Source organism: Mycobacteroides abscessus ATCC 19977 (assembly GCF_000069185.1).
Lineage (GTDB): Bacteria > Actinomycetota > Actinomycetes > Mycobacteriales > Mycobacteriaceae > Mycobacterium > Mycobacterium abscessus.
Window position 1 is genome coordinate 847,930 of record NC_010397.1, and the last position, 115,343, is coordinate 963,272.

The following is a 115,343-nucleotide window of genomic DNA, read 5'->3' on the forward strand; positions in this document are numbered from 1 at the left end:
AACGCTGCGTTACCCACAGTTCATTAGCTATTTCTTTGACGTAACGTACCTTTGCGCGATATTTATTCGCTACGCTGCCCGCGATGGGTAATCTCTTTGCCACCTGCAATGTGGCGGGTAAATCGAGCTTAATTCGGCTTATTTTCAAGATCGCTGTACAGGGATAGGGACGATGGTTGCACTTGGAACGATCCACGACTGGCGCCCGACGCCCGGGACCGTCATCTCCTGGAGCGCTTCACCACGCGCCCGTGAGGTTGCCGCGCAGGCGCCCGCCAGCACGATTCCCCCCAGCTATCAGCAAGCCCAGCATCTGCGCTCCTATCGAGATCTCGCCCGTCAAGACCGCGAGATGGCTCGACTCGGGATCGGATCGTGGGACGTACCCGGCGTCTGCGATATCGACGCCATGACCGCGGCCATCAATGCTCATCTGCGCCGGCACGACACCTATCACTCATGGTTCGAGTTCGACCCGGTGGACAAGATCGTGCGGCACGTGATCGACGATCCGGCGAGCATCGACTTCGTGCCCCAGGATCACGGGTTGCAAGGGCCCGACGAGATTCGTGCTCACCTGCTCCGTACCTCGGGCACTCCGCTGTCGTGGGATTGCTTCACCTTTGGTGTCATCCAGCGCGCAGACCATTTCACCGTCTACATCAGCGTCGACCACCTACACACCGACGGCATGTCGACCGGCATTCTGTACATCGAGATCCAGTTGATGTATGCCAGCCTGGTGCACGGTTCGGCGCTGCAGCTGCCGCCGCCGGCCGGATATCTCGACTTCTCGGCGCGCGAACTCGCGCACAACCAGGCGATGACCCTCGACTCTTTCGAGGTGCAGACCTGGCTCCGGTACGCGCGGGACAACGGTGGCACCTTGCCGGACTTCGCCCTGCCTCTCGGCGACCGCACGGCACCGAACGTCGGCGCCATGGTGGCCATTCCGCTGTTGGACGCCCACGGCACCGTGGCATTCGAAAAGGCTTGTGAACAAGCCGGCGTGCGATTCAGCGGCGGAGTGTTCGCGTGCACGGCGTTGATCGATCGCGAGCTCACCGGTGCCGGCACCTTCTACGGCATCACCCCGTACGACACCCGCGGCACCGCCGAGGAGCAAATGTCCGTCGGGTGGTACGCGAGCTTCATCCCCTTTATCGTTGACATGTCGGACGACTCCTTCGCGACCGTCGCGCGGTCCGCGCAGAAGTCGTTCGACGAATGCCAGCCCCTGGCCAAGGTGCCGTTCGAGCGGGCGCTGGAACTCGCGGGTCCGGATTCGGGGCTGACTGCTCCCGAGTACGTGGTCCCGATGGTGTCCTTCCTGGACGCGCGCAAGATCCCGGTCAGCGCTGAATGGGATCGCATCAATGGTGGAATCTACGGGGACAGCCGTTCTTCCGACCAGGTCTGTATGTGGGTCAACAGGTTTGAGAACGAAACAAACCTGACGATCTCGTTCCCCGACAATGCCGTCGCCCGTGAATCTGTGTCGCGCTATTTCGAAGTAGCACGCGTGGTTTACCAGCGTGTCGCGCAGTCACAGTTCGTTTCCTGAATCCGCGGCACAGGCGCCGCATTGAGCAGCATTGGAAGGTTGGCATTGCCATGAGCACAAGCCTTGATGTCGCGGTGAACGGCACCAACTCACCGGATTTCGATAACGTCCGGCGCGCATTCGCGCTGAACTTCCTGGAGAACGACGAATTGGGTGCGGCCGTAGCGATCTGGGTTGACGGGGAACTCGTCGTCAACCTGTGGGCCGGCTGGGCCGACGAGGCGCGCACCCGCCCGTGGACGGAAGACACCTTGGCGCCGGTGTATTCGGGAACCAAGGGCCTGATGAGCACCTGCGTTCACATGCTCGTCGAGCGCGGTGTGCTCGATCTGTATGCTCCCGTCGCGCGCTACTGGCCTGAATTCGGCCAGGGCGGTAAGGAATCCATCACGCTGGCGATGGTGCTCGGGCACCGCTCGGGTGTGATCGGCCCGCGTACCCGGTTGACTCCGGAGCAGGCGGCCAACTGGGACGAGGTGTGCGAGCACATCGCGCGGGCGACTCCGTGGTGGGAGCCCGGAACCGCCCAGGGTTACCACATGGCCACGTTCGGATTCATTCTCGGCGAGGTCGTTCGCCGCACCACGGGTAAGACGCTCGGGCAGTTCCTGCGTACCGAGATCGCCGAGCCCTATGGGCTGGATGTGCACGTGGGACTGCCGCACAGCGAGCATCACCGGTGCGCAGAACTGATCAACAAGCCGTACCTGCGCGATGTGTTTCGCGGTGCGCCCGGCGAATTCGACTGCATGAGTGATCACCCGCTGGCAGGTCCGCTCATCTCGGGCGACTTCATCCCCGACGACGAGATCGCCCGCAAGGACATCGCGCTGTGGCGCGCGTTGGAGTTCCCCGGCACCAACGCGCACGTTTCCGCGCTGGGCATGGCCACCTTCTACAACGCCATGGCCCTCGGCAAGCTGCTCAGTCACGAGCACATGGATGTGGTGCGGGTGTCCCAAGGTGGATTCGATCCTGATGTGGTGCTGGGTCCCCGGGTGGCGAACCACGGATGGGGTCTGGGCTACATGCTCAACCAGCGCTGCTACGCAGGGCCCAACCAGAAGACGTTCGGGCATGGCGGGTCCGGTGGGTCCTATGCCTTCGTCGATCTGGAGCACCGCATCGGCTACTCGTATGTGATGAACCAATTCGACGTGACCAAGGCGGATGCTGATCCCCGGAGTGTGCGGCTGATCAACGAGCTCTACACCACATTGGGGGTGTCACCGGCGGGAGAATCGCTGTGACGGCAACGATTCAGGAGACCAAGGCGCACGCGGTCGCGACATCCGGCTCGATCGCTCATCTGGACTTCGTCGATCAGGCATCTTTCCTCGGTTTGCGTGCCACGGAAATGGCCACGCTGAGCCAGATGGTGTGGATATATGAGCGCGATATCGACACCGACCGGTTGCGCAGGTTCCACGCCAATCTTGGCCGGGGGTTGTTCGGCCGGCGAATCCAGCGTTCCCGCTTGCCGTTCGGCAGGCACCGATGGGTGCTCGATCCGGCGTGCCACCCGATCGACGTGGAGCTGGCGCCGCTGCCACGCGCCGAACTGCAGGACTGGGTACACCGTCATGCACAGCTGCCGATCGACCCTGAGCATGGCCCCTCCTGGCGACTGGGTGTCACCCGGTTCACCGATGGTGCCGCTGCGGTCAGCCTGGTGGTTTCGCACAGCATCGCCGACGGGGTAGGGCTGTGCCGCGGTATCGCCGACGCCGTCAATGATGCCGAATTACCGCTGGGCTATGCCGAACCGCAGGCGCGCAAGCGTTTTCGGAGCATGAGGGAAGACTTGCGGCGCGCCAGACGCGACCTGCCGGATACCGCGCGGGCCTTTCGCAAGGCCACCAAGCTGTTGACTGCGCGGCGCCAGGACATCAAACACGCCGGGTTGCCCACGATTGCCGCACATGTGGACCGGGTCGCGGCGGCCACCGTGTATCTGGATGAAAACCATTGGGATACACATGCGCATGGCCGTGGTGGCACCAGCAATTCATTGGTGGGCGCCTTCGCGGCCCAGTTGGCCGCCAAGGCGGGGCGGCTGGGACGGGACGGTCGGGTCACCCTTTCCATGCCGGTCAACGAGCGCACCGAGGGTGATCATCGTGCCAACGCGATGACCTCTGTGATGTTCGCGATCGACCCGGTGCGGCTGACCACCGATCTCAGTGGCATCAGGAGCGCCACCAAGAAGGTGCTTTCCGGATTGCGCGACGCACCCGACGAGAAGTGGGCACTGCTGCCGTTGACGCCCTTCATTCCGAAGGCGGCCGCGCGCCGACTCGCCGACGTCGCGTTGGAGTACAACGACTATCCCGTCGGATGTTCGAATGTCGGAGCGCTACCTGCCGAGGTGAATCGTCCCGATGGTACGGAAGCCGACTACATCTTCTGCAAATTGGCCGAGCAAAGGGTGCGGCCCGACAAGGTACTGAGCACCTACGGACAATTGTTCCTGGCATCCGGGCGCGCCAACCGCAAGGTGTTCTTGGCTGTCGTCGCATACCAGCCCGGTGTGATCGAATCACGCGCCGACCTGACCACCCTGCTGGCCGAGACGCTCGACGACTTCGGCCTGCACGCCGTGATCGAGTAGTCGTGGCGGAGAACACAGGTGGCATTTACGGACTGATCGCGCAGATCGTCCGGCGGGCCCCTGTCATCGTGATCGGGCTGTGGATCGGACTGGCCGCGGTGTTGGCCCTGACCGCGCCCTCGTTGCAGAAGGCCATCGAGGACCACCCCGTCGACCTGCTGCCCAAGGACGCTCCCGTAATGGAGACCACCCGGCAGATGGTGGAGTCATTCCAGGAATCGGGTGCGCAGAACATCTTGTTGATCGTGCTCACGAACGAGAACGGGCTGACTCCCGCCGATGAGCAGACCTATCGCATTCTTGCCGCGCGGATGCGCGAGGACACCCGCGATGTGAGCATGGTGCAGGACTTCATCACCAAACCGCCTCTGCGCGAGATGATGTCGAGTACCGACGGCAAGGCGTGGTACCTGCCGGTGGGCCTGCAGGGTGAACTGGCCACCCCCGAATCGGGCAAGGCCTACGTGGGGGCCCTGAAGATCATCAAGGACGCCACCCAGGGGACCAGCCTGAAGGCCTTCACGACGGGGCCGACCGCCACTGTCGGGGACTTGACGGTGGTGGGTGAGCGCGACCTGCACAAGGTCGAAATCACGACGGCTGCTTTGGTTCTGCTCATCTTGTTGATCGTCTACCGCAATCCGGTGACGATGATGCTGCCGCTCATCGTGGTGGGGGTCTCGCTGGGTATCGCTCAGGCCGCCGTCGGCGGATTGGCGCAGATGGGCCTGAGTATCTCGAATCAGACCCTGACGTTCATGACCGCGATGATGATGGGCGCGGGCGTCGACTATGCGGTCTTCCTCATCAGCCGATATCACGAATACATCAAGCAGGGCCTGGCTTCGGACGATGCCGTCGCCGCGGCGCTGGAGTCCATCGGCAAGGTGGTTGCCGCCTCGGCTGCGACGGTCGCAGTGACCTTCCTAGGCATGGGATTCACCAAGTTGGGCATCCTGTCCACCGTGGGTCCGGCACTGAGTGTGTCGATCCTGATCGCTTTCGTGGCATCGGTGACCTTCCTTCCCGCGGTGCTGGTCCTGGTGGGGCGCCGCGGTTGGATCACGCCGCGAAAGGCCTACGCCAACAAGATCTGGCACCGCTCAGGCATCAACATCGTCAAGCGGCCCGGTGCGCACCTGGCGGTCAGTCTGGTCGTTCTGGTCATCCTGGCCACCTGCGGAGCGATGGTGAAATTCGGATACGACGACCGTAAGAACCTGCCGCCCTGGGCCGACAGCAACCAGGGATACGCGGCAATCGAGAAGCACTTCCCGGTCAACTCGACGCTGCCGCAGTACCTCTACATCAAATCGCCTCATGATCTGCGTACCCCGCGGGGGCTGGCCGACCTTGAGCAGATGGCGGCCCGGGTGAGCCAGGTGCCCGGCGTGGACAAGGTGCGCGGTATCACGCGCCCCACGGGTGAACCACTCGAGGAAGCCAAGCTGTCGTATCAGGCCGGTGAGGTCGGCGGGAAGCTGGGCGATGCCTCCAACCTGATCGATGCCCGGACCAGGGACTTGGACAAGCTGGCGGCGGGCGGACACACCTTGGCGGACAAGCTCGGTCAGGTCCGCGACTCGGTGAAGAACTCGTTGGGCACCGCGCGCGCACTGGTTGAGGTGCTTGCCCAGCTGCGGGGCAGTGGTAGGACGGGCACCCTGGCCGACCTGGATTCCGTGGACAAGCTGGTCACCAGCATGCATTCCCTGGGCGATGCCATCGAGGCCAATGCCCAGGGCGCCAGCGAGGTATACGGCTGGATCGAACCCGTCGCGCGCGTGTTGGTGGGCAACCCGGCCTGCGATATGGATCCGGGATGCCGGTCTTCGCGAGACGAGATGAACAAGTTCCTGGAGACCAAACAAGATGGCACCCGGGACAAGATCGTCGAGCTCGGCCGCGAACTGAAGTCGGTGGACAACGACAAGCAGATCAGCTCGACCATCGCCCGGCTACGTACCGCGTTGAATTCGATCGACACCAATCTGCGCCGTTTGGGACTGTCCGATTCCTATGGCATTCAAAAGAGGTTCACCGAGGTTCTGACCGGGGTCAATTCACTGGCCGACGGCAGCGCCCAGCTTGCCGAGGGCGTGCAGATGTTGGTGGATCAGACCAAGCAGATGGGTGGGCAGCTGGGCGATGCCTCGACGCTGTTGGTGGCGGCCAAGCGTGATGCCGCACCCGGGTCGATGTCGGGCTTTTACATCCCGCAGCAGGTGCTGACTCAGGATTCCTTCAAAACAGCTGCTGCCGCGTTTGTTTCAGCGGACGGACATGCGGTGCGCTACCTGGTACAGAGCAACCTGAATCCCTTCAGCCCCGAGGCGATGGATCAGGTCCGCGCTATCCAAGAGGCGGCCCGCAGCGCGCAACCCAACACAACACTCTCGGATGCGTCCATCTCGATGGCCGGACTGTCGGCGATGTACAACGACATCCGCAACTACTACAACCACGATCTGCGATTCATCATCGTGCTCACCGTGATCGTGGTGCTGCTCATTCTGGTCGCGCTGCTGCGCGCGATCGTGGCGCCGCTGTATCTCATTGGTTCAGTGATCATTTCGTATGCGTCGGCGGTAGGTATCGGCGTGATCGCCTTCCAATTCATCGGCGGCCAGCCGTTGAGCTGGAGTGTGCCCGGAATGGCCTTCATCGTGCTGGTGGCGGTGGGTGCCGACTACAACCTGCTGTTCATATCACGCATTCGCGATGAGTCGCCGGACGGTATTCGCTCGGGCGTCATCAAGACGGTCAAGTCCACCGGTGGCGTGATCACCTCTGCGGGAGTCATTTTCGCCGCGTCCATGTTCGGCCTGCTGATCGGCAATCTGCAGTCGATGGTGGAGGCTGGTTTCATCATCGGCATGGGCCTGCTGCTGGATACCTTCCTGGTGCGCACCATTACCATTCCTGCCCTGGTGGTGCTGTGCGGGCAGGCCAACTGGTGGCCCTCGGCGAGCGTGGAATCATGGTTCCGCCAGCGCTTCTCGCGTTCGAAGCCGGACGCGCAGGAAGGGGATTGCGCCGTCTCGGACGATCCCGAGGCTGCTAGCGGCGAGTCGTCACCCGAGGAGCCGCTGATTTCCGCTTCGCGTGAAGTCGAGCTCGCAGGCCGTCGATGATGATCGTCAGCCCATCTTCGAAATCGGCATCGAAGTCGGGGTCGTAGATCTCCGAGAAGGCCTCCGCGACCGCGGGATACTTGTGCAGGTCGAGCTTGGCCAGCAGATTCTCTTCGGTGTACGGGTTGGGCCCCGGGTACTCGGAGCCGTCCCGGGACTGCTGCTCAATCGTGAAACCGATTGTGTAGTGGTAGATAGCGGGTGATAATCGAGCGGCTTCGCGAACGGTGAAGCCCGCCGACGTCATGGCGTCCAGCAGCGGCTCCACCATGTCGGCGGCATTGGTCGCAAAGGTGCCGGCGAGTATCCGGGCGCCCTGGTGGTACCGCAGCATTGCCTGCCGAAATGCGCGAGCTCCGTTGGCCAGGAAAACATCCCAGGGTGCGGTCGAGAGATCGAAGGATTCGTAGGCCTCTTGAACGATCACCTCGCCCATGAGGTCGATGAGTTCTCGGCGGTTCTTCACATGCCAGTAGAGGGCTGGCGCCTGGACGCCGAGTGAGGCGGCGAGTGCGCGCATGGTCAGTCCGTCGCTGCCCTTCTCGTCCAGCAGGGCCAGTCCGGCGCGTGCGATCGTCTCTCGATTCAAAATCACGTTGACACTTTAACATCGTTAAAGACATTATGGTGTTAATGCCGATAACGATGTTAAGGAGTGTTATGGCTGAGCATGCGGTTGTTGTCGCGGGCGCAGGCCCGACCGGATTGATGTTGGCCGGTGAGCTGGCCCTTGCGGGCATCGATGTCGCTCTCCTGGAGCGCCGCGGCAGTCATGAGGAAGTGGGATCTCGTGCGGCGGGCCTGCATTCGCGCACCATCGAAGTCTTCGATCAGCGGGGGATCGCAGAGCGATTCCTCGCCCAGGGACGTACCGGTCAGGTCACCCACTTTTCGGGCATTTTCATGAGCATCGAGGACTTTCCGACCCGTCACCCCTACGCGCTGGGCCTACTGCAGCACTACACCGAGAAGACGCTGGCGGCCTGGATCGACGAGCTCGGGGTACCGATCTATTACAACGCCGAGGCTGTTGGCCTCGGTCAGGACGACGTCGGCGTGGACGTGGCACTTGCCGACGGAAGCACCCTGCGGGGGCAGTACCTCGTCGGGTGTGACGGCGGGCGCAGCACCATCCGCAAGGCGGCCGGGATCGGCTTTCCGGGACATGACCCGTCCTGCTCGGCGATGCTGGTCGATGCCGAAATCACCGAACAACCGCTGGAGTTCGGCTTGCTGCGCAAGCCCGGGCAGGCGTTCCTCGGCATCCTGCCGTTCGAAGAAGGCTGGTGCCGGCTCGCCTTCAGTACCGGCCTGGACCGGCTCGGCGTCGAACCGACGCTGGAAGAGGCCAAAGAAGCGCTGATCGCCATCGCGGGAACAGATTTCGGAATACACAATCCGCGGTGGATATCCCGCTTCTCCGATATGACACGTCAGGCCGACAGGTATCGAGACGGGCGGGTGTTCTTGGCCGGTGATTCCGCGCATATTCATTTCCCATTCGGCGGCCAGGGGCTGAACACCGGCATCCAGGACGCGGTCAACCTGGGCTGGAAGCTTGCCGCGGTCATCAAGGGGCATGCCCCGGACGCGCTGCTGGACACCTATCACCTGGAGCGCCACCCTGTCGCCGAACGGGTGCTGCACAACACCATGGCGCAAACGCCGTTGTCCGAAGCCGGTCCGCGGATCGACGCGTTGCGTGACATCGTGGCGGACCTGCTGGCCATGGACGAACCGCGCAAGCGCATCGCCGGAATGATGAGCGGGCTGGACATCCACTACATGTTGGGCGACGGACATCAACTGTTGGGCCGCCGGATGCCCGACCTCGACGTGGTGACGGCGGACGGGGCGGTGCGGGTTTACGAACATCTGCACACCGCGCGCCCCGTGTTGTTCAACTTCGGGGCTCGGCAGATCCTGAATGTCGAGGGATGGGAAGATCGAGTACACGTGGTCGACGCCAAATATTCAGGAATATGGGAACTTCCGGTGTTGGGTGAGGTGTCGGCGCCGGATGCGGTGCTCGTGCGGCCCGACGGGTATGTGGCGTGGGTGGGCGAGGGCAGTGCGGATGGACTTCGCGGCGCGCTGACCCGATGGGTGGGATCACCTTCTCGGGCGTAGTGTGGCCCAGGTGGCCGAGACACTGGAGTTCGGAGTCTTCATCCCGCAAGGCTGGCGTCTGGATTTGGTAGGCATCGCCCCGGAGCGTCATTGGGACGTGATGCGCGATCTCGTGCACTACGCGGAGGGCGGTCCCTGGGACTCGGTGTGGGTCTACGACCACTTTCACACCGTGCCGGTGCCCACCGACGAGGCGACCCATGAGGCGTGGACGTTGATGTCGGCCTTCGCCGCCGTGACCTCACGAATCAAACTGGGGCAGATGTGTACGGCGATGGGATACCGAAATCCGGTGTACCTGGCCAAGATTGCGGCCACCGTGGACATCATCTCGGGCGGGCGTGCCCAGATGGGCATCGGCGGCGGTTGGTACGAGCACGAGTGGCGCGCGTACGGCTATGGCTTTCCCGGTGCCGCCGAACGTCTGGGCAGACTGCGCGAAGGGGTGCGCATCATGCGCGATGCCTGGCGTGACGGCCGGGTGAGCCTGGACGGTACTTATTACCAGGTGGACGACGCCATTGTGGCGCCTACGCCCTTGCAGTCGAACGGGATTCCGCTATGGATCGCCGGCGGTGGCGAGAAGGTGACATTGCGTATCGCGGCACGCTATGCGCAGTACACCAACTTTGGTCAGACGGCCGAAGAATTCGGACACAAGTCGAGAGTGCTTGCCGCCCACTGCAAGGACATCGGCACGGATTTTGATGCGATTGTCCGAAGCGCCAACATGAACATCGTGATCGGGTCCGACGCCGGCGAGGTGGCCGATCGACTGGCGGCCATCAAGGCGCGGCTGGTACCCATCATCGGCGAGGACGTCGCCGAGGGCACGGTGGCGAACCTGGCGACGACCGCGGGAACCCCGGAGCAGATCGCTGAGCGGTTGGCCGAGTACCGCGGGCTGGGCCTGGGCTACGCGATATGCAACTTTCCGGAGGCGGCCTACGACCGTTCCGGTATCGACTTGTTCGTGCGGGAGGTCATTGGGGTCTAGCCCCATTGTTTACGGCCTAACCGATACCGTAAGTTACGGGAATGCCTTCGCTTGACGCAGTCGATGAAGCCTTCCTGTCCAGCGCTCCGGTGCGAGCGAGCCACACCATTTCCGTGCCGGTTTCCGCCGACACGGTGTGGCGCGAGCTGACCAACGACACCACACTGCGCTGGCTGGCGCCCGGCATCCGGGTCGTGTGGGGCTCCCCCCGCGCCGGAGTGGGGGCGGTGCGCAAGATCGGGCCGGTGGTGGGCCCGAAGGTCAACGAGCACTACTTCCTCTGGGAGGAGGGCAGGCGCAAGGCGTTCTACGTGACCAGCCTGCCGGTCCCGATACCGGGCATACGGGCCTTCGCCGAGGACTACGTGGTGACGCCGACCGAACACGGGGCCGACTTCACCTGGGCATGGGCGATCGACGGCACCGGCCCCATTCGCAACGCCACCCCGGCGGTGGATGCCATCGTCGGTTTCTCGATGAAGCGCACCAAGGCGTACTTCGACAAGATCGCCGCGTCGGGCGGGTAACCCGCAGCGAGCGGCTAACCGATGGTGGGGCCCAGCAGGTCATCCGCATCGGTGATGCGGTACCCGTAGCCCTGCTCGGCCAGGAAGCGCTGCCGGTGTGCGGCGTACTCGGCGTCGAGGGTGTCGCGCGAGACCACCGAATAGAAGTAGGCCTGCCCACCGTCGGCCTTGGGGCGCAGCAGCCGCCCGAGGCGCTGCGCTTCTTCCTGCCGCGAGCCGAAGGTTCCCGAAACCTGCACGGCAACAGACGCCTCCGGAAGATCGATGGAGAAGTTGGCGACCTTGGACACCACCAGGGTGCCGATCTCGCCACGCCGGAACGCGTCGAAGAGCGCCTCGCGTTCGGCGTTTTTGGTGGAGCCCTGGATCACGGGGGCATCCAGTTCGGTGCCCAGTTCGTCCAGCTGATCCAGGTATGCGCCGATCACCAGTGTCGGCGCGCCGGGGTGGCGGGCCAAGATCGACTTCACCACGTTGATCTTGGTGTGGGCCGTGGAACAGAGCTTGTAGCGCTCGTCGGCCTCGGCGGTCGCGTAGATCATCCGCTCGTTGTCGGTGAGCGTGACGCGCACCTCGATGCATTCAGCGGGGGCGATCCAGCCTTGTGCCTCAATGTCTTTCCATGGCGCGTCATAGCGCTTGGGGCCAATGAGGCTGAACACGTCGCCCTCGCGGCCGTCCTCCCGGATGAGTGTGGCGGTGAGGCCGAGGCGGCGCCGTGACTGCAGGTCTGCGGTCATCCGGAACACCGGGGCGGGCAGCAGGTGCACCTCGTCGTACACGATCAGGCCCCAGTCGCGGCTGTCGAACAGTTCCAGGTGGCGGTACTCGCCCTTGGTGCGGCGGGTAATCACCTGATAGGTGGCGATGGTGACCGGCCGAATCTCCTTGCGCTCGCCCGAGTATTCGCCGATCTCGTCCTCCGTCAACGAGGTGCGCGCGAGGAGCTCGCGTTTCCACTGCCGCCCGGCAACGGTATTGGTGACCAGAATGAGCGTGGTGGCCTGCGCCTTGGCCATCGCGGCGGCGCCCACCAGCGTCTTGCCCGCGCCGCAGGGCAGCACCACCACGCCGGAGCCACCCGCCCAGAAGGAGTCGGCAGCCATCTGCTGATAGTCCCGCAGCTCCCAGCCATCCTGCGCCAGGGTGATCGGGTGGGCCTCGCCGTCCACATAGCCCGCGAGATCCTCTGCGGGCCAGCCAATTTTGAGCAGCATCTGCTTGATGCGGCCACGCTCACTGGGGTGCACCTGGATGGTGTCGTCGTCGATGCGGGCACCGAACATGGGGGCGATCTTCTTGTGCCGCAGCACCTCTTCGAGCACGGCGCGGTCCAGGCTCACCAGGGTGAGGCCGTGCGCCGGATGCTTGACCAGTTGTAGGCGCCCGTAGCGCGCCATGGTGTCGACGATGTCGACCAGCAGTGGCTGCGGCACCGCGTAGCGGGAGAAGGTGACGAGGGCGTCGACCACCTGTTCGGCATCATGTCCCGCGGCGCGGGCGTTCCACAGTGCGAGCGGGGTGATGCGGTAGGTGTGTACGTGTTCGGGGGCGCGTTCGAGCTCGGCGAACGGGGCGATAGCCTGGCGCGCCGCGTCTGCCTGGTCGTGGTCGACCTCCAGCAGCACGGTCTTATCGGACTGGACGATCAGCGGTCCATCGGTCATTCGATCCAGGATAGTGACCCGCGGCGACATTGGAGGATGTCGTCTGTCATTGCTAGATTGCTGCGGTGACGATACCTCAAGACCGCAGCGCTCTGGCGGAGATTTGGCAGCGACGGTTCGCGTTCTATGATCACTACGCTGCGGCTCCGACGAAAGAAGAGGCGAACGCCATCTTTCGCGCGGGCCCGTTTTGGACGCGCATCCGGTTGACCAGTAATTTCCTGGCCTTTTTCTTTGGTCCGATCTACTTCTTCGTTAAGGGTATGTGGCGCAAGGGCTTGGTGCTGTTGGGAATCAGTCTGGGGATCGGTGTGGTGCTCGGGGTTGTAGGAGCTTCCGACAGTGTGACGCGCGCAGTCTCCATAGGCTTTGCTGCGATGTTCATGGGTATCGCCAACCAGGCCTACTACTTGCACTGGGTTCGCAAGAGCGAGTCATGGAATCCCTTCGAAGGTGTCCGCTGACGCACTAGGTGGATTCGTCGAACCGGCTCAGCCCGGCGGCGAGACCGCGGTGATGCGATGAATCGCGAAGTCACGGATGCGCCCGGCAGCGGTGTCGAAGGCCGACAACTGCCCACCGCGCACACTGATCGGGTTGACCACGCGCGACGAGGCCACCCCGGCCGGGTCCACGTACCCGATCAACACACTGGTCTGGGCCTTGGCGGACTGCTGTAGCAGCGCCACCGCATGCGACGGCTCGATGCGTACCCCGTCGTGGTCGCCCGCCGCGCGCAATGCCTTCACGACGGCCGCGGCGGCGGGCTCACTGAGCACCGGCGGCGTCCACCCCATCCGGTGCGGTTGTGGGGTCACCCGCGCGCGGTGCGCGCGTAGCTCCACGATCGTCCCGGTCGCGTCCTCCGCGGCGGGGGCGAAACCGGCCGAGCGCAGCCCGGTCACCAGCTCGGCCAGCGGGGCCAGCGACACCGCGACAGTGGGCGCCAGCAGCCGCAGCCCCAAGTCCTCCGCCAGTACCGAGGCCATCACCTGTGCCAGCAGGGCGACGTCATCGCAGCGCAGGAACGACGTCGCCACCCCGGCCCGCAGCTGACCGTGTCGCCGGGCCACATCGTCGATCAGATACGTCAGCGACTGCGGGACAGGGGTTTTCGAGTGCGATCCGAAGAAACTGTGCAGCGAGGTGGCGGTCTTCCCCGAATCCAGCGCGCGCCGGATGGTGGCCTCGCTGACCCTAAAGACGCTGGCAGCCCCCGCCGATTCCAGATCTGCCACGGCCGCCAGATCCAGCTCGACCTCGCGCGTGAGCGGTCCGGGTGCGACGACGGTCAGGTCGGCCTGTACCAGGAAGTGGTCGATGGGGGCGGGGAGCGCCTTTTCCATCGCGGCCAGGGTCGTCGTTTCGTCGCCGCTGCTGTCCAGGAACGTGCGCACATGCGTCGTGAGCGCGCCGCGGCCGATCACGCCCAGGGTCGTCGCCTCGAACAGCAGCGCCGTCACGGGTTCGACGCCCAGCCGGGCGCCCCAGCGCGGGCGGCGCCACCGCATCACCCGGGACAGCTCTTCGGCCCGCAGTCCATGCCCGGGGTCCAGCTCGCCCAGAATCTCCAGGAGCAGCTTGCGGTCATGCGGCGCCGCCGTGGACCGCAGTGAATCTGAAAGGGCCGCAATCGGTTTGTCATCGCTGGTGCGCTTGCCGATCAGGTCGGGGCGCGCCGCGAGCATCAACCACGCCGACATCAAGCGGAACCAGCGGGTCGCGGTCGGAAGCTCGGCGAATCGGTCGGCCTGCGTGGTCGGCGCCCAGTGCCAGCCGTCGGCATCGGTGTCGACATCGGGGTCGCCGACGGCGATCAGCTCCGCTGCGGCCAGTACCTCCAGCAATAGACCCATGCGGTTGTCCTCGAGGCCGGTCGCCTTTGCCAGCCGCTTGACCTCACGCACGCCCAGCCCACCGCTGCGCAGCTGGGGCGCGGGGTTGACCCCGAGTTCGTCGAGCAGCAGGCCCACCTCGCGCAGCAAGTCAAGGGCCGCTCCGGCGGCGGCCGCGTCGGCCTCGGACTGGGTAGCCGTTGTCGTCTCGACGGCCGGTGGCTGCAGGCGGTCGGGCTCCTCGCCGCGAAGCAGCTGCGCCACGAACCGGGGCAGCAACACGGTCTCGTCGTCGATGCGCTGCAGCAGGCCGGCCGCCAGCAGTCGCTGCACCGGACGGTCCGGTGGGGCGCCGGGAGCGGCGTCGCGGGTGCGGCCGATGGGAGATCCGGCGATGAGGGCCCGCAGCAGTTCCATGCCGCGCTCGTCGGCACCCTCCAATGCCGTGCGCGCTTCGTCGTAGGAATCGGGGGTGTGCTCGCTGATCACTTGCCCGACCACCCAGGGGAGGCCGAACCGGGTCTCACCCGCCAGATACAGCAGCTCGCCCTCTTCCCACACCAGCGCCAGCTCGCGCAGCCGATCCAGTGTGGCGCGTACCTGCAGCTCCGTGGCCCGCCCGTCGACCTGAGCGAGTACATTCGCGATCGGGATGCCCGCGACATCGGCACGCGCCACCAGCAGCGCATCCAGCACCGCCAGCGTCAAAAAGTCCAGGTTGTCGGTGGCCGCGCGCACCGACTGGCGTGACAGCGCACGCCCCGCCAGCGCCGCCAGCGAACCCGGCGGCGGCGAGGCCAAATCGGGCCGCAGCCGCACTAGTCGTACCAACTGTTCATCTGGCAAGCGGCGTAACCACGCCGACAAACCAGCCAACGCCGCATCGTCACTCATCGATCACCAGCGTAGAGGCGGGTTGGGTTCGCCGTCGGCCTCTCGGCCTGCCACAATGGCTGCGTGGCTGACAAAGAGCAATATGTCGACAACGGCTGGCCCGCGCACGTGGACGGCGAGCACGCCGTCTCCGAGCTGGCGGCCGACCGCACCGGAGCGCTCTCACCGTTCGGTGACCTTGAGTTCCCGGTGGAGTCCGTGCCCTACGTGCACCCCGTCACCGTCATCAACAAGTAGAGCGGTGCCTGAGGGTCTTCGCGCAAGCGGCTCATCCGGGCCCGAGGGGCTCTCCCATATCGATGAGCACGGGTCCGCGCACATGGTCGACGTGTCGGCCAAGCAGGCCACCGCACGCGAGGCCGTCGCGGCGGGGCGCTTTGTCACTACTCCCGAGGTTCTGAAGCTTCTCTCAGACGGCACGTTGCCCAAGGGCGACGCCATCGCCACTGCCCGTCTGGCCGCCATCATGGCCGCCAAACGCACCAGCGAACTCATCCCGCTGTGTCATCAGATACCGCTGACCGGTATCGAGGTGGATTTCGCGATCGATGCCACCGCGGGATCCATTCAGATCACGGCTGTCGCCCGCACCAAGGACCGCACCGGGGTCGAGATGGAGGCGCTGACCGCGGTGACGGTTGCCGGCCTGACCTTGCACGACATGGTCAAGGCCGTCGATCCCGCCTCACGTATCGACGACGTCAGGGTGCTACGCAAAGAGGGCGGTAAGACCGGAACATGGACCCGACCCTGAGATCGGCGCGGGTGATCGTGGCCTCCACTCGGGCGGCAACCGGTCAGTACACCGATAGGACAGGCCCCATCATCGTCGAATGGCTTGGTGCACAAGGATTCCGTGTAGACGAGCCGGTTGTGGTGCCCGACGGTGAGGCGGTGGGAGACGCGATACGTTCCGCGCTCGGCGCCTCACTCGTCATCACCACCGGAGGCACCGGGCTTTCGCCCACCGATTCCACTCCCGAACAGACCGCCGCGTTGCTGGACTATCAGGTCCCAGGCCTGGCCGATGCGATCCGGCGCTCCGGGCTGCCCGCGGTCCCCACCAGCATCCTGTCCCGCGGCGTCTGCGGGGTCGCCGGGCGCACCCTGGTGGTCAACCTGCCCGGCTCCGCCGGCGGCGTCCGCGACGGGCTCGCGGTGCTCGGCGGCGTGCTCGGCCACGCCTTGGACCAGCTAGCCGGGGGTGATCACGTATGAGCACCGCCGTCACTCGTGCCCTGTTGACCGCGGAGTCCATCTCGCTGATCGAACACGAGAGGCTGGTCGATCATGAATCGGCCGGCGCCACTGTTGGATTCGTCGGCAATGTGCGCGACCACGACGGCGGCAAGACGGTGCTGCGGCTGGAGTATTCGGCGCATCCGTCGGCGCAGCAGGTGCTCACCGATGTGGTGCGGCGCATCGCCGAGGAAGCAGACGGCGTACGGGCCGTCGCGGTGAGCCATCGCATCGGTGCGCTGATGGTGGGGGAAGCAGCCTTCGTGGTGGCCGTGAGCGCAGACCACCGCCGTCAGGCCTTCGCCACCTGTCAGCGCCTCGTCGACGACGTGAAGGCCGCGCTGCCGGTGTGGAAACACCAGTTCTTCGCCAACGGCACCGACGAGTGGGTGGGCTCGGCCTGAAAACTCCGGTCGCCCAACATGGCCCGGCTACATCCGTTCGGCGATCACCGTGTACACCGGCACGTGCAGCAGCGGATCGGTGACATCCTGGTCCAGCCGGTCCAGTACGGCGGGGTCTCCACGGTAGGAGCCGCGAATCGCGTTGAGAAATTCGGCTTTTGGCGCACTCATGGTCGTCGGGTTTATTTGCAGGACCGACCACCCGCTGGTGGTCAGCACCTGCTCGATTTCCTCGGCTCGCTGCCCATTCTGGAATGGTGTGGGCACGCCGTGCACCGCGCCTTGTGCGAAACACCAGATGTACCAACGCGCTCCGGGGCGAGTGGCGCGGTGCAGCGCGCTCGCGTACTCGGTGTGGCCCTCGGCGTCGAAGCAGTGGTAGACGCCGCTGTCGATCACGGTATCGAACCGCGCGTCCCAGCCGTCGAGTGTGGTCGCGTCGGCCACCTGGAAGTCGACGGCTACGCCCGCGGCGGCCGCCCGGCCCTTTGCCTGTTCTATCGCCGAGGGCGCAAAATCCAAGCCGGTGACATTAAAGCCTTGCTGAGCGAGGTAAATGGCATTGTCGCCGAGGCCACAGCCGATGTCCAGGACGTCGCCGCGGATCGCGCCCAGTAGGGCCAGCTCCTTGATACGGGGTTTGGCATCCTTGGAATCCCACGGCACGATGGGGCCGCCCTCATGGAGGCTGTCGCGATAGAGGTCCTCGAAGATGTTCTGGGTCGGTGCACCCATGGCGTTCAGCCTCTTTCCGCGACGATGTTGAAGAAGGGCATGTGGATCATGTCGTCGTCGAGCTGCTGAAGGCGCTCGAAGGTCTGCTGTGCTTGTTCTGCCACGCCCGGTCGCTGATAGCGTTCGCGCATATCGGCGGGCATCTGTTCGGGGTCGATACCGGCCAGCGCCGCACCGACGAATGCCGCCCGCGAACCGAGATATGTTGTCCTGCCAAAATATTGGATATTCCAGCGGGCTTCCGAGAGCACGCTTTTGATCTCGTCCGGATCCTGGACGCCAAAAGGCATCGTAATGCCGTTGACGGAGCCGTCGCCGAAGCAGGCAATGAACCAGCGCGCTCCGGGCCGGGTGGCGCGGTGCAGGGCGCTCGCATACTGACGATGGCCCTCGTGATCGAAACAGTGATACACCGCGCTGTCGATCACAGTGTCGAACTGTGCGTCCCAGCCGTCGAGCTTGGTGGCATCGGCAACGTGTAGGTCGACGGTTACCCCCGCGGCCGCTGCGCGCTGTTTCGCCTGTTCGATGGCGGACGGCGAGAAATCGAGCCCGGTGACCGACAGGCCCTGCTGTGTGAGGTAGATGGAGTTCTCGCCGAGGCCGCAGCCGATGTCCAAGATCGCACCGCGTAGGGCGCCGTACGCCGCGAGCTCTTTGATGCGGGGTTGTGCGTCCCTGATATCCCATGGGACGCCGGCGGCGGGTGCGCCCTCGAACATGGGCTTGCCGTTGTAGACCGCTTCGAAAGTTTCTTGGCTCGGTACGTCTGGAGGCTGGGTCGATGCCGTCATGGTCACCAAGGTACGCTTCGAAGCTGGCGCGTCAACCCCCTTGACAAGGGGCCTAGGCTAACCGTCGAAAGGTTTACCCCACAACGACAATCGCCCCGGCCGAGACGGCCGGGGCGATCGACGAGATGGCTGTGTCAGCGCTGTGCCAGGGCGAGGATTGCGTCGCTGGCCTTGACGTCCTGCGTCTGCATCGCGAACACGATGTCCTTGAGGTAGGAGACCCCGCGGCTGTCGCCGGGCGCCACGTCGGTGGTGCCGGGAGGCAGGTTGTTCGGGTCGGGCAGGTGGCGGACCACACCGGCGACCGCCTCGGGACTGGTCGGGATGCCGTTGGATGCCACCGGGCCGGCGTCGAACGCGGCCTTGCCGGCGGCGAATCCGATGTCCGCGGCATCCGGGACACCCGCGGGCAGCGGGATCTCGGGAGCCGCAGCGGGTGCCGGGGCGGGCTCGGGTGCCGGGGCGGGCTCGGCGGGGGCCGGTCCGGACTGGAGCTCGTACGGCAGCACCTGGTCGTCGGCGGCAGGAGCCTCGGGAGCCGGAGCCTCTTCGGGCGCGGGGGCCTCGTCGACGACGGGTGCCTCGGGCGCGGGCGCGGCGATCAGCTCGGGCGCGGGAGCCTGCGCCTCGTCGACCGGAGCGGGTTCGGGGGCCGGGGCCGGCTCCTCGGGAGCGGGGCCGGACTGGAAGTCAACGTCCTGGGCCTCGGGAGCGGGGGCTTCTTCAGGGGCCGGAGCTTCGTCGATGGCCGGAGCCTCGGGAGCCTCGGCCACGAACTGCTCGTCGCCCTCGGCGGGGGGCTCGGGGGCCGGAGCGGGCTCGGCAGCCGCCTGCTCCTCGTGGTGTGCGGCCGGGGTGATGTTGGCCGCCGGAGCGGTACGGGGAGTGGAACCGGACAGGCCGCGTCCGCAGACCGGCCAGGCACCGCGGCCCTGCCCCGCGAGCACCTTCTCGGCGACCGCGATCTGCTGTTCCTTGGTGGCCAGGTGGGCGGACGGGGCGTACTGACCGCCACCGCTATTGATCCAGGTGCTGGGCGAGAACTGCAGTCCGCCCTGGTACCCGTTGCCGGTGTTGATGGCCCAGTTGCCGCCCGACTCACAGCGTGCGACCTGATCCCATTCGCCGTCGGTGGCTGCGTTGGCCGTCGCGGCCATCATCAAACCGCCACCGACAAGGCCCGCGCCCGCTACCGCGACCTTGGCCGCCTTGGCGCTCGCCTTGCTGGGCTTACTGTGCCGTCCACTCATATATCCGTCGTGTTCCTCTCTGTGACGCACCTGCGAGGTCAGCTGTCGGGTTCGAGCAAGAGGTCGCTCGGCCCGGTTGCCCGGGCTTCACCCCAAGAACCATCAAGGTTCGTGCTGGAGATCGGGTGGATCTCCGGCGGATGGGTCCCCCGTCTCCGTCCCTTGGTCTTCCGACGCGGTCCACACCCGAGGGACGGAGCTCGGTGCGCGGGTATGGACTTCGGATGACGGTACGTGCCGATGCGCGTCTCGTCATGTTGGACATTTCTCGGTGTTTCGTCCATGACGGGGTGCGTTTATTCCCGAGAGGGGCGGGGTCTGCGCAGGTTATTGGGCAGCTCCACTGCCCCGTGTCCGTGTCGTGACCCTACTGTGACCTTCAGATGTGTGTCGTAGATCACGAAATTGCCGGGCCATCTCTGTACACAGCTCTCAGAGATGCCTTAGAGCTTCCTTAGGAAATGGATGCGCCAGCGGACTTCTATCCGCCAGCGAACGGCGGGAGAACATCCACGACAGCGCCGGATTTGGGCCGTTGGGAGCGGTCTCGGACGGCCACGCCGTCATGGAGAAAGGAACAACGCGCCAATACGCGTTCGAGTTCCGGCCCCCTGGAGGCCAACAGACGGGTCAGATCGTCGAATGACGCCCCGGCGGGCAGATCGACGGTTTCTTCCTGAAGCCCGGCAGCCGCCGCGGCGGCCGCGAAATACCTGACCGTGATGCTCGCAAGCATGCAGATCTAACCGCCGATCGCGCTCATCGGGCGGTCCGGCTGCAGGAAGGACGGGTCGTTGATGCCGTGCCCCGGCTTCTTGCCCCACATGGCGGCCTGCCAGGCCGATGCCACCTCGGCGTCGGACGCGCCCGAGCGGAGCAGGCCGCGCAGATCCGTCTCGGTGGTGGCGAACAGGCAATTGCGCACCTGCCCGTCCGCGGTCAACCGGGTGCGGTCGCAGTCGCCACAGAACGGCCGGGACACCGACGCGATGATTCCGACCGTCGCCGGGCCCCCGTTCACCAGCCAGCGTTGCGCTGGGGCGCTGCCGCGGGGCGCGGGATCCTCGCTCAGGGAGAACTCCCGGCTGAGTGCGGCATGGATCTCGTCTGCCGTCACCATGCGGGCCCGGCTCCAGCTGTGTCCGGCGTCCAGGGGCATCTGCTCGATGATCCGCAGTTCGTACCCGTGCTCCAGGCTGAAATGCAGCAGGGCGACGGCATCCTCTTTGTACTGCTCGGGTGTCAGCACCGCGTTGATCTTTATCGGCGACAGCCCGGCAGATCCTGCCGCCTTCAGGCCCAGCAGCACGTCGGACAGCCGATCCCGCCGGGTGATCGCGGCAAAACGATGGGCGTCCAAGGTATCCAGCGAGACGTTGATGCGGTCCAATCCGGCCTCTCGCAGCGCAACCGCCTTACGGTCGAGTCCGACGCCGTTGGTGGTGACGGCAATGTCCGGGCGCGGCGACATGCCGGCGACGGCGGCAACGAGCTTCTCCAGGTCCTTGAATATCAGCGGCTCACCACCGGTGAATCGAACGCTGTCAATCCCGAGGCGTGTCACGGCGATCCCGATGAGTCTGATGTATTCATCGGTGGTGAGCAGTGTCTCGCTGCGCAGCCAGTCCAGTCCTTCGGCGGGCATACAGTAGGTGCAGCGCAGATTGCACCGGTCGGTCAACGACACCCGTAAGTCGGTCGCGATGCGGCCGAACGAATCAATTAACGGGGTCATAAGTCCAGCGTAGCGACCACTTGCGCGAGCCGAGTAGGATGACCAGTCACCGCGTCCTGATTGGGGCGCGTTAATCATGTGAGGTGAGTGCAGTGCCAACCGGCAAGGTCAAGTGGTACGACGCCGAGAAGGGCTTCGGCTTCCTGTCGCAAGAGGACGGCGAGGACGTGTACGTCCGGTCCTCGGCGCTGCCTGCTGGCGTTGAGGGACTCAAGGCCGGACAAAAGGTCGAGTTCGGCATGGCCGCCGGCCGTCGTGGGCCGCAGGCATTGAGCCTCAAGCTCATCGACGCGCCACCGTCGGTGCAGAAGACGCGCCGCGAGAGCAGCGGGCCGGTCAACCACAAGCACACCACCGACGAACTGCACGGAATGATCGAAGACATGATCACGCTGCTGGAGGGCACGGTGCAGACCGAGCTGCGTAAGGGGCGTTACCCGGACCGCAAGATCGCCCGCAAGGTGTCCGAGGTTGTCCGCGCTGTCGCCAGCGAGTTGGACGCCTGATCTGACACCCGTCCGCGCCGAGGATGTGATGGCGGCGCTCGACGCCGCCGGCGATTCTGATCGTGCCGCTAAGTCGGCGCGGTTCTTCAAGACCGGGCCCGGTGAGTACGGCGAGGGAGACGTGTTCCTCGGTGTGTCCGTACCCGAGCAGCGCAAGCTCGTACGGCGATTCCGGGGGATCACTCGTGGCGAGGTGGTGCGGTTACTCGCCAGCGACGTGCATGAGCACCGGCTGACGGGGCTCATCCTGGCGGTCTGGGAGTTCACACACGCCGAAATGGCCGAGCGTGAAGCCTGGGTGGGTATGTATCTGGCGCAGGTGCTCGCCGGCCGGGTGAACAACTGGGATCTGGTTGATTCCTCTGCCGAGCAGATCTTGGGTGAATGGCTTGTCGGCCAGGATTATTCACTGCTGCTGGAGTTGGCCGCCGACGAAGAGCTCTGGCGGCGCCGCGTCGGGATCATCGGTACGTTCGCGTTCATCAGACGCGGAGACGCCGTGCCCTTGCTGTCCATGGCGCCATTGCTGATCGACGACCGTCGTGATCTCGTCCAGAAGGCCTTCGGCTGGATGCTCCGCGAGTCCGGAAAGCGTTGTGGCACAGAGGTGCTGCTCGGCTATCTGGATGAGCATGCCGCCGCCATGGGCCGCACGGCGCTCAGTTATGCCACCGAGCATCTGGACGCCGGGGTGCGCGCGAGGTATCGCGCTGCGCGCTAGTCCTTCCAGACCGTCGCGACCGACCACACGGCATGGGTCACTTCCAGCAGGTCGCCGGTCTCGGTCTGAACCACCGTGGGCAGCTTGATTTCCAGCCCCAGCAGCCGACGGCCCTCACCGTCGATCGTGGGTATCGTCACGGCGGTCCGGTGGTCGCGGTACACACTGGATTCCGCCCGCTTGTGGTCGACGTCGCCTGTCGGCGCGTAGATCCGGGACAGCATCCATGGCGCCCTGGCGATCCGCCCGTCAACCGAAAGCTGTACGGGATCATGGGCATTGACAGCCAATTGAACGGTGTGTCCCAGCGGGTCGCACTGGTCCAGCTTGTTTTTGTCGCAGTACTGGTAGGGCGCGGCATGGATCACGGTGCCATGGGTGAACGCGCTGATCTCCGGTCGCTCCTCCTGGTGCCCGCGTACCCGCCAGGTGATAAACCCGACCATGGCGGCAGCGGTGAGCACCAGGACGACGGCCAGCGCCGTCAGTTTCGCTTTCACGCGTGTACCTTGCCACCTTCTTGTTCGGCCATCACCGGGCGGTTGCCGCCCAGACCCGGAATCAGGGAGACGCCGCGGAAGCTGGCCAGCGTCTGGGCCAGGCCGAGGATGAGCACGGCCGAGATCACCGTGAATCCCACCCATAGGTCGGTGTAGATCATCACGCCGATCGCGCCACCGAGCACCCAGGACAGCTGCAGCAGTGCCTCGGACCGCCCGAACGCGGACGCGCGGGATTCTTCCGGCAGATCATCCTGCAACGAGGCGTCCAGCGAGGCCTTCGCGATGGCGCTGACCGCCGATGTCACCAGCGTCGCGACCACCACCACCGCCAGGACTCCGGTCACGGCGGCGGCCAGCGCCACCACCGTCACCGCGCTGGCGCAGCGCACCACGAGCAGGGCGGGGCGGCCGAGCTTGAGTCGGGCACTGGTGGCGTTGCCCGCGAAGTTGCCGATACCGGCGGCCGCACCGACCATGCCCAGCATGGCGAGCTGCTGGAAGCCGTGGGCATCGTGAGATTTGGCGACGAATGCCGGGTACAGGGTGAGGAATCCGACCATCACCTTGATGGTGCTGTTGCCCCAGAGCGAGGTGATGATGTTGCGGCCCAGCGGCTGCCGGACCTTCTCCGGCTGCTTATGGGAGCGCCGTAGCAGAATCGTCGGGTGCTCGCCGTCGTCGCCGTGATAGCCGAAGGTGGTGGGCACCTCACCGGCGGTTACCTCCACCCACTTGGGGATGCGCATCGAGGCCCAGGCACCCACCGCGGTGACCGCGATGACCACGAAAAGCGCACCGGGCAGGTGCAATAACCGGGTGAACGCGAGCTCGCAACCGGCCGCGATGGCTCCACCGACAATGGTTCCGCCGACCAGGCCAAAGGTGGTGAGCCGCGAGTTGACACGCACCAGGTCGATGGTCGGGGGCAGTACACGTGGCGTCACCGCACCGCGCAGCACGCCAAAGGACTTGGACAGCACCAGCATTGACAACGCACAGGGATACAGCACCCAGGGCGGGAAGCTGCCGCTGGCGCCGTCGTAGTTGGCGATCATGATCACGGCCAACAAGGTGCGCAATCCAAATGAAGCGGCCAGTGCGGCCCGGCGTCCATGTTGCAGGCGGTCCAGCGCGGGGCCGATCAGCGGGGCGATGACGGCGAACGGTGCGATGGTGATCAGCAGATACAGCGCCACCTTGCTCTTGGACTCGGCGGTGGCGGCGGCGAAGAAGAGTGTGTTGGCAAGGGCTACCGCCATCGCGGCGTCCACCGCGAAGTTGGCCATCACCGGATACGTGAGGGCGGTGAGGCCCGACTTATCGGCGCCGTCCGCGGTGGCGGCCTTCTGGAACAGCCCGTACATCCGGGAGCCCATCTCGCGGCTGCGCATCGCGGCAACCCGGGTGACCGTCAGTTTCTGCGGGTGGTCCTGCTCGGGCGGGGGCCGGCGGCGCACCCGCTCACGGCGCTCCTCGCCGAGCGGGGGGAGATAGCGATTCGATGAGCTGCTTGCGCGCAGGCGTTCCCGCGGGGCGCTGCCCGTCGGGTAGTTGGCCATACCCGGGTGGGAGTTGGCATCGCGCGGATCCTGGTTGCGGCGGCGAGACGGGGAGTCGCTACTGCCGTGGCGGTTCCCGAACCGCGCGTAGTCGTCCCGCACGCATCGATTGTCCCTCACGGTGAGAAGATGGTCAGCGATGGACATCACTATCTCCGGCCGCGACGCCCTGTACACGTGTATTGAGCAGGCACGTACGGCCATTGTCGAGTTCAGCGGGGAGACCGTGGGCAAGTACCTCGGTGCCTCCTCCGAGTACAGCGATCTACATGCGTTGACCCACCGTTTCGAAGCCGAGCTGCCCGGGTACCGCGGGTGGCATTGGGAAGTGGTGATGGCCGCGGCGCCGGGTGCCACCGTCGCGACCGTCAGCGAAGTCGTGCTTGTTCCGGGTGCCGAGGCGCTGCGCCCGCCGAACTGGATTCCGTGGGAGGAACGGATCCGTCCGGGCGATTTGGGCCCCGGCGATCTGCTCGCCCCGCCGCCCAACGACCCTCGACTGGTGCCCGGATATACCGACAGCGGAGATCCGCAGGTCACCGAGACCGCCGGCGAGATCGGCCTGGGCCGCAAGCAGGTGCTGAGTCTGGCCGGGCGTATCGACGCCGCACAGCGATGGTTTGACGGCGAGTGGGGTCCCGATGCGGAGATGGCGCGTGCTACCCGCCGCGTCTGCCGGTCCTGCGGCTTCTACCTGCCGCTGGCTGGCTCGCTGGGTGTCGCGTTCGGAGTGTGCGCCAATTCGATGTCCGCCGACGGGCGGGTGGTGCACATCGAGTACGGCTGCGGCGCTCATTCCGATACACCGCAGCCGGTCAACTCCGCGATGCCGTTGTATGAGCCCTTCGACGACGGCGTTCTCGATCTAGCCGATTGAGCCCTCAACGAGTGCGCGCCTCACGCGGAAAATCGGAGGGAAATCCGCGTGAGGCTCGCGCTCGGCGCCAGGCCTAGACGCCCTCGGCGGCGGCCTTGATCTTTGACAGCGACGTCCGCATGCCCTCGAGCAGTACCTGGTCGAACACCTCGGTGCCGCCGAACATCAGGTTCTGCAGGTTGGTGGAGACGGCCGACCGCTTATCGCCCAGCACGCGGCGCTCGGTAACCCGGGTGCCACCGGCCGCGGTGGGCTCGAGGTCATAGCTCCACTCGCTCAGGTTGTCCTTGACGTGCCAGGCCAGGCGCTTGTTGGGCTCGACGGCGGTCAGCACGGCGCGGGTCGGCCACACCTTCCAACCCTTGCGGTTGTAGTTGATGACGTTGGTGCCTGCCTGCACCGGGCCGCGTACGAACATCTTGCGGGTCTGGGGGCTCCACCGCGGCATGTTGTCCAGGTCGGAGATGAGCCCCCACACCTTTTCCACGGGCGCGTCGATCTCGACGGCGGCTTCCAGCAGTGATGCGTTGGGCATGAGCTAGCTCCTCTTTTCCGGGGTTGTTGCGGGATTGGTTCGGCTACAGGCCGGTTTGCGCGCCGCGAGAACCGCGCCGCGCGGCCCGCACCTGTAACAGCACGATGGTGGTGCCCAGGGCGCCGGTTCCGAGCCCGGCAACGGTGATGGGACGCCAGCTCTCGAACGCGGGCACGGTGAAGGCGAGCACGTTAGCTATCAGCCACAGCACGGTACCTGCGACGACGACCGGCCACGGGTTGAGCAGTGCGGCCGGGAGAGGGGGCGGTTGGGGCGCGGGGGTGTCCACTAGATGCGCAGCATACGCGGGCGACGACACCGGCCGGGGGCTTAGTCGGCTCAGTCCCTGTGAAAGCCCTGGACGTGCCGTAAGGTTTGGGCCGTGAGCGACCCAGATGCCCGGTTGGCCAGCGATCTATCGCTTGTTGTGATCCGCCTGGCCCGGCATCTGCGGTTCCGGCGTGCCGATTCCCCCGTCTCGTTGACGCAGCTGTCGGCACTGGCGACATTGCTGAACGAGGGCGCCATGACCCCGGGCGCGTTGGCCGCCCGCGAGCGCGTACAGCCGCCGTCGATGACCCGGGTGATTGCCTCGCTGGCCGAGCTTGGGCTGGTGGAGCGGTCGGCGCATCCGACCGACGGACGCCAAGTGGTTGTCTCACTGTCCGAGGCCGGGGCCGATATCGTGCAGGCCGACCGCAGTGCGCGCGAGGAATGGCTGCGCGAACACCTGGCGGATTTCACCCCGGACCAACGCGCGGTGTTGCGGCAGGCAACCGACCTGTTGTCGGCGCTGGTCAACGAAAACGGTTAGCTGACAATCTCCTTACTCTCTAAAATGACCTTCCGTGGCTGACCGCGGCGGGATATTCGTATCGCTGCGTACCCGTAACTACCGGCTGTGGATCAGCGGCCAGATGGTGTCGCTTATCGGCACCTGGATGCAGCGAGTGGCCCAGGACTGGCTGGTGCTGGATCTCTCGCACGGCAACGCCTTCCTGCTCGGGGTGGTGATGGCCCTGCAATTCGGGCCGACGCTGCTGCTGTCGGTGTGGGGCGGGATGCTGGCCGATCGCTACGACAAGCGACGGATGCTCATGCTGACCCAGGCGCTGATGGCCCTGTTCGCGTTGACCGTGGGCCTGCTTCAGGTGACCGGACTGGTCCGGATCTGGCATGTGATGGCGGTGGCCTTTGCGATGGGATGTGCCGCGGCGATCGAGGCGCCCACGCGCCAGTCGTTCACCATCGAGATGGTGGGGCCGGAGCACCTGCCCAACGCCGTCGGACTCAATTCGATGGTATTCAACCTCGCCGGCATCATCGGGCCGGCGACCTCGGGTGTGCTGATCGGGCTGATCGGCACGGGTTGGGTGTTCCTGCTGAACTTCGTCAGCTTCATCGCGGTAGGCATCGCGCTGTGGCGGATGCGCCCCGGCGAGCTGCATTCGAGCGAGCCCATCCCTGCGGCTAAGGGGCAGCTGCGCCAGGGGTTCTCATATGTATGGCGCCGCCGCGATCTGTTCATGATCATGCTGACGGTTTTTCTGGTCTCGACGTTCGGGCTGAATTTCTCGCTGACGCTCGCGGTGTTGGCCCGAGAGACCTTCGGCCGCGGCGCGGAGTCCTACGGGCTGCTCTCCACGGCGCTGGCCATCGGCACGCTGCTTGGCGCCACTTTCGCGGCCCGTCGCACCAAGAAGGTGCGCATGACGTTGTTCTACGGCGCGGCAATGGCTTTCGGGCTATCGGAAGTCGTAGTCAGCGTGATGCCCACCTACCTCTCGGTGGCCCTGGCCCTTGTCCCGGCAGGTCTGCTGGCGCTGACATTCACCACGTCGGCGATGAATATCATTCAGCTGTCCGTGGATTCGCAGCTGCGGGGAAGGGTGATGGGCATTTACATGGTGGCGTTCCTGGGAGGCACTCCGTTGGGCAGTCCGCTGGTGGGTTGGCTGGCCGACCTGCACGGGGGCCGGATGCCGCTGTTGGTCGGCGGGCTGGTCTCGGCGGCGGCGGGGCTGGTATGTGCGACGTATCTGCACAGGCATCCGTGTCCTGTTGTCGCAGGCGAAGTTCCGGAGGCCGACGATATGGTGCCGCCTGCCCCGGCTGCCACCCCGGTATGCGAGCCGACGCCCTTGGCGAGGCGGTCGTAGATGTTGGTTATCGATGTCCACGACCCCGCCGATTCGAGGCTCGACAGCTTCCGCGATCTCAATAGCGTCGACCGTAGGCCCGACCTGCCTAGCGGTAAGGGCCTGGTGATCGCCGAAGGCGTATTGGTTGTGCAGCGCATGCTGGCCTCGCGCTTCAGGCCGCTCGCGCTGTTGGGTACCGACCGTCGATTGAGCGAACTGGCAGCTGATCTGGAACCGGTCGACGTGCCGTACTACCGGGCCAGCGCCGAGGTGATGGCGGAAGTCGTTGGCTTTCATCTCAATCGCGGAGTGCTCGCGGCATCCCGTCGCCCCGAGGAACTCCCGGCGGCCGACTTGCTGCAGACGGCACGCACGGTGGCCGTGCTCGAGGGTGTGAACGACCACGAGAATCTGGGCTCGATCTTCCGTAACGCCGCCGGAATGGGAGTGGACGCCGTGCTTTTCGGCAGCGGCTGCGCCGATCCGCTCTATCGCAGGGCCGTCCGGGTGTCGATGGGCCATGCGCTGCTGGTGCCGTTCGCGCGTCTTCCGGAATGGCCAAAGTCTTTGTACAGGCTGCGAGACAGTGGCTTCCGGCTGTTGGCCATGACTCCGGCGGGTGACTCGAAGGCGCTGGCTGATGCGATCCCGCCGTTGCGGGCCGAGAAGGTGGCGTTGATGGTCGGTGCCGAGGGGCCTGGATTGACCGACGTGGCCCTGCGTGCCAGCGATCTGCGCGTACGTATCCCGATGGCCAATGGCACCGATTCGTTGAATGTCGCTACCGCCGCGGCGCTGGCGTTCTACGAGCGCGCTAGGCTCGCGCCATGACCGACTCCGATACCCCGTGGGTGGAGGGCATCGTCTCGGCGATGTGTGTGGCCGTGGTGGTCGCGGTCGCGGTGGTGGTGCTGAGCCTGGGGCTGATCCATGTGCATCCCCTGTGGGCGATCCTGCTGAACATCGTTGCAGTGGGCGGTCTTTCGCCAACGCTCTGGAGCTGGCGGGACCGTCCGGTGTTGCGCTGGTTTGTGTTGGGTATCGCGATCGGCGTGGCCGGTGGATGGCTGGCTACGGTGGTGACCGCCCTGATTACCTGAGGCGCCCTTAGTTCTGACCGCTGGAGCGAACACCCAGCAGCACGTCTTCCCAGGTGGGTACGGCGGGCTTGCTGCGCCGAGAGCGGCGCGGTGCGGGAGCCTGCGTGGTCTCGGTCTCCGTGTGCTCTTCGGCTACTGCGGGCTCCGGTTCGGGCAGCGGCGCGGGAGACTCGGTGAACAACTCGGGCTCGGGCTCGGGGAGCAGCGGGGACACCGCCGCGACGGGCCGCAGGCTGCGGGTGAATGTCGGGTCGATCAGCTCCCGGGCGGAATCATCGAGCGCGGTAACCGTGCCGCCGTGCGCCCCGGGCGTGTAGCGGAAATGCGCCTTGTTGTCGGACCGCCCGGTACGCCACTGCAGTTGGACCGTCCAGCGGCCGTCCTCGACCTTCCACGCGTCCCACTCGATGGCATCGGGATCGCCGCCGCGCGCGAACATTGCACCGGCGACGGTGTCGGCGAGCGTGCTGACGGCCGGTCCGTCGTTGCGGACCGGGTGCGCCGCCGAGGCCATCTCGGCCGCACGCTGCCGCTCCAGCAACACCGGATGGGCGAACCGTTCGATCCGCGAGACGTCGACTCCGGCGGCGGTGGCGACTTGCTGAACGGTGGCACCGGCGCGGATGCGGGCCTGAATTTCCCGGGGTCGCAACGAACTCTCCATTTCGATCTGGATCTGCCCCAGACGGGACAGATCGCCCCGGGCAGCTGCACGGAGTCTGTCGTCGGCGTCGATCGCGAACTTGTCGGTGCCGTTGGCGTCCTGGCAGATCACTCGCTTGCCGTCGGCTGATAAGCCGATGACTTTCAGTTCGCGCATGTTGACCTCCTCGCCTGGACTGGATAACCCAGTTCCTCGGGACCTTAGTGCAGGTAGATGGCAGTTCCTTGCTGACACGCGGAGGGGCGGGCTACTTGCGTTCAAGGCCAGTTCGCGCTATGTGACACGTGTGGCAGGTGTTGTTTGCCGTCAGGGGCATGTGACGTCGACCCGGAACGGTTTGATCATGCCGTCCGCCCCCTGGCTATCGCTTCCCCGCACGGTGCCCTTGACGGTGTAGTGCTTGCCGTCTTTGGTGAGGGTGGCGCTCTCGCCGTCTTTCTTGAGCAGTTCGTAGTACATGAACTTGAGGCCGTTGACCTCGCCCAGGTTGACGGTCTCGATTGCGGGTGGTTCTCCCGTGAGGGTCAGCCCGCGAGCATCGGGGTCTTTCGCGACGCTGATGAACGTCCGTTGTTCATACGCGTCGCATCTGACGGGGGCCCCGGCTACCACGGCCAGAGCGCCGACCGTCATCGTCGCGGTGCCGCCCTCCGGCGTACTGGACTGCTCGGGCTTGGCAGGGCTGGTGGCGGAATCGGTGATCTTCGTGATCTGCGTGCTGGCGGCGCAGCTGGACTGGGTGGCCGCCAACATGGCTCCGCCGACGACGGCGGCCCACACTCGTTTCATAGTGTCCCCCCTTGTTCTCCCGAGACAGACTAGCCGGGCAACACGACGGTGCTGCCCGGCTAGATCGCGATTTCTTACCGCTATGGGCAGGTGACTTCGATTTCGAATGGCTTATTGGAAGGCTGCGTCGGGTTGGCCATGTCCACGGCGATGGCGGTGCCTTCGATGTGGTACTTTTTGCCGTCCTTGGTGGCCTTCGCGCTGGCACCGGGGGTGCCTTCGGAGAACGCCAGCGACTGTCCGTTGAGGCTGCCGAGCCCCGCCGACTTCACGGTCGGAGAATCGCCTTCTGTCACCACGGCGCCGAACCCTTGGGCTCCGCTGCCGATGACGATGTTGACATTGCCGTTCGAGGACTGGCAGACGACCGCGCCTTCGATCTTCTGTTCCTTGCCGTCGATGGTGACCTTGGCGCTGCTGTTGGTCGCTACCGCGCCGGCGCTGTTGCTCACGGTGGTGCCCTTGGTCTCGGACTTGTCCTTATCGCCCGAACAGCCGACCAGACCTGCGGCGACAATCGCCGCGCCGCCAATGGCGACCACAAGCCCACGCTTCATAGCGTTCTCCTTATATGTGATGGGGTGGAGCCGAACAGGACAAAGTATGGGGCGGTAACGGGCCGCGGTCCGCAGAACGCGGGTATACCTACGTACCCAGATTTGACAGGTAGATACCCGCCGACAGCAGAATCACCGCGACCATCGTCGCGGTCGTCAGCGCGATGACCTTGCCGTCCTGCGCCCAATGTCCACGGGCCAGCGAGCGGTGCCGTGCCGAGCTGATCGCCACGAGTCCGAGCACCACCGCGGCGGCGATCAATGCCGCTCCGGCAGTGTGTTTGTGGATGAGTGCGTGGGTCATCAGCACCGCTGCGGTTCCGGCGGCGGTCAATCCGGTGCGGCGCCAGGCCAGAGCCGTGCGTTCCACCGCGTAGGTGTCGTGCGGTCTCATCGGTAGAAGACCGCGACGGAGGCCAGAATCGCCACCAGCCCGATGCTGATCGCGAGCAGGGGAACCAGCATGGTGCCTTTCAGTGGCTGCGCGCGGTCCATCCGGTTCTTGACGTCGCGCCAATGCACGTACGCGCCAATCGATACGACCACGGCGAGCGCTAGGCATGACGCCGCGAGCGCGTGCCGGACACCCGCATGGTGAAACGGCTGTACCAGGGTCTGGACGGCGACACCGCCGGCAAGCAGTCCCAGCGCGGTGCGGATCCATGACAGGAAGGTGCGCTCATTGGCCAGTGTGAATCGGTAGTCGATCTCCCGTGCCTCGGGCGGCGTTTCCGTCACGCCGCCGAACTTACCGCGCGCTCGGTGGGACGCCTCGCCAGCGGGTGTGTGCGTGGGTAAACGCGGCGGGTTCGGAATATCGCAATCGGTCGGAGACCTCCTTGACCGAGAGCCCATTTCGCAGGAGTTCTTGGCGAATGTTTCGCGCACCTCATCCAAGAGCGCGCGATAGGACGTGCCCTCCCGTGCCAGCCGGCAGTGCAAGGTGCGTTGGCCGATAAGCATGCGGCCCGCGGCCTGGGCCATGGTGGGCACGTGGCCAGGGAGCCGCAGCAACTGGCTGCGCACCTCGCCGGCGACTCCGCTCCCGCGAGCGGCGCAGCTCCATCAGCTTCTCGCACTGGCGTACGAACGGGGATGCCGTGTGTGGATCGGCAGCCGCCAACGGTTCGGTGAGCAGATGGTGGGGAGCTACTCAAGCGCAACCTGTCGCTGTCGGCTGAGCTATGGCGGGCACGACAATGGTGACGTGGCGTGAGTGGTGAATCGTGACGGCCGAGTGCTCAGCGGTGTCCGATGATGCGTCCTGCTACTTCGCCGAATCCGATGTGGGTTCCCTGGGGGCCGGGCGCCACCGCGGTGATCACCACGTCATCGCCGTCTTCTAGGAAGATGCGCCTGTGCTCGCCAATGCTGATGGGTTCGTTTCCACCCCAGGACAATTCGATGAACGATCCGCGTTGGTGTTTCTGAGGACCGGACACGGTGCCGGATGCGAATAGGTCGCCGGTTCGTGCAGCGGCACCGTTGACGGTGGTGTGGGCCAGCATCTGCGCGGGCGACCAGTACATCTCTGCATACGGTGGCCGTGCTACCGCGCAGCCGTTCCAGGAAACCGAGATGTCGATGTCGAGAAACCACGATTCGCGCTCGCGGAGGTAGGCGAGTGGCTGGGGCTGCTGTGGTGGGCGATGAATGCGTGCCGATTCCAGCGCCGCAAGGGGCACCACCCAGGCCGAAATGGTTGTCGCGAAGCTTTTTCCGAGGAAGGGGCCCAGCGGGACGTACTCCCATGCCTGCAAGTCTCGCGCCGACCAGTCGTTGACCAGGACCGCGCCGAAGACGTGTGTGGCGAAGTCGTCGACCGATATCGGTTGTCCCAGAGGTGATCCGGTACCGACGACGAAACCTACTTCGGCTTCGATATCCAGGCGGGTGCTGGGCCCGAACTCGGGCTGTGCTTGGTCGGCGGCGCGGCGTTGGCCGCTGGGCCGCACGATGGGTGTTCCGGATACCACGACCGTCCCAGCGCGGCCATGGTAGCCGACCGGCAGGTGTTTCCAGTTCGGCAACAGCGGTTCGGAGTCGGGTCGAAATAGGCGGCCGAGGTTGGAGGCGTGATGCTCAGATGCATAGAAGTCGACATAGTCGGCCACTGCAAAGGGAAGGTGAAGCGTGACTCCGCTCAGCCGGTGGATCGCCGGCGGGGGGACAGTGCCTTCTCGAATGAGCTCGGTGATTGCGCGCCGGACCGCTGCCCAGCGTGTAGCACCTTCAGCCATAAAGGGATTCAGGGTGGCATTGTCGAAGACGGGATCGTAGAGCGCAGCGGCCAGGTCGATGACATGGTCGCCGATCCGCACTCCGACTCGGGGAGTGCCATCAGGGGGTGAGAACACTCCGTAGGGCAGATTGGTGATGCCGAACAACGGATGGTCGATGGAGTCGCGCAGATTCACAGGTTTATCCCTTGCGATGGTGACAGCACGTCGGCGGTGATCAGCCCGAGTCCGAGGAGGTCCTCGAGTGGTTCGATGATGCTGCAGGTTCCGAAGGACAGGAATGTGTGTCGGACCAGCGCCACGTCCTTCGGGGTCAGCGCCGAGATCGTGTCGGCCAGTCCGTACGCGTCGCGCGAGGCCAGGATTGCGGCGAGATCGGCCGCGCTAGCGCCGTGGTGGGCGCCGTGCACGGCGGCGATGATGTTGAGGAAGCCGTGTTGCTCGAAACCTGTTGTCGGGTTGGTGTTGCGGGTGGCGTGATGGAGCCCGGCAGTCGCCTTGAAGGCGATGCCGGCACGCACGCAGTGGTGTATCGCCGCGGCGAGTTCGTGCTCGTCGGGGTACGCGGCTTTCGTGAGTCCGCCCGTGCGGAATTTTGCGTGAATGCGGCGGCCTGCCAGCGCCGATAACGCATCGGCGCGGCGTGCATCGCGGGGGACTTCGAGGAAGACCGAGATGTTGTCGGGAATCGCCGAATCCAGCAGTGTGGTTGCGACCGCGGCACTATCCGATTCGGCCATGGCTACCTCGACACTGACGATGTTCAGATCTCGGTAATCCATGGCACTGCAGATGGTTTCGCCGAGTTGTTGGAGATGACCCGTCGAGGTGAGACTCACCGGCATCGGCGTTTCGGGTGCAGCCGCGCGGGTGAGGGCGGCGATGGTGCGGACAGCACCTACCGGAGCGATGAACGGCCCGACGTAGTCGGCGTAGGTGGCATCGAGATGGGCGCGATGGGCTGGGACCGCACTGTCGGTTGGGGCGTTTCCTGGGGGAAACAGCGCGGCGTCGTCGAACAATCGGCTAAAGATCATGTGCGCGACAGCCGCCTTCCCGCCCAACTCCACGCATAGGTGGAATCGTCGCAGGCTAGGGCCGCCTCACCGAGTTCCAGTGGCCGGAACGTGTCCACCATGACGGCGAGTTCATCGAAGAATTCCATCCCGATACTTGCTTCGTAGGCTCCGCGCTGCGGGCCGTGGGCGTGGCCGCCCGGATGAACCGAGACCGATCCCTGCGCGATTCCCGACCCCTTGCGGGCTTCATAGTCTCCGCCGACGTAGAACATCACCTCGTCGGAGTCGACGTTGGAGTGGTAGTACGGAACTGGCACCGACAACGGGTGGTAGTCGACCTTGCGCGGTACGAAATTGCAAATGACGAAGTTGTTTGCTTCGAAGACTTGGTGGGCGGGCGGCGGTTGGTGGACTCGCCCGGTTATCGGCTCGAAGTCGGAGATGTTGAAGCGGTAGGGGTAGAGGCAGCCGTCCCAACCGACGACGTCGAAGGGGTGTTCGGCGTAGACGTAGCGTGTCCCGGTGATCCCTTGGGAGCCGCGGTGTTTCACGAATACGTCGACGTCGGTCGCGTCATGGGAAATCAAATCGGTCGGGCCGTGCAGATCGCGCTCACAGTACGGCGCATGTTCGAGCAGCTGGCCGAACCGGGACAGATATCGTTTCGGCGGGGCGACGTGGCTGTTGGCCTCAATGATGTAGGCGCGCAGCGGCTGACCGGGCTCGGGTACCCAGCGGTGTGTGGTTGCGCGGGGGATCACCACGTAGTCACCCTGGCGTACCCGCAGCCAACCGAACACGGTCTCGACCAGTCCGCCCCCAGACTCCACGTAGACGACCTCGTCGCCAATCGCATTTCGATACAGCGGGGATTCGGCACCTGCCGCGACGTAATAGATACGTACGTCGGCATTGGCGAGTAGGAGCCGCCGCCCGGTGACGACGTCGGTGTGGGCGAGTGCGTCGCGGGGAAACAAGGAGTGGAGGCGAAGGTGCCGCGGTATTAGCGGCCGGTTCGCACACGTCGAATGATCGAGAAGCTCCCACGGAGTCGCGTCCACGATCGCCGCGGGAATGTGTCGGTGATACAGCAGTGCTGAGTCGGATGAGAATCCGTCCTCACCGACGAGTTCCTCGTAGTAGAGGTTGCCCGCGGCATTGCGGTGTTGGGTGTGCCGTTTGGGCGGAATTGATCCGACCTGCATGTAGTGGGCCACCGGTCCTCCTGCGTCGAGTCAGTACTGGATCAATATAGTACATACATTAACTATTGACGATGGGGGTGGACGCCTCAGTTGGTGGCGGGCCGTTACGAGCGTGTGCGCATGTCAAAGTCGCTGCGGCCGGCGATGAGCTTGTTCAGCAGCAGGATGAGCATCTGTTGCTCAGCCGGAGCGAGCGTGGCGACCCACATCCGCTCCCTCGCGTTTTGGTCGGCGAACAGCGCCGTCATCTCGCGGCGACCACGGTCGGTCAGTGCCAGCAGCACGGAACGCCCGTCGTGGTGGGCCGGGGTCCTCTGCAGCATCTCGTCCGCAATCAATGGTTTAACCAGGTTCGACACTGCCGCCTTGGTGAATCCCGCAAGTTCGGCCGCTTTCTTGGGCTCCAGTGGCCCCGCGAGCCATGTGACGAACAGCAACCGGAATGCCGCCCACGACAACCCGCGGGCGCGGTGTACGGCCGATTCCAGGTCGTAGGTCACGGCCAACGAGGCTCGGTTCAGGGTCAGCAGGACCTCGGTCGCCAGCCGTCCTTCCGGCCCGCACTCATGTGCGAGCTCAGCCTTTGCTAGCTCGATGAACGACCAGAAATCGAGGTCGTCTGTTCTGTTGTCGGTCACCTACCCACCTTCTACGGAGCGGACTCTGATTGCTGCCAATTTAGTTTAGTCATGTACCAAATTTCCGGTGTCTATTGCTGAGTTTTTCGGTAGGCAGGCGCTCTGGTCGCGGGTCGGTCGACCTCGCGGCTTTGCAACAACGGAAGCACTCGTGGCGGCACGACGACCGACAGGGCGATGACGCTGGTCGATCGCTGGACAACCCCGGATTGGTTCAGTTCGAGCAATGTCTGCTGCAGCCGGTCATGGGACTCTGCGGCCACTCGGCACAGCACGTCTCCATCGCCCGTGGTCGCGTAGGCCTCAAGCACTCCGGGGATGGCCGCGAGCTCGTCGGACACTCGGCTCAGCGCTCCCTGCGCGATTTCGAGCGTGACGAACGCTTGCACTCCAAATCCCGCCGCCGCCAGATTGATTCGCGGCTCGTAGCCCTCGATTACCCCGGAGTCTTCGAGTTTCTCCAGCCGCGCCTGGACCGTCGCCCGGGCGACGTGCAGGTTCCGTGACAACTCCAGCGCACCGGCCCGGGGATGTGCGTACATCGCGGTAATCAGCGCTTGATCGAGGTTGTCGAATTCACCGGAACCGGCCATGCATCACTCTCCAGCAATCTCTTCGGTGTTCGACTGTTGATGTACAACTTGCATAGTTAAATAGGAAATATCTAGACATTCTATAGCCAGATTGTAGAGCTCGGTATACCTAGGTTGCGCCGCCAACGTGCGCGTCCACTAATGAGCAGCACGCCGTTTTTCACGGCGTCGCCCACATCCCACCGCTTTGGAGAGGCCGCTATATGACCATCGAGCACACATTGACCAACGAAGAGCTGCTGGCCGGGCTCGACGGTGAACAGCTGAGGCAGCTCGTGGGGTTGGTGGACTACGACGCCGACGCCGACCCGTTCCCGGTCCAAGGCTGGGACTCGATTGGGTGGGTCGTGGGCAATGCGGCGCAGACCGCGCATTTCTTTCAGTCGGCCTTCGGCATGGAGTTGGTGGCCTACTCCGGTCCCACCACCGGTAATCGCGAGCATCATTCATTTGTCTTGCGTTCGGGGGCAATACGTTTCGTGATCAATGGTGCGGTTGATCCCGCGAGCCCGTTGGCCGACCATCACCGCAGGCACGGTGATGGTGTCGTCGATATCGCGCTCACAGTGCCAGACGTCGACAAGTGCATCGATCATGCCCGCGCTCAGGGAGCCACCGTGCTCGTGGAGCCACACGATGTCACCGACGAATTCGGGACCGTGCGGTTGGCTGCGATCGCGACGTACGGCGAGACCCGCCACACTCTCGTGCAGCGCTCGCAGTACACCGGGCCCTACCTTCCCGGCTATGTCGCACGCACCTCCGCATACCGCAAACGTGCGGATGCGCCGAAGCGGATCTTTCAGGCGCTCGATCACGTGGTGGGCAACGTCGAGCTTGGCAAAATGAACGAATGGGTGGCCTTCTACAACCGCGTCATGGGCTTCACCAACATGGCCGAATTCGTCGGCGAGGACATCGCGACCGATTACTCGGCGCTCATGAGCAAGGTTGTGTGCAACGGCAATCACCGGGTGAAGTTTCCGCTCAACGAGCCGGCGATCGCGAAGAAGCGTTCACAAATCGACGAGTACCTGGAGTTCTATCACGGCCCCGGTGTGCAGCATTTAGCGTTGGCCACCAACGATATTCTCGCTACGGTCGATGCCCTGCGTGAGGAAGGGATCGAATTTCTCGCCACGCCGGACTCCTACTACGAAGACCCCGAACTGCGGGCACGTATTGGCCAGGTGCGTGTTCCGATCGAGGAACTGCAAAAGCGGGGAATCCTGGTGGACCGCGACGAGGACGGTTACCTCCTTCAGATCTTCACCAGGCCTCTGGTGGACCGCCCGACAGTGTTTTTCGAGCTCATCGAGCGTCACGGCTCCCTGGGATTTGGGATCGGCAATTTCAAGGCGCTCTTCGAGGCCATCGAGCGTGAACAGGATGCCCGCGGAAACCTGTGACGAGGCGTGCCCGCAACCCCGACCGATCACCGGTCGGGGTTGCGTCTACGCCAATTCAATGACAATGTCCGCCCGCTTTGCGGGTGACTGCTCGCGAATGATGTTTCTGACCGATATCAGTCAGGAGTGTTTATGCAGCGGTGTACCTGCGAGCGCAAGCAGGGCTTCACCAAGCGCTTCATTCTGCGTCGGATGAGCGTGCATAAACGGTCGAACCTCGGTGGGAAGCGCTTCCCAGCCGACCATGAGTTGAGCTTCACCGATGAGTTCGCCGACGCGATCGCCGACGCAGTGGATTCCCACAATCGCGCCGTCCCCATCGGCGGGTCCACGGCGAATCACTTTGATTCCACCGGAAGTTCGCAGTATTTGGCTCTTGCCGTTGCCGGCTAGGTCATACACGGTCGTGGTGATCTCGCCGTATTCTTCGCGTGCGGCTGCCTCGGTGAGGCCGACGGAAGCCACCTCGGGATGCGAGTAGGTGACTCGGGGGATGAGGTGCTCGGCCACGGGTACTGGATCGCCTTTTGCGATGACCTCGGCGACGAGGATCCCGTGGGCGAAGCCTCGGTGCGCGAGTTGTTGGCCCGCAACGAGATCGCCGACGGCGTAGACACCCGCATGATTCGTGGCAAGTCGGTCATCGACACGCACGAATCCTCGGTCCACGTCGATTCCGGCATCCGCTAAGGCCTGGGATTGTGGCTGACGGCCCACCGCGACCAGAAGTACGTCTGCGGTCAGGGTCTGGCCGCCTTCGAGTGTCACGATGACGCCGTCGCCGGTATCGGCGGCGTCGGTCACCATGCTGCTGGTTTTGACCGCTATTCCTCGACGGCGCAAGGAGCGTTCGAGGGTTTCCGATGCCCAGTTGTCTTCCCCGGCCAATAGTCGCGGCAGGGATTCAACGATGGTTACCGACGATCCCAACGAGGTCCATAGGCTCGCGAACTCTACGCCGATCACCCCGCCGCCCAGGACAATTGCCCTCTCGGGGACGTAAGACAGTTCCAGAGCATGGTCGCTGGTGACGATGCGGAAGCTCGTAGGGATGGCTGGAATGTTGCGCGGTGCGGAACCGGTTGCGAGCACCACGGCATCGCCGGTGTAGACAGTGCCGTCGACGTCCACTGAGCGGGGTCCGAGATAGCGGCCAACACCGTGCACGACAGTGATCTTTCGATTGGCAACCAGCCCTTCGAGTCCTTTGTGTAGTCGTGAAACCACGGACTGCTTGTAGGCATGTACGGCGGTCATATCGACGCCATCGAAGCGTGTCCGAATACCGAAATCTGCTGCAGTGCGGGAATTGTCGGCAAGTTCAGCAGTATGCAGCAGTGCTTTGGTAGGAATGCACCCCCTGTGCAGGCAGGTGCCACCGAGTTTGTCTGCTTCGATGAGTGTGACCGACATGCCGAGTTGGCTGGCGCGCAGCGCGCAGGAGTAACCCGCCGAGCCGCCCCCGAGGATGAGCACGTCCGCGTGCTGTGCCGCGTTCACAGTCGGCCCAGCGCAGCGACGGGATTCTCTACGTAGTCGGCAAAGAGGCGCAGGAAACCGGCGGCAGAGCCGCCGTCGCACACCCGGTGGTCAAAACTCAACGTCAGCTCCATGGTCTTTCGCACGGTCAGCTGACCGTCGACCACCCATGGCCGGTCAATGATGCGGCCGACCCCCAGGATGGCGGCTTCGGGGTGATTGATGATCGCCGCCGACCCGTCGACCCCGAAGACGCCGTAGTTGTTCAACGTCACTGTGCCCCCGGACATCTTGGCTGGGGGCAGCTTGCTGTCGCGGGCCAGCGCAATGACTTCGGCGAGGGCATCTGACAAGGCCACTGTGTCGAGCGTGTCCGCCTGCGAGATGACGGGAACCACCAAACCGTATGGCGCCTGAACCGCCACTCCGAGGTGTATATCGCTGTACTGGAGGATTTCTTGGCGCCCGGTATCGAATGTGGCGTTCAACTCTGGAAACTGTTTGAGTGCGGCGACGGTCAGTCGGGCCAGGAGTGCCAGCAGGCTGATCGACTGCGTCTGGCTGAGCAGACGTTTGGCGGCGAGCAGTTCCGTCGCGTCGACATCAACCCAGACGGTTGCCTCGGGTATCTCGCGACGGCTGATACTGAGCTTGTCGGCGATGACCTTTCGAATGCCGGTAACCGGGATGCGAGTGACGTTGCCTGCACCGGCTGGCGGGTTTGTCGAAACCAGCCGTTCGACGTCGGAGCGGGTGATGACGCCTCCGGCGCCGGTACCCGACGCCTGTGCCAGGTTGATTCCCTTGTCGGCAGCAAGCTTTCGCACTAACGGCGAAATGACCTTCGTAACGGTGCCGACAGCCGGCTCGTGCGTACGCTTCCGTCTGCGCGTGGGGCCTTCATCGGTGCTGGTGCCGTACCCGATGAGTACATTGCCCGATCCGGCGCGTTCTTCCTCGCGGTGTTGTGCAAACGCGTCAGCGCTGGGCGAGTCGCCCGGATCAGTCGAGTCGTTGCCGCGCACCGTGATCAACGGCGATCCGACTGGCATCGCGGCCCCGGGATCGCCGTGGAGCTCGACAATGGTTCCGGCGAAGGGAACCGGTACCTCGACGGAAGCTTTGGCAGTTTCGACTTCGACGACCGGCTGATCGATGACGACGGTGTCGCCGACCGACACTAGCCATTTGATGATGATCGCTTCCGTGAGACCTTCGCCGAGGTCGGGCAGGTTGAATGTCTGAGCGGTCATGCGCTGACCACCCAACGGCTATCGGGGTGGTCGTCCCATTGCAGGCGATCGACCGCGTCGAGGATGCGGTCGGTACTGGGCAGATACCATCGCTCGAGCCTAGGCGCGGGGTAGGGGATGTCGTATCCGGAGACGCGCAGAACAGGTGCTGCCAGGTGATGGAAACAGCGCTCCTGGATCCGAGCAGCGATCTCGGCGCCGACGCCACCGAAACCCTGCGCCTCCTGGACGATTACGCAACGGCCGGTCTTGCGGACGGAAGCCGTCACGCTCTGGTCGTCAAAGGGTGCGATGGACCGAAGGTCGACGACTTCGATATCTCGGCCTTCGTCGGCGGCTGCGGCGGCTGCCTGCAGCGCAGGTTCCACCGACGGGCCGTAGGCGATCAGCGTGACATCGGTCCCGGCACGCAGCACCTGCGCCTCGCCGATTTTGGCACCTCGACCCAGTTCGACGTCGGCGCGGGAGAAGTACAGCCTTTTGGGCTCAAGGAAAACGACGGGATCGGGATCGTCGATAGCTTCCCTGAGGAGCCCGTAGGCGTCCGCGACGGTTGCCGGTGTGACCACCTTCAGTCCCGGCGTGTGCGCATAGTAGGCCTCGCTGGAGTCGCAGTGGTGTTCGACGCCTCCGATACCGCCGGCGTAGGGCACCCGGATCACCATGGGCACAGAGAGCACACCGCGGGTGCGATTGCGCAGTTTGGCCACGTGGGACACGACTTGTTCAAACGCGGGATAGGCGAAGGCGTCGAATTGCATCTCGACCACCGGGCGAAAGCCCCCCATCGCCATACCCACCGCGAACCCGATGATTCCCGATTCTGCCAGCGGAGTATCGAAACACCTGTTGGCGCCGAAGGTTTCGGTAAGACCATCGGTGACCCGGAAGACACCCCCCAACGTGCCGACGTCCTCGCCGAACACCACCACCGAATCGTCGTCGTGCAGCGCATCGCGCAATGCAGCGTTGAGAGCTTGCGCCATAGTGGTCACGGTCATGGGCGGTCCTCTGAGAGTTGGGCGGTGAAGTCGGCGCGGGCCTGTGCGTGCTGCTCACGAAGTTGGGAGGTCGGCTGCGCGTAGACGTATCGGAACAGGTCGTCGACGTCGACGGGTCGATCGCGATTCATGCCCGCCCTGGTAGTGGCTGCGAGGTCTTCGGCATCGGACGCCACGGCTGCGACGTAGGTATCGTCCAGCAGTCCTTCGGCACGCAGATGGATTTCCAGTCGTTGGATGGGATCGCGCGCCAGCCACTCGTCCAGTTCGTCATCGGTGCGGTAGCGGAGTGGATCGTCTGCATTGGTATGTCCCGACATCCGATAGGTGTGGGCTTCAACGATGACAGGACCGTTGCCGGCCAGTACGTACTCTCTGGCTGCATCGAGCACCGCGAGCATCGCGACCGGATCGTTTCCGTCGACCTGCTCGCTGCCCATTCCATACCCAATTCCTTTGTGGGCCAATGATGGAGCCACGGACTGACGGGCCAGCGGAACGCTGATGGCAAAACCATTGTTCTGGACCAGGAAGATTACCGGCGCCCGAAAGACCGCGGCGAAGTTGAGGGCTTCGTGGAAGTCGCCTTCGCTGGTTGCGCCGTCGCCACACAGCGCCAGCACCGCAGTGTCGCTGCCTTTGCGAGCCAGCGCATGGGCGAGCCCGGCCGCGTGTAGAAGTTGTGTGGCAAGTGGGGTGGCTTGGGGAGCGGTGCGGTGCTGAGCGGGATCGAAGCAGCAGTGCCAGTCGCCCGCGAGGAATCGGAGGATATCGACGGTGTCGATGCCTCGAGCCGCCAGCGCCATCGAATCGCGGTAGGTGGGGAACAGCCAGTCGTCGGAGTGCAGGCACATTGCCGCCGCGATCTGGCAGGCTTCCTGCCCGCGCGACGACGGATATACCGCCAGTCGCCCCTGCTTGGTCAAAGCTGTTGCCTGCTCGTCAAAGCGACGTCCCAGCACCATGTTTCGGTACATTGCCAACAGTCGATCGGCATCAGGCCGGGGGTACCGGGCGCCGCCGTCGACGGGCCGACCCTCGGGGTCAAGAAACTGCACCGCGGAGTCGGCGGGAAGGAACGCTTGATACGCCGGTCGGTCAGCCGGTTCGGCCACCGTCACATTTACCTCCATTATTCACAATCTGTCTTACGATCGTGCGCAGTGGCGACGTAGTTGACAACCTATTTCGAGATACTGAGGATCAATTGACGAACTAGGCTGCGATACGCGTCAAAAAGTTCATATCGAACGTCGATCGAAAGCTACCGGTGAACAGATGGACAACACAGAAACACTCGTTCAGCTAGACGAGATCGACCGGCGGTTGATCAAGGAGCTGGTCAAGGACGGCCGCGTGTCGATGCTGGCTTTGGCGCAACGCCTGCATGTTTCGCGTACGCACGTTTATGCTCGCGTCGAGCGACTTGAAAAGGCCGGGGTGATCGAGGGCTTTGCGGCGCGAATCAACTTGGAACGGGCCGGGTTTGCGACTTCGGCATTAATCGCCCTGACGATCAGACAGGATTCTTGGCGCAGCCTGTCCGAACAACTGAAGACGCTTCGGTACGTCGAGCGGTTCACCTTCGTGGGCGGGGACATTGATGTGCTGGTCGTGGTGCGCGCTCCCGACAACCAGACCCTCCGCGACGTCGTCCTGGAACGGATGCACAGCTTCACCGGTATCCGGTCGAGCCGCACCTGGCTGGTGTTCGAAGAATGGAACGCGCTGAGCTCCGAATGGTTGTGCTAGCGCTGACGTCGTCGTATGCCTGCGAAACGCCGAAGCGGCGTGCCCCCAAAACCATTGGGCACGCCGCTTCGAACATTCAAGCTGTCAACCGCGGTTGATCTCCTCGGTGCTGTAGAGGGTGACGCCACCGGTGGCGAAGTTCGCGACGTCGGCACCGGCTGAAGCCATCTCGGGAGACTTCAGCGCGGCCTTCAGGGCTTCGGCGGAATCGAAGCTCAGGGTGGCAACCATGTAGTAGGGCGCGTCTTGCCCGGGCTTCAAGGATCGAGGCTTGCCCGTTGTGAAGCCGGTGAGGCCCGGGATCTTCAACGTCAACGGGACGTGGGTTTGCCCGTAATAGTCATCGAATGCTTCCGGGTCAGTGGGTTGCCCGTAGCACACGGAGATACGAAACATATTGCCTTCCTTCGAATATGACAATTCAGCTCTCTTTCTTGGCGACCAGTGTCAGCACGTCGTAGGTGGCGACCGGGTCGTCGTTCTGGTTGGTGACCACGGCGTCCCAACGGACTTCGCCGTAGTCGGCAGACAGTCGGGGCGTCAGTTGCTTGGCGGTCAAGGTGACCGTCAGCGCGTCACCGGGTTTGACCGGCGTCAAGAATCGCAGGCCGTCCACACCGAAGTTGGCGAGCACGGGACCCGGATTGGGCTCGACGAATAGACCCGCGGCCAGCGACACGACGAGATACCCGTGCGCGACGATCCCGCCGAACAACGGGTTGCGTGCCGCGGCATCAGGATCGGTATGCGCATAGAAGGTGTCCCCGGTGAACTCGGCGAAATGGTCGATGTCTTCGAGGCTGACCACTCGGGGGCCGCCAACGATGGTGTCACCGATCTGCAATTCTTCGAGGTGCTTGCGGAACGGATGCACCTCTGTGGCGGTCCGGGCCGAGCCTGTGGTCCAGCGTCCGGTGATGGCCGTCAGCATGTCGGGGCTCGCCTGGATTGCGGTGCGCTGCATGAAATGCAGGACGCCGCGGATACCGCCGAGCTCTTCACCGCCGCCGGCGCGGCCGGGCCCGCCGTGCACCAGCGTCGGCAACGGGGAGCCGTGGCCGGTCGACTCCTTGGCGTCGTCACGATCGAGGACGAGGATACGTCCGTGGTGAGCTGCGATACCGATCGTCACCTTGCGGGCCACCTCGGGATCGTGGGTGACCAATGATCCGACGAGGCTGCCTTGCCCTCGTGCCGCCAGCTCGACGGCATCGTCGAGGTCGCGGTATCCGATGACGGTGCTGACCGGCCCGAACGCTTCCACCTCGTGCACCGCCGCGGCGGTGGGATCCTCGGCGCGCAGCAGCAGCGGCGGCAGAAATGCGCCCTGCGCAGCGTCGGCGCCTTCGACGGTGAACGACGCGGGGTCGCCGAAAACCAGTGTGGCTGAGTCTTGAAGCAGCTTCAGTGACCGCAGGACCTCGTCGCGCTGGTCAATGCTGGCCAACGCGCCCATCCGCACGCTGTCGAGTTCCGGGTTGCCGACGACGACCTTGGACAAGCGTTCTGAAGTGGCGGTGACCGCGGCATCGACCAATGCTTCGGGCACCAGGGCGCGGCGGATAGCTGTGCACTTCTGACCGGCCTTGGTAGTCATCTCGGCGACGAGTTGTTTGATGTACAAGTCGAATTCGGGCGTGCCGGGTGTCGCGTCGGGGCCCAGGATCGAGCAGTTCAACGAGTCGGCTTCGGCGTTGAGCCGCACACCGCCAGCCACCACGTTGCGGTGGCTCCGCAGCTTGGCCGCGGTAGCGGCGGAACCGGTGAACAGCACGGTGTCTTGGCCGTCAAGATGATCGAGCAGTTCGTGCGAGCGGACGCACAACAGCTGTACCGATCCCTCGGGCAGGAGTCCGGAATCGATGATCGCCCGGAACACGAGTTCGGTGAGGTAAGCGGTCTGGTGCGCCGGTTTGACGATCGACGGCACGCCGGCGAGGAACGCCGGAGCCAGCTTTTCCAGCATGCCCCACACCGGAAAGTTGAAGGCGTTGATCTGGACCGCGACACCCGGCCGCGAGGTGTAGATGTGCTGGCCAACGAATGTCCCTGCACGGCCGAGTGATTCGGAGGCACCGTCGAGATAGATGGTGTCGTTGGGAAGCTCGCGAACGCCTTTGCTGGCATAGCTGAACAGCGTGCCGAAGCCGCCGTCGATGTCGACGGCGGAGTCACGCGCGGTGGCGCCGGTGGCCGCGGACAGCGGATAGAAATCGTTCTTGGCTGCCATCAACTGCTTGGCCAAGGCCTTCAGCGCGGCCGCGCGCTGGTGGAAGGTCAACGCGCGCAGGGCGGGGCCGCCGACTTCGCGGCCATAGGCGACGACGGCGGCAAGGTCCACCGAGCCCACGGCGTATCGGGCCACTTCGTCGCCGGTAGCGGCATTGACCAGCGGATCAGCATCCCCTTCGGGGGTCGTCCACTTTCCGGTTATGTAGCTCTGCAGCACAGCTGTCATTGTCACACTCCTTACCAACCGTCCATTCGTTCGGTAATGACCTTGGCAGCAGGAGCGGGTGCGCGTCAAGATCTGGCAGGGGGTGTTGTGGCCGACCGAACGGTCAGTGCTGACCCGAGCGGGTCCGCAGCCCGTCGAAAATCATCGTGGCGACCGCGTCGGCAACCTCGTCGGCGGACAGGGTGCGGCTGGGTCGATACCACTCGATCAGCGAGTTGACGGTGCCGAAAATGAGTCGGCTCGTCAATGCGGGATCCACTCCGGCGCGGATGCTGCCCTCATTGCAGGCTTCCTCGACCAGGTTGCCGACGATGTCATCGAACTCTCGGCGGCGGGCCAGTGCGCGCCGTTCGGCAGCAGTGTTCCCCCGGATGCGTAGCAGCAGCGTCACGTAGGGCAACTCTTGGACCAGCACCTGAATACTGCGCTTCACCAGGTTTTCCAGGCGATCGATTGCCGGGCCGGTGGTGGTGTCGGGGGCCTCGGTCGCGGCGAACAGTGCGTCGAGCGCCCGATCGACCGCGAGTCGCAACAGTTCCTCTTTGCCGCTCACATGGTGGTAGATCGACGACTTGCTGATCCCTAGCCGTGTGGAGAGATGCTCCATTGAGGTGCCGTCGTAGCCGCGCTGATTGAACACGCTTACCGCCACCGCCAGGAGTGAGTCCAGGTCGTAGCCCGGTCGACCCACCTGTCGGCTCGGGCGTGTGCGGGGCGTGGTCATGACGACAATCATCGCACCGCGTGTGCGCTGGTGGCGTTTCCACTCCCAACGGTCCCGGCCTCTCTAGACAACCGACCGAACGATCGGTTATTAATGTTTTGTTGAGAGGAGTGAGTGGTGGAGCAGGTGTTCGTGGTCGACGGAGTGCGCACGGCGCAGGGGCGCTACGGGGGAGCGCTGGCGTCGGTGCGACCGGATGACTTGGCGGCTCGGGTCATCGCCGAGGTAGTCGCGCGTGCCGGCGTGCCGGCCGATGCGATCGGCGAGGTGATTCTCGGCGCAGCCAATCAGGCGGGCGAGGACAACCGAAACGTCGCGCGGATGGCTGCGTTACTGGCCGGATTGCCGAACACGGTGCCCGGCTACACGGTCAACCGGCTGTGCGCGAGTGGGCTGACCGCGATCTCCTCTGCGGCGCAGGCGATTCGGGCGGGTGAGGCAGATATTGTGGTCGCCGGCGGTGTCGAATCCATGACGCGGGCGCCCTGGGTTATGGCCAAGCCGAGCGCGCCGTGGGCCCGCCCGGGAGAGGTGGTCGATACATCGCTCGGCTGGCGATTCACCAATCCAAGATTCGCTCAGATGGACGCTGGTATCGCCGCCGACGCCGGGCCCGAAACTGTCAAGGTAACCCTGGCGATGGGTGAAACCGCCGAGGAAGTCGCTGTTGCAGAGGGCATTTCCCGCGAGGACTCAGATGCCTTCGCGCTGCGTAGTCATGTTCGCGCTCTCGCCGCTCAAGACGCGGGCCGGTTCGTCAAAGAAATCGTTCCCATCGAAACCGTGGACGGAGTCGTCGACACCGACGAGGGGCCACGCCGGCAAACCACGTTGGCCAAACTTGCGGCGTTGCGGCCGGTCTTTAGGGCCGGCGGCATCGTGACGGCGGGGTCTTCGTCACCGCTGTCGGACGGTGCTGCCGCAGTCGTGTTGGCCGGCGAACGCGCCGTGCGGCAACACGGACTGACGGTGCGTGCGCGGGTGGTTGCTGCCGCCAGTGCGGGCGTCGCACCCAATCTGATGGGGTTGGGGCCCGTGCCCGCGGTTCGCAAGGTGGTGGACCGAGTCGGGTGGCGAGTCGATGCCATCGACGCTACGGAAATCAACGAGGCGTTCGCCGCCCAGACCCTGGCGGTGCTGCGGCGCCTGGGCTTGGACGAGGACACGGTCAACGCCGACGGCGGCGCCATCGCACTGGGTCATCCGTTGGGGTGTTCGGGTGCGCGGCTCATCGTCACCTTGCTGAACCGGCTGGAGCGTGAGGGCGCATCTCGCGGGCTGGCGACCTTGTGTGTGGGAGTCGGACAGGGTGTCGCGATATTGATCGAGGCACCGTGACCGAATATCAAACATTGTGTGTCACCACAGAAGACGACCGGGTGATCGTTGAGCTGCATCGTCCCGAGCAGCGCAACGCGATCAATGCCGCGATGGTCGCCGACCTGCACGCCGTCTGCGCGACTATCGAGGCGCAGCCCCGCGTGCTCATCGTGACCGGCGCCGGCCGTGACTTCGCCGCCGGCGCAGACATTGCCGAACTTCGGGTCCGTGGCCGCAACGAAGCACTGGCCGGCATCAACCGCACGGTCTTCGACCGGATTGCGGCATTGCCACTGCCGACGATCGCAGCGGTAGAAGGCAATGCTCTCGGCGGCGGCGCCGAACTGGCCTACGCGTGCGATATCCGGATTGCTGGGGCTGGCGCACGGTTCGGAAATCCGGAACCTGGACTCGGCATCCTGGCGGCCGCGGGTGCCAGCTACCGGCTGGCCGATCTGGTGGGCAAATCAGTTGCCAAACAAGTGATTCTGGGCGGCCGGGTGCTCGACGCCGAGGCCGCATTGGCCTGTGGCCTGGTCGCCGAGGTGGTGGCCGAGCACAGCGCGCTGGGTGCCGCCTCTGCGCTGACCGAGCGCATCACCCGGCAGTCGCCCCTGGCCTTGAGGTTGTCCAAGGCCGTTCTCGACGCCGATTCCGCGCATCCGCTGATCGATGACCTCGCGCAAGCGGTGCTGTTCGAAAGCCCTGACAAAACCGACCGCATGACGCGATTCCTCGAAAGGCAGACCAGATGACCGCCACACCCCACAGCGTTCCCACGGTTGTCACCGTGATCGGCGGCGGGCCAATGGGTGCAGGTATAGCGCAGGTGTTCGCGGCCGCGGGCGCGAATGTCACTATCGTCGAAACAGGCCGTGACAGAGCCGATGCCGCCCTCCAACGCGTGAGCGCCGGGCTGGACCGCGCCGCCGCCAAGAACCGGCTTGCCGAGGCTCCCGAACACGTGCTCTCGCGGGTGGACGTCGTCTGCTCGCTCACCGAACTGCCCACCGACTCTGAGCTCGTCGTCGAGGCGGTGCCCGAGAACATCAACCTCAAGATCGAGGTCCTCGGTGCCGCAGAGAAACTCGTCGAACCCACGACGGTGCTGGCATCCAACACGAGCTCGCTCTCGATCACCGAACTGGCCGCGGCATTACTGCGGCCCGAGCGCGTCGTGGGAATGCACTTCTTCAATCCGGTGCCAACGTCGCAGCTGGTGGAGATCGTCCGAGCGCCCGAGACGTCAGACGACACCGTCGCAGCCGCACTCGCCTGGGTTCGAGCCCTCGGCAAGGCCGATGTCGTAGCGCGTGATTCACCGGGATTCGCTTCGAGTCGGCTCGGCGTCGCACTTGGGCTGGAGGCGATCCGCATGCTCGAAGAGGGCGTGGCCGACGCTGAATCCATCGACCGGGCCATGGAACTGGGCTACCGCCACCCCATGGGCCCGTTGCGCTCGACGGATCTCGTCGGGCTCGACGTGCGGTTGGCTATTGCCGAGCATCTATGCGCGACCCTCGGCCCTCGGTTCACGCCGCCGAAACTGCTGCGGGCCAAGGTTGCCGAGGGCAACCTTGGCCGCAAGACCGGGCAGGGCTTTTTTCGCTGGTCCAGCTGAACATCGTCAGAGGAGGAATCATGACTCAAACCGCACCGGCCGCCGTCGCGTACTCAGTGAACCACGCTGGCGTCGCTGCGATCGTGCTCGATCGGCCGGAGGCGTCGAACGCGCTTGACCGGACGATGAAAACCGAACTGCTGCAGGCTTTGTTGGCAGCGGGCGGTGATCCAGCGGTACGCGCGGTCGTCATGAGCGCAGCCGGTAAGAACTTCTGCGTCGGCCAGGATCTTGCCGAGCATGTCGAGGCGCTGCGCGACGACCCGGCTCACGCGATGGACACCGTGCGCGAGCACTACAACCCGGTCCTGGAGGCGTTGGATGCCATCAAGGTGCCGGTCGTCGTGGCGATCAACGGCGCCTGTGTGGGCGCGGGGTTGGGCTTGGCGTTGGGTGCCGATATCCGTATCGCCGGTCAGCGCGCCAAGTTCGGGACCGCTTTCACCGGCATCGGCCTAGCCGCGGATTCCGCGTTGTCGGCGTCGTTGCCAAGGCTCATCGGAGCTAGCCGGGCGACGGCCATGTTCCTGCTCGGTGACACCATCGATGCCCCGACGGCCCACACGTGGGGGCTGGTGCACGAGGTGGTTGACGAGGGCTCACCCGCCGACGTAGCGAACTCCGTCGCCGGTCGCCTGGCCGGCGGGCCCACCGCCGCCTTCTCAGAGGTCAAGGAACTGTTGCGTCGCAACGCTGTCGCGCCACTAGGCGATGTCCTAGAACGGGAAGCGAGCGCCCAGCAGCGCCTCGGGGCGTCCCGCGACCACAGCGCTGCGGTGGAGGCATTCCTGGCCAAGGACAAGCCGGTCTTCGTCGGCCGCTGATCGATCGAGACTTGTGCTCCGCGTTCGAATCCGGCACACTCAAATAACCGAACATTCGGTCGGTAATCAGGAGGATTTGATGACAGTCACCGATATCTCATCGCAGGCGGAGGGTCTTTCCGACGATCTCACGGCCGAGGGTTTCGACGCCGCAATTGCCGCAGGTCGCCGCATCGAGCCGCGAGACTGGATGCCCGACGGCTACCGCAATACTCTGATTCGTCAGATTGCCCAGCATGCGCACTCGGAAATCATCGGTATGCAGCCCGAAGGCAACTGGCTGACCCGGGCGCCTTCGCTGCGCCGTAAGGCCATTCTGATGGCCAAGGTGCAAGACGAAGCCGGTCATGGGCTCTATCTGTACTCTGCGGCCGAGACCTTGGGTGTCGATCGTGCCGAGCTGACGGCCAGATTGATCGATGGTAGACAGAAGTATTCGTCGGTCTTCAATTACCCCACTTTAACTTTTGCCGATGTGGGGGCCATCGGTTGGCTCGTAGACGGTGCCGCGATCTGTAACCAGGTTCCGTTGTGCCGCAGCTCTTTCGGTCCGTATGCCCGAGCGATGATCCGAGTTTGCAAGGAAGAGTCCTTTCATCAGCGCCAGGCCTACGAACTGCTGATGACGATGATGTCAGGAACCGACGCGCAGCGCGCGATGGTCCAGGAGGCCGTCGATCGGTGGTGGTGGCCGGCTCTGATGATGTTCGGCCCGCCCGATGCCGACTCGCCAAACACGGCGCAGTCCATGGCCTGGGGGGTCAAACGCCACACCAACGACGAACTGCGACAACGCTTTGTCGACATGACCGTGCCGCAGGCTCAGGTGCTCGGTGTCGCGCTGCCCGATCCGCTTCTGTGCTGGAACGAAGAGCGCGGTGCGCACGACTTCGGCGCACCCGACTGGGACGAATTCATGAGCGTCGTCAAGGGCTTCGGTCCGTGCAATGCCGAACGCATCGGCAACCGCAAGCGGGCGCACGACGACGGAGCATGGGTCCGTGACGCCGCTATGGCGTTCGCTGCAAAACAACGTGAAATGGAAGGCCATCCAATATGATTCATCCCGAGCCCGAATCCGGTGCTACCGCTCCTTCGGGCGGAGCGGTAGTGGCCGCCGAATGGCCGCTCTACGAGGTATTCGTCCGTGGCAAACGCGGCCTCAACCATGTCCATGTCGGATCGGTGCATGCGGCAGATGACGTGATGGCATTGCGCCACGCTCGTGATCTCTACACGCGTCGGAACGAAGGCGTCAGTCTCTGGGTGGTGCGTTCGGTCGACATTGTCGCGACCAGCCCGGCGGAGAAGGATCCGTTCTTCGCGCCCAGCGGCGACAAGGTGTATCGGCATCCCACCTTCTACGACATCCCCGATAACGTCCCTCACATGTGAGACCGGAAGGCCATCACGATGAATGATCACGACTCCGCTTTCGCCGGCCTCGTCGACGCCGACACACTTGACCAATGGGCGTTCGGCACTAGCTTTGACGATCCGCTCGCCGGGGTGGACACCACGTTGGCCGACGGTATCGATGCGACAGATCTGGCGACCTACTGCCTCATGCTCGCCGATGATGCCTTGATCAGTGCGCAACGACTGACGCAGTGGTGCACCAATTCGCCCGAACTGGAGGAGGAGGTCGCGCTGTCCAACATCGGTCTCGACCTGCTCGGTCAGGCCCGGCTGCTGTTGGCCCGGGCCGCGGCCGCCGACCCGGCGATTGTGCCCACCTTGCCCGAAGGCTCGCCAGCGCCGGCCGAAGATGCGTTGGCATTCTTCAGGGACGAGCCGTTCTTTCGGTGCGTGCGTTTGGTCGAGTTGGCGAACGGCGACTTCGCGCAGAGCATCGCCCGGCTGCTGGTGTTCTCGACTTATCGACTGGCGGTGCTGGACCGGCTATGCGGGTCGCGCGATCCGGTGCTCGCGGCCGTCGCCGCGAAAGGCGTCAAAGAGCTGACGTATCACCGTGACTACGCCGCGCGGTGGTTCATCACGCTCGCGGACGGCACCGACGAATCGCGGACCCGAATCGAGCACGCGGTCACGTCGATATGGCCCTACGTCGACGAGTTGTTCACCGCTAACCCCGTTGAACAGCGATTGGCGGCGGTCGGCGCTGCCGTGGATTCGTCCACTTTGCGCACGGAGTTCGACAGCGTCGTCGAGCAGGTCCTGCGAGCGTCCGCTTTGCCTGTCCCGACGGCGCGGCCGGTCATGGTGGTGGATGGCAGGTCCGGCCGCGACGGCATCCACACCGAGGCGCTGAGCTATCTGCTGGCCGAGATGCAGTCGGTGGCCCGCGCGCATCCCACCGCAACGTGGTGATGACGATGGTTCACCACGCGCCGGGCTCGGTCGCTCGCGCACGCGACATCGCTGCGGCGGTGACCGACCCTGAGATGCCGATGCTGACCCTGGCCGACCTCGGGGTGTTGCGAGATATCCGGCAGGAAGAGGACGGCACTCTCATCGTGACCATCACACCGACCTACTCAGGTTGCCCGGCGATGGCCACCATGCGGGCCGATCTCGAACGTGCGCTTGCCCTCGCCGGATACCACCGGGTGGAGGTGCGTACGGTCCTGGCGCCGGCCTGGACTTCGGACTGGATCACCGACGACGGTCGCCGCAAACTCGAAGAACACGGAATCGTCCCGGCACATGTGGTGGGCGACCGGCCTTCCGGGCCCATACCGCTGACCCTCGCCGCCAGCCGCCCGCTCGTGCGGTGTCCGCAGTGCAAATCCCTCGAAACCGAAATGACGTCCGAATTCGGTTCGACCGCCTGCAAATCGCTGCACAGATGCATCCACTGCGGCGAACCATTCGACCGAATCAAGGAACTCTGACATGACCACCGAATTGTCCGCGCCCACCACCGGACGCGGCATGCGCAACCGGCCGTTCCGCACGGTGCGGGTCGCCGAGGTACAGCAGCTGTGCGCCGATGCTGCGGCTATCACTTTCGCGGTGCCCGACCAGTACATCGACGAATTCGGTTTCGCCCCTGGGCAATCCATCACAGTGCGCCGGAACGTCGACGGAGTCGAGCAGCGCCGCACCTATTCGATCTGCTCGCCGCTCGGGGCCCGACCCCGCATCGGGGTCCGCGAGGTGCCCGGGGGAGCGTGCTCAGGGTGGCTGGTGCACCAGCTGTCGGCCGGCGATGAGATCGAGGTCCAGCCGCCGTCCGGGAACTTCGTTGCCGATGCCACGACGCCGGCACATCACGTTCTGATCGCCGCCGGATCGGGTATCACGCCCCTGCTGTCCATCGCCGCATCGGTTTTGGCGCAGCCGGATTCGCGGGTCACCCTGCTCTACGGAAATCGGCGGGCCAACACCGTCATGTTCGCCGACGAGCTTGCCGACCTGAAAGACACGTACCACAGCCGACTGCAACTGGTCCACGTACTTTCACGGGAACCGCGTACCGTCGAGCTGTTCAGTGGGCGACTCGATCACCAGCGGATCCGCGTGCTCCTGCAGCAGCTGGTGCCGATAGCTGCCGTCGACCATGTGTGGTTGTGTGGGCCGTTTGGCATGGTCACCGATGCCCAAGCGGCGCTGCGGGAGCTCGGGGTGGAAGACAGCCGCATTCACCAAGAGTTGTTCTTCGTCGAAGACGCCGCCCCACCTCAGGCAGAGCATCGAGACGGAGTTGCGTCAGGACCGGTCAGTGAAGTGACCATTGTCTTGGACGGGGCGACCAGCACCATGGCATTGCCGCGCAACGTGTCAGTCCTCGACGCGGCCCAACGATCGCGCGACGATCTGCCATTCGCCTGTAAGGGCGGTGTGTGTGGCACCTGTCGCGCGAAGGTCACCGGGGGTGCGGTCGACATGCGCCGCAATTATGCCCTTGAGCCGGACGAGATAGACGCCGGATTTGTGCTGACCTGTCAGTCCTATCCGACCACCGATTCATTGACCGTCGACTTCGACGCCTGAAATCCCACCTCACCCACCGGAGTACGCCATGATCGAAACCGTCGAACGCAGCGAGAGCCACAGCGTGGCGTGCTCGCCTGATGAGCTCGAGCCCATCGAAATGGCCTCGCGTGACGAAATTTCCGCACTGCAATTGGAGCGGATGAAGTGGTCGCTGCGCCACGCCTACGACAATGTCGCTCATTATCGACATGCGTTCGATCAAGCGGGGGTGCACCCCAACGACCTCAAGGACCTCGCCGACCTGGCACACTTTCCGTTCACCACCAAGGCCGACCTCAGGCAGACCTACCCCTTCGGGATGTTCGCCGTCCCGCAATCCCAGATCTCACGGGTCCACGCCTCATCGGGCACCACCGGCCAACCCACCGTAGTGGGGTATACCGCCGCCGACATCGACATCTGGGCGAACCTCGTCGCCCGCTGCCTTCGTGCCGCCGGCGTCCGGTCAACCGACAAAGTGCACGTCTCCTATGGCTATGGGCTGTTCACCGGGGGTCTGGGCGCACACTACGGCGCAGAACGACTGGGCTGCACAGTAATTCCGGTCTCGGGCGGTATGACCGAACGTCAGCTGCAACTCATCACAGACTTTCAGCCCGACGCCATCATGATCACCCCCTCCTACATGCTCACGTTGCTCGACGCGATGGACCGCGTCGGCATCGACCCGCGCAGCACCTCGTTGCGCACAGGAATTTTCGGGGCGGAACCATGGACCGAGCAGATGCGAAGCGAACTCGAACACAAGCTCGGCATCAGTGCTGTCGACATCTACGGCCTATCCGAGTTGCTTGGTCCTGGAGTGGCCCAGGAATGCGTTGAAACCAAAGACGGACTGCATATTTGGGAAGATCACTTCTACCCCGAGATCATCGATCCGGACACCGGCCAGGTGTTGCCCGACGGCTCCGAAGGCGAGCTCGTGTTCACGTCGCTGACCAAGCAGGCCCTGCCGATCATTCGCTACCGCACTCGCGATCTCACCAAGCTGCTTCCCGGGACTGCCCGCAGCATGCGCCGTATGCGCAAAGTAACCAGCCGTAGTGACGACATGATCATTCTGCGCGGGGTCAACCTGTTCCCGTCCCAAATCGAAGAGCTTATTCTCACCATTCCTACGCTCGCACCACATTTCGAGTGTGTGATTGACCGACCGACGCGCTTGGACCGGCTGACTGTGAACGTGGAACACCGTTCGGGGACAACGCCTGCCGAATGCGACACCGCAGGGGCAGCGCTGGCGCACCTGATTAAGCAGAAGATCGGCGTCAGTGTCACAGTCGACGTGCTGGCGCCCAATACGATTGCCCGGTCCGAGGGCAAAGCCCGAAGGATCGTCGACCATAGATAGCGCCGGTCACGGACGGTTTTGGCACACTATGTCGATGGATCGACCAGATGCGCATGAGCTGTGCGCGGCAGTAGCCCAGCGAATCGAGCGCAACGAGCCAGACTTGACGGCGCGTATCCGCGCCGAACTTCCTTCGTACACGAGGCTCTCCGAGAGCGAGCACCGCCGCACGGTGCACGAACTGGCACGTCGACTGCTGACCGGCATCGCCGATCGCGAGGGGCCGGTTGCCGAACATCTGCAGTACACCCGCCGCGCTGCGCTGCGCCGGATGCAACTCGGCGTCTCCGCCTACGACATGATGCGGTCCTTTCATATCGTGAGCTCGGGTATCTGGAACGCGCTGCAGACCGCACCGGAGGCCAACGACGCTCTGCTGCTCGACCTGGTAGAGCCACTGGCCACCTGGACGGAAGCACTGACCGCGGCGGTTGTCGACGCGTTCATTGAAGAGCAACCAGTCCGGTCGGTCCACGAAATGAAAACCAGGCGCGAGTTCTTCGCAGAATTGGGTGACCGGAGCCGCGCCGAGCGAACAGCGGAAACAGCGCGCACGCTTGCGTTCGATGTCGATGGCGAATTCCAGGCGCTCTGTTCGCCGCGATCGGTGTGGCCGGACACCGAGGTGGAAATGCTGCAGCGGACCACCCGTCACCTGCCCGGTGTTGTTCAGTGTGGCGTTTGGGGCAACGTCCTGGTGGCGCTGGTGCAGGATTGCGACGTCGAGAACGTCTTGCGGAGCGCGCAGGCGATCAGCGGCGCGAGTGCCGAGTACGGCGTAGGACTGGCCCGTCGCGGCCTAGCAGGTGCACATCAGAGCTGTATCGATGCGGAGCGCGCGCTACGCATGGCGCGAGTGCAGAAGCTACCGGCGGCGCGGTTCGTCGATTGGTGGCTCGAAGCATCGCTGTTGGATTTCCAGAGTCAGCTCGCCGTGCTCTTTGACGCAGTCCACGAGACTGCGACAAAGTACCCGGATCTTGCCGAGGCTGTGTTGGTGTTCGCGGACTGTGGATTTTCCCTGGCTCGGGCCGCGCGGAGACTTCAGGTGCACCCCAATTCGGTGGCCTACCGACTGACCCGTTGGCAGCAGTTGAGCGGCGCGGATCCCCGCACCTTCGACGGGCTGGCCCGCTCAGTGATCGCGTGCCGACTCACGTGCCCGGTTTGACTAGTATCCCTGTTGTCCAAGACAAGCCATCATTTGTGGATCGGCGTCCGCTGCCGACTACGCGGCACTGGTTGCGGACTGCACGAACGACTTGAGCGAGAAGCCCGGACTACGCGCATCGGTGGGGCTCGGGCGCTTGTCGCCGGCCAGTATGCGGCGGGCCGCCAGATGATCGCCGGGCCGGTTGATCGACTCGACAGAGACCAAGGTCTGGTCGTTGAAGCGAAGTACTGAGAAGGCTTGCGCGTCACCAACCACCACGGATTCGCTTACCTCAAGGGCCTTTCCGGCGATCTGGAGTTTTGCGGAGTACTGGTGCGTCCAGAACCACGGTACGGCGACGTAGTTTTCGACGGATCCGGTGAGTCGGGCAGCGACGAACCGACCATGGTCCACCGCGTTCTGTACCGATTCCAGTCGTATCGAGGCGCCCGAGCCAGACACGGGGAAGGCCGCGCAATCGCCGACCGCTGATATCGCAGGATCCTTGGTGAGCAGCGCGGCATCCACACAAACTCCGTTGTCTACGGCCAGCCCTGCCTCGGCCGCGAGTTCAATGTTGGGTACCACACCGACGCCGACGACCACCAGATCGGCGGCCATCGTTGTGCCACACGTCAATTCGACTGTGTCTAGTTTTCCGGCGCGGTCGGTGCGGATGGCGGCCAACGAGCGTCCCAGATGCACGTTGACGCCTTCACGTGCATGCAAATCCGCCAGGTGCTGCGACACGTGCGGCGAAACAACACGTGCCATCACTCTGTCGACGGCTTCGACAACATGCACCCGTTTGCCGCGCTTACGGGCCGCGGCAGCAACTTCGAGGCCGATAAAGCCTGCGCCGATGATCACGATATCGTCCGAGGTGCCGATCCTCTCGCGAATATCGCGCGCGTCATCGAGCGTGCGCAGCCCAAGCACGCCAGGCGTGTTGGCGCCGGGGACCGGAATTTCCCGGTTGCGGGCGCCGGTGGCGAGTACCAGATGCCCATAGCCGAGGCGGCTACCATCGTCGAGCGTGATTGTGCGTTGAGCGCGGTCGATGCTGACGGCGGCGGCACGCCGAAATTCGATGCGCTGTATTTCGTAGAATTCGTGGGCCCGCAAGGGTGGGGGCTGATCGACGGTGCCGCACAGGTACTCCTTGGACAGCGGCGGACGTTGATACGGCGATCTGGCTTCTGCGTCCACGATGACGATTCGATCGCTAAAGCCGAACTCGCGCAATGAGACAGCGACTTGTACACCCGCGTGGCCGGCGCCGACGATCACCACCGCGGCATCCTCACGGTCTGGTGGCACCGGCATCGAATCGGAGAGGGCTGGCATTGCGGAGCTTAGCCTTTCCGCACTGATTGTGCGACAGGGGATTCAGTATCGAGGGGGATTTCGACGGTAATCGCCCCTAGTGCGTTGTCGACTTGAACCTGACAGGCAAGACGGCTCGTCGGACGGCGCGCGCACTCGGTGAAGTCGAGCATCTCGTCCTCGTCATCAGCAATCGGCGGTAGCCGTAGGTAGTCGGCGTCGTCGACATATATGTGGCAGGTGGCGCACATCGCGTTGCCGCCGCAGTCGGCGGTGATACGTGGCACGTCATGGGAAACCGCGACATGCATGAGCGATACGCCTTCTTCTGCGTCAAGAGATTTCGTGTAGCCGTCGCTATTGGTGAAGGTTATTTTCATCGTTACCTCGATGCGCTCTCGATGGGTTTTTCGTCGTGGACAGGTAGCCGCATTTTGCCCAACTTGGCCGAATGAGCTTCGATCACATCCCCCGGTCGGAGGTAGCGCGGAGGATCGAATTGGAATCCGCAGCCGCCGGGCGTTCCGGTCAGGATGATGTCCCCGGCGCGCAGGGCGATGGTTGCACTCACTGTTTCAACAACCTCGGCGAAGCCGAGAGTCATGTCTACCGTTGAACCGCTCTGCCGCAGTTCGCCGTTGATCCGAAGTTCGAAGTCGAACGTTTCAAACGTCGTATCTGAGCCGGTGGTAAAGAGCCACGGGCCAGTTGGGCAGAATGTCGGGTATCCCTTGCCGCGGACAACCTGCGCCTGCAATGGCGAACCGCCGAAGCCGAACGGTAGCGCAACATCGCGGGCAGTGATGTCGTTGGCGAGCATATATCCGGCGACGTGCTTGATCGCCTGACTGCGCTCGATGCGGTATCCGGGTTTCCCAATGACGACAGCAATTTCGATTTCGTAATCGAGTGCGTGCGATGTCCGCGGCGCGATGACGGCGTCACGGGGGCCGCTAATGCTGGTGGGCGACTTCATGAAGACGACGGGGTCCGCCATCTTCGGCAGCGGGGAATCGGTGTCTGAATGTGTCGGGTAGTTGAAGCCCAGAGCAATGACCTGGCCGGGCTCGGGAATCGGGGCCCCCAACGCAACGGAGTCGAGCGGCACCGGTTCGAAAGAGCCACCAGCGAGTTCGTCAGAGATCAACGGCGAGATCTGCGGTAACAGTGCTATCAGCTCGCGTGCCGAGGACACCTGGATGTCGTGACGGGCGAGCATCGGCGCAAGGGGAGCGACGGTGTCATCGTCGATGAGCACGCCGGGTTGCCATTGATCGGCACCGGCGAAGCTGACGATCCGCAAATTCATCAGTACTTTCCCATTTCAATTGTTGTGAAATATCAAGTTGTACAACGGGTTATGTCACCATGCCGGTAGTTCGTCGACGTGTTGTACAGCGGGCACGGAGTCGGGATGTGCCCGCATCCAGTCGGCGATCTCGCCCGCGCTGGCGAGCCAGATCCGGGAGTCGTCCGCGATGCGGTCGATGAGGTTCACCACGGCTCCGACCCGGTCGGGTTGGTCCTGCCACGGAACATGGAAGACGAACGTGGCCAGGCCGCCGCTCGCGACCGTCTCGTCGAGATAGCGGTCGTACGCTGCGAGCAGGCCGGGGGCGCCGACCGCGTGCTCGCCGGGAGGCACCCTGAGCTTGGCGAATGAATCGAAGTAGTAGGACCCATCAACTGTGGACCATGCGAAGGGGAGCAGGGCCAGCCCATCTTGTAACCCACTGCGCGTACCAGCCAGCGACACGTGATCAAAGCCTGCCTGCGCCAACAGATCTAGGCTGTGGTCGCCCAGGAGACCGCCCGGCGGGCGGGCCCCCCTCGGCCGAATGCCGGTGCGCTCGAACGCATTCAAGCTTTCGGCTATCGAGTCGGCGATGGCACTGCCGGTCGATTTACTCCAGGGCTCGTGCAGCCAGCCGTGCCAGCCGATCTCATGGCCGTGTTCGAGGATGGATTCCAGAGCACGCGGGTAGTGCGCATAATTCCAGGTCTCGACGTAAAACGTGCACGCTGTGGACCGCTCTGCGAGCGCCGCAAGCAGGGCCGGCAGACAGTGCGTGACGCTGGGATGTGCACCGACCACGGTATCGGGAGGAAGCGCTCCGATCTGGATCTCGGCCGCCTCGCCGAGATGGTCGAAGGTGATGCATGCAGCGGCCCGCCGACCGTCCGGCCCCCATCCGGTCTGCCTCATCGCCCGGAGCTCACCATCATCGAGCGCATGAACGCAAAGCTCAGATCGGTGCCCCAATCGGGACGATCCGACGTGACGCGAATGTTGGGTAGCCGCTGCGGCAGCACCCGCATGAAATAGTCACCCTCGAGCCGAGAAAGCGGGGCGCCAAGACAGTAATGACCGCCGCCGGTGAACGCGAGGTGCCGGTTGGTTCCGCGAGTGATATCGAGGGTGTCCGGGCTGTCGAAGAAGCGTTCGTCGCGGTTCGCGGAAGCCAGCCCGAGCAGCAATTGGGCGCCTTCGGGGATCGACTGATCATGAAGCACCATGTCCTCACCCGCATAGCGGTGGACGACGTGCACCGGGGACCGATACCGGAGCGACTCCTCCCACGCCTTCGGCGCGAGATCCGGATTGTCGGCGAGCGTACGCATTTGCGCCGGATGCGACGAGAACCCGTAGACCGCATTCGTCAGAGCGACCATGGTGGTGTGATAGCTGGCGATGAACAGCCCGACGAGGGTGATGATCAGCTCGGTGCGAGTCATCTTCGACCCGTCCGCCTCGGCTTCCAAAAGCGCGCCGACAGCGTCGTCGCTGTCGAGCTTTCCCTGCAACGTATCGACAAGATCGCCGATGTAGTCGATGTAGAACTGTGCTGCAGCGTCGGCGGCCGCCAACTGTTCGGCGGTGATGCCGCCATGGCTGAGGATCGGATTGAGGTCCGGCATCCGCTCAAGCACGGAGTGCGCGTCGGACATTGGTGCATGCAGCAGCCGGCAGGCAATCTCGGCCGGCACCCGGCTGGCGAATTCGCCGACGAAATCGAATTCACCGTCGAAGTCCATCAGCCGGTCGATTCCGGCGCCGATGATCTCTTCGACCCACGACCGCATGGCGGCCACGGCTCGCGGCGAAAACGCAGCTGCAGCAAGCTTTCTTAAGCGCGTGTGTGAGGGCGCATCCATCGACGGCAGGGAGAATCGGTAGAACTCCGAAGCCGGCCCCGTGCCGATGTGAGCAGGGAACTCGCCAGCACGTGGCTGTACCCGGGCCGATGCGGTCTTGAGAACCCGGCTGACGTCGGCGTACCGCGTCAAGAGGTAGGCCTCGTGCCCATTCACCTCGACAGGCAAGACAGGCTGATTGTCCCGCAGATCCTTATAGACGGGGTAGCGATCGACCGCGCCCACGAGGTCGTCCAATTCCGTGCTGCTGAGTGTCATACCTGTCCTGCCTTGCTGAGCCGACGTGCTGCGGCGTGAAATGTGTCTTAGGCCTGATGTCTTGCGTCTTGGTGATGGGGATCACGTTAGTTGTGTTCGAGCGTCAGTCCTCTGGGGATACCGAGAAGATCGCATACCCGTTTTGGCGTAAGCGCGAACTGTGAAGCGACATCGTTGGTGGGCGCCGCGGTGTTGACCGCCTGCTCATGGCAGCTCTGAGCAGTTGGAACTCGTCGGAACACCGTTGAAGCGGTCCGCCAGCCAGGCCATGTTCCGCTCACCGTCTACCAACGGCGCCAGAAACAGATTGGTACCCAACTTGTTGAACAACGGTGGCAGCTCGTTGGTCCAGAATGTGACGTCGGCTCCCATTGCGCACCAGTCTTTCGCGGTTGCCATCGCATCCGCGTACGGCCCCACTGGGTCCCATCGATTGTGTTCGATGTACACCGGCCCGGTCGGTTTATGGTTACCGATTCGTTGAGCGTCACTGAGGCTCTTAAACGGTTCCTGCCGAACGGCCTGGAGAATATCGTTCTTGAACCAGGGCTGCACGTGGCGAAATGCGTAATCAGTCCCTGTCTGTAGCATGCATTGCCCCGCGGTGTTCTCGAACATTTCGAGGCCGCGAGGTGTGAGCATCTCCCTCAGGGGCTGGTCAAATTCGGGATAGGTCGCGACGATCGCGTTCAGCAGCCATCCCATCGCCCCAACGAGGAAGGAACCATCCGCCGAGGACGCCACGCTCGCCATATCGGTCACCGGTTCCATGGCAACGGTGCCGGCAATCTTGAGTTCGGGTCCATAGGTCGACGCCAGTTCGGCCGCTGCCAGTGCAGCCGAACCACCGGAGAACCAACCCCAAAATGCCACGGGCCCATCAGGTGTCAGCGAGGTACCAGGGAGTTTCTTCGCCGCCCTGGCGGCGTCGATCACCGCAGTCGCTGAGGCAATCCGCATGAGCAACTGCGGTGCCATCCGGCCGTGTACACCCGACCCGATACCGTCGGGGATCACGATGGAATATCCCCGCGCCAATAGCGTCGTGAGGAACATCGAATCCAAATTGACCATCAGATCGAACCCGGTGTCGCCCGACGCATGAATACCCTGGTTGATCAACCGCGATGCTGCGCATTGCTCACCCATTCCGTTCGGCAGCGGCGCGTAGACCAGTAGCGGCCTGGGCCCATCGCCCGGCCATGGGTTATCCGGTTCGATGTACGTTCCGGTCGCCGCTACCGGCTTGCCGTTGTTATCGGTGCTGCGGTACATGATCCGGGTTCCGGTTCCGACGTAGGAACCAAGCTGCCCTGACGGCTCCAACGCCAGTCGCGACGGTTCGGTGCGGATGAGATCCCCGAGAGCGCCCGCGGGGAGAGGCTCAGGCGGGGTATAGAACTGCCAGTATCGGCTCTCGTCGGCCCGAGCGGCACCCGGTGCAAAAAAAGGTGTTAATGCTAGTGAAACCAAGAGGACGGCAACCGATCTGATGGCAGCTCGCCAACGTCGACGATCGCAGTCAATCGCCACTGTTCGCGCCTTGGCCTGCGCGCAGTATTTGCCAATTGTCATACTGGGCATCTGTGCTCCACCTTGTCGGTTGGTCTCGTCTCGCTAGCCGCGAGGGCGCCCGTGACTGTGATGCAGCGCTAGGCTCACAGAATTTATGAACTGGCTCACATCCGTGTCTTTGTCGAAACGATGGATTTTCTACAGCTAGAACAGTGGAAACCAACAAACTTTCGGAGTGTTCTGGGTGTTCTGGGTTAGATCTGCGCTACGCAGATGGAGATACGTTGCAGTGGAACAAATTCCGCGTCAGATGGTTGGTGGCCTAGTGGCTGAGAGGCCGGTTCGGTCGCGCCGAGCGGATCGTCGCCGTGGCCTCGTGGCTGTTTTCCGCGAGTTGGATGCGCGGCCAGCTCGCGAGGTGACTAGAGGTCCTTGACGCCGTCGTCTTGCATGGCGCGGGCGACGAATTGGGCTTTGCTGACCGCCGGCCGCCCCCGCGACCACGGGCGACTACCTGATCAAATCTATCGGATAGATAACGATCGTTTGTGATTTGATAGGTACTATGGCGGTGTGAAGATACTGGCTTTGGGCGGCGCGGGTGCGATGGGGGCGGCGGCTGTACGCGCCGCACTCGATATACCCGGTGTCGAGGAGATTGTCGTCGCCGACCAAGATCTGGGTGCTGCCGAGGCTCTAGTACGACGCCTGGGGGAGGGGCCGGTCCCGACTCGAGCTATGTGCGTTGACGTGACCGATGCGGGAGCGCTCAGGACAGCACTCGAAGATGTTGATCTGGTCCTGAACACCGTCGGTCCCTACTTCCGTTTTGGATTGACGGTGCTGCGCATGGCAATTGAGACCAGAACCCACTACCTGGACATCTGCGATGATTGGGAGCCCACGTTGCAGATGCTCGGCCTTGACGAGATCGCACGTGCGCACGGTGTCTGTGCGGTGATCGGTATGGGTGCCAGCCCGGGAATCAGCAATCTGCTTGCCGCCACCGCCGCTGCGGAACTCGATGAGGTAGATGACGTCTACACGGCATGGCCGGTGGATGTCGGCGGCAGCGGTGCGGATACCGAAGAAAAGTCGCAGCTGTTGGGGGCAGACGGCCGGCCTACCGCCGCGGCGACGCATTGGATGGAGCAGGCCAGCGGCACGATCACCGCGGTCGGTGCCGGAAGGCTCGTGGAGAAGCGTCCGCTGAGCCCGGTCTCGTTGGAATTGCCCGCGGGGCGCCGGGGCACGGCCTACTCGATAGGCCATCCGGAGCCGATCACTGTGCAGCGCACGCTGAAACCGCGTGGCGACGCGCTGAATCTGATGGTCATCAAGCCCTGGACCGTGGCGTATCTCGACACACTGCGGCGCGACATGGACGCGGGCCGGCTGAGCAGAGAAGAAGCCGCGGAGGCATTCGCGGTGCCCAAGTTCCGCCGCGTGCTGCGTTCCGCCTATGTGGCACTTCGTCTCCGGGGGCCGGGCACACTCCCGCCGTTCTTCGCCGCAGTCACCGGCGAGCGGCACGAAAATCGATATACTGTGCTCGCCCGGTTGAATCTGGAAGGATCGCAATCGCATCCGATCAGAACTGCGTTGCGCGATATGGCGCGTATCACGGGCGTGCCGCTGGCGCTGGGGATGGCGCAGGTGATCGACGGGTCCGGCCGCCGCCCGGGCGTTCACCCGCCGGAGGCCGTCATCGAACCCGCGCGTTTTTTTGCCGATCTCGCCGTGGCCCTTGGATGTGACAGCGGAGTATCGCCCTACTTGGTTGAGCAGCAACCGCTGCCATGATCCGATCGCTGGCGCACCGAACGTAGGATGATTGAACACAATTCGCACGCTGCTGTTTCGGAGGTGAATGCTTGGACATCCAACACGTGCTGAACGCCGATATCTCCACTCGTAGCGTGGTCGAGAGCATGATCCGTGAGGACGCCACGATTGCCACCGGCGAGCTCTACGACGTTGCCAATATTCTCGGCATGAGCGACCAGCAGGTGAGGCTGTGTATCAAACGCCTTGTCGCGGAGGGGCGTTTTACGCAGGAGGGGCGGGGGCGCAAAGCGATCTTGCATGCCACGGGTGCGACCAGGAACACTCTGGAGCCCGATCTGGATTTTGTCCGCTATATGTACCAGCAGGACCGTGGTTTGGCGCCGTGGGATGGGGGGTGGCACCTCACCGCTTTCGCGGTGCCCGAATCGGCTCGAACCGCGCGCGATGCGATGCGTGAAGAGATCGTTCGCTTGGGTGGTGCACCGATTCAGGGGGGACTGTACGTGTGTGCCAACGCCTGGGAGTCCCGGGTCGGGGCGGCCGCGGAAAGGCTCGGCGTGGCGGAACATGTCACCATGTTCACCACGACCGACCTGGCGATTGGCGGCGAGACCGGCGCGCGTGAATTGGCCGAACGGCTCTGGCCGATCGATGCGATCGCCGAACGCCACCGCAGGCTGCTGGCAGTGGCCGAAGGGCTACTCCCGGTGCTGCGTACGGCGTCGCCCACCGAGTTGCTGACCCTTGCCGTCGCTCTTGCCGCGGAATTCACCCGGGCAGTCGAACCCGACCCGCTACTGCCGCCGCAGTTGCTCCCGCAGCCGTGGGTCGGTGCGGCTGCCCGATCGGCTGCTGCCGCATGCTGGGCAGAACTCGCCAAAACTGAAGCTGACCAATCTATTCGGCTCTTCGGCTGGTACCGCGAAGCGATTCAGCAGATCATCTGAACGGATCACTGCGCAGCATCCGTACCAGCCCGGCGCTGCCCAGCAGGGCGCCGAGGACTGTCAGACTGAACCAGAACCAGCCCCACGACGGCGGCAACGGAAAGAGCACGGCGACCGCGGCGCCGTATATGCCGATAGTCAAGCGAAGGCGCAGAACGTCGTTGAAGTTCGCGAGCGTCACGGTGGGACGGATCCGGCGCACGGAATACAGGTTGGCCGCTAGCAGGGTCAGCAGAAACATGAGGCCGAGCAGCTGGGCCCACAGTGGCGGGGCGCCGGCCCACGGAGCGGCGAAGGGCAGTGTCATCGCCGCGAGCAGTACGGCACCCGCTGCTTCACCCAAGGCCAGGCGCCGAGTGATGCGTCGCTGCACACCCATCGGGCTCAGTGCACTGGCTGTCCCGCAACATAATTCCGCATATTTTCCAAATACCCAGGGGCATAGAGCGATCGGGGAGCGAACACCGCGACCAGCGTCGAGCGCCAGTTTTGATCATTGTCGAGATCAGCCTTCACGATGTTGTGTGAGGCATCCGGGTACCGCTGCACCGTCAACTGTTGCGGCGGCAGTAGTTGGCGGTAAACCCGCTCCGTCTCGTTAACATCGACGTTGAGATCGTCGTCGCCCAGCGCGAGCAGCACCGGTACCTTGACTTGCGGCAGTATGCCGGTCACATCCGACAGATAGTTCTTACGTACGAAGTTCCAGCGATCGGCAGACATCGGATCGGAATCATGTTGAGTCGCAAGGTATTGCTCGTAGGTCGCATTGTCGCGCAGCGGCTGTAGGGTTGCGTTGTGGCTATCCAGGGCCGCCGCAATCTCGGATTCGGACGCGCCTTGATGCGTGAGCTTGGCGCGCGTATTGAACTCGCCCTGACGTAGCCAGTTCACCGCCGCACCCACCAGAATGACAAATTGCAGATCGGGCGTACGCGCGGCTACCTCCGGTACCACCCATCCGCCCTGGCTGATTCCCCACATCCCGATGCGCCGGGGATCGATATCGGCGCGTCCGCGGGCCCACCTGATTGCTGCCTCGGCTTCGGTCGCACGGTCATGCATGCTTTGGTCCAGCCAATTGCCGGCAGCCCCATCGATTCCCGGTTTGTTCCAGGACAGGGAGGCGTATCCGGCCTTGGCGAACGATTCCCAGATCGGTTTGTAGAAGCTGTTTCTGGTCGCATCGGCAGGTCCGTCTCCGTGGATGAAAACCACCAGGCCGAAGGGGCCGTTGCCGTCCTTGGGCAGCGCCAGCGTCGCCTGGAGCGGCTGAACCGAGCCGGGAATCGTCAGCCGTTCTTCGCGGATGGCGAAGTCGTTGGCATAGATAATCCAGCCACCGGTACCGAGGACAAGCGCGATCACGCATGCGGCCGCGACGAGCATGCGCCGGGTTGTTCTACCCGGAGTAAAACTATTGAACACGGCACGAGCGTATCAGTGTTGATAGATAAGCAAGGCTGTGTTCGGGCGCTGGGCCCGCTCAGTCGTCGGTGACCACGAGCGTGACGTCGATGTTCCCGCGCGTTGCGTTGGAGTACGGGCAGACCTGGTGCGCCTTCTCTGTCAGCTGCTGCGCTGCGTCATGGTCGAGGTTGGGCAGGGTGACCTCGAGCTCGACGGCGAGGGCGAAGCCGCCGTTGTCGGTGGGCCCCAGTGAGACTCGAGCTCCCACTGACGAGTCCGTGATGTCGGCCTTCTCTTGGCGGCCGATCATCCGCAATGCGGAGTGGAAGCAGGCGGCGTAGCCGATCGCGAAAAGCTGTTCGGGGTTGGTGCCATTGCCGCTGCCGCCCATCTCCTTGGGGATGGCGAGGTCGAGGTCGAGTCGGCCATCGGAGGTGCGGCCCTTGCCGTCTCGGCCTTCCCCGGTGACCAATGCCTCGGCGGTGTAGAGAGTGCTCACGCGGATTCCTTTCGTAGTGATGCCTGTAGGGCATCGGTGAGTTGACAGACCGCGTCGCGCAGGTCCGTGGCCTCCCGCTCGGCGATGCCGGTGGCGAGGGCGAGCTTTTCGGGAATGCATTGAGCTTTCCGCTCCAGATGCCGCCCGGCCGGGGTGAGCGTGACCTCGACCAGGCGCTCGTCGGAGGCGGATCGTTCGCGCCGGATGAGTCCGTTGGTTTCCAATCGCTTCAGCAGGGGGGAGAGGGTGCCGGAGTCCAGGCGTAGTCGCTCGCCGAGTCTGCTGACGGTGGCGCGGTCCTCTTCCCATAGCGCCAAGAGGACCAGGTACTGGGGATAGGTCAGGTTCAGTTCGGTCAGGATCGGGCGGTACACCGCGGTCATCGCACGCGACGCCGAGTACAGGGCGAAGCACAACTGATGGTCCAGTCCGAGCGCGCTCATCACAATACGGTAGCCCACAATTCAATTGTGCACAATTGATACAGGGCGGTTTCGTTCACAGGTAACTCACAGTGGCGACCCAGTGACAACAGAGCCGCGCCGACCATGGTGATTCTCGTGACCAGTGTGATGCAGCCGATCGATACCCCGACGGCACCGACCGCGATCCGCGCGACGACTCTCGACATCGTGATCCCCGTATACAACGAGGAGCACGACTTGGAGCCATGCGTGCGGCGGTTGCATGCGTTCCTGGCGGACGAGGTTCCGTATTCCGCCCGTATCACCATCGCCGACAACGCCAGCACCGACAGCACGCTGAAGATCGCACACCGTCTCTCACGCGAGCTGGTCGGCGTCGACGTGCTGCACTTGGAGGAGAAGGGGCGGGGGCGGGCACTCGCGGCTGCCTGGCTGTCCTCGGACGCCGAGGTGGTCGCCTACTGCGATGTGGACTTGTCCACCGACCTCAACGCGCTCATGCCGCTGGTGGCGCCACTGATTTCGGGACACTCCGATGTCGCGTACGGCTCGCGGCTCAACCGCAACTCGCGGGTGGTGCGCGGCCCCAAGCGCGAGTTCATCTCGCGCACCTACAACCTGATTTTGCATGCCTCGCTACAGGTCCGGTTCTCCGACGCTCAGTGCGGCTTCAAGGCGATCCGTACCGATGTCGCGCGCCAACTGCTGCCGCTGGTCGAGGACAAGGAGTGGTTCTTCGACACTGAGCTGTTGGTGCTCGCCGAGCGGGTCGGCCTGCGCATCCACGAGGTGCCGGTCGACTGGGTGGATGACCCGGACAGCCGGGTGGACATCGTCGACACCGTGCGCAAAGACCTGCTCGGCATCTGGCGGCTGGGCCGGGCGCTCATGCTCGGCACGCTGCCGCTGGAGGAGCTGCGGCACAGTCTCGGCCGCGAGCCCCTCGTGGACGGCGTGCCCGCGGGCATGGTCGGCCAGCTGGTGCGGTTCGGAATCATCGGTGTGGCAAGCACATTGGCCTATGCCGTGCTGTTCCTGGCGCTGCACGGCCTGGCCGGTGACCAGGCGGCCAACTTCCTTGCCCTGCTCATCACCGCGGTGCTCAACACCTCGGCCAACCGCTTCTTCACCTTCGGGGTACGCGGTCGGCGTGACGCCGCCAAACATCAATTCCAGGGACTCGTCATCTTCGGCATCGGGCTCGCCCTGACCAGCGGATCGCTGGTCGCGATGCATCATCTGGTTCCCGATGCCTCCAAGCACGTGCTGCTGATCGTGCTCACGGTGGCCAATCTTGTTGCCACGCTGATCCGGTTCGTCGGGTTGCGGTGGGTGTTCCGAAGCGCGAATAGCCGATGAGTGTCTTGTCGACGGCTCGCGGGCGTGCCCGCGAGCCGCTTTCGGTCACCCTGCTGCTGGTCGGAACGGCGGTGGCGTATCTGATCAACCTCGCCTCCAACGGCTGGGCCAATTCCTTCTATTCAGCTGCGGTACAAGCAGGTTCGGTCTCGTGGAAGGCTGGGTTCTTCGGATCTTCGGACGCCGCGAACTCGATCACCGTCGACAAACCGCCGGCCGCGCTCTGGCTCATGGAACTGTCGGTGCGCGTGTTCGGGCTGAGTGGCTGGAGCATCCTGGTGCCACAGGTGCTGCTGGGCGTGGCGTCCGTCGGCCTGCTCTATGCCACCGTTCGCCGGTACTTCGGGCATCGAGCCGGACTGCTGGCCGGCTTGGTGCTCGCGGTCACGCCGGTGGCCGTGTTGATGTTCCGTTTCAACAACCCCGACGCTCTGCTGGTGTTTTTGATGATCGCCGCGGTGTGGGCGATGATGCGTGCCGTCGAAGACGGGCGTACCCGGTGGATGCTGCTCGTAGGGGTGTTCGTCGGGTTCGGGTTTCTGACCAAGCAGCTCCAGGTCCTGTTGGTCATCCCGCCCGTCGCGGTCACCTATCTGATCGCGGGGCCGGCGGGTGCGGGCAAGAGGCTGGCACAGCTCGTTGGATCGGCTGCCGCGGCAGTGGTTTCGGCCGGCTGGTGGATCGCCGCTGTCGAGCTGTGGCCGCCGGGTTCACGCCCGTGGATCGGTGGATCGCCCGATAACTCGATCCTCGAGCTCACCCTGGGCTACAACGGATTGGGCCGCATCAACGGCAATGAGACGGGAAGCGCCTCGGGCCCGCGCGAGGGGATGTACGGCTTCGGGGGCCACTTCGGGAGCGAGCCCGGGATCGGACGGCTGTTTCAGCCCGCGCTCGGTGGCCAGATCGCCTGGCTGCTGCCTACCGCGCTGTTACTCGCGATTCTCGGCATAGTGTTGTTACGCAATAACTCTCGTACTGACGCGCGGCGTGCCGTGCTCATCGTCTTCGGCTTGTGGATACTCACCACCGGCATCGTGTTCAGCTACATGCAGGGCATCTTCCATCCCTATTATTCGATGGCACTGACCCCTGCGGTCGCCGCGCTGGTTGGTGCCGGTTCGGTACTGGGCTGGCGGGAACGTGAAAAGTCTTGGGTGCGAGCTTGTCTCGCGGCTCTGCTGATGCTCACCGCCGCGATGGCGTGGCTGCTGTTGGGGCGTTCGCCGGAATTCCAGCCCTGGCTGCGCTGGGCGATCCTGATCCTCGCGCTGCTGGCGCTGATCGGTCTGGCGATGAGCAGATGCCCCAAGGCCGTCGTTGTCGCCGCGCTCGTCGCGGCACTGGCCGGGCCGGTCGCGTACTCGGCCGCGACCATCGCCACCCCACACGGCGGCGCGCTTCCCTCTGCCGGGCCGGAGGTGAACGGCGGCGGCTTCCCGGAATTTCCGGATATGCCCGAGCGGCCACACCGGGCCGAATTCGAACCCGCGTCCAAGCGCGGTGGCAGTCTGCTGGACGGAAGCGATCCCGGACCGAATATCGTTGCCGCCCTCAACGACAACGCGGATCGGTACACGTGGGTGGCCGCGGCGATCGGCTCGAACCAAGCGTCCGGATATCAGCTGGCCACCAGGCGGCCGGTGATGCCCATCGGTGGATTCAACGGAACCGATCCGTCGCCGACACTGGCCCAATTCCAGCAGTACGTGGCCGACGGACAGATCCATTACTTCATAGATGGGGAGCGCGGTAGCCACGGCGATGAGGGGTTCGGCCCGCCCGGCAGCGAGACCTCGAAGTCCATTCGGGAGTGGGTGCAGCGCACCTTCACCAAAAAGACCATCGACGATGTCGAGGTTTACGACCTCACGGGGCACTAGCCCGATCGAGTGGGAACCTGGCGCGGTTTGTGTGGTCTTTATCCGCGTGAGGTTCCCACTCGAGGCGGGACGCAATGGGGTCAGAGGCGCTCGACGACCCAGTCGACGCACTGGGTCAGCTTGGAGATGTCCTCGGGATCGATGGCCGCGAACATGGCCACCCGCAGCTGGTTGCGGCCCAGCTTGCGATAGGGCTCAGTGTCCACCACGCCGTTGGCGCGCAGCACCTTGGCAACTGCGGCCGCATCTACATCGTCGTTGAAGTCGATGGTGCCCACCACCTGTGAACGCTGCGCCGGATCCGCAACGAACGGCGTGGTGTACGACGTCGCCTCGGCCCAGGAGTACAGCCGCGAGGCCGAATCGGCGGTGCGCTTGGTGGCCCAGTCCAGGCCGCCGCCGGCCAGCAGCCAGTCGATCTGGTCGGCCAGCAGCAGCAAGGTCCCGATCGCGGGGGTGTTGTAGGTCTGGTTCTTCAGGCTGTTCTCCACCGCGATCGGTAGTGACAGGATGTCCGGCACCCAGCGTCCACTGCCGCCGATCTCCTCCACCCGTTCCAGGGCGGCGGGGCTCATCAGGGACACCCACAGCCCGCCGTCGCCGGCGAAGTTCTTCTGCGGCGCGAAGTAGTACGCGTCCACCTCCGACAGGTCGACGGGCAGGCCGCCGGCGCCGGAGGTGGCATCGATGAGTACCAGTGCGTTCTCCGACCCGGCGGGACGTCGCACCGGAACCATGACACCGGTCGAGGTTTCGTTGTGGGCCCAGGCGATCACATCGGCGGACGGGTCCGAGACGGGGGCGGGCGCGCTGCCCGGGTCCGCGACCACCTTGATGGGATCACCGACGAACGGGTTCTTGGCCACGCAGGAGGCGAACTTCGCGCTGAATTCACCGAACGTCAGATGCAGCGACTTCTCGCGGATCAGGCCGAACGCGGCGGCATCCCAGAACAGCGTGGAGCCGCCGTTGCCGAGGATCACCTCGTAGCCGTCGGGAGCGGAGAACAGCTCCTTGAGGCCCTCGCGGACGCGGCCCACGAGGTTCTTGACGGGTGCTTGCCGGTGCGAGGTACCGAAAAGGGAAGCGCCGGCAGTCACGAGCGATTGCAGCTGTTCGGGGCGCACCTTGGAGGGGCCGCAGCCAAAGCGTCCGTCGGCGGGCAGTAGGTCAGCGGGGATGGTCAATTCAGCCACGACTACCAGCCTAAACGGTGGCCCACTGAGAGCTGCGTCACATAAAACAAACCCCGGTGGGAACGTCACATGGGACGTTTCGTCCCAAACCTAGATAGGGCCTTCTCGCCCTGTTTACACTCGCCCAGAGCTTGTAGACTTCCAAGTAGCCCCAGAACGTAAAAGTTTGCAGGTCCGTTACCTAATCAAAGGAGATAGGCATGTCCCTCCGCGAGAAGTTGCGCGCGAAGAAGGAAGTGCGCGGCGACGCCAAGTACGTCCAGGTGCTGGAGACCCTGTCGCACGGATCGACGAACCGGAACTTCGATCCGTTCATCGACATCGACTGGGACTCGCCCGAGTACGCCGTCGTCCCCAATGACACCCGCTGGGTGCTCCCGCATCGCACCGACCCGCTCGGCCGGCACCCCTGGTACCAGTCGCAGCCGCTGGAGAAGCAGATCGAGATCGGGATGTGGCGCCAGGCCAACGTGGCCAAGGTGGGACTGCACTTCGAGAGCATCCTGATCCGTGGGCTCATTCAGTACGCCTTCAGCGTGCCCAATGGCTCCCCGGAGTTCCGCTACCTGAACCACGAGTCCATCGAGGAGTGCAACCACACCCTGATGTTCCAGGAGATGGTGAACCGCCTCGGTGTCGATGTTCCGGGTATGCCGCGCCTGCTGCGCTGGCTGTCGCCGTTCATTCCGCTGGCGTCGACCGTCGCGCCCGAGACCTTCTTCATCGGTGTGCTCGCCGGGGAAGAGCCCATCGACCACACTCAGAAGAACGTGCTGCGCGAGGGTGACAACCTGCACCCGATCATGCGGCGCGTCATGGAGATCCACGTCGCCGAGGAGGCTCGGCACATCTCGTTCGCGCACGAGTACCTGCACAAGCGCGTCCCGACGATGCACTGGTTCAACCGTTTCGTGCTGTCCATCAGCACCCCCATCATCATGCGGGTATTGATGGGCGCGATCATGACGCCGCCGCGCAGCTTCTTCAAGAAGTTCGGCATCCCGGACGATGTCCGCAAGGAGATCTTCTGGAAGAGCCCGGCCTCTCGTCAGACGATGAGCGAGGTCTTCTCCGACGTCCGCATGCTGTGCCGTGGGGTGGGCATGATGAACCCCATCGCCAAGCTGGTGTGGCGAGTGCTGCACATCGACGGCCGTGCCGCCCGCTACCGCAGCGAGCCGCAGCGCGGCCCGCTGGTGAACTACGCGGCTCCTGAGGCCGCAGCGTCTGATTCACCCAGCGCTGTTCCCGCCTGATGCCGCACGTCGTCACCCAGGCGTGCTGTAACGAGGGCTCCTGCGTTTACGCATGCCCGGTGAACTGCATCCACCCCACGCCTGACGAGCCTGATTTCCTCAAGGCAGAGATGCTGCACATCGATGCCTCGGCATGTGTCGATTGCGGTGCCTGCGTTGCTGCCTGCCCGGTAGATGCCATCAAGCCGGACTCGACCCTCAAGGAAGAGCAGCTGCCCTTCCTGCGGATCAATTCCGAGTTCTACCCGCGCGAAATCCCGCGGGCCAGTTTGGCTCCGGTCATTCAAGCGCCACCGGTGCGCGGGACCAGCGCGCTGAAGGTGGCTATCGTGGGCTCGGGCCCGGCGGCCATGTACGCCGCCGACGAGCTGTTGACCCAGCCGAATGTGAAGGTCAACATGTTCGAAAGGCTGCCTGCTCCATATGGTTTGGTGCGTGCAGGGGTGGCCCCAGACCACCAGCAGACCAAGCGGGTGACCAAGCTGTTCGACACGATGGCCGCACAGCCCAACTTCGAGTTCTTCCTGAACGTCGAGGTGGGCAAGGACATCACCCACGAGGAACTGCTGGCGCATCACCACGCGGTGATCTACTCCGTCGGTGCGTCCTCGGACCGTCGTCTGGACATCCCGGGGATCGAGCTGCCGGGCAATGCCACCGCTACCCAGGTGGTCGCGTGGATCAACGCGCATCCCGACTACGCCGACTTCCGCGTCGACCTGGACCACGAACGTGCGGTCGTCATCGGTAACGGAAACGTGGCCCTGGACGTCGCTCGGGTGCTCACCGGAGACGTCGAGCGCCTTGCGCGCACCGACATCTCGGACACCGCGCTGACCGCGCTGCGCAGCAGCAAGCTGCGCGAGGTGGTCATCGTCGGGCGACGCGGCCCCGAGCATTCGGCGTTCACGCTGCCCGAACTCCTCGGGCTGGTCGGACTGCCTGACATGACGGTTGTCGTCGACCAAGAGACCGCGGACCTCGTGGACCAAGCGTTGCAGACGCATCTGGAACCCCTGACCCGGCAGAAGCTGGAAGTCCTCAGTACCTGCCCACGTGAGGCGCGGGAGCCGGGCGGAAAGACCATCCGCTTCGCCTACAACCGCACTCCGGCCAGGGTGCTGGGGGAGGACCGCGTCGAGGCCATCGAGTTCCAGCATGGGGATACCACCGACACCATCAAGGCGGGCCTGTTCCTGACCTCGATCGGCTATCGCGGTGTCCCGATGCCCGACGTGCCCTTCGACAGCCAGCGCGGGACCATCCCGAATGAGCAAGGACGCGTCAAGGATTCGTCCACCGGCCAGGCGCATCCCGGCACCTACGTGGCCGGGTGGATCAAACGCGGTCCGACCGGATTCATCGGGACCAACAAGTCCTGTTCGCAGCAGACCGTCACCTCGCTGGTGGAGGATTACAACAACGGGCTACTCGCCGATCCGCCGCAACGGTTGTCCGGCCTTTCCAAGGTGATTCAGCGGCGCCAGCCGACGATCATCGGCCACGACGGGTGGCTGGCCATCGACCGCGCGGAAATCGCGCGTGGTAAGGGTGCAGGACGGCCGCGCGACAAGTTTGTCTCGGTGCCCGAGATGCTGCGCGTGGCCGCGGATGCCCCGCAACCACCGTTGTGGCGCAAGGCGATTCGCGGCTCCGCGCTGGAGGACCTGCTGCGGTAGCGGCTACTGGCCGCCCGCCGCGCCACCGGCCCGCCACCAAGCCCGCGACACGCCGTGTTTTGCGTGAGCGTCTCGGCGTTTGCATCAGAAACCGTAGTGTCGGCGGACTTACTCGCTGCCGCCTGCCGCGTACTTCTTGAGGTCTTCGGGGTTCACGATCTTGACGGGCTGACCCAGTGACCACAGGTGCCCGAACGGGTCCTTGATGACGCCGAAGCGATCGCCCCAGAACTGATCTTCCAGCGGCATCTCGACGGTGGCCCCGGCGTCGACGGCGCGACCGAACCAGTCGTCCACATGGGGCACCGTGAGATGAATGGTGACCGGGGTACCCCCGAGCGCGGTGGGAGTGCTGGACTTGCCGTCGTTGTACTCCGGAAAGTCGTCGTTCATCATGATGGTCGTGCCGTTGATCTTGACGGCGGCGTGCATCACCTTGCCGTCGGGCGTCTCCAGCAGGCCGAGCTCTTCGGCGCCAAAGGCGTTCTTATAGAACTCGATCGCCGCGCGGGAGTCCTCGACGATGAGGTACGGGGAGACGGAGGGTTGCACTGGTGGGAGGTCGGGAGAGGTCTGCGAGGGTTCCATGAAGACTCACCCAACCACCTCACGCAGAGTGACGCCAGGAGTTCGGGTAGTTACGCACCGACGCGAGAGTGCAGCAGCCCGAATCCCTCGACGGATTCGATGGGGCGCGGTCCGGGCCCCACATACAGCGCGGCCGGGCGCACCAACTTGCCGAGACGTTTCTGCTCCATGATGTGCGCACTCCAGCCCGCGGTGCGGGCGCAGGTGAACATGGCGGGCATCATCCGCGTCGGCACCTGCGCGAAGTCGAGAATGACCGCCGCCCAGAACTCGACATTGGTCTCGATGACGCGATCGGGGCGGCGTTCTCGCAGCTCGGCCAGGGCAGCCTGCTCAAGGGCGGCGGCAACCTCATAGCGCGCGGCGCCCAGGCGCTTGGCGGTGCTGCGCAGCACCCGCGCGCGCGGGTCTTCGGCGCGATACACCCGGTGGCCGAAGCCCATGAGCTTTTCGCGGCGGTCCAGAATGCCCCTGATGACGCCGCGGGCATCGCCGGTCTTCTCGGCCTGCTCGATCATCGGCAGTACGCGGGCGGGGGCGCCGCCATGCAATGGCCCGCTCATCGCTCCGACCGCGCCGGAGAGCGACGCGGCCACATCTGCGCCGGTGGAGGCGATCACGCGGGCAGTGAACGTCGAGGCGTTCATGCCGTGCTCGGCGGCCGATACCCAGTACGCGTCAATGGCCTCGACATGCTTGGGATCGGGATCACCCTGCCAGCGGGTCATGAAACGCGATGTGACGGTTGAACATTCGTCGACAATGTGTTGCGGAACGGCGGGCAGGGAATTGCCTCGCGCCGACTGCGCGACGTACGAGAGCGCCATGACCGAGGCGCGCGCGAGCTGACTGCGCGCCACCGAATCCTCGGTGTCCAGCAGCGGCTCGAAACCCCAGATAGGTGCCAGCATGGCCAGCCCGGCCTGTACGTCCACGCGGACGTCGCCGGTGTGCACGGGGATGGGGAAAGGTTCGGCCGGTGGGAGCCCCTGTCCGAACTTGCCGTCGACCAACAGTGCCCATACATCACCGAAGGTCACCCGCTGGGCGACCAGATCCTCGATGTCGACACCGCGATAGCGCAGTGAACCACCGTCCTTGTCCGGCTCGGCGATCTCGGTGGCGAAGGCGGTTACGCCCTCCAGTCCAGGTGCGAAATCCGCTGGTAGCGGCGCTGCAACCGTCATGATTCTCGACTCCCTACCTGTGGGTAACAACTCGGTAAAGGCGATTCTTGCACTCGCAAATAAGGGTGCTTCTTAGTCACCCCGCAGTGCCTTATCCGGGCGCCTGTAGCGTGATTTTCGTGACCGAATGGCTGCGCTCTGACTACCGCCCCGGAGAAAAGGACGGCAGCGGCGATCTCGACGTCGACTGGCTCGCCGATGGCTGGCTTCCCCTGTTGCACAAATGGTTTGATCTCGCGGTGGCCTCGGGCATCCCGGAGCCGAACGCGATGGTGCTCGCCACCGTCGACGACGGCCGACCGGTGACGCGCACGGTGCTGTGCAAGGGATTCGACGCAGCGGGTGTGACGTTCTTCTCAAACTACGATTCCGCCAAGGGACGCCAGCTGGCTGCGACACCGTATGCGAGTGTCACCTTCCCCTGGTACGCGCTGGGGCGCCAGGTCCATGTGCGTGGCCGGGTGACCAAGGTCGATCCGGCGCAGACCGCCGATTACTGGACCAATCGGCCGCGTGGATCACAGCTGGGCGCATGGGCTTCCCAGCAGTCCGCGCCCATCGAGTCGCGCGAGGCGCTGTTGGCCCAGCTTGGGGACGTCACCCAGCGGTTCGCGGGGCTGGATCAGATACCGGTGCCCCCACAGTGGGGCGGCTACGTCATCGCCCCCGAGACCGTCGAGTTCTGGCAGGGACGGGAGAATCGAGTGCATAACCGGATCGTGGTGACCGACGGCCGGGTTGAACGGCTGCAGCCCTGACCTCATGTGGATCACTCTGCTGGTGATGGCGATCGCCGTCAGCTTCGAACCCTTCCGGCTGGGCATGACGGTGTTGATGCTGAATCGGCCGCGCCCGATGCTGCAGCTGCTGGCATTCCTGTCCGGTGGGTTTGTGATGGGCATGGCGGTGGGCCTGGTGGTGCTGTTCGCCTTTCGCAATGTATCGACCGGATCCGCTCACTTCACGCTGCCCCGGGTACAGATCGGTATCGGGGTGGCGGCGCTCCTGGTCGCCGCGCTCGTGGCCTCACGGCTGCGGGGGCCGGCTTCCCACGCGCAGCTGGACAAGGTCTCGGCGCGTATTCAGTCGATCGCGACGGGTGGCTCGCTCTGGGTGGCCGGGGTCGCGGGACTGGGCATCGCGTTGCCGTCCGTGGATTTCCTGGCGGCACTGGCCGTGATCGTTGCCTCGGGCTCTCCGCCCGCCACCCAGATCAGCGCGTTGCTGATGTTCAACGTCATCGCCTTTGCGCTGGTGGAGATTCCGTTCCTGGCTCACGCGGTGGCGCCGGAGCGGACGGCCGAGGCAATGGCCAGACTCAACAGCTGGATCCAATCCAACCGCCGCCGCAATATCGCGTTGGTGCTGACGGCGGTCGGGTGCGTATTGCTGGCCGTGGGGCTTGCCGGCATCTGACACCGAGAGGGGCTAGGCGACGCCCACCGGGGAGTCCGCGTCCAATCGGATGAACTCATGCTGGAGATACTGCTCGACACACGAGCGGCGCCGAATCTTGCCGCTGGTGGTCGTGGGTAGCGATCCCGGTGGCACCAGCACGACATCTCCGACGTTTACCCCGTGCGCATTCGAGATCGCCGAGGTGATTTCGCTCCTGATGGCCTCGATGTCGGTATCGCTGCGCTTCTTGAGCTCGATGATGGTGACCAGCTTCTCGGTGCTGTCGAACGGAACCGAGATGGCCGCGACCCGGCCGCGGCTGATCTCCTGAACGGTGGCCTCGATGTCCTCGGGGTAGTAATTGCGCCCGCGGATGATGAGCAGATCCTTGATGCGGCCGACGATGAACAGCTCGCCCTCGGACACGAAGCCGAGATCGCCGGTCCTGAGCCAGGGCCCCTCCGGGGTGCCGGCGGATGGGTCGGCGATCTGCGCGCCGAAGCACCGCTGCTCCTCGGGGGACTTACGCCAATAGCCGGAAGCGACATTGTCGCCGTGCACCCAGATCTCGCCGACCACGTCCGCCGGGCACTCCCGGTGAGTGTCGCTGTCGATGATCCGCAGTACGGGGGAGTGCGGCACCTTGTACTGGACCAGCGCCGTTCCGGCCCCGGCCGCGCACCGCCGCACCCGGCCCGCCGACAGCTCCTCGACGTCGAAGTGGGCCGCGGGTGCTGTCTCGCTCCAGGTCCCGGAGGCGACGAACACCGTCGCCTCCGCCAGCCCGTAGGAGGGGCGCATCATGGAGTCCCGGAAATTGAAGTGGGCGAACCGGTCGACGAAGCGTTGCAGAGTGGCCTGCTCGACCCGCTCGGCACCGCTGATGATGCCCAGCACGCCGCCCAGGTCGAGCCCCGCCAGGTCGGCGTCGGTCGTCTTGCGGGCCGCCAGATCGAAGGCGAAGTTGGGAGCGGAGGACCAGGCGTGCGGGTTTGTGGCCAGCGCGCGCACCCAGCGCGACGGGCTTTCCAGAAAGGCCAGCGGACTGGTCAGGTCGGCCCGATAGCCGCCCAGGATCGGAGCGCAGACGCCCAGCACCAAGCCCATGTCGTGATAGAAGGGCAACCACGACACTATCGTCGCGTTCGACGGGATGGTGCAGCCGGTGTCCACGAAGAAGCTGCGCATCAACTGCTCGAAGTTCACCTGCAGATTGCGGTGCGAGAGCATGACGCCGGTAGGTGTCCGGGTGGAACCCGAGCTGTATTGCAGGTACGCGATGTTGGGGACGTCGCCCGGTACGAGGCTTGGCCCGGCGTCCACGTCGAGGCGCAAGGTGTCGATCTCGATGAGCTTGGGCGCGATCTCCAGGCGCGACTGGTCGACGTAGTCGCCGACATCTGACGCGACCGCGGACGTTGTGAGCACCACCGAGGGCGAGGTGTCGTCGAAGACGGCACTGACCCGGTCAAGACTCGAGCCGCGATGCGGCAAGGGAAGCGGCACCGCGATCAGTCCGGCCTGCATGGAGCCCAGGAACGCCAGGATGTATTCGAGGCTTTGCGGCGCCAGGATCAGCGCCCGGTCGCCGGGCGAGGCGTGCTGGCCGAGTTCGCGGGCCACATTGAAGGTGCGGCGAGACAGCTGAGACCAGGTGAGGCTTTCGGCGACACCGGTCGGACTGTTGGTGTAGTCGGTGAAGGTGAATGCGATGTCGTCCGGGCGCAGGCTCGCACGTCCGTGCAGCATCGACAGGATGGATGACTGGGTTGAAGGTGTCATAGTTTTGTCCAAGTCATGCTTAATTGGGAGGGGTCGGGCGGGTGCCGTTGCCCAGCACGGCCAGAGCGCCGCTGGTGATCTGTGAAATCGGATCGGATCCGCCACCGAATGTCGCCTGCGAGGCAGGCGCCGTCACTTCTGCGGGGTCGAAGCCCCGACGCGGGTCGACGGCGATCGGCGCCGTTGCCGGATCGTCGTTGCGCGAATAGCCCGCGTCCACCCGGGGTTGCAGAATCGCGTCGAGCCGATTCAGCGTTTCCTCCGGCACCCCGAGGTACTTGAAGCCCATCACCAGGGGAAGGTGCTGCTCGGGGATGAAATACGTCGTCGTCGTGCCGCCCCGGGAATTGGTTTCGGTCACGATGTTGCGTGCCGGAACCATCTTCGGGTTGGTGAAGGCCACCGCGGTGTGGCCGGTCGCCAAGCCGGCGATGGCATTGGCGAGCGCGAACAGGTTGTCCGGCCGGTCCGGCCAGTCGGCGATGCTGTCGTAGGCAGAGATGAACTGGTCGGTGTGGTACTGACTGTCCACCCGAGCCGGCACCGGATAGTCCATGAAGGGCACCACGGACCCAGGAGCGAAGTTCTGGGTCAGGAAGCTCTCGCTGAAGGGACTCTTCGCGATCGGGTCACCGAACGTCGCGAAGGTCAGCGACTCCGGCTCGGGTGCGGTCGGGTCTGTGGCCAGGGCATTCTTGACCGCGTTGAGGACCAGCGCGCCCTCGGACAACCCCATCGCCGTCCCGGGGCCGCCGCTGCGTATGGCGTTCTCGAGATTGGGTTCTCCGATATCGATCGATTCGCCGATGCTGGGACCGTCCAGACCCAGGCCGGGCAGGATCTTTTCTCCGATCGGACCGATGCCGGGGAAGAAGCGTTCCAGGGTGTGGCCCTGGACCTGACCGGCCGGATACCAGACGTTTTCCCGCTTCATGTTCGGGAACCAGTCCTTGCCGGTCATCCGGATGTACTCGTCATAGGGGATACCGAGCACGTGAGCGCCGCCGAGCGCGTACGCGGTGCGATCCGGCGCTGAGGGGGCGGCCTTGACCGTGCCGTCCGGTGCGATCCCGGGAATGGGAGGGCCGGGAACCTGCGGGTCATCGGCGACCGCGGAAGGGATGCCGAAACATCCTGTTACGCAGGCAACTACCAGCACTGCTGTTCCTGCGAGGAGGTTTCTCATCCGTGCTCCTGACTCAACTTCAATTTCAGTCTCACATACATAACGAGTGCTTGCTAACCTGCCGGCGCGGCGGCCGAGGGCTTCGCGGACGATGTCTGCCGCGCGTTGACCTGCGAAGGCCACCAGTTCGCCTTGCCGACCAATGCCGCGATGGCAGGCACCGTGATGGTCCGGACCACGAAGGTGTCCAGCAGAATTCCCACACCGATCACGAAGCCACCCTGGACCACGATTCCGATGCTAGAGAACAGCAGACCGCCCACCGACGCAGCGAAGATCAGTCCGGCGGCGGTGATGACGCCGCCCGTGGAGTTCAGGGCGCGGATGATGCCGTAGCGCACACTGCTCGCCGACTCGTCACGCATTCGTGACACGAAGAGCATGTTGTAGTCGGCACCGACCGCGACCAGCACCACAAAGGCCAGTGGCGGCACGGTCCAATGCAACTGCTCTCCGAGCAGATACTGGAATGTCAGTACTCCGATGCCGATCGCCGCGAAGTACGACAACACCACCGAACCAACCAGGTACAGGGGTGCGACGATGGCGCGCAGCAACACCATCAGCGTCAACAGAACGACGATCAGTGTCGCGGCGATGATGAATTGGATGTCGTGCTGGTAGTAGTCGCGCGTGTCGCGCAGCGCGGTGGGGAACCCGCCCATCGAGATCGTCGCGTCGGCCAGTGTGGTGTTGGGTTGAGCGCCCTTGGCGACATCACTGATCTGGTTGACCTGGTCCATCGCTTCGGGACTGAACGGGTTCAGCTTCGTCTGCACCAGGTACCGCACGGAGTGACCATCCGGTGAGATGAACGCCTTGGCGGCTCGCTGGAAGTCCGGATTGTTCAACACCTCGGCGGGAATGTTGAAGCCCGCCTGGGACGGGTCCGCCGCATTGGTCTTCATGGTCAGCAGGAAGTTCGATGCCTGGTTGAGCCCGTTGACGATCACCTTGATCTGCCCGACGAGCTGATCTACGCCGCCGGCCACTTGCTGACTGCCGCCGGCCAGGCGGTCGGCGCCCTGTCGCAACTGGTTGAGCCCGGCTTGCGGGCCACCGGGCTTGTCCAGGCCCATGGCATGCAGTCCGTTGACGACACTCAGTAGGGAGGCGTTGAGCTTGGTGACCGTGGTGGACAGCGTCGCCTTGTTGCCCGGGGAGTTGCCGAGCTGATGAGCGAGCCGTTCGATCTCATCGAGGCGACCGCTGTTGCGCTCGCCGACCAGCCGCTCGAACTGGCCGCGGGTGTTGCTGCATGAGGTGTCGGCATCGCAGATCGGATTGCCTTGCAGCGCCGCCAGAACGGGGTTGATCCAGCCGAACATGTCCTTCGCGGCGGAGAAGTTCCACCCCATGTCGTTGGCCAGCGCGTTGATTTCGTCGACGAGTTTGGCGGCGTTGTCCACGTTCCGTACCAGTTCGTCGCCGCCGGATTTCGTCTTCAACGAGTTCGACGCTTCGAGCAGGCTCTGCAGACCGGGGGTGATCTTGTTGAGCTGATTACGCAGATCGGTAAGGCTGCCGGCCAGGGTGTTGGCGCCTGAGGTGAGCCGGTTGAGGTCGCTGCTGCGCTGGTTGATCTGGTTGGAGCCGTCCGCCAGCCGGGTGCCCACGAGTCCGGCCTGATAGGTGGCCCTGAACTCGGGCGGCACCTCGCCGAGGGGGCGGGTGACACCACTGACCAGGCCGACGTCCGGTAGCTGCGCGATGCGAGAAGCCATCTGCTCCAAGTCGGCGAGAGCCTGCGGAGTGCGCAAGTCGCGTGGTGACTGAATGAGGATGTACTCGGGGATGGATTGGCTGAGCGGGAAGTGGCGTTCCAGCGCGGCGTAGCCCACCGAGCTCGGCGCCGACGGCGAGACGGCCTTGCGGTCGTCGTAGTTATAACGGGCGAGCAGGGCGCAGCTGCCCAGCAGCGCCAGCACCAGCACACTGGCCACCAGGTGAGGAATCGGCCGGCGGACGATCCGGATACCCGAGCGCCGCCAGAACTGGGCGGTCAGTTCGCGCCGTGGCTTGACCCACCCGCGGGGCCCGGCCAGCACCAGGATGGCGGGCAGCAGCGTCATCCCGGACAGGTATGCCACACCGATCCCGATCGCCGACGACACGCCGACCGTTTGGAAGACGCCCATCTTGGCGAAGCTCAACAGCAGGAAGGTGATGCCCACCGTGGTGGCAGAGGCGGTGATCACCTTGCCGATCGACATCATCGCGGCCCTGACGGCTTGGTCGTAGTTCTTACCCGACCGCAGGTAGTCGTGATAGCGGCTGATGAGGAAGACGGCATAGTCCGTGCCGGCGCCGGCCAGGATCGCGCTCAAGAACACGATGGACTGGTTCGAGACGCCCGCGCCGGTCAGCTGCGAATACGCCGCCACCACCGACTGTGCGATGACCAGAGATGAACCGATGGTCACCAACGGCAGCATCATCGTCAGTGCGCTGCGATAGACCAGCAGGAGCACCGCCAGCACCAGGACGGCGATCGCGATCTCGATCGGCAGCCGGTCTTGCTGGCCCGCGACGGTCAGGTCGGCCACGGTGGCCGCGGGCCCGGTGATGTGCACGGTGGTCGGACTGCCGTCGATGCTGTGCTGGATGAGGCTGGTAACCCGGTTGTACGACTCGAAGGCCTTGGGTGTGCCCAACTCACCGGCCAGACCGACCGGCAGCACCCAGGTCTTGTTGTCCTGACTCGTCAGGAACTTGCGCAACTCGGGAGTACCGATGAAGTCCTGCACCGACACGACGTTGGTCAGATCGTGTCGCAGTGCGTCGACCACCTTGCGGTAGCTGTCGGCATCGTCCTTGCCGAGTCCGTTCTCGTTGATGAATACGACCAGCAGAAGATCGTCATTACTGGATTCGTGGAACGCCTCGGTCATCTTCTTGGCCGTGACGCTTGACGGTGCGTCCGCCGGCAAGATTGCCAGCGGATGCTTCTCCGCCATCTCGGTCAGGGAGGGGAAGGTCAAGGGCAACGCGATGGCCAACGCGACCCAGGCGCCTATCACCACCCATGGCCATCGCACCACGAGATCGGCTAGCCGCCGCATAAATTCCTCACCCTCACTCTGATGTCGCCCAAGCTACGCGACGCGTCCCCAGTGCCCGGTGTCCGCGACGCGCGCGCACACCGACTTCATGGCCTCCATGTAGCGCAGGGCTGATTTCTCGGCGATCGGATTGTCGGGATGCATGATCGCCATCGCCGTGCCCTCGCCGTACCGGAATATGTAGATGGTCAGCTGGTAGGAGAACCGGCCGTCCGGGTAGATGCCGATGTTGTCGGCCAGGCCCAGCTCGCCCGCCGCGAGGATCGCGTTGAGCGGTGCGGCGCCGCCGTGGAAGAAGTTCGACACCGGAAAGTTCGGCTCCGGCCACTTGAGCCAGGGTGCCAGCTCCAGCACGCGGTAGTACGGCACCCGGGCCATGTCCAGGCTGGAATCGAAAGCGGTCTGGGCCGCGTAGGCGGCGTCGTTGAAAGAGGTTGCCGCGATCGGGACCGTGATCGGGATCAGCCCGGTAAACCAGCCCTGTGTCATGAAGTTGTCGCTAGCTGTGCGGGAGTCCCGCGGTGTCAGCCCGTAATACGTGACGGCTCCGGTGAATTCGTGTTCGACCAGCCCCAGGCAGGCGAAGAGCCCGCCGACAAACCGGGCACCGGCTGTCCCGCAGGCGGCGTCGAAGCGGTCCGTCTGTTCGGGGTTCAACAGCAGCAGTGAGGTCATGGTGCTGTTGGTGGCTTCCGCCGGGTTTCCGAGCGGAAGGGGAAACTCGGGGAAGGTGCCATTGTTGTTTTCGGCAAAGTCAATCCACGCCTGCACCCCCGGCGAGTCCAAGGTCAGCGCCGAGGTGAATTCGCGTTCGCGAGTACAGAAGTCGTCGAAGCTGCCGGCGTCCGGAAGGGTAAGTGCCGCACCGCCACTGCTCAACGCGGAGTACATCCCGTTGGCTTCCATCATCGTAGTGCCGATCAGGGTGGCATCCCCGTGTACGTGATCCATGGCAGCGAAGAACGTGAAGTGGTTCTCGCTCTGGATGATTCCAAAGGTGAAGCACCCCCACTCCAGCGGACTCGGTATGTCGATGACATGGCTACGTATCTCATCGACCGACATGTGCCCTTGCGTTACAGGGGCGAATTCGATGTCGGCCGGATCGCTGATCGAATGCCTGATGAACTCGCCGTCGTCGGTGCGCTCGAACCAGCTTCGGAAGGTGTCGTGCCGGCGCAGATACGCGTTGAGGGCGTGGTTCATGGCGGCGATATCGCAATTCCCAGGAACGTCACAGCTGGCTATGATCTGCCGGGAAAAATTCAGCCCGGCATTGTTGCGTTCGTAGTAATTACGAAGATGTTGAGTCTGCATGTAGCTGACCGGCACCGAACTCACAGGTGCCTGCCGGGCTTTTTCGGTGGCCGCGGGAGTGGGGTGCCAGGACGTTACCGTGCCCGCATTCAACGTCCATTCATCAAGTGCGCCAACCGTTATCGTGCCAATGCGCAAAACGCCGTCCCTCTCGCTCGGCCGGCCCCGTTCCGGCATCTCTCATCGCTGGCCCAACATACCCTCGGTTTGGTGGCGTGGTCGCCGGTCACACCGAAACCCGGAAACCCCATGCGCCACATCGCATACCGTTAATAACTAGAACTGACTGTCCTAGGAACTGTGAAGTTTGGGAACGACAGTGCGCACGATACTTGTTCGGCTAGAGTCGCGTTCGCACCCGTCGATGTCCCGAGTCACATTCTCGTCCCACGACGTCGAGGCCCACTCTCTCACCTGCCGACGCAAGGAGGCCACAATATGGATTCCGCTGAAAATCCGATCGAGTCAACCCCACGCTTTGCCATCATCGGTTACGCAGCGCGTTTTCCCGGGGCCGCAGACGCGGAAGAATTCTGGGATGTGTTGCGGGAAGGCCGCGATGCGATATCCGAGGTGCCCGCCGATCGGTGGGACGCCGAGGAGTTCTTCGACCCGGAACCCGGTGCTCCCGGAAAAGTCGTGACCCGGCGCGCGGGCTTCGTCGAAGATGTGACGGGATTTGACGCGCCCTTCTTCGGTATGTCGACGCGCGAGGTCAGATTGATGGACCCGCAGCACCGACTTTTGCTGGAGACGGCGTGGCGCGCGGTGGAGCATTCCGGCATTGCCCCAACGGATTTGGCTGAGACTAATAGCGGCGTATTCGTCGGCCTGGCCACTCATGATTACCTGGGGATGGCGTCCGACGAACTGACGTTCCCTGAGATCGAGGCCTATATGGCCATCGGCACCTCCAACGCCGCCGCGGCCGGCCGGATCAGCTACCGCCTGGGACTGCAAGGTCCCTCCGTTGCCGTCGACACTGCGTGCAGTTCGTCGCTGGTAGCAATTCACCAAGCGTGCCAAGCACTTCAACTGGGGGAGTGCGATCTCGCGCTGGCAGGTGGCGCCAATGTGCTGCTGACGCCGGCCACCATGATCACCTTCTCGCACGCCCATATGCTCGCGCCCGACGGCAAGTGCAAGACCTTCGACGCGGCTGCGGACGGCTACGTGCGCGGCGAGGGTTCCGGTGTCATCGTCATCAAGCGCCTTGAGGATGCGATCCGTGACGGCGACAGGATCCGGGCCGTCATTCGCGGCAGCGCGATTAACCAGGACGGCGCATCGGGCGGGTTGACGGTACCCAATGGCGTTGCTCAGCAGCGTGTTATCGCCGATGCGCTCAAGCGCGCGGGTGTCGCGCCCAGCGAGGTCGGATATCTGGAGGCGCACGGTACCGGCACGTCGCTGGGCGATCCGATCGAGGCGCAGGCCGCGGGTGCGGCGTACGGCATCGGCCGGGAAACCAACGATCCACTGTTGATCGGATCGGCGAAGACGAACATCGGGCACCTGGAGGCGGCCGCGGGTATCGCGGGTGTCATCAAGGTCATCCTGTCGCTCGAGAACGAGCTGTTGCCGCAGCACCGCAATTTTCAGAACCCGTCGCCGCACATTCCCTGGGACAGGCTTCCGGTGGAGGTCGTCAGGGAGGCCCGGCCGTGGGGCCGCAATGGGCGGCCCCGTATCGCGGGCGTCAGCTCGTTTGGATTCGCCGGAACCAATGCGCATGTGATCCTCGAGGAAGCTCCGGTCGTGTCGCGGGACGCGGTCGAGCCTCCCGCCCCCGCCGGAGGTCGGAAGTTCAGCATTCTGCCGCTCTCTGCGCGTACGCCCGCTGCGTTGGCGCAGCTCGCCGATAAGTACCGCGCCTGGTTGAACGCGCACCCGGAGGCCGCCCTGGCCGACCTGTGCTTCACCGCGGGCGTGGGACGGGCGCACCTGGAGCACCGCGCCGCGTTGGTCGTCAACACGCGGGAAGCGGCCGTCGAGTTGTTGAGCGCCGTCGCGGACGATCGCCCCGCACCCGGTTTGGGGCGTGGGGAGTCGCACGACACGCCCAAGACGGCGTGGCTGTTCACCGGCCAGGGCAGTCAGTACCCCGGCATGGCCCGGGAGTTGTTCGAGACCGAGCCGGTGTTTGCCGATACTCTGAATCGCTGCGCCGCGGCGGTCGCTGACGTTCTCGAGAAGCCGTTGCTGGATGTCATTTTCGATGTGGACGGACCCGAGGCCGAGGAGACGCTGCGGCAGACCTCCTACGCCCAGCCCGCCCTGTTCGCCGTGGAGATGGGTCTGGCCCGGCTCTGGCAGTCATGGGGTTTCGAGCCGGATGTGGTGCTCGGACACAGCGTCGGCCAGTATTCGGCCGCGTGTGTCGCGGAGGTGTTCAGCCTCGAAGATGGCGCACGATTGATCGCCGAGCGCGGCCGGCTGTTCAGCAGCCTGCCGGCCGGCGGCCGGATGGCCGCGGTGTTCACCGACGCTGAGCGGGCGGAGCGTCTGACCGACGAATTCCCCAGCCTGTCGGTAGCGGCCTATAACGGGGCTAACACCGTATTGTCAGGCCCCGCACAGGATTTGGAGAAGGCCATCGCCGCCCTGGTGGCCGATGGTGTTCGTTGCGACTTCCTGGAGACTTCTCACGCGTTCCACTCGGCGTTGCTCGACCCAATCCTTGACGAGTTCGAGGCCTACGCGAATCAGTTCAACTACAAGACGCCGCAACGGATTTTGATCGACAACCGGACCGGTACCGCGCTGGGCAGGAGCGTGAAACTCGACGGCGCCTACTGGCGTCGCCACGCCCGGCAGCCGGTGGAATTCGCCAAGAGTGTGCGCACGCTTGCCGATATGAACTGCAAGGTGCTGCTCGAGATCGGCCCGCAGCCGGTGCTCACCGCCGCGGCTCTGCGGGCTTGGCCGGATCCCGCCACCGCGCCGCGTGCGATCGCGTCCCTGCGCAGAAACACCGCGGATCACCGCCAGATCACCGAGGCGGCCGCCGACGCGTATGTGCTGGGCCACCTGCCCGACTTCGGTGCGTTCCAGCATGCGCCCGCGCGTAAGCTGGACCTACCCACGTACCCCTTCGAGCGTCGTCAGTACTGGTTCAGCGACAAGCGTGACGGGGACAACCGTGACGCCGGGAACCGGCAGCAGAACAATGGTGGACCACGCACCGAGGCCGTTCGTCTGCTCGAGGACGGCAAGATCGAGGAACTCGCGAATCTGCTCGGCGGCGTCGATGGCGACCAGCAGACCCTGAATGTGCTGACAAAGCTTGCGGCGCAGCACAATCTGCAGCGCACAACACAGACCATCGCGGATGACCGCTACCAATTCCGTTGGGAAAAGTCGCCGACCCCGTTGTCGGGCTCGCAAGCGGCGGGCGGCGTTACCTGGCTGCTGGTGGCTGACGCGGCGGGAGCGGCCCAGCCGTTGCTCGACGTGTTGACCGCACGCGGACAGCAGCATCGGGTGCTTGCGCTACCGGTGTCGGATGCCGACGAGGCAGAGCTCGTGGAGGCGCTGCGATCGGCGGCGGACGAGGACTCGGCGCTGCGTATCGTGCATGTCGCGGCCCTCGCGGGCCAGGGCAGCTCATCGGCACAGTCGTTGCTGCGGATCCAGCACCAGGTTCTGGGCGGAACACGCCGACTGTTCCGCGCGGCGGCCGCAGCTGAGCTGCGTGCTCCCATCTGGATAGTCACCCGAGGCGCACAGCACGTCATCGAGGGCGACACCGTCGCGCCCGAGCAGAGTGCCCTGTGGGGGTTCGGCCGCGCCGCGGCGTTGGAGCTTCCGCAGGTATGGGGCGGCCTTGCCGACCTGTCCGATGCCGGTACCGACGAATGGGCGCAGTTCATCGGCCGGGTCTCCGTATCGGGAGAGGCGTCCACCAGGGAAGACCAGCTCGCGTTGCGCGGTCAGGCAGTCCACGTCCCCCGGTTGGTGCGCAGGGAGGAACTACCGAGCGGAAAGCCACTGGAAGTCCGCAGTGACGCAACCTATTTGGTGACCGGTGGACTGGGCTCCATCGGACTGGAGATCGCGGGGTATCTGGCCGGCCGCGGTGCCAAGCATCTGGTCCTGACGAGTCGGCGCGAACCCGGTGAGGCGGCACGGCAGCGCATCGATGCGCTGGCAGCGCAGGGTTGCGAAGTGCGCGCGGTCACCGCCGACGTCGCCGACGGCCATGACGTGGCCCGCTTGCTGGCGGGAATTCAGGCAGAGCTGCCGCCGTTGGCGGGCATCGTCCATGCCGCCGGCGAGATCGGCACCACGCCACTGAGCGACCTAGAGGATGCCGAGGTAGATCGCGTCTTCGCCGGTAAGGTTTGGGGCGCATGGCATTTGAGCGAGGCTGCCGCTGGGCTGAAGCTCGACTTCTTCATCAACACCTCGTCCATTGCCGCGGTATGGGGTGGCTATGGACAGACTGCTTACAGCGCGGCGAACGCCTTTCTCGACGGGCTCGCCTGGCGGCTGCGTGAGCAGGGCATCGCCGGAACCAGCGTCAATTTCGGTCCCTGGTCTGCGGGCATGGCTGACGCGGAATCCCGTGCGCGACTGGAGCAGCGCGGCATCAAGACCTTGTCGCCCACCGACGCACTGGCCGGCCTGGCCGATGTGGTGGCGGCTTCCGGTTCGAACGCCGTACAGGGCGTCATCGCTCGCATCGACTGGGCCCGCTTCCTGCCGCTCTATCAACAGGCGGGCAAGCGAGGATTCCTGGCGGAGCTGGATCGTGAGGTGCCGTCACACCTGGCGGGGGTGGCGGGTGCACAGTCGGGCAGCACGCAGCTCGTCGAGAGGCTTGCGAACGCTCCTGTGCAGCAGCGCAAGAAGCTGCTCACCGATTACCTGCGAGACGCGGTGGCCGAGGTGACGCGCGTTGACGTCTCGGAAATCCGTGAGGACGCGGGATTCTTCGACCTCGGCATGGATTCCCTGATGGCGGTCGAATTGCGGCGCCGCATGGAACAGGGTGTGGGTAAGGAGATTCCGGTCACCTTGGTGATGGATCATCCCCGCATCTCCGATGTCGCCGATTACCTGCTCGGTGATGTGCTCGGTCTGGCCGAGCAAGCCAAGCCGGCGGCGCAACTGGCTTCGGCCGTCACGGGTCGCACCGACGAACCGATCGCGATTGTCGCGGTCTCTTGCCGCTTCCCGGGTGCACCTGATCCGGAGGCCTTCTGGGATGTGCTGTCCGGCGGCGTGGATGCGATCCGGGAAGTGCCCGAAGACCGCTTCGATATCGACGAGTTCTACGACCCGGATCCAGAGGTCGCGGGCAAGACGTACACGCGTTTCGGCGGATTCCTGGACGGCATCGATGGATTCGATCCCGAGTTCTTCGGTATCTCCCCGCGTGAGGCCGTCTGGATCGAGCCACAGCAGCGGCTGATGCTCGAAACCGTGTGGGAGGGTCTGGAGAGAGCCGGATACTCGCCAGCTGCGTTGCGCGGCAGCCGAACCGGAATCTTTGCGGGCGTCGGTGCCAACGAGTACGCACACCTGCTGTCGTCGGAGTCGATCGACAAGATCGAGCCGTACTTCATCACCGGTAACGCCCTCAACGCGATCTCCGGCCGCGTCGCCTTCGCATTGGGTTTCGAAGGTCCGGCGGTTGCGGTCGACACCGCCTGCAGTTCGGCGCTGGTGGCGGTCCATCAGGCCGTCCAGGCCCTGCACTCCGGCGACTGCGACTTGGCGCTGGCCGGTGGAGTGAACGTGCTGCTGAGCCCGGTGACGGTCATCGCGGCCTCGCGCGCCAGGATGTTGTCACCCGTCGGGCGATGCAAGACCTTCGACGCCTCCGCCGACGGTTACGTACGCAGTGAGGGCTGCGGCATCCTGGTGCTCAAGAGGTTGAGCGACGCCGAACGTGACGGAGACCGGGTGCTCGCCGTGATTCCCGGGAGTGCGGTGAATCAGGACGGTGCCTCCAGTGGTCTGACCGTCCCCAACGGCGGTGCGCAGCAGCGGCTCATCGGCAGCGTGCTGGCGCGCGCCGGTCTGGTCGGGGGCGATGTCGACTACCTGGAAGCGCATGGCACCGGTACCCCGCTGGGCGACCCGATCGAGGTGCAGGCGGCCGCCGCGGCCTATGGCGGTTCGCGTGACGCGGATCGGCCGCTGCTGATGGGTTCGGTCAAGTCGAACATCGGGCATACCGAATCTGCCTCGGGGGCAGCGGGTCTGATCAAGGTCGTGTTGTCGTTGCAGAACGGCGTGTTGCCGCAGAGCCTGCACTTCGACAACCCGTCGCCGCACATTCCATGGGAGTCACTGCCGGTGCGGGTGGTCGACAAGGCGATTCCGTGGCAGGCGAACGGTCGCCCGCGCCGCGCCGGAGTGAGCTCCTTTGGCTTCACCGGAACCAACGCGCACGTGCTGATCGAGGAGGCACCCCAGCCGCAGGCAACGCCGGATGAGGATGACGCATCGACGCCGCAGTCCGCTCCGGTGAGTGTGCTGCCGCTGTCCGCGCGGTCACCGGAGGCGCTGGCCGCGGTGGCGCAGCGGTACGAGTCCTGGCTGGCGGCGCACCCGGATGTCGACCTCGAGGATGTATGCCTTACCGCCGGGCGCGGTCGGTCGCACTTCGAGCATCGGGCCGCACTGGTCGTGGATTCAATCCAGACCGCACGTGAGGGCCTGCTCGAGCTGGCGCAGAACCGTCTGCGTCCCGGAGTTGTGCGTGGCGAACACACCAACCACCCGACGACGGCGTGGCTGTTCACCGGGCAGGGTAGCCAGTATCCGGGCATGGCACGTGAACTGTTCGACGCGGAGCCGGTATTCGCCGAGACGGTGACGCGGTGCGCGGAGGCGGTCAAGGACATCGTGACGCGGCCGCTACTGGAGGTGATGTTCGCAACCGATCGCGAAACCGGAGGCAAGGCTGGAGAAGCCTTGCGGCACACCTCATTCGCGCAGCCTGCGCTCTTCGCCGTCGAAATGGGTCTGGCGCGACTGTGGCAGTCATGGGGAATCGAGCCCGATGTGGTGCTGGGGCATAGCGTCGGTCAGTATGCGGCCGCCTGCGTGGCGGGGGTGTTCAGCATCGAGGACGGGGCGCGACTGATCGCCGAGCGCGGCCGGCTGTTCGGCGGTCTGCCCGCGGGTGGCCGCATGGTGGCCGTCTTCAGCGACGCCAAGCACGTCGAGCAGATCGCCGGTGAGTTCCCGCGGGTGTCGGTGGGTGCCTACAACGGGCCCAACACCGTGCTTTCGGGGCCGGGCGAGGATCTGGAGCAGGCGGTCGCCCGATTCCAGGAAGAGGGAATCCGCTGCACCTGGCTAGAGACCAGCCATGCCTTCCATTCGGAGTTGCTGGACCCGATCCTCGATGAATTCGAGTCGTACGCGGCACAGGTGCAGTTCGCGGCGCCGACGCTGCCGCTGGTCTGCAACCGCACGGGTGCCGTACTGACGGCGCAGACCCCGATCGACGGCCAGTACTGGCGGCGGCACTCCCGTCAGCCGGTGCAGTTCGCGGAGAGCGTGCGCACGGTGGCTGCGTTGGGGTGCTCGGTGTTGATGGAGATCGGCCCGCAGCCGGTGCTGACGGGCGCCGCCGTGCAGGTCTGGCCCGAGCATCTGGCACCGCCCCGGGCGATCGTCTCGCTGCGCAAGGGTGTTGAGGACAGGCGTCAGATCGCCGACGCTCTCGCCTCGGCCTACGTCAGCGGTCATCGGCCCAATTTCGCCGCGCTGCAACGCCACCCACGCCGAACGGTCGAGTTGCCGACGTATCCGTTCCAGCGCCGCCGCTTCTGGCCGAAGTCGTCCGGTACTGCCATCGAGGGCGGCGGCGGTTTGCCCTCGGGCATTCTGGGCAGGGGCGAGGATCTCGCCTCCGGCGATTCGGTGTACATCAGCCGGTTGTCGGTGCGCTCGCAGCCATGGCTGTCCGATCACGTCATCTACGGCACCGTCGTCGTTCCGGGTGCGACCTACGCCGCGATGGCCCTGGCTGCCGTCGGCACTCCCGCACGGGCTAAGGATGTGTTCTTCTACGAGCCGATCATCTTGCCGGAGAAGAGCTCTCGGGAGGTACAGCTGACGCTGCATCCGCTGGAGGACGGCAGTGGTTCGAAGTTCCAGGTGCACAGCCGTCCCTACGGTGAACGCGACGTCGACTGGTCGTTGAACGCCGAAGGCACGGTGGTCACCGGTATCGGGGACGACGCCGAGCCGGCACCGGAGGCTGCTGAGCCTGCCGAGCCGGTCGATGCCGCCATCGAACGGATGGAGCGCATGCGTCCTATGGAGCTCTTCGAGATCTTCGCCGATCTGGAATTGGCCTGGGGCCCAACCTGGTCCGGCTCTCTGAAGTCGTTGTGGCTCGGCGAGGGTGAGGCCATCGGCGACGTCCTCGTGGGCGAAGAGCTGGCCGAGCAGCTGGGCACCGAGCCGATGCACCCGGTCCTGATGGACCTGTGCACCGGTGTCGCCTTCCCGGCGTTCCCCGCCCTGCTCGCTGCCGAGCAGGGCGTCAACGACCTGTTCCTGCCGCTGCGGTACGGACAGGTGACGTTGAAGGAGAAGATGCCCCGGCGCTTCTACTGCCGTGCGCGCTGGCATGAGAGCCCGCTGGATAGCGAGACGCAGGTCTTCGATCTCGACTACCTGGATCGGGATGGCCGTCACCTGGGCGGGATTCGTGAGTTCACCGTCAAACGTGCACCGCGCGAGGCACTGCTGCGCGGGCTCGGGGGTGACGCCACCCGGCTGCTGTACACCCTTGGCTGGCACGAGGTTGCGGTGCCGCCGGTCGCGGGTGAGGGCGAGGAGTCGGCGGCATCGATTGGCACCTGGTTGATCGCGGGATTCGATGAGCTCGCCGCCAAGGTGCCGGGCTGCATCCCGCTGAATCGCGAAACGGATCCGGAACTGTTGGGCGAGGTGCTGGTGGCGGCCAAGGAGCGCGGCGTGCCGTTCTCCGGAGTCGTCTGGCGCGCTGCCGGACCGGGCGCGACGGAGTCGACCACCGAGAGCGCCGCACGTCTCGAGGGCGAGATCGCCCACCTGCTCAGCGCCGTGCACACGGTGCAGAACAGTGCCCAGAACGGCGTGAAACTCCCTGGCGGGCTGTGGATCGTCACCGAGCGTGCGGTGGCCACCGAGTCCGGCGAGCCGGTGGACCCGGTGCAGGCAGCGCTCTGGGGATTCGGGCGTACCACGATCAACGAGGAACCGGCGCTACGCGCCAAGCTCGTCGACGGCGACGGGTCGCCGGAGGCCGTGCAGGCGCTGGCGAGGCTGTTGGTCACCCCGGTGGATGAGCCGGAAATCGCGGTGCGGCAAGGTAAATTGCTGGCTTCCCGGTTGTTGCCGTGGTCGCGCACCGGGCATCTGACGGTGCCGCGCGGCAGCGACTACGTCTTGGCGCCCACCGAGCGTGGCGCCATCGACAACCTGCGGATCACCGAGAAGGAGGTGCCGGCGCCGGACGAGGGTTACGTGCAGGTGCGGGTGGAGGCCGCGGGTCTCAACTTCCGCGACGTGCTCAACGTGCTGGGGCTGTATCCGGGTGATCCGGGACCGATCGGCGGTGACTTCGCCGGCATCGTCACGCAATTGGGTGAAGGTGTCACCGGAGTGGAGGTGGGCCAGCGGGTCTACGGCTCCATGCAGGGCGCCTTTGGCAGCCGTTTCAACGTGCCGGCTCAGTTCCTGGCGCCGATTCCGGACGGGATCAGTGGGGTCGAGGCCGCCACGATTCCCGCTGCCGCGCTCACGGTGCGACTGTCGTTCGACTGGGCGCAGCTCAAGCCGGGTGACAAGGTGCTGATTCACGCCGCCAGTGGCGGTGTCGGGCTGGCGGCCATTCAGATGGCCCAGCAGTTCGGGGCCGAGGTGTTCGCCACGGCCAGCACCTTCAAGCGGGCGACACTGCGCAAGCTCGGCGTGAAGTATGTGTACGACTCGCGTACAACCGATTTCGCCGATCAGATCCTGGCAGACACCGACGGCGCGGGTGTGGATGTGGTGCTCAACAGCCTCACCAGCGAGGGCTTCATCGAGGCGACCCTGCGCGCCACCGCCAAGAACGGCCGCTTCGCCGAGATCGCCAAGCGCGATATTTGGACCACGGAGCAGATGGCGCAGTCCCGGCCCGACATCGCCTACGAGATTGTCGCGTTGGACACGGTGATGTTCCAAGAGCCGGACCGCATCCGGGTCTTGCTCACCGAGGTCTCCGAGGGATTGGCCAAGGGAGAGTGGACGCCGCTGCCCGCCGAGATCTACCCGCTGACGGAGGCCAGGACGGCGTTCCGCCGCATGCAGCAGGCCCGGCATATCGGCAAGATCGTGTGCCAGATGCCGAATCCGCTGGCACCGCGGCCGGATCGGACCTATCTGATCACCGGTGGCCTCGGCGCGATCGGTCTGCACACCGCGGCCTACCTGGCTCAGCTGGGTGCCGGGGACATCGTGTTGACCAGCCGTCGTGCGCCCGACACCGATGCGCAACGCGTGATCGGGGAGATCACCGAGCGCTCCAAGACGCGCATCCACGTGTTCACCGCCGATGTCGGCGCGGAGTCCGAGGTCGCGGGGCTCCTGGAGCGGATCCGTGCGGAACTGCCTCCGCTGGCGGGCGTGGCACATCTGGCCGGTGTGCTCGACGATGCGCTGCTCGGTCAGCAGAGTGTGGAACGGTTCCGGACAACGTTGGCGCCCAAGGCCTTCGGGGCCGAGTATCTGGACAGGTTGACCAAGGGTGACGATTTGGACTTCTTCATCGTGTCGTCCTCGGTGTCCAGCCTGTTCGGTTCGCCCGGCCAGTCCAACTACGCGACGGCCAATGCGTTGCTCGATGGTTTGATCGCGCAGCGTAGGGCGCAGGGTCTGCCGGCCACGGGTATCAACTTCGGTCCGTGGGGTCAGGGCGGCATGGCGTCGTCGGAGGCGGCGACCGCGAACATCAGTGCCCAGGGCCTGATTCCGCTGGATCCCTCGGCGGCGCTCGCGGCGCTGGCCGAGGTGGTGGCCAATGGCACCGGACAGGCGACCATCCTGAAGGCGAATTGGCAGCGTGCCGCCAAGGTGCTGGGCAGCTCTCGGCCACCGATCCTGGATCTGGTGTTGCCCAGTGCCGTCGGTGAGGTGACCGGTGACAGTGAGCTGCTCAAGCAGCTCATGGAGATTCCGGTGCCGCAGCGGGCGGGCTTCGTGACCGAGTTCCTGCAGCGTGAGGTGCAGAACTTCCTGCGCCTGGCGCAGCCGCCGGCCGCCACCAGCCGCTTCCTGGACCTGGGCACGGACTCGTTGATGGCGATCGAGCTGCGCAACCGTCTGCACAGCCAGTTCGGCGGCAAGTTCACGATCAACGCGACGGCGGTGTTCGATTACCCGACCATCGGTGGGCTCGCCGAGTACCTCGTGGGCCAGCTGCCGGACGCGGACGCGGAATCGGCTGAGGCGCCACCCGCTGTGGAGTCCGCCGAGGCCGAGTCCGGCGCGGGTCCCGCGGCAGCATCTGACGCAGTATCCGAGCTGAAGGAGTGAACCGGCGGCGTCCCGGGTAAGTTAGCTACCCGGGACGCCGCGGCGTCCGACAGCCGGTAATGAATGGAGCGGGTGCGGTCTGAGACGTTTTTTCGCAGACATCACGCCGCTGCGCAATACCGATTTCCGGCGCCTGTGGCTGGCCGGAGTGGTCACCGTTATCGGGGCGGGACTGACGCTGTTCGCGGTCCCGGTGCAGATCTACGCGCTCACCCAGAGCTCGGCGTATGTCGGGCTGACAGGTGTTTTCGGCCTGGTGCCACTGGTGGTGTTCGGTCTGTGGGGTGGCGCGCTGGCCGACCGCATGGACCGGCGAACGCTGCTGATCATCACCGCGACCGGACTGGCTGCCTCGTCGGTGCTGCTGTGGCTGCAGGCCGCATTGTCCGTCGACAACGTGTGGGTGGTGCTGTGCCTGCTCTCGGTGCAGCAGGGGTTTTTTGCGGTCAACTCGCCCACCCGCGCGGCGGCCATTCCGCGGATGCTTCCCCTGGAGCAGTTGCCGGCCGCCAATGCGCTCAACATGACGGTTCAGCAGTTCGGGTTCATCGCCGGGCCGTTGCTGGCGGGTGTGCTGCTCAAATGGGTGGATCTATCCACGCTGTACCTGATCGATGCGATCGCGTGCGTGGCGCCGATCTGGGCGACCGTACGGCTGCACACGATGCCACCGACCGGAGCATCGAAGGATCTACGGGCCAACGGCTCCGGTCTTCAGGACGTGCTGGACGGATTTCGGTATCTGGCCGGGCACAAGATTGTGCTGATGTCGTTTGTGGTGGACCTCGTCGCCATGATCTTCGGGATGCCGCGCATCCTGTTCCCGCAGATCGCGCACGAGGGATTCGGCGACCCCGCCGACGGTGGCACCGTGATCGCGCTGTTGTCTGCCGCGATATCGGTGGGTGCGGTCATCGGCGGGGTGTTTTCCGGGTGGTTCCAGCGGATCGATCGCCAGGGCTTGGCGGTGGTGGTGAGCATTGTGGTGTGGGGTCTGGCGATGGTGGGATTCGGTCTCACCGCGCACGCACCGCTGCTATGGCTGGCACTGCTCTTCCTGGTGATCGGCGGCATCGCGGACATGGTGTCGGCGGCCTTCCGCACCACGATCCTGCAGTCGGTCGCCACCGACGATGTGCGAGGCCGGCTGCAGGGCGTGTTCACGGTGGTGGTCGCCGGGGGACCGCGCGTTGCGGACTTCGCGCACGGTGCGGCCGCCGCTGCGGTGGGTACCACCGCCGCGGCTGCCGGCGGCGGCGCCCTTGTGGTGGTGGGAGTGATCGTCGCGGCATTGTTGGTGCCGGTGTTCGTGCGGTTCCGGACTTCCACTGAAGCCCAGCTCGACCCGCAATAGATTCACCGTATGGCAACGCTGACGACCGGGGATCTCCGGAGGTTCTCGCGGGAGAAGCAGTTGGAGTTCGGTCGTGGACTGCGCGATGGCATGCCGCGGCGGCGCCTCGCGGAGCTCTCGGGTGAGCCGCGGCGAGATCCGATCGCCGAGCTTGCCGCACAGAACAAATCCAGGATCCCGTCCCTTGTCCCGGTACGCCGGGAGCGCATGTCGGAGTCGCCGTTCGCCTTCTACCGTGGGGCGGCCGCGGTGATGGCGGCAGATCTTGCCGGCACCGCCACGACCGGGGTCCTGATTCAGATCTGCGGCGACGCTCATCTCTCCAATTTCGGCCTCTTCGCCTCACGTGAGCGCGCATTGTTGTTCGACGTCAACGATTTTGATGAAACCGCGGTGGGGCCGTGGGAATGGGATGTCAAGCGTCTGGTCACCAGCATGGCGATCCTCGGCCACGATTTCGGGATGTCCGACGACGACGTGCGGCAGACGGCCACCAAGACGGCGGCCGCGTACCGCACCCGGATCAACGAGCTGGCCCAGATGTCTGCCCTGGAGCGCTTCTATCTCAAGACCACGGCACTCGAGGTGCTGGATCTGGTTTCCCGGCTCTCCAAGAGCGCCTCCAAATTGGCCACCGAGACGGTCTCGAAGGCCTCCAGGAACACTTCGCATCGGGCGTTACGCAAGCTCACCACCACCACTGTCGACGGTCACTACCGAATCGTGGAGCAGCAGGACATCGCGGTCCGCGTCCCGGAGATTGGCCTGTCCGAGGCGGCCGCGATGGTCGACGAGTACTTCGGCTCGGTGCCCGAGGATGTGGTCGCCCTGCTGGCCTGTCACCAGTTCCAGGACGCCGTGGTGCGGGTGGTCGGTGTCGGCAGCGTGGGCACGCGCTGCTATCTGGCGCTGCTCACCGATGCCGACGGTTCGCCGTTGTTCCTGCAGATGAAGGAGGCGTCCGCGTCGGTCGTCGAGGCGTATTTCCCCCAGGAACTGCGCTGGGAGCACGGGCGCCGGGTGGTGGCGGGCCAGCGCATCATGCAAGCCAGCGGTGACCCCTTCCTCGGGTACGTGACGTCCACCCGGCGAGGCAGCTTCTACGTCCGGCAGTTCCGGGACATGAAGGGCTCGGTGGACATCACCAGCCTCACCAATCCCGATGACCTGGCTCTCTACGGGTCACTCTGTGCCATCGCGCTTGCCCGTGCCCACGCCCAGTCAGGTGTTCCGGGTGTGATCGCGGGTTACCTGGGAGGTGGAACGGATCCCAACGCCGCCGACACCGCGTTCGCCGATTTCGCCGAGGCCTATTCGCGGCGCAATCGCGAGGACCATCAGCGGCTACTCGCGGCCACCGACGAGGAATGGCTGCCGACATCCTCCTGATGTCCTAATTTGTGGGGTACCCGACCTGGACGTCATTGCCCAGGTGGCGAACACTGACAGACATGCGGCGTTCGGTGGTGATTCTGGGGTTCCCCGGGGTTCAGGCTCTGGACCTCGTGGGCCCATACGAGGTGTTCGCGACCGCCTCGCGCCATATGACCGGCACTACGCCGGGCTATGACGTGAAGCTGGTCTCGGCCGACGGGGCGCCGGTGTCCACGGGCTCGGGCATGGAGTTGGTCACCCAGCCCTTGCCGGACCCCGAACCGGGCTGCGACACGTTGCTCCTGCCCGGCGGAATCGGGGTTTCCGCGGTCCAGCGCGACGCCGCGCTCATGTCATGGGTCCGGGCCGCGGCGCGCGGCGCCCGGCGCGTGGTCAGCGTGTGCAACGGTGCGTTCCTGGCCGCGGAGGCGGGCCTGCTGGACGGATGCCGGGCCACCACCCACTGGGCGATCGCCGGACAGCTTGCCAGCGAGTTCCCCAGCGTCACAGTCGATCCCGATCCGATCTTCATCCGCAGTTCGGACAAGACGTGGACGGCGGCCGGGGTGACCGCGGGGATCGACCTGGCGCTGGCTCTTGTCGAAGAAGATCACGGTGCGGAGGTGGCCCAGGCGGTCGCGCGCTGGCTCGTGCTGTACCTGCGCCGGCCCGGTGGGCAGTCTCAATTCGCGGCACCGGTATGGATGCCGCGGGCCAAGAGAATGCCGATCCGGGACGTGCAGGAGGCCATCGAGGCCGAGCCCAGCGGATCGCACCGGGTGCCGGAGCTGGCCCGGCTGGCCGCGATGAGCCCACGGCATTTCACGCGGGTGTTCACCGCGGAAGTGGGCGAGGCGCCGTCGGCGTACGTGGAGCGCATCCGGTCCGAGGCCGCGCGCCGTCAGCTCGAGGAGACCGACGACACCATGGTGGTCATCGCGGGCCGCTGCGGCTTTGGATCGGCGGAATCCTTGCGCCGCAACTTCGTTCGGCGCATGGGTGTATCGCCCGATCAATACCGCAAAACTTTCCAACGAACCGACAGGAGTTCCGTATGACTTCCGCTGCGACACAGATCGCGATTGTGTTGTATCCCGATTTCACCGCGCTGGATTTCATCGGACCATACGAGGTGTTGCGCTTCATCCCCGACACCGAGGTTCGATTCGTATGGCATGAGCCCGGACCCGTCACCGCCGATTCCGGTGTGCTGGTCATCGGTGCCACCCACTCCTTCGGCGAGACTCCCGCGCCCGACGTCGTGCTGGTACCGGGCGGCCCGGGAACAACGATGGCCGCGCGTGACGACAAACTGCTGGACTGGTTGCGCCGGGTGCATCCCGCGGCTGCCTGGACCACGTCGGTGTGTAGCGGTTCGCTGGTACTGGCCGCGGCCGGTCTGCTGGAAGGGCAACGGGCCACCTCGCATTGGTCGACACTGCCACTGCTGAAGCCGTTCGGGGTGACCCCGGTCGGCGATGAGCGCATCGTGCGTACCGGCCACGCGGGTCTGGTGACCGCGGCGGGTGTGTCAGCCGGCATCGATCTGGGGTTGTGGCTGGCGGGCCAGATCGCCGGGGAGGAGCGGGCCAAGGCCATCCAGTTGAGCATCGAATACGACCCGCAACCGCCGTTCGATTCCGGGCACATGTCCAAGGCCAGCGCAGCCACCAAGGCCACCGCGACGGCAGGACTGGCCAAGGACACTTTCAAACCGTCGGTTATGGCGGCGGGAGCAAAGCTGTTATGGGACGGTGCGCTGGCGACGGCGCGCAGAAGGGGGGACCGGCGCCGGTCGTTCGGCAGCCGCCTGGACCCCCGAGCCCGACCCTGACCAGGCGGCCCGGAGGCGGAGCGACTACCTTCTTCTCTAGCCCGCTCAACCTCAGAAGGGATGCCTGTGGCCGACAACAATGATTTCGCTACTCTCCAGTACCCCGGAGGCGAAACCAAGCTGGATATCGTCCGCGCGACCGAAGGTGCCGATGGGTTCGCGCTGGGCAAGCTGCTGGCTGACACGGGCTACACCACGTTCGATGCGGGTTTCGTCAACACCGCATCGACGAAGAGCGCCATCACCTACATCGACGGGGACGCCGGCATCCTGCGTTACCGCGGTTACCCGATTGAGCAGCTCGCCGACAAGTCCACCTTCATCGAGGTGAGCTACCTGCTCATCTACGGTGAGCTGCCCACCCCGCAGCAGCTGGAGGACTTCACCACCAAGATCCAGCGCCACACGCTGCTGCACGAGGACCTCAAGCGGTTCTTCGACGGCTTCCCGCGCAATGCGCACCCCATGCCGGTGCTCTCCAGTGCCGCGAACGCGCTGAGCGCGTACTACCAGGACTCGCTGGACCCGCATGATGACGCACAGGTCGAGCTGTCCACGATCCGGTTGCTCGCCAAGCTGCCGACGATCGCGGCCTATGCCTACAAGAAGTCGGTCGGGCAGCCGTTCCTGTACCCGGACAACACGCTGACCCTCGTCGAGAACTTCCTGCGGATGACCTTCGGCCTTCCCGCCGAGCCGTACGAGGTCGACCCGGAGATCGTGAGGGCCCTGGACATGCTGCTCATCCTGCATGCCGACCACGAGCAGAACTGCTCCACCTCGACGGTGCGTTTGGTCGGCTCCTCGGACGCCAACTTGTTCACCTCCGTGTCCGGCGGCATCAACGCGCTGTGGGGCCCGCTGCACGGCGGTGCCAACCAGGCGGTGCTGGAGATGCTCGAGCGCATCCGCTCGGAGGGCGGCGATACCCACGACTTCGTGCGCCGGGTGAAGAACCGCGAAGACGGCGTCAAGCTCATGGGCTTCGGGCACCGCGTCTACAAGAACTACGACCCGCGCGCCCGGATCTGTAAGGAACAGGCCGATAAGATCCTGGGCAAGCTCGGCGGCGATGACCAGCTGCTCGAGATCGCCAAGGCCCTCGAGGAAGCCGCGCTCACCGACGACTACTTCGTCGAGCGCAAGCTGTACCCGAACGTCGACTTCTACACCGGACTGATCTACCGGGCCATCGGCTTCCCGACGCGCATGTTCACCGTGCTGTTCGCGTTGGGCCGCTTGCCCGGCTGGATCGCGCACTGGCGTGAGATGCATTCGGAGCCGGGCAAGATCGGCCGCCCGCGGCAGATCTACACCGGCTATGGGGAGCGTCAGTACCCCTGATCTGTGCCGGTCGCGTAGCGGCCGATCTGACACTGTGATCTGACACAGTGATCTGACACAGTGATCTGACACTGTGACGCAAGTCTGTTTGCATTGCTAATAGTTGTGGTTTCACAATGGTTTCATGGAAGCGGCCGTCGGTGCCCTGAGTGAGCGCCGCAAGATCGTCATCTTGGGGTCTTGCTGCCTGAGCCTGCTCATCGTGTCGATGGACTCCACCATCGTGAACGTCGCCCTGCCGACCATCCGGGCGGATTTCGGCGCGACTACTTCGCAGCTGCAGTGGGTTATTGATATCTACACCCTGGGCCTGGCCTCGCTGCTGATGCTTTCGGGCGCCGCGGGGGACCGGCTGGGACGCCGGAAGGTCTTTCACCTCGGGCTGTCGATCTTCGCGATCGGCTCGCTGCTCTGCAGTGTGGCGCCCACCGTCGGGCTGCTCATCGCCGCCCGTCTGCTCCAGGCGGTGGGTGGATCGATGCTGAATCCGGTTGCGCTCTCCATCATTTCGCAGGTTTTCACCGGCCGCGTGGAGCGCGCCAGGGCGCTGGGGTTCTGGGGTGCCGTGGTGGGCATATCGATGGCGCTAGGCCCGATCGTCGGGGGGTTGCTGATCCAATGGGTGGGCTGGCGCGCCGTGTTCTGGATCAACCTGCCCGTATGCGTGCTGGCCTTCGTGCTGACGGCGGTCTTTGTGCCGGAGACCAAGTCGGCCACCATGCGCGACATCGACCCCGTAGGCCAGGCACTTGCGGTGCTCTTCCTGTTCGGCATCGTGTTCGCCCTGATCGAAGGGCCATCGCTGGGGTGGGCGACGCCCGGACTGATCGTGGTGCTGGCAGTCGCGCTGGCGGCGTTCGCGGTGTTCCTCCGCTATGAGTCCCGGCGGCGGCACCCGTTCATCGATCTACGTTTCTTCCGCAGCATCCCATTTGCCTCGGCCACTCTTACGGCGATATGCGCGTGCATGGCGTGGAGTGCGTTCTTATTCACCATGTCGCTGTATCTGCAGGGGCAGCGCCACTTCTCGGCAATGCACACCGGCCTGATCTATCTCCCGATTGCCGTCGGAGCGCTGGTGTTCTCCCCGATATCGGGCCGAATGGTGGGCCGATTCGGCGCACGGCCGTCGCTGCTCGCGGCGGGCACCCTGTTCTTGACCGCTTCGCTGCTCTTGACGAGGGTGTCGGAGGCGACGCCAATCTGGGAGCTACTGGTGACCTTCGCGATTTTCGGTGCCGGGTTCGCGATGGTGAATGCGCCGATCACCAACGCCGCCGTCAGCGGTATGCCGCTGGACCGCGCGGGCGCGGCCTCCGCGGTGACGTCCACCAGTCGCCAGGTCGGGGTGAGTATCGGTGTGGCGCTGTGTGGTTCGATCGGGACTCCCGCCCTGTGGTTCATGTGCGCGGGGCTGGGCCTGCTCATCGCTACGCTGGGGATTGTGTCCACGTCACCGGCCGCGGTGCGGTCCGCGCAGCGGCTCGCACCGCTCATCGAGGGCACCACGGCGCGGGAGATGTCTCGTGTCGGATAGATCGCTCGCGGACGAAGTATGGCGCAGCATGGCAAGCCTGGTGCTCGACAATCGTGACAGCTGGAGACGCACCGTCGTAGAGACGACAGGCCTCCCGTTCAGCAGGGTGCGCATCCTGAGAAGACTTGCCCGGCAGTCCCTGACCATGAAGGCGATTGCCGAAGCGGTGTCGCTGGATGCCCCCGCGGCCACCGTAGCGGTGAGCGACCTGGAACGGCGGGGATTGGTGGTGCGCCGCGTCGACCCGGACAATCGTCGATGTAAACGGGTGTCGTTGACCGACGAGGGTAGCGAGCTGGTGGCGAGGATCGCCGGGCTGGATGACCCGGCACCGGCGGGCCTGTCCGCGCTGGCGGAAGCCGATTTGCGTTCTCTGCGTGCGCTTCTGGAGAAAGCGACCGCGTCACACCGATGAGGCCTTGCTAGATGGAGGCGCGCAATTCCGCGAGCAGCGGTTCGGCCGCCTCGGTCAGGAAGCTGTCCTGGCTGTCGCCTCCCACCTGCACCAGCGCGATATCGGTAAACCCGGCGTCGGCGTAGGCGCGCGCGTTCTCGATGATGGTGCCGAATCCGATCCGCAGGGGATATTGCCGGCGACATCCTCCGGTCGGACGAATTTCGTTGCCGCGGCGAACCCGGCAGGGGTCGGAAGGTCGGCGTTCACGGGCCAGCCCCCGGCGAACCAGCGAAACTCGTCGTGGGCGCGCTTGATCGCCGCCTCCCGGTCGGTATCCCAGCAGATCGGCAGTTGACCGATCACGCGGCTCTCCTCGGGTGCGGCCGCCGACCTGCGGGCCTGTCGCCAGGCGTCCACAATGTCCGATTCGGGCGCGACCGCGATCATATGGTCGGCCGTCGGCGCGAAGCGTGCCGCCGTGTCACCGCTGGACACCGCGACGCCGATGGGCACCGGGACATCGGGCAGGTCCCACAGCCGGGCCGAGTCGACCTCGAAGTAATCACCCTTGCCGTCCACGTGTTCCCCGCACAGCAGGTCGCGAATGATCTGGATGGCTTCCCTGAGCATCGCCTGGCGCCGTCCCACGGTGGGCCATCCGCGCCCGACGACGTGCTCGTTGAGGTTCTCCCCGCTGCCCAGGCCCAAGGTGAACCGTCCGTCGGCAAGGATCTGCATGGTGGCCGCCTTCTGCGCGACGACGGCCGGGTGATAACGCATGGTCGGGCAGGTCACGTAGGTCGCCAGATCCACTCGTTCCGTGGCCTGGGCGACCGCCCCGAGCACCGACCAGGCGTAGGGAGCATGTCCTTGCGAACTGAGCCACGGTGAGTAGTGGTCGCTGGACACTTCGAAGTCGAATCCCGCCTTTTCGGCGGCGACGGCATAACGGACAAGGTCTTTTGGTCCGCTCTGCTCTGTCATCAAGGTATAGCCGAAACGTGTCATACCGCGCGCGTACCCGCTACCAGCCGGTGTGAAACCTCGCTGTGGAGTGCGGCTCAGTGCGTCTCCAGCACTGCCCTCGCGGCGTGATATCCGCCCAACCCAGAAACACCGCCGCCTCGACGAGACCCCGAGCCGCACAACAGTATTCGATCATGATTCGTGGCCACGCCCCAGCGCTGCGCGGCGGTCTCCAGCGGGTCGTCGTCCTCGGCGAAGGGCCACTGCAGGCCGCCGTGAAAAATATTGCCTGCCGTCATCCCGAGGGCACTTTCCAGGTCGATGGTGGTCTTGGTCTCGATGCATGGCCTGCCGTGCGTATCTGTGGCCACCACATCGGTGATCGGCTCGGCAAGAACGGAACTCAGCGAAGCAAGCACCGCCTGTTGAAGCTGTTCGGCGCTGGCGCCGAGCCCGTGCGGTGTATGCAGGCCAAAAACTGTCAGCGTGTGCGCCCCAGAGGCGCGCAGCTCCGGTGACAAGATGCTGGGGTCGGCCAGGGAATGACAGTAGATCTCGCATGGCAGCGGGTCGGGGATCCGGCCGTGTGATGCCTGCTGGTAGGCGTATTCCAGTTGGGTATAGGTCTCATTGACGTGGAATGTTCCACCGAAAGCCTGCTCGGGAGTGACATTTTCGTCACGCAGCCGTGGCAGCCGCCTCAACAGCAGATTCACCTTCACCTGTGCGCCCGGCTGTCCCGCGGGTGGGGTCTCGCCGAGGAGGCCGGCCAGCACGGTGGGGCTGACGCCGCTGAGCACCCGGTCGCCGGCGACGGTGTGCTCGCCACCGTCACTGCGGTATCGCACCTCTGCATCCGGCGAGATCGACAAGACCTCCGCCCCGGACAGCAACTCGGCACCGTGCCGTCGCGCCGACGCCTCCAGCGAGCCGGTCACGGCACCCATTCCGCCGATCGGGACATCCCAGGGATTCATCTGGTGATACAGAAAGCAGATATTCTGTTGCAGGGACAGATCATCGGCACTCGCGAAAGTCCCGATGAGCGCGTCGGTGAGCAGTACCCCGCGCCGTACATCGTCGGGCGTGGCGGCACGGATCACCTCGCCGATCGGCGTTTCGATCAGCTGCTCCCAGGCGCCGGTGCGCACGGCGCCACGTCGGCGTAGCGGTTGCAGCATTGAATCCCACATCGGCCGGGTCACGGAATCGCAGAGCGCGCCAAACTCTGCGAAATCGTTGGGGCCGGCCAGAAATCCGCGCTGACCTCCATTCATCGGATCCGGCGTGTATGACGCGTACTTGCGTCGGGCCAGGCGGACGTCCAGGCCCAGGTCGTCGATGATCTGCCGCGGCATCAAGCTCACCAGATACGAATAGCGGGACAACCGCGCCTCGACGCCCTCAAAGGCCGGTGCCGAGATCGCCGCACCACCAAATACGTCGAGCCGCTCCAGCAGCATCACGCGCTGCCCCGCGCGGGCCAGGTAAGCGGCCGCGGTCAGGGCGTTGTGGCCACCGCCGACGATGACCGTGTCGTATCGATCGGATTCTGAAAGGCCCATGAAACGACTGTACGGCCTTCGGGTGATCAGCCGGTGCTTTTCAGTACGTCGTCGAGTTCGGTGCAGAACCAGTCCACGTCCGATCGCGAGAACACCAGCGGGGGACGGATTTTCAGCACATTGCCATCCTGTCCGCAGACCGATATCAAAACCCGTCGGTTCCGCAGCTCATTCACGATGTGCAGCGCTCCGGCGCGATCGGGAGTGCGGGCGGCGGGGTCGTCGACCACCTCCACTCCCGTGTACAGGCCGGTACCCCGGACGTCGCCGAGCCGGACGTGGGTCGAGGCCAGGGAGCGTAGTTCGGTGCGCAGCATCGCGCCGACCTCCGCGGCATGCAGCTGTAGCTTTTCATCCTCGATCACGTCCATGACGGCCGCGGCCGCGGCCATCGATACCGGATTTCCCCCGAAGGTGTTGAAATACGGGACATCCTGCGCGAACGGTGCGAGGACTTCGGAGGTGGCTGCCAGCGCCGAAACCGGAATGCCATTGGCCATAGGCTTTCCCATGGTGACCAGGTCGGGCACCACGCCATGGCGGATGAACCCCCACCAGGTTTCGCCGGTGCGGCCAAATCCGGGCTGCACTTCGTCGGCGATCAGCACACCGCCCGCGCCGCGCACCACCTCCGCCGCCGGTTCCAACACCGAGGCATCCGGATAGATCCCGTCCGACGAGAAAATGGTGTCGACCACCAGGCAGCTGAACCCGTATCCCGCGGCACATAGTTCATCGATGGCATGCGATACGTCGGCGGCGAAGCGCTCGGCCAGCTCGCCCGGTGGGGTCCGATAGCTGTCGGGCGGCGCGACGGTACGAACGTGCGCTCCCAACGAGTTTCCCCCGAGAGAGGGCGAGATCGCGGTGACCGCCGCGGTATTGCCGTGGTAGGCGTCGCTGGTCACGACGATTCCCTTGTGTCCTGTGTACCTCTGAGCCACCCGTAGTGCCAGGTCATTGGCCTCGGAGCCGGTGCACGCATACATCACCTGGTCGATGGGGGTGGGCATGGTGGCAAGCAGACGTTCCGAGTAATCGACGATGCCCTCGTGGAGATACCGCGTGTGGGTGTTGAGGGCGGACAGCTGCCGGGTGACCGCGCCGACGACGTGTGGGTGGCAATGGCCCACGCTTGCCACGTTGTTGTAGGCATCCAGGTAGCGGTTGCCCTCGTTGTCGAAGAGGTGACTGCCCTGGCCGCGCACCAGGTGCACCGGCCGCTCGTAGAACAGCCGATAGGACGGGCCGAGCACCCGTTCCCGGGCGGTGATCAGAGATTCGGTGGCCGGGTCGTCGTGCACTCCGGCGTAGCTATTCGAATCCATGATGTTGGAAAAGCTCATCGTTCGTGTGCCTCCTCGAGCACGGTTCTGCCAAGGTCGTCATAACGGTGTGGTGCGGTGTACTTGAGGGTGAGAGCCAAGGCGATACCGCCGATTCCGGCGGCGGCAACCACCCAGGGGATCGCTGTGAAGACCCAGTCATTGGATGCGGTTCCTGCCGCGAACGAGGCGTGTTTGGCCAGTAGATAGACCACGTAGACCATGCCCAGGCCGCCCAGCAGCGGAGCCACCAGAGTGCGGAACCAGTGTGCGGTTTCGGGATGGTGGCGCAGCACGTGGAAGTAGGAGATCACCGCAAAGGCGGTGAGTGCCTGGACAATCAGGATCGCCGTCGTGCCCAGCAGCGCCATCAACCCGTAGAGGCCGGTATACGGGTCGCGCCCGGTGGCGGCGAAAAACAGCACCACCACGGTCGCGAAGGCGGTCTGCACGAAGCCTGCCACGTGCGGTGAGCCGTGGGTCGAATGGGTGGAGCCGATCGTCTTACGCATTCCCGGGATGACGTTCTCGCGTCCTAGCGCATACAGGTAGCGCGCGGCACAGTTGTGGAAGGCCATCCCGCAGGCGAATGATCCCGTCATCAGCAGCACCTTGAACAGATTCACCGCCCATACTCCGAGGTGGCTCTGGACCGGGCCGAAGAAGATATTGCCGGCTGTTGACGAATCCTGCGCCAGCGCAACGGCGTTCTCGGGTCCGGTACCCACGATGGCCAGCCAGGAGACGAGGACGTAGAAGAGCCCGACGCCCACCACCGAGGTCACGATTGCGATGGGGATGATCTTCTTGGGGTTTTTGGACTCCTCGGCATACATCGCGCTGGATTCGAACCCAACCCAGGACCAGAAGGCGAAGAAGAGCCCCACGCCGGCCGAGCCGGCCACGGCGAGCGGACCTGCCGGGCCCTGAACAACGCCGCCGAGATCGTGAAAGCCGTTGAGCGGATTCAACGATCCCCAAGACCAGCCCTGTGGACCGCCCCCGGCGAACAGCACAGAGAGCGCCAGCAGCGACAGCATCAGAATCTCGGTCACCAGGAAGACACCCAACACGCGTGCCGCCAGATTGAGGTCGAAGTAGGTGAGCACCGCGTTGGTGGCCAACATGGCCACTGCGAAGACAACCCATGGAACGTCGACCTGGAAGAAGGTCTGGAAGAGGTCATTGGCAAAGAAGGAGAAAATGCCGACCAGGGAAGCTTCGAAAACCATGTAGGCCAGGGTGATCAGGAATCCTGAGCCCAGCCCGACGACACGGCCGAGGCCGTGCGATATGTATCCGTAGAAGGCGCCAGTGGCGACGATGTGCCTGGACATCGCCGCATAGCCGATGGCGAAGAGCGTCAGCACGATGGTGGCCACCAGATAGCCGGCGGGGGCGTATGCGCCGTTACCGAATCCCACCGCCATCGGCACGTTCCCGACCATCGCGGTGATCGGGGCGGCCGTCGCGACCGCCATGAACAACACACCGATCAGACCGACGGCATTGGGTTTGAGTCGTTGCATACTGTCGGGCTCGGTGGTGGTGCCGACGGGTGGGTCGATGGTGTCGCTCACGGAAGATCCCTTCTCCGTATTTGGTCTGGTTTTGTTGGTTCTCCGCGACCGGCGAAGCCTGATGGTTCAGGTCGGCGGTGCTGTTTTAGTGCGACGCGCTCATTTATACCTGGCTTAGTGCCCAGGTTGAAAGCGAATCAGGGAAATCGTCCCGGTTGGTTTCGGTGAAGTTTCAATCTGAGTCGTTTCGGTTCGTTGACGTTAAATGGTCCGATTTGGTCCGCTTAAGCGCGTCTTGTGGTGCACACTCAACCCATGCCGGGATTACCGCCGAATCACAGCGCGTTCGCGCGGGCCGCTCTGACGAGTTATGGCCGCGATCCGCACACACCGCTGCGGTTGTTGAGCCTTTCCGAGAACGCCACGTACCTGGTGGATGACCAGCGGCCCATGGTGTTGCGGGCGCACCGGCCCGGGTACCACTCGTTGCCCGCGATCCGCTCCGAGCTCGCCTGGATGAGTGCGCTTCGCGCCGAGACATCCGTCGTCACACCGGAACTCGTGCGGGCGCGGAACGGATCGGAAGTGATCGCCGTCGGTGTCGATGGGATCACCTTGCATGTCGACGCCATGGGTTTCGTCCCGGGCTGCACCGCCGAGGAAACGTCGGGCGTGGTCGGGTACGGCAAGCTCGGCCAACTGACCGCACACATGCACCACCATGCTCAGGGCTGGCGGGTGCCACCGGGGTTCACCCGATTTCGCTGGGATCTGGACTCGATGTTCGGGCCGCAGGCGCGTTGGGGTGACTGGCGGCAGGCGCCCGGCCTGACCGACGCCGACCGGGAAGCAGTGGACGCCGCGGTACGGGACATCATCCGGCGACTCAGCGAATATGGTTGCACTCCAGACCGATTCGGCCTGATACACGCCGACATGAGGTTGTCCAATCTCATGGTCGACCCGGGCCGGCCCGGATCCGACATCACCGTCATCGACTTCGATGACTGTGGATGGTCTTGGTTCATGGCCGATCTCGGTGCGGTGGTCTCCTGGGTGGAAGACACGCCTATGGCCGAGGCGGCCGTCGCGGATTGGCTCGATGGTTATCAGCGAGTGCGTCGGCTCTCCGGCGATGATCTGGGCATGATCCCGGCTTTCGTGATGCTGCGGCGGGTCATGCTCACGGCCTGGATCGCCTCACACGCCGATGCCGATGCGGCGATCAGGGTCAGTGATGGCTTCGGTGCGCGTACCGCACGTCTGGCGGAGCGTTACCTGACCGACCGGACATGGTTGCGGGAGGCAGTTTTTGGTCGTCGAGTCGGCTGAGCCGGCGGAGAGGAAAGTGATGTTCGATTTGTCTGCCCGGTCGGTGCTGGTGACCGGGGGAACCAAGGGAATTGGCCGCGGGATCGCGACGGTTTTTGCGCGCGCGGGCGCCAATGTCGCCGTGGCAGCCCGGTCGCCGCGTGAGCTGTCGTCGGTGACAGCGGAATTGGGCGAGCTGGGGGCGGGAAATGTCATCGGTGTGCGGCTCGATGTGTCTGACCCGGGCTCGTGTGCGGATGCCGCGCGCACCGTCGTAGACGCGTTTGGGGCCCTGGATGTGGTGTGCGCCAACGCCGGAATCTTCCCGGAGGCGCGGTTGGACACGATGACCCCCGAGCAACTCTCCGAGGTGCTGGACGTCAACGTCAAGGGCACCGTCTACACCGTGCAGGCATGTCTGGCGCCGCTCACCGCGTCCGGGCGGGGCCGGGTCATCCTCACCTCATCCATCACCGGGCCGGTCACCGGGTACCCGGGCTGGTCCCACTACGGTGCGTCCAAGGCAGCCCAGCTCGGCTTCATGCGCACGGCCGCCATCGAGCTCGCGCCGCGTGGGGTGACCGTCAACGCGATACTGCCCGGCAACATCCTCACCGAGGGCCTGGTGGACATGGGTGAGGAGTACATCAGCGGGATGGCGCGCTCGATCCCCATGGGAATGCTGGGCAGCCCGGTCGATATCGGGCACCTGGCCGCCTTTCTGGCCACGGACGAGGCCGGCTACATCACCGGACAGGCCATCGTGGTTGACGGCGGGCAAGTACTGCCCGAATCGCCGGACGCGGTTAACCCCTAGGTGCGTTTGCGGCGATACTGAGCAGATGGAGGAGTCGGAGGGCGGCCCGGTAGCCGAAGATGTGCGGCGTCGAATCCTGTCGATGCTCGCACAGGGCACGTTGCATCCGGGTTCACGGCTGGGGTCCGAGCGCGAGATGGCCGAGCGCTTCGCGGTGTCGCGCGCGACGGTACGCAGTGCGTTGGTGCCGTTGAGCCGGGCCGGCATTCTGGAGCGTCAAACCGGCCGTGGCGGGGGCACCTTCGTACGCGCCGATGTGGTGCAGCGCAACGTGGCCGAGCTGGTGGGTCTGCCCACCAGGCTGCACATCGGTGGCCACACGAGCGATACCCGGGTGCTGGGCACCTCCCGGCGGCCCGCCACTGCGGCCGAACGAGCGGCCCTCGAAATTGCCGAAGGCGCAGAAGTTTTCGATGTGCGGCGGCTTCGATATGCCGATGGAGTGCCGCTATCGGTCGACACCGCGTATTTTCCCGCCGAGTTGGTGCCGGACTTGCTCGAACAGCCGTTGGGGGGATCGCTGTACGAGCTGTGCCAGGTGCGTTATGGCTTACAAGCGGACTCATCGACGGAAACAATCGAAGTGGTCAGCGCCAACCCGCGTGAGGCCGAATGGCTTGACGTGCCGCACCGCAGGCCCCTGTTGGCTATCACCCGGGTGACCCGCAATACCGACGGCCGGCCCTTCGAATTCAGTTATGACCTGTTCCGTGCGGACCGAGTGCGCCTGACGGCCACCATGACATCGGCCGTCGCGCAGGAAAGTCGTGGTGTGGACGGCAAGGTGGAACGGGTGGTGAGCAGACTGGCGGCCCACCGGCGGCCGGACGATACGCTGCTGGCATGACGAAACCCGAGATCGACTTTCAGCCAGGTCCGCCGCCCACCGAACTGGTCATCAAGGACATCACCGTCGGTGACGGTGCGGAGGCCACCCCCGGATCGGTCGTCGACGTGCATTACGTCGGTGTGGAGTTCGAGAGTGGCGAGGAGTTCGACAGCTCCTGGAACCGCGGCGAGTCCATCGAATTCCCGTTGAGCGCGCTGATCAAGGGCTGGCAGGACGGCATTCCCGGCATGAAGGTGGGCGGACGTCGTCAGCTCACCGTGCCACCGGCGCAGGCCTACGGCGAGGCCGGTGCCGGCCACCAGCTGTCGGGTAAGACGCTGGTATTCGTGATCGACCTGCTCGGCGCCCGCTAGGGCTTCGCCAGGATCAATGCCCGGGGAGGCGCAGCACCAGCCGTGCGCCTCCCAATGGGCTCGACTCCAAAGCAGCTGTGCCGCCATGGAGTTCGGCCTGCTGTGCCACCAGTGCCAGGCCCAGCCCGGAGCCCGAATGCGAGGCGGTGGAGCCTCGTGAAAATCGCTCGAACACCTGCACCCGCTCGGCCTCTGGGATGCCGCTGCCGTTGTCATCGACCGCGATTTCTACCCCGTGTACCGTGCTGGTCGCCGAGAGCTGAATCTTGCTCGCACCGCCGTGCTTCACCGCGTTCTTGATCGCGTTGTCGATCACCAGCCGTAGCCCAGCGGGCAACCCGAGCATCAGAATCGTGGACGACGGCACCAGCGAAATCTCAAGATTCGGATAGCTGCGATCCGCGTCGTGCGCGGCGCGGTCCAACAACTCGGTGATGTCGACGGGCACGTGGTCGTCCTCGGTGGTGAGCTGGCCCTGCGCCAGCCGCTCCAGTGCGGAAAGTGTTGCCTCGACCCTGCTTTGGGTCCGTATGGTCTCCTCGATGATTTCTTCGCGTTGGTCATCGCTGAGATTGAGGG

Annotated in this window: 102 protein-coding genes, 1 pseudogene and 1 riboswitch (1 of these 104 running past the window's edge); of the genes and pseudogenes, 52 read left to right on the forward strand and 51 right to left on the reverse strand. The window is 64.7% G+C overall.

Annotated features, from left to right (window positions below):
• Positions 1 to 172 precede the first annotated feature (172 nt).
• The 4 genes from MAB_RS04470 to MAB_RS04485 are packed head-to-tail and all read left to right on the forward strand — an operon-like array spanning position 173 to position 7,309.
• Positions 173 to 1,564 (forward strand): condensation domain-containing protein, encoded by a 1,392-nt coding sequence (locus tag MAB_RS04470; RefSeq protein ID WP_005083311.1) that lies wholly within the window; start codon positions 173 to 175, stop codon positions 1,562 to 1,564.
• A gap of 50 nt (positions 1,565 to 1,614) precedes the next feature.
• Entirely contained in the window at positions 1,615 to 2,814 is a 1,200-nt protein-coding gene (locus MAB_RS04475; RefSeq protein ID WP_005063660.1) for a serine hydrolase domain-containing protein, read from the forward strand.
• Positions 2,811 to 4,175, forward strand: coding sequence for a condensation domain-containing protein (locus MAB_RS04480; protein ID WP_005086672.1), 1,365 nt, complete (start codon positions 2,811 to 2,813; stop codon positions 4,173 to 4,175). The genes MAB_RS04475 and MAB_RS04480 overlap by 4 nt, the downstream gene beginning before the upstream one ends.
• Before the next feature lie 2 nt (positions 4,176 to 4,177).
• On the forward strand, positions 4,178 to 7,309 hold the full coding sequence (locus MAB_RS04485; protein ID WP_005083307.1) for an MMPL/RND family transporter: 3,132 nt from the start codon (positions 4,178 to 4,180) through the stop codon (positions 7,307 to 7,309).
• Here the strand turns inward: MAB_RS04485 and MAB_RS04490 are convergent.
• Positions 7,236 to 7,904, reverse strand: a complete 669-nt coding sequence (locus MAB_RS04490) for a TetR/AcrR family transcriptional regulator C-terminal domain-containing protein (RefSeq protein WP_005083306.1) — start codon at positions 7,902 to 7,904, stop codon at positions 7,236 to 7,238. The genes MAB_RS04485 and MAB_RS04490 overlap by 74 nt on opposite strands.
• 65 nt (positions 7,905 to 7,969) lie before the next feature.
• Between MAB_RS04490 and MAB_RS04495 the strand changes: the two genes are divergently transcribed.
• The 3 genes from MAB_RS04495 to MAB_RS04505 are packed head-to-tail and all read left to right on the forward strand — an operon-like array spanning position 7,970 to position 10,963.
• Complete coding sequence (locus MAB_RS04495; RefSeq protein ID WP_005092686.1) at positions 7,970 to 9,439, forward strand: FAD-dependent monooxygenase; 1,470 nt, start codon at positions 7,970 to 7,972, stop codon at positions 9,437 to 9,439.
• A 1-nt stretch (position 9,440) separates the two neighbouring features.
• A complete protein-coding gene (locus MAB_RS04500) occupies positions 9,441 to 10,436 on the forward strand; it encodes an LLM class F420-dependent oxidoreductase (RefSeq protein WP_005113303.1) in 996 nt (331 codons plus the stop codon).
• A gap of 41 nt (positions 10,437 to 10,477) precedes the next feature.
• Positions 10,478 to 10,963: an SRPBCC family protein gene (locus MAB_RS04505; protein ID WP_005083300.1), complete on the forward strand. Its 486-nt coding sequence runs from the start codon at positions 10,478 to 10,480 to the stop codon at positions 10,961 to 10,963.
• Between the two features lie 14 nt (positions 10,964 to 10,977).
• Here MAB_RS04505 and MAB_RS04510 read toward each other — a convergent pair whose 3' ends face one another.
• On the reverse strand, positions 10,978 to 12,630 hold the full coding sequence (locus tag MAB_RS04510; protein ID WP_005063651.1) for a DNA repair helicase XPB: 1,653 nt from the start codon (positions 12,628 to 12,630) through the stop codon (positions 10,978 to 10,980).
• Between the two features lie 65 nt (positions 12,631 to 12,695).
• On the opposite strand from MAB_RS04510, the gene MAB_RS04515 reads away from it, so the two are divergent.
• Positions 12,696 to 13,094 (forward strand): DUF2628 domain-containing protein, encoded by a 399-nt coding sequence (locus tag MAB_RS04515; RefSeq protein WP_005083298.1) that lies wholly within the window; start codon positions 12,696 to 12,698, stop codon positions 13,092 to 13,094.
• A gap of 27 nt (positions 13,095 to 13,121) precedes the next feature.
• Here MAB_RS04515 and MAB_RS04520 read toward each other — a convergent pair whose 3' ends face one another.
• The gene (locus MAB_RS04520; protein ID WP_005134876.1) at positions 13,122 to 15,359 is read right to left on the reverse strand and encodes a helicase-associated domain-containing protein; all 2,238 of its coding nucleotides are present in this window, start codon (positions 15,357 to 15,359) and stop codon (positions 13,122 to 13,124) included.
• 63 nt (positions 15,360 to 15,422) lie between these two features.
• Here MAB_RS04520 and MAB_RS25120 point away from each other — a divergent pair, with 63 nt between their 5' ends.
• From MAB_RS25120 to MAB_RS04535, 4 genes are read left to right on the forward strand one after another with little or no spacing between them, the layout of a single operon-like run.
• Positions 15,423 to 15,596 (forward strand): hypothetical protein, encoded by a 174-nt coding sequence (locus tag MAB_RS25120; RefSeq protein ID WP_005063648.1) that lies wholly within the window; start codon positions 15,423 to 15,425, stop codon positions 15,594 to 15,596.
• A 4-nt stretch (positions 15,597 to 15,600) separates the two neighbouring features.
• Entirely contained in the window at positions 15,601 to 16,113 is a 513-nt protein-coding gene (moaC, locus tag MAB_RS25125) for a cyclic pyranopterin monophosphate synthase MoaC (RefSeq protein ID WP_012296355.1), read from the forward strand.
• The gene (locus tag MAB_RS04530) at positions 16,098 to 16,577 is read left to right on the forward strand and encodes a MogA/MoaB family molybdenum cofactor biosynthesis protein (protein ID WP_005083291.1); all 480 of its coding nucleotides are present in this window, start codon (positions 16,098 to 16,100) and stop codon (positions 16,575 to 16,577) included. The genes moaC and MAB_RS04530 overlap by 16 nt, the downstream gene beginning before the upstream one ends.
• Complete coding sequence (locus MAB_RS04535) at positions 16,574 to 17,002, forward strand: molybdenum cofactor biosynthesis protein MoaE (protein ID WP_005113306.1); 429 nt, start codon at positions 16,574 to 16,576, stop codon at positions 17,000 to 17,002. Before MAB_RS04530 ends, MAB_RS04535 begins: the two co-directional genes overlap by 4 nt.
• Before the next feature lie 27 nt (positions 17,003 to 17,029).
• Here MAB_RS04535 and MAB_RS04540 read toward each other — a convergent pair whose 3' ends face one another.
• The 5 genes from MAB_RS04540 to moaA all read right to left on the reverse strand — a co-directional run bounded on the left by MAB_RS04540 (position 17,030) and on the right by moaA (position 21,516).
• The gene (locus MAB_RS04540) at positions 17,030 to 17,737 is read right to left on the reverse strand and encodes a class I SAM-dependent methyltransferase (RefSeq protein ID WP_005102458.1); all 708 of its coding nucleotides are present in this window, start codon (positions 17,735 to 17,737) and stop codon (positions 17,030 to 17,032) included.
• A 5-nt stretch (positions 17,738 to 17,742) separates the two neighbouring features.
• The gene (locus MAB_RS04545; protein WP_005113308.1) at positions 17,743 to 18,537 is read right to left on the reverse strand and encodes a class I SAM-dependent methyltransferase; all 795 of its coding nucleotides are present in this window, start codon (positions 18,535 to 18,537) and stop codon (positions 17,743 to 17,745) included.
• Between the two features lie 128 nt (positions 18,538 to 18,665).
• Positions 18,666 to 19,781 carry a transglycosylase family protein gene (locus tag MAB_RS04550; RefSeq protein WP_005083283.1) on the reverse strand — a complete coding sequence of 372 codons (1,116 nt, stop codon included), beginning with the start codon at positions 19,779 to 19,781 and terminating at the stop codon, positions 18,666 to 18,668.
• A 12-nt stretch (positions 19,782 to 19,793) separates the two neighbouring features.
• Positions 19,794 to 19,959, reverse strand: a riboswitch (cyclic di-AMP (ydaO/yuaA leader).
• Between the two features lie 303 nt (positions 19,960 to 20,262).
• Positions 20,263 to 20,517 (reverse strand): MoaD/ThiS family protein, encoded by a 255-nt coding sequence (locus MAB_RS04560; RefSeq protein WP_005083281.1) that lies wholly within the window; start codon positions 20,515 to 20,517, stop codon positions 20,263 to 20,265.
• 6 nt (positions 20,518 to 20,523) lie between these two features.
• On the reverse strand, positions 20,524 to 21,516 hold the full coding sequence (gene moaA, locus MAB_RS04565; RefSeq protein ID WP_005092699.1) for a GTP 3',8-cyclase MoaA: 993 nt from the start codon (positions 21,514 to 21,516) through the stop codon (positions 20,524 to 20,526).
• 92 nt (positions 21,517 to 21,608) lie between these two features.
• Here moaA and MAB_RS04570 point away from each other — a divergent pair, with 92 nt between their 5' ends.
• Together MAB_RS04570 and MAB_RS04575 are read left to right on the forward strand one after the other, a co-directional pair.
• Positions 21,609 to 22,022, forward strand: a complete 414-nt coding sequence (locus MAB_RS04570) for a cold-shock protein (protein ID WP_005063636.1) — start codon at positions 21,609 to 21,611, stop codon at positions 22,020 to 22,022.
• 28 nt (positions 22,023 to 22,050) lie between these two features.
• Positions 22,051 to 22,743 (forward strand): DNA alkylation repair protein, encoded by a 693-nt coding sequence (locus MAB_RS04575; RefSeq protein WP_005113309.1) that lies wholly within the window; start codon positions 22,051 to 22,053, stop codon positions 22,741 to 22,743.
• On the opposite strand, the gene MAB_RS04580 is transcribed toward MAB_RS04575, so the two are convergent.
• Both MAB_RS04580 and MAB_RS04585 read right to left on the reverse strand, forming a co-directional pair.
• The gene (locus MAB_RS04580; protein ID WP_005083274.1) at positions 22,740 to 23,243 is read right to left on the reverse strand and encodes a DUF2771 domain-containing protein; all 504 of its coding nucleotides are present in this window, start codon (positions 23,241 to 23,243) and stop codon (positions 22,740 to 22,742) included. The two genes, MAB_RS04575 and MAB_RS04580, sit on opposite strands and share 4 nt — an antisense overlap.
• Positions 23,240 to 24,907 (reverse strand): MFS transporter, encoded by a 1,668-nt coding sequence (locus MAB_RS04585; protein WP_012296358.1) that lies wholly within the window; start codon positions 24,905 to 24,907, stop codon positions 23,240 to 23,242. Before MAB_RS04585 ends, MAB_RS04580 begins: the two co-directional genes overlap by 4 nt.
• A 37-nt stretch (positions 24,908 to 24,944) precedes the next feature.
• On the opposite strand from MAB_RS04585, the gene MAB_RS04590 reads away from it, so the two are divergent.
• On the forward strand, positions 24,945 to 25,682 hold the full coding sequence (locus tag MAB_RS04590; RefSeq protein WP_005083271.1) for a DUF3027 domain-containing protein: 738 nt from the start codon (positions 24,945 to 24,947) through the stop codon (positions 25,680 to 25,682).
• A gap of 73 nt (positions 25,683 to 25,755) precedes the next feature.
• Here MAB_RS04590 and MAB_RS04595 read toward each other — a convergent pair whose 3' ends face one another.
• Both MAB_RS04595 and MAB_RS04600 read right to left on the reverse strand, forming a co-directional pair.
• Positions 25,756 to 26,217 (reverse strand): SRPBCC family protein, encoded by a 462-nt coding sequence (locus MAB_RS04595; protein ID WP_005091468.1) that lies wholly within the window; start codon positions 26,215 to 26,217, stop codon positions 25,756 to 25,758.
• 43 nt (positions 26,218 to 26,260) lie between these two features.
• Positions 26,261 to 26,506, reverse strand: coding sequence for a DUF2530 domain-containing protein (locus tag MAB_RS04600; RefSeq protein ID WP_005063627.1), 246 nt, complete (start codon positions 26,504 to 26,506; stop codon positions 26,261 to 26,263).
• 93 nt (positions 26,507 to 26,599) lie between these two features.
• Here MAB_RS04600 and MAB_RS04605 point away from each other — a divergent pair, with 93 nt between their 5' ends.
• Genes MAB_RS04605 through MAB_RS04620 form a run of 4 tightly spaced genes read left to right on the forward strand, consistent with a single transcriptional unit; the run spans position 26,600 to position 29,458 of the window.
• Positions 26,600 to 27,031, forward strand: a complete 432-nt coding sequence (locus MAB_RS04605; RefSeq protein ID WP_005063625.1) for an Rv0880 family HTH-type transcriptional regulator — start codon at positions 26,600 to 26,602, stop codon at positions 27,029 to 27,031.
• A gap of 34 nt (positions 27,032 to 27,065) precedes the next feature.
• Positions 27,066 to 28,376 (forward strand): MFS transporter, encoded by a 1,311-nt coding sequence (locus MAB_RS04610; protein WP_005113311.1) that lies wholly within the window; start codon positions 27,066 to 27,068, stop codon positions 28,374 to 28,376.
• A complete protein-coding gene (locus MAB_RS04615) occupies positions 28,377 to 29,189 on the forward strand; it encodes a TrmH family RNA methyltransferase (RefSeq protein ID WP_005091464.1) in 813 nt (270 codons plus the stop codon). It begins immediately after the preceding gene.
• The gene (locus MAB_RS04620) at positions 29,186 to 29,458 is read left to right on the forward strand and encodes a DUF2537 domain-containing protein (protein ID WP_005063622.1); all 273 of its coding nucleotides are present in this window, start codon (positions 29,186 to 29,188) and stop codon (positions 29,456 to 29,458) included. Before MAB_RS04615 ends, MAB_RS04620 begins: the two co-directional genes overlap by 4 nt.
• A 7-nt stretch (positions 29,459 to 29,465) precedes the next feature.
• Here MAB_RS04620 and sepH read toward each other — a convergent pair whose 3' ends face one another.
• The 10 genes from sepH to MAB_RS04675 all read right to left on the reverse strand — a co-directional run bounded on the left by sepH (position 29,466) and on the right by MAB_RS04675 (position 37,163).
• Positions 29,466 to 30,278: a septation protein SepH gene (gene sepH, locus MAB_RS04625; RefSeq protein WP_005092707.1), complete on the reverse strand. Its 813-nt coding sequence runs from the start codon at positions 30,276 to 30,278 to the stop codon at positions 29,466 to 29,468.
• A 150-nt stretch (positions 30,279 to 30,428) separates the two neighbouring features.
• On the reverse strand, positions 30,429 to 30,911 hold the full coding sequence (locus tag MAB_RS04630; protein WP_005113312.1) for a lipoprotein LpqH: 483 nt from the start codon (positions 30,909 to 30,911) through the stop codon (positions 30,429 to 30,431).
• Positions 30,912 to 30,991: 80 nt separating this feature from the next.
• On the reverse strand, positions 30,992 to 31,468 hold the full coding sequence (locus tag MAB_RS04635; RefSeq protein WP_005113313.1) for a lipoprotein LpqH: 477 nt from the start codon (positions 31,466 to 31,468) through the stop codon (positions 30,992 to 30,994).
• Between the two features lie 88 nt (positions 31,469 to 31,556).
• Positions 31,557 to 31,862 carry a DUF202 domain-containing protein gene (locus MAB_RS04640; RefSeq protein WP_005101748.1) on the reverse strand — a complete coding sequence of 102 codons (306 nt, stop codon included), beginning with the start codon at positions 31,860 to 31,862 and terminating at the stop codon, positions 31,557 to 31,559.
• Complete coding sequence (locus MAB_RS04645) at positions 31,859 to 32,206, reverse strand: YidH family protein (protein ID WP_005091453.1); 348 nt, start codon at positions 32,204 to 32,206, stop codon at positions 31,859 to 31,861. Before MAB_RS04645 ends, MAB_RS04640 begins: the two co-directional genes overlap by 4 nt.
• 503 nt (positions 32,207 to 32,709) lie before the next feature.
• The gene (gene fahA / locus MAB_RS04655; protein ID WP_005113316.1) at positions 32,710 to 33,855 is read right to left on the reverse strand and encodes a fumarylacetoacetase; all 1,146 of its coding nucleotides are present in this window, start codon (positions 33,853 to 33,855) and stop codon (positions 32,710 to 32,712) included.
• A gap of 26 nt (positions 33,856 to 33,881) precedes the next feature.
• Positions 33,882 to 34,745 (reverse strand): hypothetical protein, encoded by an 864-nt coding sequence (locus MAB_RS04660; RefSeq protein WP_005113317.1) that lies wholly within the window; start codon positions 34,743 to 34,745, stop codon positions 33,882 to 33,884.
• Positions 34,742 to 35,944 carry a homogentisate 1,2-dioxygenase gene (locus MAB_RS04665; RefSeq protein WP_005083253.1) on the reverse strand — a complete coding sequence of 401 codons (1,203 nt, stop codon included), beginning with the start codon at positions 35,942 to 35,944 and terminating at the stop codon, positions 34,742 to 34,744. Before MAB_RS04665 ends, MAB_RS04660 begins: the two co-directional genes overlap by 4 nt.
• A 92-nt stretch (positions 35,945 to 36,036) precedes the next feature.
• The gene (locus MAB_RS04670) at positions 36,037 to 36,570 is read right to left on the reverse strand and encodes a MarR family winged helix-turn-helix transcriptional regulator (protein WP_005113318.1); all 534 of its coding nucleotides are present in this window, start codon (positions 36,568 to 36,570) and stop codon (positions 36,037 to 36,039) included.
• 71 nt (positions 36,571 to 36,641) lie between these two features.
• A complete protein-coding gene (locus MAB_RS04675) occupies positions 36,642 to 37,163 on the reverse strand; it encodes an Lrp/AsnC family transcriptional regulator (RefSeq protein ID WP_005083249.1) in 522 nt (173 codons plus the stop codon).
• Between the two features lie 203 nt (positions 37,164 to 37,366).
• On the opposite strand from MAB_RS04675, the gene hppD reads away from it, so the two are divergent.
• Positions 37,367 to 38,572, forward strand: coding sequence for a 4-hydroxyphenylpyruvate dioxygenase (hppD, locus tag MAB_RS04680; RefSeq protein WP_005083248.1), 1,206 nt, complete (start codon positions 37,367 to 37,369; stop codon positions 38,570 to 38,572).
• A gap of 120 nt (positions 38,573 to 38,692) precedes the next feature.
• Here the strand turns inward: hppD and lpdA are convergent, their stop codons facing one another.
• Genes lpdA through MAB_RS04700 form a run of 4 tightly spaced genes read right to left on the reverse strand, consistent with a single transcriptional unit; the run spans position 38,693 to position 43,426 of the window.
• Complete coding sequence (gene lpdA / locus MAB_RS04685) at positions 38,693 to 40,072, reverse strand: dihydrolipoyl dehydrogenase (protein ID WP_005113319.1); 1,380 nt, start codon at positions 40,070 to 40,072, stop codon at positions 38,693 to 38,695.
• Positions 40,069 to 41,304, reverse strand: coding sequence for a dihydrolipoamide acetyltransferase family protein (locus MAB_RS04690; RefSeq protein ID WP_005113320.1), 1,236 nt, complete (start codon positions 41,302 to 41,304; stop codon positions 40,069 to 40,071). Before MAB_RS04690 ends, lpdA begins: the two co-directional genes overlap by 4 nt.
• A complete protein-coding gene (locus tag MAB_RS04695) occupies positions 41,301 to 42,305 on the reverse strand; it encodes an alpha-ketoacid dehydrogenase subunit beta (RefSeq protein ID WP_005113321.1) in 1,005 nt (334 codons plus the stop codon). Before MAB_RS04695 ends, MAB_RS04690 begins: the two co-directional genes overlap by 4 nt.
• Positions 42,302 to 43,426 carry a thiamine pyrophosphate-dependent enzyme gene (locus MAB_RS04700; RefSeq protein WP_005083238.1) on the reverse strand — a complete coding sequence of 375 codons (1,125 nt, stop codon included), beginning with the start codon at positions 43,424 to 43,426 and terminating at the stop codon, positions 42,302 to 42,304. Before MAB_RS04700 ends, MAB_RS04695 begins: the two co-directional genes overlap by 4 nt.
• A 157-nt stretch (positions 43,427 to 43,583) precedes the next feature.
• Between MAB_RS04700 and MAB_RS04705 the strand changes: the two genes are divergently transcribed.
• Positions 43,584 to 44,057, forward strand: a complete 474-nt coding sequence (locus tag MAB_RS04705; protein WP_005083236.1) for an Lrp/AsnC family transcriptional regulator — start codon at positions 43,584 to 43,586, stop codon at positions 44,055 to 44,057.
• Positions 44,058 to 44,141: 84 nt separating this feature from the next.
• Here MAB_RS04705 and MAB_RS04710 read toward each other — a convergent pair whose 3' ends face one another.
• The 3 genes from MAB_RS04710 to MAB_RS04720 all read right to left on the reverse strand — a co-directional run bounded on the left by MAB_RS04710 (position 44,142) and on the right by MAB_RS04720 (position 47,239).
• Complete coding sequence (locus MAB_RS04710; protein WP_005083228.1) at positions 44,142 to 44,453, reverse strand: EthD family reductase; 312 nt, start codon at positions 44,451 to 44,453, stop codon at positions 44,142 to 44,144.
• Between the two features lie 25 nt (positions 44,454 to 44,478).
• Positions 44,479 to 46,515 (reverse strand): phenylacetic acid degradation bifunctional protein PaaZ, encoded by a 2,037-nt coding sequence (paaZ, locus tag MAB_RS04715; protein ID WP_005113323.1) that lies wholly within the window; start codon positions 46,513 to 46,515, stop codon positions 44,479 to 44,481.
• Between the two features lie 103 nt (positions 46,516 to 46,618).
• Positions 46,619 to 47,239 carry a TetR/AcrR family transcriptional regulator gene (locus tag MAB_RS04720; protein WP_005083226.1) on the reverse strand — a complete coding sequence of 207 codons (621 nt, stop codon included), beginning with the start codon at positions 47,237 to 47,239 and terminating at the stop codon, positions 46,619 to 46,621.
• Positions 47,240 to 47,356: 117 nt separating this feature from the next.
• On the opposite strand from MAB_RS04720, the gene MAB_RS04725 reads away from it, so the two are divergent.
• The 11 genes from MAB_RS04725 to MAB_RS04775 all read left to right on the forward strand — a co-directional run bounded on the left by MAB_RS04725 (position 47,357) and on the right by MAB_RS04775 (position 57,486).
• The gene (locus tag MAB_RS04725; protein ID WP_005113327.1) at positions 47,357 to 48,577 is read left to right on the forward strand and encodes a thiolase family protein; all 1,221 of its coding nucleotides are present in this window, start codon (positions 47,357 to 47,359) and stop codon (positions 48,575 to 48,577) included.
• Positions 48,574 to 49,314 (forward strand): enoyl-CoA hydratase/isomerase family protein, encoded by a 741-nt coding sequence (locus tag MAB_RS04730; RefSeq protein WP_005113991.1) that lies wholly within the window; start codon positions 48,574 to 48,576, stop codon positions 49,312 to 49,314. The genes MAB_RS04725 and MAB_RS04730 overlap by 4 nt, the downstream gene beginning before the upstream one ends.
• The gene (locus tag MAB_RS04735) at positions 49,311 to 50,180 is read left to right on the forward strand and encodes a 3-hydroxyacyl-CoA dehydrogenase family protein (RefSeq protein ID WP_005083218.1); all 870 of its coding nucleotides are present in this window, start codon (positions 49,311 to 49,313) and stop codon (positions 50,178 to 50,180) included. The genes MAB_RS04730 and MAB_RS04735 overlap by 4 nt, the downstream gene beginning before the upstream one ends.
• 20 nt (positions 50,181 to 50,200) lie before the next feature.
• Entirely contained in the window at positions 50,201 to 51,004 is an 804-nt protein-coding gene (locus MAB_RS04740; RefSeq protein WP_005113330.1) for an enoyl-CoA hydratase/isomerase family protein, read from the forward strand.
• Between the two features lie 79 nt (positions 51,005 to 51,083).
• Positions 51,084 to 52,064: a 1,2-phenylacetyl-CoA epoxidase subunit PaaA gene (paaA, locus tag MAB_RS04745; protein WP_005083210.1), complete on the forward strand. Its 981-nt coding sequence runs from the start codon at positions 51,084 to 51,086 to the stop codon at positions 52,062 to 52,064.
• 50 nt (positions 52,065 to 52,114) lie between these two features.
• The gene (gene paaB, locus MAB_RS04750; protein WP_005083207.1) at positions 52,115 to 52,399 is read left to right on the forward strand and encodes a 1,2-phenylacetyl-CoA epoxidase subunit PaaB; all 285 of its coding nucleotides are present in this window, start codon (positions 52,115 to 52,117) and stop codon (positions 52,397 to 52,399) included.
• Between the two features lie 18 nt (positions 52,400 to 52,417).
• On the forward strand, positions 52,418 to 53,335 hold the full coding sequence (gene paaC / locus MAB_RS04755; protein WP_005083205.1) for a 1,2-phenylacetyl-CoA epoxidase subunit PaaC: 918 nt from the start codon (positions 52,418 to 52,420) through the stop codon (positions 53,333 to 53,335).
• A 5-nt stretch (positions 53,336 to 53,340) separates the two neighbouring features.
• Positions 53,341 to 53,859: a 1,2-phenylacetyl-CoA epoxidase subunit PaaD gene (gene paaD, locus MAB_RS04760; protein ID WP_005113332.1), complete on the forward strand. Its 519-nt coding sequence runs from the start codon at positions 53,341 to 53,343 to the stop codon at positions 53,857 to 53,859.
• A gap of 1 nt (position 53,860) precedes the next feature.
• Positions 53,861 to 54,961, forward strand: a complete 1,101-nt coding sequence (paaE, locus tag MAB_RS04765) for a 1,2-phenylacetyl-CoA epoxidase subunit PaaE (protein WP_005083203.1) — start codon at positions 53,861 to 53,863, stop codon at positions 54,959 to 54,961.
• Between the two features lie 28 nt (positions 54,962 to 54,989).
• Positions 54,990 to 56,315, forward strand: a complete 1,326-nt coding sequence (gene paaK, locus MAB_RS04770) for a phenylacetate--CoA ligase PaaK (protein ID WP_005083202.1) — start codon at positions 54,990 to 54,992, stop codon at positions 56,313 to 56,315.
• A gap of 28 nt (positions 56,316 to 56,343) precedes the next feature.
• Positions 56,344 to 57,486, forward strand: a complete 1,143-nt coding sequence (locus tag MAB_RS04775) for a PucR family transcriptional regulator (RefSeq protein WP_005113994.1) — start codon at positions 56,344 to 56,346, stop codon at positions 57,484 to 57,486.
• A gap of 57 nt (positions 57,487 to 57,543) precedes the next feature.
• Here the strand turns inward: MAB_RS04775 and MAB_RS04780 are convergent, their stop codons facing one another.
• The 6 genes from MAB_RS04780 to MAB_RS04805 all read right to left on the reverse strand — a co-directional run bounded on the left by MAB_RS04780 (position 57,544) and on the right by MAB_RS04805 (position 63,792).
• Positions 57,544 to 58,815: an NAD(P)/FAD-dependent oxidoreductase gene (locus tag MAB_RS04780; RefSeq protein WP_005113334.1), complete on the reverse strand. Its 1,272-nt coding sequence runs from the start codon at positions 58,813 to 58,815 to the stop codon at positions 57,544 to 57,546.
• 8 nt (positions 58,816 to 58,823) lie between these two features.
• Positions 58,824 to 59,174: a 2Fe-2S iron-sulfur cluster-binding protein gene (locus MAB_RS04785; protein ID WP_005113335.1), complete on the reverse strand. Its 351-nt coding sequence runs from the start codon at positions 59,172 to 59,174 to the stop codon at positions 58,824 to 58,826.
• Between the two features lie 2 nt (positions 59,175 to 59,176).
• On the reverse strand, positions 59,177 to 60,103 hold the full coding sequence (locus tag MAB_RS04790; protein ID WP_005083198.1) for a fumarylacetoacetate hydrolase family protein: 927 nt from the start codon (positions 60,101 to 60,103) through the stop codon (positions 59,177 to 59,179).
• Between the two features lie 54 nt (positions 60,104 to 60,157).
• A complete protein-coding gene (locus MAB_RS04795) occupies positions 60,158 to 61,000 on the reverse strand; it encodes a polysaccharide deacetylase family protein (RefSeq protein WP_005113337.1) in 843 nt (280 codons plus the stop codon).
• Positions 60,997 to 62,208, reverse strand: coding sequence for a cytochrome P450 (locus MAB_RS04800; protein WP_005113338.1), 1,212 nt, complete (start codon positions 62,206 to 62,208; stop codon positions 60,997 to 60,999). Before MAB_RS04800 ends, MAB_RS04795 begins: the two co-directional genes overlap by 4 nt.
• A gap of 204 nt (positions 62,209 to 62,412) precedes the next feature.
• On the reverse strand, positions 62,413 to 63,792 hold the full coding sequence (locus MAB_RS04805) for a lipase family protein (RefSeq protein WP_005115768.1): 1,380 nt from the start codon (positions 63,790 to 63,792) through the stop codon (positions 62,413 to 62,415).
• 504 nt (positions 63,793 to 64,296) lie between these two features.
• Here MAB_RS04805 and MAB_RS04810 point away from each other — a divergent pair.
• Both MAB_RS04810 and MAB_RS04815 read left to right on the forward strand, forming a co-directional pair.
• Positions 64,297 to 65,526: a saccharopine dehydrogenase family protein gene (locus MAB_RS04810; RefSeq protein WP_005113340.1), complete on the forward strand. Its 1,230-nt coding sequence runs from the start codon at positions 64,297 to 64,299 to the stop codon at positions 65,524 to 65,526.
• A gap of 71 nt (positions 65,527 to 65,597) precedes the next feature.
• Entirely contained in the window at positions 65,598 to 66,458 is an 861-nt protein-coding gene (locus tag MAB_RS04815) for a PaaX family transcriptional regulator C-terminal domain-containing protein (protein ID WP_005113341.1), read from the forward strand.
• Here the strand turns inward: MAB_RS04815 and MAB_RS04820 are convergent.
• From MAB_RS04820 to MAB_RS04835, 4 genes are all read right to left on the reverse strand, one after another.
• Positions 66,451 to 66,837 carry a hypothetical protein gene (locus tag MAB_RS04820; protein WP_005113343.1) on the reverse strand — a complete coding sequence of 129 codons (387 nt, stop codon included), beginning with the start codon at positions 66,835 to 66,837 and terminating at the stop codon, positions 66,451 to 66,453. The two genes, MAB_RS04815 and MAB_RS04820, sit on opposite strands and share 8 nt — an antisense overlap.
• A 5-nt stretch (positions 66,838 to 66,842) precedes the next feature.
• Positions 66,843 to 67,847, reverse strand: coding sequence for an alpha/beta hydrolase family protein (locus MAB_RS04825; RefSeq protein ID WP_005113345.1), 1,005 nt, complete (start codon positions 67,845 to 67,847; stop codon positions 66,843 to 66,845).
• Between the two features lie 97 nt (positions 67,848 to 67,944).
• Positions 67,945 to 68,367, reverse strand: a complete 423-nt coding sequence (locus MAB_RS04830; RefSeq protein WP_005063604.1) for an organic hydroperoxide resistance protein — start codon at positions 68,365 to 68,367, stop codon at positions 67,945 to 67,947.
• Positions 68,364 to 68,810, reverse strand: coding sequence for a MarR family winged helix-turn-helix transcriptional regulator (locus MAB_RS04835; protein WP_005113347.1), 447 nt, complete (start codon positions 68,808 to 68,810; stop codon positions 68,364 to 68,366). Before MAB_RS04835 ends, MAB_RS04830 begins: the two co-directional genes overlap by 4 nt.
• A 117-nt stretch (positions 68,811 to 68,927) precedes the next feature.
• Between MAB_RS04835 and MAB_RS04840 the strand changes: the two genes are divergently transcribed.
• Positions 68,928 to 70,151 (forward strand): bifunctional glycosyltransferase family 2/GtrA family protein, encoded by a 1,224-nt coding sequence (locus MAB_RS04840; protein WP_005092724.1) that lies wholly within the window; start codon positions 68,928 to 68,930, stop codon positions 70,149 to 70,151.
• Positions 70,148 to 72,034, forward strand: coding sequence for a glycosyltransferase family 39 protein (locus tag MAB_RS04845; RefSeq protein WP_005113349.1), 1,887 nt, complete (start codon positions 70,148 to 70,150; stop codon positions 72,032 to 72,034). Before MAB_RS04840 ends, MAB_RS04845 begins: the two co-directional genes overlap by 4 nt.
• Before the next feature lie 80 nt (positions 72,035 to 72,114).
• Here the strand turns inward: MAB_RS04845 and serC are convergent, their stop codons facing one another.
• On the reverse strand, positions 72,115 to 73,230 hold the full coding sequence (gene serC / locus MAB_RS04850; protein WP_005083172.1) for a phosphoserine transaminase: 1,116 nt from the start codon (positions 73,228 to 73,230) through the stop codon (positions 72,115 to 72,117).
• Positions 73,231 to 73,430: 200 nt separating this feature from the next.
• On the opposite strand from serC, the gene MAB_RS04855 reads away from it, so the two are divergent.
• Together MAB_RS04855 and MAB_RS04860 are read left to right on the forward strand one after the other, a co-directional pair.
• Positions 73,431 to 74,486, forward strand: a complete 1,056-nt coding sequence (locus tag MAB_RS04855; protein WP_005065932.1) for an AurF N-oxygenase family protein — start codon at positions 73,431 to 73,433, stop codon at positions 74,484 to 74,486.
• Positions 74,486 to 76,165, forward strand: coding sequence for an FAD-dependent oxidoreductase (locus tag MAB_RS04860; protein ID WP_032668362.1), 1,680 nt, complete (start codon positions 74,486 to 74,488; stop codon positions 76,163 to 76,165). Before MAB_RS04855 ends, MAB_RS04860 begins: the two co-directional genes overlap by 1 nt.
• A gap of 108 nt (positions 76,166 to 76,273) precedes the next feature.
• Here MAB_RS04860 and MAB_RS04865 read toward each other — a convergent pair whose 3' ends face one another.
• Together MAB_RS04865 and MAB_RS04870 are read right to left on the reverse strand one after the other, a co-directional pair.
• Positions 76,274 to 76,753, reverse strand: coding sequence for a VOC family protein (locus tag MAB_RS04865; protein WP_005083170.1), 480 nt, complete (start codon positions 76,751 to 76,753; stop codon positions 76,274 to 76,276).
• A 50-nt stretch (positions 76,754 to 76,803) separates the two neighbouring features.
• Positions 76,804 to 77,940: a citrate synthase 2 gene (locus MAB_RS04870; protein ID WP_005113352.1), complete on the reverse strand. Its 1,137-nt coding sequence runs from the start codon at positions 77,938 to 77,940 to the stop codon at positions 76,804 to 76,806.
• 110 nt (positions 77,941 to 78,050) lie between these two features.
• Here MAB_RS04870 and pdxH point away from each other — a divergent pair, with 110 nt between their 5' ends.
• Positions 78,051 to 78,698: a pyridoxamine 5'-phosphate oxidase gene (gene pdxH, locus MAB_RS04875; RefSeq protein WP_005113353.1), complete on the forward strand. Its 648-nt coding sequence runs from the start codon at positions 78,051 to 78,053 to the stop codon at positions 78,696 to 78,698.
• A 4-nt stretch (positions 78,699 to 78,702) separates the two neighbouring features.
• Entirely contained in the window at positions 78,703 to 79,356 is a 654-nt protein-coding gene (locus MAB_RS04880; RefSeq protein ID WP_005083165.1) for a GAP family protein, read from the forward strand.
• Positions 79,357 to 79,368: 12 nt separating this feature from the next.
• Here the strand turns inward: MAB_RS04880 and MAB_RS04885 are convergent, their stop codons facing one another.
• The 4 genes from MAB_RS04885 to MAB_RS04900 are packed head-to-tail and all read right to left on the reverse strand — an operon-like array spanning position 79,369 to position 86,823.
• Positions 79,369 to 81,120 carry an AMP-binding protein gene (locus MAB_RS04885; protein WP_074244064.1) on the reverse strand — a complete coding sequence of 584 codons (1,752 nt, stop codon included), beginning with the start codon at positions 81,118 to 81,120 and terminating at the stop codon, positions 79,369 to 79,371.
• A gap of 19 nt (positions 81,121 to 81,139) precedes the next feature.
• Entirely contained in the window at positions 81,140 to 82,306 is a 1,167-nt protein-coding gene (gene pe / locus MAB_RS04890; RefSeq protein WP_005115773.1) for an acyltransferase PE, read from the reverse strand.
• Between the two features lie 53 nt (positions 82,307 to 82,359).
• On the reverse strand, positions 82,360 to 85,368 hold the full coding sequence (locus MAB_RS04895) for an MMPL/RND family transporter (protein ID WP_005083159.1): 3,009 nt from the start codon (positions 85,366 to 85,368) through the stop codon (positions 82,360 to 82,362).
• A gap of 33 nt (positions 85,369 to 85,401) precedes the next feature.
• Entirely contained in the window at positions 85,402 to 86,823 is a 1,422-nt protein-coding gene (locus MAB_RS04900) for a condensation domain-containing protein (protein WP_005115124.1), read from the reverse strand.
• A gap of 300 nt (positions 86,824 to 87,123) precedes the next feature.
• On the opposite strand from MAB_RS04900, the gene MAB_RS04905 reads away from it, so the two are divergent.
• From MAB_RS04905 to MAB_RS04940, 8 genes are all read left to right on the forward strand, one after another.
• Positions 87,124 to 98,217 (forward strand): type I polyketide synthase, encoded by an 11,094-nt coding sequence (locus tag MAB_RS04905; RefSeq protein ID WP_005113356.1) that lies wholly within the window; start codon positions 87,124 to 87,126, stop codon positions 98,215 to 98,217.
• A gap of 109 nt (positions 98,218 to 98,326) precedes the next feature.
• Positions 98,327 to 99,571 (forward strand): MFS transporter, encoded by a 1,245-nt coding sequence (locus MAB_RS04910; RefSeq protein ID WP_074232551.1) that lies wholly within the window; start codon positions 98,327 to 98,329, stop codon positions 99,569 to 99,571.
• 9 nt (positions 99,572 to 99,580) lie between these two features.
• Positions 99,581 to 100,960, forward strand: coding sequence for a DUF2252 domain-containing protein (locus tag MAB_RS04915; RefSeq protein WP_005115126.1), 1,380 nt, complete (start codon positions 99,581 to 99,583; stop codon positions 100,958 to 100,960).
• A gap of 62 nt (positions 100,961 to 101,022) precedes the next feature.
• Positions 101,023 to 102,003 carry a GlxA family transcriptional regulator gene (locus tag MAB_RS04920; RefSeq protein ID WP_005083148.1) on the forward strand — a complete coding sequence of 327 codons (981 nt, stop codon included), beginning with the start codon at positions 101,023 to 101,025 and terminating at the stop codon, positions 102,001 to 102,003.
• On the forward strand, positions 102,000 to 102,779 hold the full coding sequence (locus MAB_RS04925; RefSeq protein WP_005083146.1) for a DJ-1/PfpI family protein: 780 nt from the start codon (positions 102,000 to 102,002) through the stop codon (positions 102,777 to 102,779). The genes MAB_RS04920 and MAB_RS04925 overlap by 4 nt, the downstream gene beginning before the upstream one ends.
• A 60-nt stretch (positions 102,780 to 102,839) precedes the next feature.
• Positions 102,840 to 104,123, forward strand: coding sequence for a citrate synthase (locus tag MAB_RS04930; RefSeq protein WP_014850300.1), 1,284 nt, complete (start codon positions 102,840 to 102,842; stop codon positions 104,121 to 104,123).
• 124 nt (positions 104,124 to 104,247) lie between these two features.
• Positions 104,248 to 105,660 (forward strand): MFS transporter, encoded by a 1,413-nt coding sequence (locus MAB_RS04935; protein WP_005113358.1) that lies wholly within the window; start codon positions 104,248 to 104,250, stop codon positions 105,658 to 105,660.
• Between the two features lie 28 nt (positions 105,661 to 105,688).
• Positions 105,689 to 106,075, forward strand: a complete 387-nt coding sequence (locus tag MAB_RS04940) for a MarR family winged helix-turn-helix transcriptional regulator (protein WP_005102829.1) — start codon at positions 105,689 to 105,691, stop codon at positions 106,073 to 106,075.
• 7 nt (positions 106,076 to 106,082) lie between these two features.
• Here MAB_RS04940 and MAB_RS04945 read toward each other — a convergent pair.
• The 4 genes and pseudogenes from MAB_RS04945 to MAB_RS04960 form a co-directional block, all read right to left on the reverse strand.
• A pseudogene (locus tag MAB_RS04945) lies at positions 106,083 to 107,065 on the reverse strand (TIGR03557 family F420-dependent LLM class oxidoreductase).
• A gap of 53 nt (positions 107,066 to 107,118) precedes the next feature.
• Positions 107,119 to 108,588 (reverse strand): phytoene desaturase family protein, encoded by a 1,470-nt coding sequence (locus MAB_RS04950; protein ID WP_005113361.1) that lies wholly within the window; start codon positions 108,586 to 108,588, stop codon positions 107,119 to 107,121.
• A 26-nt stretch (positions 108,589 to 108,614) separates the two neighbouring features.
• Positions 108,615 to 109,934 (reverse strand): aspartate aminotransferase family protein, encoded by a 1,320-nt coding sequence (locus MAB_RS04955; protein WP_005113363.1) that lies wholly within the window; start codon positions 109,932 to 109,934, stop codon positions 108,615 to 108,617.
• Positions 109,931 to 111,493 (reverse strand): APC family permease, encoded by a 1,563-nt coding sequence (locus MAB_RS04960; RefSeq protein WP_005113364.1) that lies wholly within the window; start codon positions 111,491 to 111,493, stop codon positions 109,931 to 109,933. Before MAB_RS04960 ends, MAB_RS04955 begins: the two co-directional genes overlap by 4 nt.
• Before the next feature lie 255 nt (positions 111,494 to 111,748).
• Between MAB_RS04960 and MAB_RS04965 the strand changes: the two genes are divergently transcribed.
• The 4 genes from MAB_RS04965 to MAB_RS04980 are packed head-to-tail and all read left to right on the forward strand — an operon-like array spanning position 111,749 to position 114,764.
• Complete coding sequence (locus MAB_RS04965; RefSeq protein ID WP_005113365.1) at positions 111,749 to 112,765, forward strand: phosphotransferase enzyme family protein; 1,017 nt, start codon at positions 111,749 to 111,751, stop codon at positions 112,763 to 112,765.
• Positions 112,766 to 112,784: 19 nt separating this feature from the next.
• Positions 112,785 to 113,561 (forward strand): 3-oxoacyl-ACP reductase FabG, encoded by a 777-nt coding sequence (fabG, locus tag MAB_RS04970; RefSeq protein WP_005113366.1) that lies wholly within the window; start codon positions 112,785 to 112,787, stop codon positions 113,559 to 113,561.
• A gap of 25 nt (positions 113,562 to 113,586) precedes the next feature.
• Positions 113,587 to 114,408 carry a GntR family transcriptional regulator gene (locus MAB_RS04975; protein ID WP_005073373.1) on the forward strand — a complete coding sequence of 274 codons (822 nt, stop codon included), beginning with the start codon at positions 113,587 to 113,589 and terminating at the stop codon, positions 114,406 to 114,408.
• Positions 114,405 to 114,764, forward strand: coding sequence for an FKBP-type peptidyl-prolyl cis-trans isomerase (locus MAB_RS04980; RefSeq protein ID WP_005063568.1), 360 nt, complete (start codon positions 114,405 to 114,407; stop codon positions 114,762 to 114,764). The genes MAB_RS04975 and MAB_RS04980 overlap by 4 nt, the downstream gene beginning before the upstream one ends.
• Positions 114,765 to 114,777: 13 nt before the next feature.
• Here MAB_RS04980 and MAB_RS04985 read toward each other — a convergent pair whose 3' ends face one another.
• A protein-coding gene (locus MAB_RS04985) for a sensor histidine kinase (protein WP_005113367.1) crosses the window boundary here: on the reverse strand, positions 114,778 to 115,343 show its end. Its footprint extends 748 nt past the window's final position; the window shows 566 of its 1,314 coding nt (coding positions 749-1,314); its start codon lies beyond the right edge, outside the window; it ends in the stop codon at positions 114,778 to 114,780.

Coding starts and splice junctions, on each gene's coding strand:
- MAB_RS04795 (WP_005113337.1), bottom strand. CDS start 61,000: ATGAGGCAGACCGGATGGGGGCCGGACGGTCGGCGGGCCGCTGCATGC.
- paaD (WP_005113332.1), top strand. CDS start 53,341: ATGGTTCACCACGCGCCGGGCTCGGTCGCTCGCGCACGCGACATCGCT.
- MAB_RS04800 (WP_005113338.1), bottom strand. CDS start 62,208: ATGACACTCAGCAGCACGGAATTGGACGACCTCGTGGGCGCGGTCGAT.
- MAB_RS04495 (WP_005092686.1), top strand. CDS start 7,970: ATGGCTGAGCATGCGGTTGTTGTCGCGGGCGCAGGCCCGACCGGATTG.
- MAB_RS04885 (WP_074244064.1), bottom strand. CDS start 81,120: ATGACACCTTCAACCCAGTCATCCATCCTGTCGATGCTGCACGGACGT.
- MAB_RS04530 (WP_005083291.1), top strand. CDS start 16,098: ATGGACCCGACCCTGAGATCGGCGCGGGTGATCGTGGCCTCCACTCGG.
- MAB_RS04915 (WP_005115126.1), top strand. CDS start 99,581: ATGGCAACGCTGACGACCGGGGATCTCCGGAGGTTCTCGCGGGAGAAG.
- MAB_RS04845 (WP_005113349.1), top strand. CDS start 70,148: ATGAGTGTCTTGTCGACGGCTCGCGGGCGTGCCCGCGAGCCGCTTTCG.
- MAB_RS04975 (WP_005073373.1), top strand. CDS start 113,587: ATGGAGGAGTCGGAGGGCGGCCCGGTAGCCGAAGATGTGCGGCGTCGA.
- sepH (WP_005092707.1), bottom strand. CDS start 30,278: ATGCGCGAACTGAAAGTCATCGGCTTATCAGCCGACGGCAAGCGAGTG.
- MAB_RS04965 (WP_005113365.1), top strand. CDS start 111,749: ATGCCGGGATTACCGCCGAATCACAGCGCGTTCGCGCGGGCCGCTCTG.
- MAB_RS04720 (WP_005083226.1), bottom strand. CDS start 47,239: ATGACCACGCCCCGCACACGCCCGAGCCGACAGGTGGGTCGACCGGGC.
- MAB_RS04880 (WP_005083165.1), top strand. CDS start 78,703: ATGTGGATCACTCTGCTGGTGATGGCGATCGCCGTCAGCTTCGAACCC.
- paaK (WP_005083202.1), top strand. CDS start 54,990: ATGATCGAAACCGTCGAACGCAGCGAGAGCCACAGCGTGGCGTGCTCG.
- MAB_RS04690 (WP_005113320.1), bottom strand. CDS start 41,304: ATGACCGCTCAGACATTCAACCTGCCCGACCTCGGCGAAGGTCTCACG.
- MAB_RS04705 (WP_005083236.1), top strand. CDS start 43,584: ATGGACAACACAGAAACACTCGTTCAGCTAGACGAGATCGACCGGCGG.
- MAB_RS04475 (WP_005063660.1), top strand. CDS start 1,615: ATGAGCACAAGCCTTGATGTCGCGGTGAACGGCACCAACTCACCGGAT.
- MAB_RS04865 (WP_005083170.1), bottom strand. CDS start 76,753: ATGGAACCCTCGCAGACCTCTCCCGACCTCCCACCAGTGCAACCCTCC.
- MAB_RS04835 (WP_005113347.1), bottom strand. CDS start 68,810: ATGAGCGCGCTCGGACTGGACCATCAGTTGTGCTTCGCCCTGTACTCG.
- MAB_RS04940 (WP_005102829.1), top strand. CDS start 105,689: ATGGCAAGCCTGGTGCTCGACAATCGTGACAGCTGGAGACGCACCGTC.
- MAB_RS04980 (WP_005063568.1), top strand. CDS start 114,405: ATGACGAAACCCGAGATCGACTTTCAGCCAGGTCCGCCGCCCACCGAA.
- paaE (WP_005083203.1), top strand. CDS start 53,861: ATGACCACCGAATTGTCCGCGCCCACCACCGGACGCGGCATGCGCAAC.
- MAB_RS04950 (WP_005113361.1), bottom strand. CDS start 108,588: ATGGGCCTTTCAGAATCCGATCGATACGACACGGTCATCGTCGGCGGT.
- MAB_RS04930 (WP_014850300.1), top strand. CDS start 102,840: ATGCCTGTGGCCGACAACAATGATTTCGCTACTCTCCAGTACCCCGGA.
- MAB_RS04790 (WP_005083198.1), bottom strand. CDS start 60,103: ATGAATTTGCGGATCGTCAGCTTCGCCGGTGCCGATCAATGGCAACCC.
- MAB_RS04855 (WP_005065932.1), top strand. CDS start 73,431: ATGTCCCTCCGCGAGAAGTTGCGCGCGAAGAAGGAAGTGCGCGGCGAC.
- MAB_RS04560 (WP_005083281.1), bottom strand. CDS start 20,517: ATGCTTGCGAGCATCACGGTCAGGTATTTCGCGGCCGCCGCGGCGGCT.
- MAB_RS04820 (WP_005113343.1), bottom strand. CDS start 66,837: ATGGGTGTGCAGCGACGCATCACTCGGCGCCTGGCCTTGGGTGAAGCA.
- MAB_RS04675 (WP_005083249.1), bottom strand. CDS start 37,163: ATGGCCGGTTCCGGTGAATTCGACAACCTCGATCAAGCGCTGATTACC.
- paaA (WP_005083210.1), top strand. CDS start 51,084: ATGACAGTCACCGATATCTCATCGCAGGCGGAGGGTCTTTCCGACGAT.
- MAB_RS04660 (WP_005113317.1), bottom strand. CDS start 34,745: ATGATCTTTAGCCGATTGTTCGACGACGCCGCGCTGTTTCCCCCAGGA.
- MAB_RS04615 (WP_005091464.1), top strand. CDS start 28,377: ATGTTGGTTATCGATGTCCACGACCCCGCCGATTCGAGGCTCGACAGC.
- MAB_RS04785 (WP_005113335.1), bottom strand. CDS start 59,174: ATGAAAATAACCTTCACCAATAGCGACGGCTACACGAAATCTCTTGAC.
- MAB_RS04520 (WP_005134876.1), bottom strand. CDS start 15,359: ATGAGTGACGATGCGGCGTTGGCTGGTTTGTCGGCGTGGTTACGCCGC.
- MAB_RS04905 (WP_005113356.1), top strand. CDS start 87,124: ATGGATTCCGCTGAAAATCCGATCGAGTCAACCCCACGCTTTGCCATC.
- MAB_RS04635 (WP_005113313.1), bottom strand. CDS start 31,468: ATGAAGCGTGGGCTTGTGGTCGCCATTGGCGGCGCGGCGATTGTCGCC.
- MAB_RS04895 (WP_005083159.1), bottom strand. CDS start 85,368: ATGCGGCGGCTAGCCGATCTCGTGGTGCGATGGCCATGGGTGGTGATA.
- paaC (WP_005083205.1), top strand. CDS start 52,418: ATGAATGATCACGACTCCGCTTTCGCCGGCCTCGTCGACGCCGACACA.
- MAB_RS04620 (WP_005063622.1), top strand. CDS start 29,186: ATGACCGACTCCGATACCCCGTGGGTGGAGGGCATCGTCTCGGCGATG.
- MAB_RS04740 (WP_005113330.1), top strand. CDS start 50,201: ATGACTCAAACCGCACCGGCCGCCGTCGCGTACTCAGTGAACCACGCT.
- MAB_RS04860 (WP_032668362.1), top strand. CDS start 74,486: ATGCCGCACGTCGTCACCCAGGCGTGCTGTAACGAGGGCTCCTGCGTT.
- MAB_RS04575 (WP_005113309.1), top strand. CDS start 22,051: ATGGCGGCGCTCGACGCCGCCGGCGATTCTGATCGTGCCGCTAAGTCG.
- MAB_RS04590 (WP_005083271.1), top strand. CDS start 24,945: ATGGACATCACTATCTCCGGCCGCGACGCCCTGTACACGTGTATTGAG.
- pe (WP_005115773.1), bottom strand. CDS start 82,306: ATGAGAAACCTCCTCGCAGGAACAGCAGTGCTGGTAGTTGCCTGCGTA.
- MAB_RS04780 (WP_005113334.1), bottom strand. CDS start 58,815: ATGCCAGCCCTCTCCGATTCGATGCCGGTGCCACCAGACCGTGAGGAT.
- MAB_RS04505 (WP_005083300.1), top strand. CDS start 10,478: ATGCCTTCGCTTGACGCAGTCGATGAAGCCTTCCTGTCCAGCGCTCCG.
- MAB_RS04735 (WP_005083218.1), top strand. CDS start 49,311: ATGACCGCCACACCCCACAGCGTTCCCACGGTTGTCACCGTGATCGGC.
- fabG (WP_005113366.1), top strand. CDS start 112,785: ATGTTCGATTTGTCTGCCCGGTCGGTGCTGGTGACCGGGGGAACCAAG.
- hppD (WP_005083248.1), top strand. CDS start 37,367: ATGACCATCGAGCACACATTGACCAACGAAGAGCTGCTGGCCGGGCTC.
- MAB_RS04870 (WP_005113352.1), bottom strand. CDS start 77,940: ATGACGGTTGCAGCGCCGCTACCAGCGGATTTCGCACCTGGACTGGAG.
- MAB_RS04540 (WP_005102458.1), bottom strand. CDS start 17,737: ATGGGTGCACCGACCCAGAACATCTTCGAGGACCTCTATCGCGACAGC.
- MAB_RS04710 (WP_005083228.1), bottom strand. CDS start 44,453: ATGTTTCGTATCTCCGTGTGCTACGGGCAACCCACTGACCCGGAAGCA.
- MAB_RS04630 (WP_005113312.1), bottom strand. CDS start 30,911: ATGAAACGAGTGTGGGCCGCCGTCGTCGGCGGAGCCATGTTGGCGGCC.
- MAB_RS04470 (WP_005083311.1), top strand. CDS start 173: ATGGTTGCACTTGGAACGATCCACGACTGGCGCCCGACGCCCGGGACC.
- MAB_RS04925 (WP_005083146.1), top strand. CDS start 102,000: ATGACTTCCGCTGCGACACAGATCGCGATTGTGTTGTATCCCGATTTC.
- MAB_RS04935 (WP_005113358.1), top strand. CDS start 104,248: ATGGAAGCGGCCGTCGGTGCCCTGAGTGAGCGCCGCAAGATCGTCATC.
- moaA (WP_005092699.1), bottom strand. CDS start 21,516: ATGACCCCGTTAATTGATTCGTTCGGCCGCATCGCGACCGACTTACGG.
- MAB_RS04640 (WP_005101748.1), bottom strand. CDS start 31,862: ATGAGACCGCACGACACCTACGCGGTGGAACGCACGGCTCTGGCCTGG.
- MAB_RS04775 (WP_005113994.1), top strand. CDS start 56,344: ATGTCGATGGATCGACCAGATGCGCATGAGCTGTGCGCGGCAGTAGCC.
- MAB_RS04955 (WP_005113363.1), bottom strand. CDS start 109,934: ATGAGCTTTTCCAACATCATGGATTCGAATAGCTACGCCGGAGTGCAC.
- paaZ (WP_005113323.1), bottom strand. CDS start 46,515: ATGACAGCTGTGCTGCAGAGCTACATAACCGGAAAGTGGACGACCCCC.
- MAB_RS04550 (WP_005083283.1), bottom strand. CDS start 19,781: ATGAGTGGACGGCACAGTAAGCCCAGCAAGGCGAGCGCCAAGGCGGCC.
- MAB_RS04510 (WP_005063651.1), bottom strand. CDS start 12,630: ATGACCGATGGACCGCTGATCGTCCAGTCCGATAAGACCGTGCTGCTG.
- MAB_RS04805 (WP_005115768.1), bottom strand. CDS start 63,792: ATGCCCAGTATGACAATTGGCAAATACTGCGCGCAGGCCAAGGCGCGA.
- MAB_RS04825 (WP_005113345.1), bottom strand. CDS start 67,847: ATGCTCGTCGCGGCCGCATGCGTGATCGCGCTTGTCCTCGGTACCGGT.
- MAB_RS04595 (WP_005091468.1), bottom strand. CDS start 26,217: ATGCCCAACGCATCACTGCTGGAAGCCGCCGTCGAGATCGACGCGCCC.
- MAB_RS04535 (WP_005113306.1), top strand. CDS start 16,574: ATGAGCACCGCCGTCACTCGTGCCCTGTTGACCGCGGAGTCCATCTCG.
- MAB_RS04695 (WP_005113321.1), bottom strand. CDS start 42,305: ATGACCGTGACCACTATGGCGCAAGCTCTCAACGCTGCATTGCGCGAT.
- MAB_RS04920 (WP_005083148.1), top strand. CDS start 101,023: ATGCGGCGTTCGGTGGTGATTCTGGGGTTCCCCGGGGTTCAGGCTCTG.